Annotated in this window: 111 protein-coding genes and 1 pseudogene (2 of these 112 only partly in view); 63 read left to right on the top strand and 49 right to left on the bottom strand. The window is 74.4% G+C overall.

What is annotated here, in order from left to right; genetic code table 11:
- On the bottom strand, positions 1–342 hold the 5' end (the start) of the coding sequence (locus tag ACI79Q_RS05170) for a prolyl oligopeptidase family serine peptidase (RefSeq protein WP_456614318.1). The gene continues 1,599 nt to the left of window position 1, outside the view; only the first 342 of its 1,941 coding nucleotides appear in the window; it begins with the start codon at positions 340–342; the stop codon falls past the left edge of the window.
- An 86-nt stretch (positions 343–428) separates the two neighbouring features.
- On the opposite strand from ACI79Q_RS05170, the gene ACI79Q_RS05165 reads away from it, so the two are divergent.
- The 6 genes from ACI79Q_RS05165 (at position 429) to ACI79Q_RS05140 (ending at position 6,813) form a co-directional block, all read left to right on the top strand.
- Positions 429–2,942, top strand: coding sequence for a DNA translocase FtsK 4TM domain-containing protein (locus ACI79Q_RS05165; protein ID WP_456596514.1), 2,514 nt, complete (start codon positions 429–431; stop codon positions 2,940–2,942).
- A gap of 76 nt (positions 2,943–3,018) precedes the next feature.
- Positions 3,019–4,476: a MiaB/RimO family radical SAM methylthiotransferase gene (locus tag ACI79Q_RS05160; RefSeq protein ID WP_456614317.1), complete on the top strand. Its 1,458-nt coding sequence runs from the start codon at positions 3,019–3,021 to the stop codon at positions 4,474–4,476.
- A 5-nt stretch (positions 4,477–4,481) separates the two neighbouring features.
- Positions 4,482–5,147, top strand: a complete 666-nt coding sequence (pgsA, locus tag ACI79Q_RS05155; RefSeq protein WP_456614316.1) for a CDP-diacylglycerol--glycerol-3-phosphate 3-phosphatidyltransferase — start codon at positions 4,482–4,484, stop codon at positions 5,145–5,147.
- A 6-nt stretch (positions 5,148–5,153) separates the two neighbouring features.
- Positions 5,154–5,693, top strand: a complete 540-nt coding sequence (locus ACI79Q_RS05150; protein WP_456614315.1) for a CinA family protein — start codon at positions 5,154–5,156, stop codon at positions 5,691–5,693.
- A 106-nt stretch (positions 5,694–5,799) separates the two neighbouring features.
- Positions 5,800–6,207 carry a helix-turn-helix domain-containing protein gene (locus tag ACI79Q_RS05145; RefSeq protein ID WP_456589346.1) on the top strand — a complete coding sequence of 136 codons (408 nt, stop codon included), beginning with the start codon at positions 5,800–5,802 and terminating at the stop codon, positions 6,205–6,207.
- A gap of 114 nt (positions 6,208–6,321) precedes the next feature.
- Complete coding sequence (locus ACI79Q_RS05140) at positions 6,322–6,813, top strand: TetR family transcriptional regulator (RefSeq protein ID WP_456589347.1); 492 nt, start codon at positions 6,322–6,324, stop codon at positions 6,811–6,813.
- Here ACI79Q_RS05140 and ACI79Q_RS05135 read toward each other — a convergent pair.
- Together ACI79Q_RS05135 and ACI79Q_RS05130 are read right to left on the bottom strand one after the other, a co-directional pair.
- Positions 6,789–7,307 (bottom strand): GNAT family N-acetyltransferase, encoded by a 519-nt coding sequence (locus ACI79Q_RS05135; protein WP_456589348.1) that lies wholly within the window; start codon positions 7,305–7,307, stop codon positions 6,789–6,791. The genes ACI79Q_RS05140 and ACI79Q_RS05135 overlap by 25 nt on opposite strands.
- Positions 7,304–8,311 carry a PfkB family carbohydrate kinase gene (locus tag ACI79Q_RS05130; protein WP_456596518.1) on the bottom strand — a complete coding sequence of 336 codons (1,008 nt, stop codon included), beginning with the start codon at positions 8,309–8,311 and terminating at the stop codon, positions 7,304–7,306. Before ACI79Q_RS05130 ends, ACI79Q_RS05135 begins: the two co-directional genes overlap by 4 nt.
- Positions 8,312–8,429: 118 nt before the next feature.
- On the opposite strand from ACI79Q_RS05130, the gene ACI79Q_RS05125 reads away from it, so the two are divergent.
- The gene (locus ACI79Q_RS05125; protein ID WP_456589350.1) at positions 8,430–9,266 is read left to right on the top strand and encodes a PspA/IM30 family protein; all 837 of its coding nucleotides are present in this window, start codon (positions 8,430–8,432) and stop codon (positions 9,264–9,266) included.
- A gap of 4 nt (positions 9,267–9,270) precedes the next feature.
- On the opposite strand, the gene ACI79Q_RS05120 is transcribed toward ACI79Q_RS05125, so the two are convergent.
- Positions 9,271–10,128: a DNA-formamidopyrimidine glycosylase family protein gene (locus ACI79Q_RS05120; RefSeq protein ID WP_456614314.1), complete on the bottom strand. Its 858-nt coding sequence runs from the start codon at positions 10,126–10,128 to the stop codon at positions 9,271–9,273.
- Positions 10,129–10,224: 96 nt separating this feature from the next.
- On the opposite strand from ACI79Q_RS05120, the gene ACI79Q_RS05115 reads away from it, so the two are divergent.
- Together ACI79Q_RS05115 and ACI79Q_RS05110 are read left to right on the top strand one after the other, a co-directional pair.
- Entirely contained in the window at positions 10,225–10,809 is a 585-nt protein-coding gene (locus ACI79Q_RS05115; protein WP_456614313.1) for an antibiotic biosynthesis monooxygenase, read from the top strand.
- A 182-nt stretch (positions 10,810–10,991) separates the two neighbouring features.
- On the top strand, positions 10,992–12,107 hold the full coding sequence (locus ACI79Q_RS05110) for a Na/Pi symporter (protein ID WP_456589352.1): 1,116 nt from the start codon (positions 10,992–10,994) through the stop codon (positions 12,105–12,107).
- A 15-nt stretch (positions 12,108–12,122) separates the two neighbouring features.
- Here the strand turns inward: ACI79Q_RS05110 and ACI79Q_RS05105 are convergent, their stop codons facing one another.
- On the bottom strand, positions 12,123–16,718 hold the full coding sequence (locus ACI79Q_RS05105; protein WP_456614312.1) for an ATP-dependent helicase: 4,596 nt from the start codon (positions 16,716–16,718) through the stop codon (positions 12,123–12,125).
- A gap of 88 nt (positions 16,719–16,806) precedes the next feature.
- Here ACI79Q_RS05105 and ACI79Q_RS05100 point away from each other — a divergent pair, with 88 nt between their 5' ends.
- From ACI79Q_RS05100 to ACI79Q_RS05085, 4 genes are all read left to right on the top strand, one after another.
- The gene (locus ACI79Q_RS05100; protein WP_456614311.1) at positions 16,807–18,084 is read left to right on the top strand and encodes an MFS transporter; all 1,278 of its coding nucleotides are present in this window, start codon (positions 16,807–16,809) and stop codon (positions 18,082–18,084) included.
- A 146-nt stretch (positions 18,085–18,230) separates the two neighbouring features.
- Positions 18,231–18,425 (top strand): DUF3046 domain-containing protein, encoded by a 195-nt coding sequence (locus tag ACI79Q_RS05095; RefSeq protein ID WP_456589355.1) that lies wholly within the window; start codon positions 18,231–18,233, stop codon positions 18,423–18,425.
- A gap of 176 nt (positions 18,426–18,601) precedes the next feature.
- A complete protein-coding gene (gene recA, locus ACI79Q_RS05090; RefSeq protein ID WP_346619486.1) occupies positions 18,602–19,639 on the top strand; it encodes a recombinase RecA in 1,038 nt (345 codons plus the stop codon).
- Positions 19,640–19,643: 4 nt separating this feature from the next.
- Positions 19,644–20,297, top strand: a complete 654-nt coding sequence (locus ACI79Q_RS05085; RefSeq protein WP_456614310.1) for a regulatory protein RecX — start codon at positions 19,644–19,646, stop codon at positions 20,295–20,297.
- A gap of 31 nt (positions 20,298–20,328) precedes the next feature.
- Here ACI79Q_RS05085 and ACI79Q_RS05080 read toward each other — a convergent pair whose 3' ends face one another.
- The 9 genes from ACI79Q_RS05080 to ACI79Q_RS05040 all read right to left on the bottom strand — a co-directional run bounded on the left by ACI79Q_RS05080 (position 20,329) and on the right by ACI79Q_RS05040 (position 26,284).
- Positions 20,329–20,871, bottom strand: coding sequence for an AAA family ATPase (locus ACI79Q_RS05080; protein ID WP_456600551.1), 543 nt, complete (start codon positions 20,869–20,871; stop codon positions 20,329–20,331).
- A 71-nt stretch (positions 20,872–20,942) separates the two neighbouring features.
- Positions 20,943–21,320 carry a nuclear transport factor 2 family protein gene (locus ACI79Q_RS05075; RefSeq protein WP_456589358.1) on the bottom strand — a complete coding sequence of 126 codons (378 nt, stop codon included), beginning with the start codon at positions 21,318–21,320 and terminating at the stop codon, positions 20,943–20,945.
- 74 nt (positions 21,321–21,394) lie between these two features.
- Positions 21,395–21,865, bottom strand: coding sequence for a hypothetical protein (locus ACI79Q_RS05070; RefSeq protein WP_456589359.1), 471 nt, complete (start codon positions 21,863–21,865; stop codon positions 21,395–21,397).
- Positions 21,866–22,012: 147 nt separating this feature from the next.
- Positions 22,013–22,903, bottom strand: a complete 891-nt coding sequence (locus tag ACI79Q_RS05065) for an amino acid ABC transporter permease (RefSeq protein ID WP_456589360.1) — start codon at positions 22,901–22,903, stop codon at positions 22,013–22,015.
- Entirely contained in the window at positions 22,900–23,547 is a 648-nt protein-coding gene (locus ACI79Q_RS05060; RefSeq protein WP_456589361.1) for an amino acid ABC transporter permease, read from the bottom strand. Before ACI79Q_RS05060 ends, ACI79Q_RS05065 begins: the two co-directional genes overlap by 4 nt.
- 74 nt (positions 23,548–23,621) lie before the next feature.
- Positions 23,622–24,518, bottom strand: coding sequence for a glutamate ABC transporter substrate-binding protein (locus tag ACI79Q_RS05055; protein ID WP_456589362.1), 897 nt, complete (start codon positions 24,516–24,518; stop codon positions 23,622–23,624).
- Positions 24,519–24,541: 23 nt separating this feature from the next.
- Entirely contained in the window at positions 24,542–25,297 is a 756-nt protein-coding gene (locus ACI79Q_RS05050) for an amino acid ABC transporter ATP-binding protein (RefSeq protein WP_456589363.1), read from the bottom strand.
- Positions 25,298–25,379: 82 nt separating this feature from the next.
- Positions 25,380–25,661 carry a helix-turn-helix domain-containing protein gene (locus tag ACI79Q_RS05045; RefSeq protein WP_456589364.1) on the bottom strand — a complete coding sequence of 94 codons (282 nt, stop codon included), beginning with the start codon at positions 25,659–25,661 and terminating at the stop codon, positions 25,380–25,382.
- Positions 25,658–26,284 carry a DUF2975 domain-containing protein gene (locus ACI79Q_RS05040; RefSeq protein WP_456589365.1) on the bottom strand — a complete coding sequence of 209 codons (627 nt, stop codon included), beginning with the start codon at positions 26,282–26,284 and terminating at the stop codon, positions 25,658–25,660. The genes ACI79Q_RS05045 and ACI79Q_RS05040 overlap by 4 nt, the downstream gene beginning before the upstream one ends.
- A 72-nt stretch (positions 26,285–26,356) precedes the next feature.
- Between ACI79Q_RS05040 and miaB the strand changes: the two genes are divergently transcribed.
- Entirely contained in the window at positions 26,357–27,838 is a 1,482-nt protein-coding gene (gene miaB, locus ACI79Q_RS05035) for a tRNA (N6-isopentenyl adenosine(37)-C2)-methylthiotransferase MiaB (RefSeq protein WP_456614309.1), read from the top strand.
- Positions 27,839–27,911: 73 nt separating this feature from the next.
- On the opposite strand, the gene ACI79Q_RS05030 is transcribed toward miaB, so the two are convergent.
- The gene (locus tag ACI79Q_RS05030) at positions 27,912–29,417 is read right to left on the bottom strand and encodes a DUF349 domain-containing protein (protein ID WP_456614308.1); all 1,506 of its coding nucleotides are present in this window, start codon (positions 29,415–29,417) and stop codon (positions 27,912–27,914) included.
- 40 nt (positions 29,418–29,457) lie between these two features.
- On the opposite strand from ACI79Q_RS05030, the gene ACI79Q_RS05025 reads away from it, so the two are divergent.
- Genes ACI79Q_RS05025 through dapF form a run of 3 tightly spaced genes read left to right on the top strand, consistent with a single transcriptional unit; the run spans position 29,458 to position 32,005 of the window.
- A complete protein-coding gene (locus ACI79Q_RS05025) occupies positions 29,458–30,183 on the top strand; it encodes a hypothetical protein (protein WP_456598767.1) in 726 nt (241 codons plus the stop codon).
- Positions 30,180–31,136: a tRNA (adenosine(37)-N6)-dimethylallyltransferase MiaA gene (gene miaA / locus ACI79Q_RS05020; protein ID WP_456598766.1), complete on the top strand. Its 957-nt coding sequence runs from the start codon at positions 30,180–30,182 to the stop codon at positions 31,134–31,136. Before ACI79Q_RS05025 ends, miaA begins: the two co-directional genes overlap by 4 nt.
- Complete coding sequence (gene dapF / locus ACI79Q_RS05015; protein ID WP_456614307.1) at positions 31,133–32,005, top strand: diaminopimelate epimerase; 873 nt, start codon at positions 31,133–31,135, stop codon at positions 32,003–32,005. Before miaA ends, dapF begins: the two co-directional genes overlap by 4 nt.
- Before the next feature lie 4 nt (positions 32,006–32,009).
- Here dapF and ACI79Q_RS05010 read toward each other — a convergent pair whose 3' ends face one another.
- Positions 32,010–32,216, bottom strand: coding sequence for a hypothetical protein (locus tag ACI79Q_RS05010; RefSeq protein WP_456589371.1), 207 nt, complete (start codon positions 32,214–32,216; stop codon positions 32,010–32,012).
- A gap of 114 nt (positions 32,217–32,330) precedes the next feature.
- Between ACI79Q_RS05010 and hflX the strand changes: the two genes are divergently transcribed.
- The 3 genes from hflX to ACI79Q_RS04995 are packed head-to-tail and all read left to right on the top strand — an operon-like array spanning position 32,331 to position 35,617.
- On the top strand, positions 32,331–33,821 hold the full coding sequence (hflX, locus tag ACI79Q_RS05005) for a GTPase HflX (RefSeq protein WP_456589372.1): 1,491 nt from the start codon (positions 32,331–32,333) through the stop codon (positions 33,819–33,821).
- Positions 33,822–33,879: 58 nt separating this feature from the next.
- On the top strand, positions 33,880–34,602 hold the full coding sequence (locus tag ACI79Q_RS05000) for a phosphatase PAP2 family protein (RefSeq protein ID WP_456589373.1): 723 nt from the start codon (positions 33,880–33,882) through the stop codon (positions 34,600–34,602).
- Positions 34,574–35,617: a hypothetical protein gene (locus ACI79Q_RS04995; protein ID WP_456614306.1), complete on the top strand. Its 1,044-nt coding sequence runs from the start codon at positions 34,574–34,576 to the stop codon at positions 35,615–35,617. The genes ACI79Q_RS05000 and ACI79Q_RS04995 overlap by 29 nt, the downstream gene beginning before the upstream one ends.
- A gap of 3 nt (positions 35,618–35,620) precedes the next feature.
- On the opposite strand, the gene lexA is transcribed toward ACI79Q_RS04995, so the two are convergent.
- On the bottom strand, positions 35,621–36,376 hold the full coding sequence (lexA, locus tag ACI79Q_RS04990; RefSeq protein ID WP_456614305.1) for a transcriptional repressor LexA: 756 nt from the start codon (positions 36,374–36,376) through the stop codon (positions 35,621–35,623).
- A gap of 460 nt (positions 36,377–36,836) precedes the next feature.
- Between lexA and ACI79Q_RS04985 the strand changes: the two genes are divergently transcribed.
- The 5 genes from ACI79Q_RS04985 to ACI79Q_RS04965 all read left to right on the top strand — a co-directional run bounded on the left by ACI79Q_RS04985 (position 36,837) and on the right by ACI79Q_RS04965 (position 43,005).
- Entirely contained in the window at positions 36,837–37,085 is a 249-nt protein-coding gene (locus tag ACI79Q_RS04985) for a LysM peptidoglycan-binding domain-containing protein (protein WP_456614304.1), read from the top strand.
- Between the two features lie 124 nt (positions 37,086–37,209).
- Positions 37,210–37,962, top strand: a complete 753-nt coding sequence (locus tag ACI79Q_RS04980) for a hypothetical protein (protein ID WP_456614303.1) — start codon at positions 37,210–37,212, stop codon at positions 37,960–37,962.
- Between the two features lie 516 nt (positions 37,963–38,478).
- Positions 38,479–39,000 (top strand): transcriptional regulator NrdR, encoded by a 522-nt coding sequence (gene nrdR, locus ACI79Q_RS04975; protein WP_456589378.1) that lies wholly within the window; start codon positions 38,479–38,481, stop codon positions 38,998–39,000.
- A gap of 144 nt (positions 39,001–39,144) precedes the next feature.
- The gene (locus tag ACI79Q_RS04970; protein ID WP_456589379.1) at positions 39,145–42,027 is read left to right on the top strand and encodes a vitamin B12-dependent ribonucleotide reductase; all 2,883 of its coding nucleotides are present in this window, start codon (positions 39,145–39,147) and stop codon (positions 42,025–42,027) included.
- A 252-nt stretch (positions 42,028–42,279) separates the two neighbouring features.
- On the top strand, positions 42,280–43,005 hold the full coding sequence (locus ACI79Q_RS04965) for an IclR family transcriptional regulator (RefSeq protein WP_456614302.1): 726 nt from the start codon (positions 42,280–42,282) through the stop codon (positions 43,003–43,005).
- 76 nt (positions 43,006–43,081) lie between these two features.
- Here the strand turns inward: ACI79Q_RS04965 and ACI79Q_RS04960 are convergent, their stop codons facing one another.
- The 9 genes from ACI79Q_RS04960 to ACI79Q_RS04920 all read right to left on the bottom strand — a co-directional run bounded on the left by ACI79Q_RS04960 (position 43,082) and on the right by ACI79Q_RS04920 (position 55,208).
- The gene (locus ACI79Q_RS04960) at positions 43,082–44,530 is read right to left on the bottom strand and encodes an aldehyde dehydrogenase family protein (protein WP_456614301.1); all 1,449 of its coding nucleotides are present in this window, start codon (positions 44,528–44,530) and stop codon (positions 43,082–43,084) included.
- A 67-nt stretch (positions 44,531–44,597) separates the two neighbouring features.
- Entirely contained in the window at positions 44,598–45,812 is a 1,215-nt protein-coding gene (gene fahA, locus ACI79Q_RS04955) for a fumarylacetoacetase (RefSeq protein ID WP_456614300.1), read from the bottom strand.
- A complete protein-coding gene (locus ACI79Q_RS04950) occupies positions 45,809–46,687 on the bottom strand; it encodes a hypothetical protein (RefSeq protein ID WP_456614299.1) in 879 nt (292 codons plus the stop codon). Before ACI79Q_RS04950 ends, fahA begins: the two co-directional genes overlap by 4 nt.
- Entirely contained in the window at positions 46,684–47,889 is a 1,206-nt protein-coding gene (locus tag ACI79Q_RS04945; protein ID WP_456589384.1) for a cupin domain-containing protein, read from the bottom strand. The genes ACI79Q_RS04950 and ACI79Q_RS04945 overlap by 4 nt, the downstream gene beginning before the upstream one ends.
- Positions 47,890–47,907: 18 nt before the next feature.
- Positions 47,908–49,515, bottom strand: a complete 1,608-nt coding sequence (locus ACI79Q_RS04940) for an FAD-dependent monooxygenase (protein ID WP_456614298.1) — start codon at positions 49,513–49,515, stop codon at positions 47,908–47,910.
- A 27-nt stretch (positions 49,516–49,542) separates the two neighbouring features.
- A complete protein-coding gene (locus ACI79Q_RS04935) occupies positions 49,543–50,505 on the bottom strand; it encodes an MBL fold metallo-hydrolase (protein WP_456589386.1) in 963 nt (320 codons plus the stop codon).
- Positions 50,506–50,674: 169 nt separating this feature from the next.
- Positions 50,675–52,165 (bottom strand): APC family permease, encoded by a 1,491-nt coding sequence (locus ACI79Q_RS04930; protein ID WP_456589387.1) that lies wholly within the window; start codon positions 52,163–52,165, stop codon positions 50,675–50,677.
- A gap of 422 nt (positions 52,166–52,587) precedes the next feature.
- Complete coding sequence (locus tag ACI79Q_RS04925; RefSeq protein ID WP_456589388.1) at positions 52,588–53,178, bottom strand: TetR/AcrR family transcriptional regulator; 591 nt, start codon at positions 53,176–53,178, stop codon at positions 52,588–52,590.
- A gap of 47 nt (positions 53,179–53,225) precedes the next feature.
- Positions 53,226–55,208 carry a primary-amine oxidase gene (locus ACI79Q_RS04920; protein WP_456612430.1) on the bottom strand — a complete coding sequence of 661 codons (1,983 nt, stop codon included), beginning with the start codon at positions 55,206–55,208 and terminating at the stop codon, positions 53,226–53,228.
- Positions 55,209–55,405: 197 nt separating this feature from the next.
- Here ACI79Q_RS04920 and ACI79Q_RS04915 point away from each other — a divergent pair, with 197 nt between their 5' ends.
- Together ACI79Q_RS04915 and ACI79Q_RS04910 are read left to right on the top strand one after the other, a co-directional pair.
- The gene (locus ACI79Q_RS04915; protein WP_456589390.1) at positions 55,406–55,705 is read left to right on the top strand and encodes a hypothetical protein; all 300 of its coding nucleotides are present in this window, start codon (positions 55,406–55,408) and stop codon (positions 55,703–55,705) included.
- A 10-nt stretch (positions 55,706–55,715) separates the two neighbouring features.
- A complete protein-coding gene (locus ACI79Q_RS04910) occupies positions 55,716–56,573 on the top strand; it encodes a DUF817 domain-containing protein (RefSeq protein ID WP_456614297.1) in 858 nt (285 codons plus the stop codon).
- Between the two features lie 9 nt (positions 56,574–56,582).
- On the opposite strand, the gene ACI79Q_RS04905 is transcribed toward ACI79Q_RS04910, so the two are convergent.
- The gene (locus ACI79Q_RS04905; protein WP_456612429.1) at positions 56,583–57,875 is read right to left on the bottom strand and encodes a HupE/UreJ family protein; all 1,293 of its coding nucleotides are present in this window, start codon (positions 57,873–57,875) and stop codon (positions 56,583–56,585) included.
- 171 nt (positions 57,876–58,046) lie between these two features.
- On the opposite strand from ACI79Q_RS04905, the gene ACI79Q_RS04900 reads away from it, so the two are divergent.
- Entirely contained in the window at positions 58,047–58,622 is a 576-nt protein-coding gene (locus ACI79Q_RS04900) for a hypothetical protein (RefSeq protein WP_456589393.1), read from the top strand.
- Here the strand turns inward: ACI79Q_RS04900 and ACI79Q_RS04895 are convergent.
- A complete protein-coding gene (locus ACI79Q_RS04895; protein ID WP_456589394.1) occupies positions 58,619–60,040 on the bottom strand; it encodes a serine hydrolase domain-containing protein in 1,422 nt (473 codons plus the stop codon). The two genes, ACI79Q_RS04900 and ACI79Q_RS04895, sit on opposite strands and share 4 nt — an antisense overlap.
- 248 nt (positions 60,041–60,288) lie before the next feature.
- On the opposite strand from ACI79Q_RS04895, the pseudogene ACI79Q_RS04890 reads away from it, so the two are divergent.
- Positions 60,289–60,831 (top strand): annotated as a pseudogene (locus ACI79Q_RS04890) (SemiSWEET transporter); the annotation flags it as partial.
- Between the two features lie 93 nt (positions 60,832–60,924).
- Here the strand turns inward: ACI79Q_RS04890 and ACI79Q_RS04885 are convergent.
- A complete protein-coding gene (locus tag ACI79Q_RS04885) occupies positions 60,925–62,103 on the bottom strand; it encodes a glycoside hydrolase family 26 protein (RefSeq protein ID WP_456614296.1) in 1,179 nt (392 codons plus the stop codon).
- A gap of 207 nt (positions 62,104–62,310) precedes the next feature.
- Between ACI79Q_RS04885 and ACI79Q_RS04880 the strand changes: the two genes are divergently transcribed.
- The 6 genes from ACI79Q_RS04880 (at position 62,311) to nagB (ending at position 68,522) form a co-directional block, all read left to right on the top strand.
- Complete coding sequence (locus tag ACI79Q_RS04880; protein WP_456589396.1) at positions 62,311–63,396, top strand: ROK family transcriptional regulator; 1,086 nt, start codon at positions 62,311–62,313, stop codon at positions 63,394–63,396.
- A gap of 91 nt (positions 63,397–63,487) precedes the next feature.
- A complete protein-coding gene (locus tag ACI79Q_RS04875) occupies positions 63,488–64,819 on the top strand; it encodes an extracellular solute-binding protein (protein ID WP_456589397.1) in 1,332 nt (443 codons plus the stop codon).
- Positions 64,820–64,897: 78 nt separating this feature from the next.
- Entirely contained in the window at positions 64,898–65,893 is a 996-nt protein-coding gene (locus ACI79Q_RS04870) for a carbohydrate ABC transporter permease (RefSeq protein ID WP_456612426.1), read from the top strand.
- Positions 65,890–66,768: a carbohydrate ABC transporter permease gene (locus tag ACI79Q_RS04865; RefSeq protein ID WP_456589399.1), complete on the top strand. Its 879-nt coding sequence runs from the start codon at positions 65,890–65,892 to the stop codon at positions 66,766–66,768. The genes ACI79Q_RS04870 and ACI79Q_RS04865 overlap by 4 nt, the downstream gene beginning before the upstream one ends.
- Positions 66,765–67,736 (top strand): ROK family protein, encoded by a 972-nt coding sequence (locus tag ACI79Q_RS04860; RefSeq protein ID WP_456598744.1) that lies wholly within the window; start codon positions 66,765–66,767, stop codon positions 67,734–67,736. Before ACI79Q_RS04865 ends, ACI79Q_RS04860 begins: the two co-directional genes overlap by 4 nt.
- Before the next feature lie 3 nt (positions 67,737–67,739).
- Positions 67,740–68,522 (top strand): glucosamine-6-phosphate deaminase, encoded by a 783-nt coding sequence (gene nagB, locus ACI79Q_RS04855; protein WP_456598743.1) that lies wholly within the window; start codon positions 67,740–67,742, stop codon positions 68,520–68,522.
- Between the two features lies 1 nt (position 68,523).
- Here the strand turns inward: nagB and nagA are convergent, their stop codons facing one another.
- Positions 68,524–69,672: an N-acetylglucosamine-6-phosphate deacetylase gene (nagA, locus tag ACI79Q_RS04850; protein WP_456589402.1), complete on the bottom strand. Its 1,149-nt coding sequence runs from the start codon at positions 69,670–69,672 to the stop codon at positions 68,524–68,526.
- Positions 69,669–71,129, bottom strand: coding sequence for a glycoside hydrolase family 3 protein (locus ACI79Q_RS04845; RefSeq protein WP_456589403.1), 1,461 nt, complete (start codon positions 71,127–71,129; stop codon positions 69,669–69,671). The genes nagA and ACI79Q_RS04845 overlap by 4 nt, the downstream gene beginning before the upstream one ends.
- A gap of 473 nt (positions 71,130–71,602) precedes the next feature.
- Here ACI79Q_RS04845 and ACI79Q_RS04840 point away from each other — a divergent pair, with 473 nt between their 5' ends.
- From ACI79Q_RS04840 to ACI79Q_RS04830, 3 genes are all read left to right on the top strand, one after another.
- Complete coding sequence (locus ACI79Q_RS04840; protein ID WP_456614295.1) at positions 71,603–71,740, top strand: hypothetical protein; 138 nt, start codon at positions 71,603–71,605, stop codon at positions 71,738–71,740.
- Positions 71,741–71,796: 56 nt separating this feature from the next.
- Positions 71,797–72,153 (top strand): LuxR family transcriptional regulator, encoded by a 357-nt coding sequence (locus ACI79Q_RS04835; RefSeq protein ID WP_456614294.1) that lies wholly within the window; start codon positions 71,797–71,799, stop codon positions 72,151–72,153.
- Between the two features lie 110 nt (positions 72,154–72,263).
- Positions 72,264–72,434 carry a hypothetical protein gene (locus ACI79Q_RS04830; RefSeq protein ID WP_456598741.1) on the top strand — a complete coding sequence of 57 codons (171 nt, stop codon included), beginning with the start codon at positions 72,264–72,266 and terminating at the stop codon, positions 72,432–72,434.
- A gap of 9 nt (positions 72,435–72,443) precedes the next feature.
- Here ACI79Q_RS04830 and ACI79Q_RS04825 read toward each other — a convergent pair whose 3' ends face one another.
- Complete coding sequence (locus ACI79Q_RS04825) at positions 72,444–72,602, bottom strand: hypothetical protein (protein ID WP_456589407.1); 159 nt, start codon at positions 72,600–72,602, stop codon at positions 72,444–72,446.
- A gap of 115 nt (positions 72,603–72,717) precedes the next feature.
- Between ACI79Q_RS04825 and mgrA the strand changes: the two genes are divergently transcribed.
- From mgrA to ACI79Q_RS04790, 7 genes are all read left to right on the top strand, one after another.
- Positions 72,718–73,749 (top strand): L-glyceraldehyde 3-phosphate reductase, encoded by a 1,032-nt coding sequence (gene mgrA, locus ACI79Q_RS04820; protein WP_456614293.1) that lies wholly within the window; start codon positions 72,718–72,720, stop codon positions 73,747–73,749.
- 55 nt (positions 73,750–73,804) lie between these two features.
- Complete coding sequence (locus ACI79Q_RS04815) at positions 73,805–74,095, top strand: hypothetical protein (protein WP_456614292.1); 291 nt, start codon at positions 73,805–73,807, stop codon at positions 74,093–74,095.
- A complete protein-coding gene (locus ACI79Q_RS04810) occupies positions 74,092–75,360 on the top strand; it encodes a hypothetical protein (protein ID WP_456614291.1) in 1,269 nt (422 codons plus the stop codon). The genes ACI79Q_RS04815 and ACI79Q_RS04810 overlap by 4 nt, the downstream gene beginning before the upstream one ends.
- Positions 75,357–75,941, top strand: a complete 585-nt coding sequence (locus ACI79Q_RS04805) for a hypothetical protein (protein WP_456614290.1) — start codon at positions 75,357–75,359, stop codon at positions 75,939–75,941. The genes ACI79Q_RS04810 and ACI79Q_RS04805 overlap by 4 nt, the downstream gene beginning before the upstream one ends.
- Positions 75,938–76,528 (top strand): hypothetical protein, encoded by a 591-nt coding sequence (locus tag ACI79Q_RS04800; RefSeq protein ID WP_456614289.1) that lies wholly within the window; start codon positions 75,938–75,940, stop codon positions 76,526–76,528. The genes ACI79Q_RS04805 and ACI79Q_RS04800 overlap by 4 nt, the downstream gene beginning before the upstream one ends.
- A 66-nt stretch (positions 76,529–76,594) precedes the next feature.
- Positions 76,595–78,664 carry a glycosyltransferase gene (locus ACI79Q_RS04795; RefSeq protein ID WP_456612419.1) on the top strand — a complete coding sequence of 690 codons (2,070 nt, stop codon included), beginning with the start codon at positions 76,595–76,597 and terminating at the stop codon, positions 78,662–78,664.
- A 47-nt stretch (positions 78,665–78,711) separates the two neighbouring features.
- Positions 78,712–79,326 carry a QsdR family transcriptional regulator gene (locus ACI79Q_RS04790; protein WP_456589414.1) on the top strand — a complete coding sequence of 205 codons (615 nt, stop codon included), beginning with the start codon at positions 78,712–78,714 and terminating at the stop codon, positions 79,324–79,326.
- Positions 79,327–79,351: 25 nt separating this feature from the next.
- On the opposite strand, the gene ACI79Q_RS04785 is transcribed toward ACI79Q_RS04790, so the two are convergent.
- Positions 79,352–80,818, bottom strand: coding sequence for a hypothetical protein (locus ACI79Q_RS04785; RefSeq protein ID WP_456589415.1), 1,467 nt, complete (start codon positions 80,816–80,818; stop codon positions 79,352–79,354).
- Between the two features lie 157 nt (positions 80,819–80,975).
- On the opposite strand from ACI79Q_RS04785, the gene ACI79Q_RS04780 reads away from it, so the two are divergent.
- Positions 80,976–81,188 (top strand): DUF4177 domain-containing protein, encoded by a 213-nt coding sequence (locus ACI79Q_RS04780; protein ID WP_456589416.1) that lies wholly within the window; start codon positions 80,976–80,978, stop codon positions 81,186–81,188.
- A complete protein-coding gene (locus ACI79Q_RS04775; RefSeq protein WP_456589417.1) occupies positions 81,185–81,739 on the top strand; it encodes a DUF4334 domain-containing protein in 555 nt (184 codons plus the stop codon). The genes ACI79Q_RS04780 and ACI79Q_RS04775 overlap by 4 nt, the downstream gene beginning before the upstream one ends.
- Here the strand turns inward: ACI79Q_RS04775 and ACI79Q_RS04770 are convergent.
- The 5 genes from ACI79Q_RS04770 to ACI79Q_RS04750 are packed head-to-tail and all read right to left on the bottom strand — an operon-like array spanning position 81,723 to position 85,687.
- Complete coding sequence (locus tag ACI79Q_RS04770; RefSeq protein ID WP_456589418.1) at positions 81,723–82,136, bottom strand: arsenate reductase ArsC; 414 nt, start codon at positions 82,134–82,136, stop codon at positions 81,723–81,725. The genes ACI79Q_RS04775 and ACI79Q_RS04770 overlap by 17 nt on opposite strands.
- A gap of 23 nt (positions 82,137–82,159) precedes the next feature.
- Positions 82,160–83,578, bottom strand: coding sequence for an FAD-dependent oxidoreductase (locus ACI79Q_RS04765; RefSeq protein WP_456614288.1), 1,419 nt, complete (start codon positions 83,576–83,578; stop codon positions 82,160–82,162).
- A complete protein-coding gene (locus tag ACI79Q_RS04760; RefSeq protein WP_456589420.1) occupies positions 83,575–84,225 on the bottom strand; it encodes an arsenate-mycothiol transferase ArsC in 651 nt (216 codons plus the stop codon). The genes ACI79Q_RS04765 and ACI79Q_RS04760 overlap by 4 nt, the downstream gene beginning before the upstream one ends.
- Entirely contained in the window at positions 84,222–85,352 is a 1,131-nt protein-coding gene (gene arsB, locus ACI79Q_RS04755; RefSeq protein WP_456614287.1) for an ACR3 family arsenite efflux transporter, read from the bottom strand. Before arsB ends, ACI79Q_RS04760 begins: the two co-directional genes overlap by 4 nt.
- On the bottom strand, positions 85,349–85,687 hold the full coding sequence (locus ACI79Q_RS04750; RefSeq protein WP_456589422.1) for a metalloregulator ArsR/SmtB family transcription factor: 339 nt from the start codon (positions 85,685–85,687) through the stop codon (positions 85,349–85,351). The genes arsB and ACI79Q_RS04750 overlap by 4 nt, the downstream gene beginning before the upstream one ends.
- A gap of 130 nt (positions 85,688–85,817) precedes the next feature.
- Between ACI79Q_RS04750 and ACI79Q_RS04745 the strand changes: the two genes are divergently transcribed.
- Together ACI79Q_RS04745 and ACI79Q_RS04740 are read left to right on the top strand one after the other, a co-directional pair.
- A complete protein-coding gene (locus ACI79Q_RS04745) occupies positions 85,818–86,300 on the top strand; it encodes an ArsI/CadI family heavy metal resistance metalloenzyme (RefSeq protein WP_456589423.1) in 483 nt (160 codons plus the stop codon).
- A gap of 80 nt (positions 86,301–86,380) precedes the next feature.
- A complete protein-coding gene (locus ACI79Q_RS04740) occupies positions 86,381–87,337 on the top strand; it encodes a hypothetical protein (protein ID WP_456589424.1) in 957 nt (318 codons plus the stop codon).
- Positions 87,338–87,401: 64 nt separating this feature from the next.
- On the opposite strand, the gene ACI79Q_RS04735 is transcribed toward ACI79Q_RS04740, so the two are convergent.
- The 3 genes from ACI79Q_RS04735 to ACI79Q_RS04725 form a co-directional block, all read right to left on the bottom strand.
- Positions 87,402–87,944, bottom strand: coding sequence for a DinB family protein (locus ACI79Q_RS04735; RefSeq protein ID WP_456614286.1), 543 nt, complete (start codon positions 87,942–87,944; stop codon positions 87,402–87,404).
- Between the two features lie 91 nt (positions 87,945–88,035).
- Positions 88,036–89,040: a YihY/virulence factor BrkB family protein gene (locus tag ACI79Q_RS04730; RefSeq protein ID WP_456614285.1), complete on the bottom strand. Its 1,005-nt coding sequence runs from the start codon at positions 89,038–89,040 to the stop codon at positions 88,036–88,038.
- The gene (locus ACI79Q_RS04725; RefSeq protein WP_456589427.1) at positions 89,033–89,662 is read right to left on the bottom strand and encodes a CAP domain-containing protein; all 630 of its coding nucleotides are present in this window, start codon (positions 89,660–89,662) and stop codon (positions 89,033–89,035) included. The genes ACI79Q_RS04730 and ACI79Q_RS04725 overlap by 8 nt, the downstream gene beginning before the upstream one ends.
- Positions 89,663–89,737: 75 nt before the next feature.
- Here ACI79Q_RS04725 and ACI79Q_RS04720 point away from each other — a divergent pair, with 75 nt between their 5' ends.
- Positions 89,738–90,544 (top strand): SDR family oxidoreductase, encoded by an 807-nt coding sequence (locus tag ACI79Q_RS04720; protein WP_456589428.1) that lies wholly within the window; start codon positions 89,738–89,740, stop codon positions 90,542–90,544.
- A gap of 18 nt (positions 90,545–90,562) precedes the next feature.
- Here the strand turns inward: ACI79Q_RS04720 and ACI79Q_RS04715 are convergent, their stop codons facing one another.
- Positions 90,563–91,492 (bottom strand): GGDEF domain-containing protein, encoded by a 930-nt coding sequence (locus ACI79Q_RS04715; protein WP_456589429.1) that lies wholly within the window; start codon positions 91,490–91,492, stop codon positions 90,563–90,565.
- A 224-nt stretch (positions 91,493–91,716) separates the two neighbouring features.
- Here ACI79Q_RS04715 and ACI79Q_RS04710 point away from each other — a divergent pair, with 224 nt between their 5' ends.
- The 3 genes from ACI79Q_RS04710 to ACI79Q_RS04700 are packed head-to-tail and all read left to right on the top strand — an operon-like array spanning position 91,717 to position 94,806.
- Entirely contained in the window at positions 91,717–92,844 is a 1,128-nt protein-coding gene (locus ACI79Q_RS04710) for a carboxylate-amine ligase (RefSeq protein ID WP_456589430.1), read from the top strand.
- Entirely contained in the window at positions 92,837–94,132 is a 1,296-nt protein-coding gene (locus tag ACI79Q_RS04705; RefSeq protein ID WP_456614284.1) for an erythromycin esterase family protein, read from the top strand. Before ACI79Q_RS04710 ends, ACI79Q_RS04705 begins: the two co-directional genes overlap by 8 nt.
- A complete protein-coding gene (locus ACI79Q_RS04700; RefSeq protein WP_456614283.1) occupies positions 94,129–94,806 on the top strand; it encodes an alpha/beta hydrolase in 678 nt (225 codons plus the stop codon). Before ACI79Q_RS04705 ends, ACI79Q_RS04700 begins: the two co-directional genes overlap by 4 nt.
- Before the next feature lie 10 nt (positions 94,807–94,816).
- Here ACI79Q_RS04700 and ACI79Q_RS04695 read toward each other — a convergent pair whose 3' ends face one another.
- Both ACI79Q_RS04695 and ACI79Q_RS04690 read right to left on the bottom strand, forming a co-directional pair.
- Complete coding sequence (locus ACI79Q_RS04695; RefSeq protein WP_456612409.1) at positions 94,817–96,139, bottom strand: DUF2254 domain-containing protein; 1,323 nt, start codon at positions 96,137–96,139, stop codon at positions 94,817–94,819.
- 71 nt (positions 96,140–96,210) lie between these two features.
- A complete protein-coding gene (locus ACI79Q_RS04690) occupies positions 96,211–97,638 on the bottom strand; it encodes an NAD(P)/FAD-dependent oxidoreductase (RefSeq protein ID WP_456589434.1) in 1,428 nt (475 codons plus the stop codon).
- 118 nt (positions 97,639–97,756) lie between these two features.
- Here ACI79Q_RS04690 and ACI79Q_RS04685 point away from each other — a divergent pair, with 118 nt between their 5' ends.
- Complete coding sequence (locus tag ACI79Q_RS04685; protein WP_456612407.1) at positions 97,757–98,389, top strand: alpha/beta fold hydrolase; 633 nt, start codon at positions 97,757–97,759, stop codon at positions 98,387–98,389.
- Positions 98,390–98,617: 228 nt separating this feature from the next.
- On the opposite strand, the gene ACI79Q_RS04680 is transcribed toward ACI79Q_RS04685, so the two are convergent.
- Positions 98,618–100,036: a xylulokinase gene (locus ACI79Q_RS04680; RefSeq protein WP_456614282.1), complete on the bottom strand. Its 1,419-nt coding sequence runs from the start codon at positions 100,034–100,036 to the stop codon at positions 98,618–98,620.
- Positions 100,037–100,265: 229 nt separating this feature from the next.
- On the opposite strand from ACI79Q_RS04680, the gene ACI79Q_RS04675 reads away from it, so the two are divergent.
- The gene (locus ACI79Q_RS04675) at positions 100,266–101,549 is read left to right on the top strand and encodes an ROK family transcriptional regulator (protein ID WP_456598725.1); all 1,284 of its coding nucleotides are present in this window, start codon (positions 100,266–100,268) and stop codon (positions 101,547–101,549) included.
- 145 nt (positions 101,550–101,694) lie between these two features.
- Complete coding sequence (gene xylA / locus ACI79Q_RS04670; protein ID WP_456589437.1) at positions 101,695–102,855, top strand: xylose isomerase; 1,161 nt, start codon at positions 101,695–101,697, stop codon at positions 102,853–102,855.
- Positions 102,856–102,918: 63 nt separating this feature from the next.
- Here the strand turns inward: xylA and ACI79Q_RS04665 are convergent, their stop codons facing one another.
- Positions 102,919–103,833, bottom strand: coding sequence for an alpha/beta hydrolase family protein (locus ACI79Q_RS04665; RefSeq protein WP_456589438.1), 915 nt, complete (start codon positions 103,831–103,833; stop codon positions 102,919–102,921).
- Position 103,834: 1 nt separating this feature from the next.
- Positions 103,835–104,200 carry a hypothetical protein gene (locus ACI79Q_RS04660; RefSeq protein WP_456589439.1) on the bottom strand — a complete coding sequence of 122 codons (366 nt, stop codon included), beginning with the start codon at positions 104,198–104,200 and terminating at the stop codon, positions 103,835–103,837.
- A gap of 37 nt (positions 104,201–104,237) precedes the next feature.
- Here ACI79Q_RS04660 and ACI79Q_RS04655 point away from each other — a divergent pair, with 37 nt between their 5' ends.
- On the top strand, positions 104,238–104,786 hold the full coding sequence (locus ACI79Q_RS04655; protein WP_456589440.1) for a helix-turn-helix domain-containing protein: 549 nt from the start codon (positions 104,238–104,240) through the stop codon (positions 104,784–104,786).
- Here the strand turns inward: ACI79Q_RS04655 and ACI79Q_RS04650 are convergent.
- Entirely contained in the window at positions 104,776–105,279 is a 504-nt protein-coding gene (locus ACI79Q_RS04650; RefSeq protein ID WP_456589441.1) for a hypothetical protein, read from the bottom strand. The genes ACI79Q_RS04655 and ACI79Q_RS04650 overlap by 11 nt on opposite strands.
- Positions 105,280–105,462: 183 nt before the next feature.
- On the opposite strand from ACI79Q_RS04650, the gene ACI79Q_RS04645 reads away from it, so the two are divergent.
- A complete protein-coding gene (locus tag ACI79Q_RS04645; RefSeq protein ID WP_456596594.1) occupies positions 105,463–106,599 on the top strand; it encodes an ROK family protein in 1,137 nt (378 codons plus the stop codon).
- Positions 106,600–106,608: 9 nt separating this feature from the next.
- Here the strand turns inward: ACI79Q_RS04645 and ACI79Q_RS04640 are convergent, their stop codons facing one another.
- Positions 106,609–106,992 (bottom strand): hypothetical protein, encoded by a 384-nt coding sequence (locus tag ACI79Q_RS04640; RefSeq protein WP_456612405.1) that lies wholly within the window; start codon positions 106,990–106,992, stop codon positions 106,609–106,611.
- A 177-nt stretch (positions 106,993–107,169) separates the two neighbouring features.
- Here ACI79Q_RS04640 and ACI79Q_RS04635 point away from each other — a divergent pair, with 177 nt between their 5' ends.
- From ACI79Q_RS04635 to ACI79Q_RS04615, 5 genes are all read left to right on the top strand, one after another.
- Positions 107,170–108,765: a sugar ABC transporter ATP-binding protein gene (locus ACI79Q_RS04635; protein WP_456589444.1), complete on the top strand. Its 1,596-nt coding sequence runs from the start codon at positions 107,170–107,172 to the stop codon at positions 108,763–108,765.
- Positions 108,762–109,958 (top strand): ABC transporter permease, encoded by a 1,197-nt coding sequence (locus tag ACI79Q_RS04630; protein WP_456614281.1) that lies wholly within the window; start codon positions 108,762–108,764, stop codon positions 109,956–109,958. Before ACI79Q_RS04635 ends, ACI79Q_RS04630 begins: the two co-directional genes overlap by 4 nt.
- Positions 109,959–110,069: 111 nt before the next feature.
- Entirely contained in the window at positions 110,070–111,095 is a 1,026-nt protein-coding gene (locus ACI79Q_RS04625; protein ID WP_456589446.1) for a substrate-binding domain-containing protein, read from the top strand.
- A gap of 64 nt (positions 111,096–111,159) precedes the next feature.
- Positions 111,160–112,335: a Gfo/Idh/MocA family protein gene (locus tag ACI79Q_RS04620; protein ID WP_456596596.1), complete on the top strand. Its 1,176-nt coding sequence runs from the start codon at positions 111,160–111,162 to the stop codon at positions 112,333–112,335.
- Positions 112,335–112,603, top strand: partial view of a sugar phosphate isomerase/epimerase family protein gene (locus tag ACI79Q_RS04615; protein WP_456596597.1) — the 5' end (the start) only. It continues 739 nt past the right edge of the window; the window shows 269 of its 1,008 coding nt (coding positions 1–269); it begins with the start codon at positions 112,335–112,337; its stop codon lies off the right edge, out of view. The genes ACI79Q_RS04620 and ACI79Q_RS04615 overlap by 1 nt, the downstream gene beginning before the upstream one ends.

Genomic DNA, 112,603 nt, shown 5'->3' with positions numbered 1-112,603 from the left:
CGGGGTCACCGCGACGGGCGAACCGTCGCCGGGCGCCAGTCGGTACAGCCGCTGGTCCGAGAACTCCGTGAACCACAGGACGCCGTCGGACACCGTCCAGGCGCCGCCGCCGTACTCGTGCACCCGGGTGCGGGCGTTCCAGGGCGCCGGCAGGGCGTCGGTGACCACGCCGTCGGGGGATCGCCGCACGAGCGCGGTGCGGCCGCCCTCGGCCGGTCGCGACTCGGCCCACCAGACGTCGTCCCCGTCCACGACCACCTCCCCGAGACGGGCCGCCGCCCGCACGACGAGCTCGGAGGTGACGGGGGTGGGCCAGCTGCCGTGGGGGAGCGGGGTGCTCATGCGTGTGACGTTATGGGATGGCGGTGCGCGGGACACGACGTCCGGCCTGCCCGCCGGGAACCCGCCCCGGGCTTACGGTCTGACGCATGCCTGCCCGCACCACGCCGAACCGCCGGCCGGCCGCGACCCGCAGCCGCTCGGGCTCGACGGCGGCGAGCAAGAAGCGGCCCGCCACCAAGCGGGCGCCCAACCGGCGGCAGCCCGCCCGGAAGAAGCCGTCGTCCGGTGGCTCGGTCTGGCGGATCGCCAGCGGGGGCTGGAACCTGCTCGCCCGCGGCGCGGGCGGTCTGGCCCGGTCCGTCGCCCGGCCGGAGGAGGCGGAGCCGCTCGCCCCCGAGCACCGGCGCGACGGGGTGGGACTCGCCGTCCTCGGTCTGGCGATCGTGCTCGGGGCCGCCGCATGGAGCAACGGCATCGGCCCGGTCGGGGCCGCCCTCACCGACGGGGTGCGCTGGGTCGTCGGCTCGCTGGTGATGGTGCTGCCCGTCGTCCTCTTCTTCGCCGCCCTGCGGCTGCTGCGCCGCGGCCCTCGTCCGGAGGCGCGCGGCCGACTGGCGATCGGCTGGCTGTGCGCCGTCGCGTCGGTGCTGGGCATCGCGCACGTCCTCGGTACCCCCGCAGTGCCGGAAGCGGGCGAACCCGGGTCCGGTGGGATGGTCGGCTGGGCCGTCGGCACGCCGCTGGTGGCCGGTGTCGGTGCCGCGGTCACCGTCGTGCTGCTCGGGCTGCTCGCCTTCTTCGGCCTGCTCGTGATCACCGCGACGCCGGTCCACCAGATCCCCGAACGGGTCCGCGAGCTCACCGATCGGCTGCTGGGCCGCGACGACTACGACGAGGACCACGACGCCGACGACTACGACGAGGACGACGAGGAGCCCGCGCCCAAGGGGCGCCGGCGCCGCAGCTCGCTGTCGGAGGACCTGCTCACCACCGGGCCCATCGACCACGGGGCCTACGCGGAGGCGCCGGAGGCGACCCGCACCACCGACCCCGAGCACACCGTGCTGGCCCCCCCGCCGCCGGTACCGCCGACCGTGCGGCGGCCGGTCGAGGACCGCACCTCCCCGCCCGAGGACCTGCCGCCGATCACCGAGCCCGAGCAGCTGTCCATCCAGCCGGTCGAGGGCGACTACGTGCTGCCGGCGCTGTCCATGCTGCGGGCGGGGGACCCGCCGCGGGCGCGGTCGAAGGCCAACGACGTCGCCATCGAGGCCATCAGCGGGGTGCTCGACCAGTTCAACATCGACGCCGCCGTCACCGGGTTCACCCGTGGACCGACGGTCACCCGCTACGAGGTCGAGCTCGGTCAGGGCGTCAAGGTCGAGAAGATCACGCAGCTGACCAAGAACATGGCCTACGCGGTGGCCAACGACAACATCCGCATCCTCGCCCCGATCCCGGGCAAGTCCGCGGTGGGCATCGAGGTGCCCAACACCGACCGCGAGAAGGTCAGCCTGGGCGACGTCATGCGCTCGCAGGCGGCCAAGCAGGACCCGCACCCGATGCTGGTCGGGCTCGGCAAGGACATCGAGGGCGGCTTCGTCTGCGCCAACCTGGCGAAGATGCCGCACCTGCTGGTCGCCGGTGCGACCGGTGCGGGTAAGTCCAGCTGCGTCAACTCGATCCTGACCTCGCTGCTGCTGCGGGCCACCCCCGACCAGCTGCGGATGATCCTGGTCGACCCGAAGATGGTCGAGCTCACGCCGTACGACGGCATCCCGCACCTGATCACGCCGATCATCACCGACCCGAAGAAGGCGGCCACCGCGCTGGCCTGGCTGGTCGAGGAGATGGAGCAGCGCTACCAGGACATGAAGTCCACCGGCGTGCGGCACATCGACGACTTCAACCGCAAGGTCGAGAAGGGCGAGATCACCGCGCCCCCCGGCAGCGAGCGGGTATACCGGCCCTATCCGTACATCCTGGCGATCGTCGACGAGCTCGCCGACCTGATGATGGTGGCCCCGCGGGACGTCGAGGAGCACATCGTCCGGATCACGCAGAAGGCGCGTGCGGCCGGCATCCACCTGATCCTCGCGACGCAGCGCCCCTCGGTCGACGTCGTCACCGGCCTGATCAAGGCCAACGTGCCCTCGCGGCTGGCGTTCTCCACCTCCAGCCTGACCGACAGCCGGGTCATCCTCGACCAGCCGGGCGCCGAGAAGCTCATCGGCATGGGTGACGCCCTCTTCATGCCCATCGGCGCAGGCAAGCCGATGCGCGTGCAGGGCGCCTTCGTCACCGACGCCGAGATCGAGGCGGTCGTCGAGTTCACCAAGCGCCAGGCCGAGCCGGAGTACCGCGAGGAGGTCTTCTCCGCGGGCAGCGCCGGGGGCGAGCAGAAGGAGATCGACGAGGACATCGGCGGCGACCTCGACCTGCTGCTGCAGGCCGTGGAGCTCATCGTCACGAGCCAGTTCGGGTCGACGTCGATGCTCCAGCGCAAGCTGCGGGTCGGCTTCGCCAAGGCCGGCCGGCTCATGGACCTGATGGAGAGCCGCGGCATCGTCGGGCCGTCCGAGGGCTCCAAGGCCCGCGACGTGCTGGTCAAGCCCGACGAGCTCGAGGCGACGCTGTTCACCCTCCGCGGCGGATCGTGATGAAGGACCCCGCTGCCCCCCGCCACTCGCAGGCTCGCGGCGGGACCCTGCCCCGGGGCCGGACTACGATGGCCGGGTGACAGCCACGCCCAGCCCTGCCCGGACCGTGGCCGTGGTGACCCTCGGGTGCGCGCGCAACGAGGTCGACTCCGAGGAGCTGGCCGGCCGGCTCGCCGCGGAGGGCTACCAGCTGGTCGAGGACGCCGAGGGCGCCGATGCGGTGCTCGTCAACACCTGCGGGTTCATCGAGACGGCCAAGAAGGACTCCGTCGACGCGATCCTCGCCGCGACCGACTCCGGTGCCTCCGTCGTCGCGGTCGGCTGCATGGCCGAGCGCTACGGCTCCGAGCTCGCCGACGCGCTGCCCGAGGCCACCGTCCTCGGCTTCGACGACTACGCCGAGATCGGGGGCCGCCTCGACGACGTCCTCACCGGCCGCCCCCTCGTGCCCCACACGCCGCGGGACCGCCGCACGCTGCTCCCGATCAGCCCCGTGGAGCGCTCGGCGGTGCTGGCCGGCGCCGGGGGCCGGACGGACGCCGCCGCAGGCCCGGCGATCCCCGGGCACGACTGGCTGCGCCGTCGCCGGCTGGCCTCGGGGCCGTCGGCCGCGCTGAAGCTCGCCTCCGGGTGCGATCGGCGCTGCGCCTTCTGCGCCATCCCGGCCTTCCGCGGCGCCTTCGTCTCCCGGCCGCCGGCCGAGGTGCTGTCCGAGGCGGCCTGGCTGGCCGGCCAGGGCGTCACCGAGCTGGTGCTGGTCAGCGAGAACTCCACCTCCTACGGCAAGGACCTCGGCGATCTGCGCTCGCTGGAGAAGCTGCTGCCGCAGCTGACCGCGATCGAGGGCGTCGCGCGGGTGCGGGTCGCGTACCTCCAGCCGGCCGAGCTCCGTCCGGGTCTGCTGGAGGTCATCGCCGCGACCGACGGGGTGGCGCCGTACTTCGACCTCTCCTTCCAGCACTCCTCGCCGTCGCTGCTGCGCCGGATGCGCCGCTTCGGCGGTACCGACGACTTCCTGGCGCTCATCGAGCGGGCACGTGCGCTCGCGCCGGCGGCGGGGTTCCGCACCAACGTCATCCTCGGCTTCCCGGGGGAGACCGAGGACGACGTCGCCGAACTGGAGCGCTTCCTCGTCGAGGGCCGGCTCGACGCCGTGGGCGTCTTCGGCTACTCCGACGAGGAGGGCACCGAGGCGATCGGCCTGGACGGCAAGCTCGACCAGCACGAGATCGACGCCCGGGTCCGCCGGATCACCGACCTGGTCGAGGAGCTGACCGCACAGCGGGCCGAGGAGCGCATCGGCGAGCGGGTGGAGGTCCTGCTCAGCGAGGACCTCTCCGCCACCGACGGCCCGGGCACCTGGTTGGGGCACGCGGCCCACCAGGACCCGGACGCCGACGGCACCACCACCCTCACCGGCGTGCCGGCGGGTGCGGTCGCCGGTCAGGTGCTCCCCGCGGAGGTCGTCGGCACCGAGGGCATCGACCTCGTCGCCACCGCGCTCGTCGCCGCCGTCGCACCGGCCGGGCGGTGACGCAGATGAGCGGCGTGGCCCCCGACCCGGCGGCGACCCCGCCGCAGTCGGTGCGTCTGCTCAACCTGCCGAACGCCCTCACGGTGCTGCGGCTGGCGGTGGTGCCCGTGCTGGCCGTGCTGCTGCTGCGCGAGGACGGTCTCGACGACGCCGGGCGCTACTGGGCCACGGTCGTCTTCGGCCTGGCGATCATCACCGACCGCTACGACGGGCTGATCGCCCGGCGCACCGGTCAGGTCACCGAGTTCGGCAAGCTCGCCGACCCGATCGCCGACAAGGCGCTGACGGGCACCGCGCTCGTCGCCCTGTCCGTGCTGGCGCTCCTGCCCTGGTGGGTGACCGCGGTCATCCTGGTCCGCGAGGTGGGGGTCACCCTGCTGCGGTTCTGGGTCATCCGCCACGGCGTCATCGCCGCCAGCCGCGGCGGCAAGGCCAAGACCGTGCTGCAGTCGCTCGCGATCGGCCTGTACATCCTGCCGCTCAGCGGCGCCCTGGCCACGACCCGCTGGTGGGTCATGGCCGCCGCCGTGGTGCTCACGGTGCTGACCGGCCTGGACTACGTCTACCGCGCCATCACGCTGCGGCAGACCAGCGCCCGGGCCATGCGGGCGGCGACCGCCCGCCACCAGTCGGGTGCCGACCCCTCCACCCGCCGCGACACCGCCGCCTGAGCGGTCGTGGCCACCGCGGACGGCTCCGCCGCGCTCGAGGCGCTCGCCGGTGAGGTGCACCACGCACTGCTCACCCGCGGCGCGACCGTGGCGGCCGCGGAGTCGCTCACCGCAGGGCTGTTCTGCGCCACCCTCGCCGCCGTCCCCGGCGCCAGCGCCACGCTGCGCGGCGGGGCCGTCGTCTACGCCACGGATCTGAAGACGGTCCTCGCCGGCGTGCCTGCCGACGTGCTGGCGGCTTCCGGGCCGGTCAGCCCGGAGACGGCGGCGGCGCTGGCGGAGGGCATCCGTGCCCGGTGCTCGGCCACCTTCGGCGTCGGGCTCACCGGGGTCGCGGGCCCCGGCGAGGTGGACGGGTACGGTCCCGGCCGGGTGTACCTCGGGCTCAGCGACGGGCAGCGCACCGACGTCGTCCGGCTGGACCTGCCGGGGGACCGCGCCGCTGTGCGCGCGGGCGCGGTGGCCAGCGCGTTCACCGCCCTGCGGGACCGGCTGCGTGGAGCGGGCGACGGGAACGCCGAGCCCGGGGGCGGCGTTACGCCATGAGCGGACTCGGCCCCGTCGGCGGGCTGACGGCGCACGCGCCGCGTACCGTGAGCGCACGGTGCCGGACGGCACCGCCGCTTCCCCGCTCGCAGGACAGGAGACGGCCATGACGCTGCTGCGCACCCAGCTCGGGAACACCCTGCGCGGCCACCGGCTGCGTCAGCACCGCACGTTGCGCGACGTCTCCGGTGCTGCCCGGGTCAGCCTCGGGTACCTCTCCGAGGTGGAGCGGGGGCAGAAGGAGGCCTCCTCGGAGCTGCTCGCCTCCATCTGCGACGCGCTCGAAGTCGAGCTGGCCGACCTGCTCGCCGAGGTGAGCCTCGAGCTGCGCGGTGCCGCCGCCGGCGCGGAGGTGCGCCCGCTGGCGGCCTCCGGCGAGGCCGCCCCGGCAGCCGAGACCGCCGAGGCACCTGTCCCGGTGGACGCCGGCGCCGAGCCCGCGCTGGCGCTGGTCGGCGCCGGGCAGCAGGGGCGCACCGCGCGCCGACGCGACGCGGTCTCGCTCGCCGCCTGACCGCCCGTACTTGACGGCGCCGTCCGTCGGTGCGAGACAGGGCACGTGCTCCCCGACCCGGATCCTGGTGCCGTGCCGGCGCGTCCGGTGCCCGGCCGACGGGCCCGGGGTGGGATGAACCGCACCCGCGCGGGGCTGCTCGAGGGCGCCACGCGCGCGTTCGCCGCTGCCGGGCTGCGGCGCAGCACGATGCAGTCGGTCGCGGCGGCAGCCGGGGTCGCCAAGGCCACCCTGTACAACCACTTCCGCACCAAGGACGACGTGGTGCGCGCGCTGCTGGCCGCGGAGCTGCACCGCCTCACCGACCTGGCGGCCGGGCTGCCCGCGGCCGAGGCCCTCGCCGTGCTCGCCGACGAGCTCGCCACGCACCCGGTGCTGCGCCGGCTGGCCGAGACCGAGCCCGACCAGCTGGCCGGGCTGCTGGCGCCCGGCGCCGAGACGTGGGCGGGCCTCACCGGCCGGCTCGCCGTCGTCCTCGGCGTGGACGACGACGGCGCGCAGCTGGCCGGCCGATGGCTGCTCGGCGTGGTGCTGCAGCCAGGGCTCACGACGCAGCGGCGCCGGCAGGCGGCGCTGCTCGGTCAGCTCCTGGATTCCGCCGGCTGAGCCGGGTGCTCCAGGGGCAGCCGGCGGGTGAACACCACCCGGTCCTCGTCGGGACCCGCGTGACCCGCTGAGGGCGCCGAGTGTGCCCCGAGGTGGGCGGCCAGGGCGGCAGCCCCGGCGTCCCCGGGCAGGGCGACGGCCTGGAGGACCCGGGCGCCCACCCCGGCCGCGAGGCCCGCGAACCGCTCCAGCAGCCGGACGGCGACGCCACGGCCGCGGTGGGCCGGGTGGACGGCCACGGCCTGGACGACGGCGAGCCGGTCGGCGCTCACGACACCGAGCAGGTACCCCGCGTCCTCGTCGTGCGGCGTGAGGGCGACCGCCCCGAAGCCACCCAGCTGGTGGAAGAACACCGGGTCGTGCAGCGCGGTGACGGCGGCGTCCTCCAGGGGTGAGCCGGCCCAGAACTCGGCACGCCGGGCGAGCAGCCGGCCGCGCAGCGCCCCCGCGGAGAGCTCCTCGAGACCGACGAGGCGGAGGCCGGCGTCACTCACCGGGGGCCCCGCGCCGCCGCCAGCTCCGCGCGGGTGGGCGGATCGGCGCCCACCCGGGTGCAGTTGACCGCGGCGACGAGCGCGGCGTCGTCGAGCAGCGCCAGGAGCTGGTGGTCGGGAGCGGCCGCCAGGGCGGCTCGCGTGGTGAGTCCCGCGCCCAGAAGCCCGGTCAGCAGCCCGGCGGCCAGCGAGTCGCCCGCTCCCACCGTGTCGACCACGGCGACGCGGGGGCTCTCGCGGTGCTGCACCGGCCGGCCCGGACGGGCCATCCGCAGCGGAGCGCCGCCGTCGGTGAGGACGACCAGCGCCGGACCGCGGTCGGCCCAGCGCCGGGCGGCGTCGTCCAGGTCGGTGACGCCCGGTTCCAGCCAGGCGAGGTCCTCGGCGCTGACCTTCACCACGTCGGCGTGGCCGACGAGCTCGTCCAGTCGGCTGGTCACGGCTGCCCGGTCGTTGCCCAGCGAGGCGCCGACGGGCCCCTCGGCCAGCATCGGGCGGATGTTGGGGTCGACGCTGACCAGCGCGCGGCCCGACAGCCGGCGGACCAGCCGGGAGATCGCATCGCTGCCGGGCTCGGTCCAGCTGGAGATCGAGCCGACGTGCAGCGCGCCCACGTCCTCCGGCAGCACCCGGTCCAGCTCCTCGTCGGTCCACTGCCAGTCGGCGGCGCCGAGCACGTGGAAGCCGTAGTCCGGGGAGCCGTCGGCGTCGACCCCGACGACGGCCAGGCTCACCGGTTCGGCGGCCTCGACGAAGCCGGTGGTGTCGACGCCGGCCAGTTCGGCGTGCCGGCGCAGGTTGGCGGCCAGCGGGCCGGTGCCCAGCCGGGCGAGCAACCGCACCGGGGTCTCGAGGCGGGCGGCGGCGACGGCGACGTTCAGCGCGTTCCCCCCGGGCCGCGCGACGTAGTGCGGCGCCGTGCTGCTCTCGCCGGCCCCGGGCACGGGCAGCAGGTCGACGACGAGCTCGCCGAGGACGCAGAGAACGGGGCTGGCGGGCGGCATTCTGCGCACCCTAGCCGCGACGCGGCTGGCCCGCGTTGGCTGCCGAGGGTGATCACCTGGGACGATGCTGGGGACGAGCATCGCCGGTCCGGCGAGTGCGCCGGAGCAGGAGGACCCCATGCCCAACCCGTTCGTGAAGCTGTGGAAGTACCTCACCGCATCGGCCAATGCGCAGATCGACCAGCGGGCGGACCCGAAGGTGCAGATCGCGCAGGCGATCGAGGCGGAGCAGCAGCGGCACCAGTCGCTGGCCAACCAGGCCGCCGCGGTGCTCGGCAACCAGCGGCAGCTGGAGATGCGGCTCAACCGCCAGCTGGGCGAGGTCGAGAAGTTGCAGTCCTCGGCCCGCCAGGCCCTGACGCTGGCCGACCAGGCCCGCGCCAAGGGCGACGCGGCGAAGGCGGCCGAGTACGAGCAGGCCGCCCAGGCGTTCGCCACCCAGCTGGTGGCTGCCGAGCAGTCGATGGAGGACCTCAAGCGCAGCCACGACGAGGCGCTGCAGGCCGCCGAGCAGGCGCGTGGCGCGGTGGAGCAGTCGCGGATGCGGCTGCAGACGACGCTGGCCGAGCGCACCAAGCTGATGAGCCAGCTCGAGCAGGCGAAGATGCAGGAGCACGTCGCCAACTCGATGCGTCAGGTCAACGAGCTCTCCGCGCCCGGCAACACCCCCAACCTGGGGGAGATCCGCGACAAGATCGAGGCCCGCTACGCCAACGCGCTGGGTCAGGCAGAGCTGGCGCAGACCTCGGTCGAGGGCCGGATGCTCGAGGTCGAGAAGGCGACCCTCGACGTGGCCGGGGCCTCGCGGCTGGACCAGATCCGCGCCGGGATGGGCGGCGGGACGCCGGCGGTCGAGGCCGGCGGCGCCGCGGGTGCGATCGAGCAGGGTGCGCCCGCGCCGGAGCAGGCCGCCCAGCCGCAGGCGCAGCCGGCGGAGCGCCCCGAGCAGGCCTGAGCAGCTAGCGGTAGACGGTCACCGGCTGCGGGCGGTCCGGCTCCCCGGTGCGGGCCTGCGGGTCGATCGGGGAGCGGGCCGCCTGGCAGCGGGGGCACCACCACGTCACGCGCTCCTGCGTCGGCGGCCCCTGCTCGCCGAGCAGGATGCCCGTTCCGCACCGGAAGCAGGGGCGGCCCTTCCGGCCGAAGACCCAGTGGTCGCGGCCGCGCCGCGGGTCGCCGGTGGTGTTCTGCTCGGGGTGGTGCAGGTTCGCACGCATGAGCCGCTGAGCGCGCTCGACCAGCGGAGCCAGGCGGCCGTCGACGTCGGCCACCCGCGCCCACGGGTGCAGGCCCAGCAGGAACAGCGACTCGACCTTGTAGAGGTTGCCGATCCCGGCGAGGTTGCGCTGGTCGAGGATCGCCACGCCGACCTGTTCGTCGGGGTGGGCGCGCAGGCGGCGCAGCGCCTCGTCGAGGTCCCAGTCGGGACCGAGCACGTCCGGCCCGAGGTGGCCGACGAGCTGCTCCTCGTCCGTGGTGGGCACGAGGTCCACGTCGTGCAGCCGGTAGCCGACGCACTCCCACTCGTCGGTGGCCAGCACGATGCGGACGTCGTGGGCCGGGCCGCCCTTCCAGCGGGTGCCGGGGCGGTGGATGTGCCAGCTGCCGTCCATCCGGAAGTGGGTGCGGAGCGTGCGCCCGTCGGCCAGGCGGATCAGCAGGTGCTTGCCGCGAGGGAGGACCTCGGTGACGGCCGCGCCGGTGAGGTCCAGCGCGGCCAGCTGAGGGAGCCGGAACTCGCCGCGCCGCAGCGTGGCCCCGGCCAGCGCGGTGTTCATGCGCTCGGCGGCCAGCCAGACGGTGTCTCCCTCGGGCACGTGTCCATGATCCCCGGCGGTGGGCCGGCCTGCCCCTCCGGTGTGAGAGCCCCGACAACCGGGAAGCCTGCCGCCGCCCGATGCGCTGGCCCGGCTGTGAGCGTGCCCCCGCGACTGCGCACCCGGCTCGGAAGCGCCCGAACCGCCCCCGACCGCCAGCCGGTCACCGTCACCGTCGCGCGCGTGGTGCGGCCCGATCGGCGGGCGGCCTTCGAGCGGGCGGCCGGCGCGGTCCTGGCCGAGGCCGCCAACTACCCCGGCAACCTCGGCGCATCCCTGCTCCACCCGGGCTCCGGCAGCTCCGAGTACCACCTGGTCTACCGCTTCGCCGACGCGGACTCGCTCGCCGCGTGGGAACGCTCGCCCGAGCGGCAGGCGTTCCTCGCGCGGTTGCCGGGGATGGTCGAGGACGAGCGCTACGCCCGCGCCGACGGCCTGGACAGCTTCTTCACCCGCCCGGCCCGGCCCGGCCCCCGCTGGCGGGCGTCGGTTCTCACGATCGCGGCGGTGTTCGGCATCACCTCGGTGCTGCAGCAGGTCGTCATGCCGTACCTGTCCGGCTGGCCCCTGGAGCTGCGCCTGCTGCTTTCGGCCTGCGTGGTCGTGACCGCTCTCGGATACGTCGTGATGCCGGTGCTCACCCGCCTGTTCGCCCGCTGGCTGCACCCCGACGGGGACTGATCCCCCGGCAGGTCGAGGTGGTGGCGCGGGGCGCCGGCAGACGTAGGCGCGGCGTTCGGTCGTAGGCCATCGGCCGTTCGCCGGCCGGCGTGACCCTGGGAGAGGTCGGACCGCCTACCGGGGGGAATGCCGTGACCGACCCGACCGACGAAGCCGCCACATCCGCGCAGCCGGCCCCACGCTTGAGCCGGAAGCAGATTCTGGTCCGCGCCGCACTGGCCCTCGTGCTGCTCTACCTGTTCCTCGTGGGCGTCGGCATGGTCGAGGACGGCATCGCCCACATGGGCGAGGGGTTCAACGATGCGGTGCTGGCCGGGGTCAGTCATCCGCTCTCCGGCCTGTTCGCCGGTGTGCTGGCCACCATCCTCGTGCAGTCCTCGTCGGTGTCGACGTCGGCGATCGTCGGGATGGTGGCGGCCGGGGTGATCCCGGTGGAGATCGCCGTGCCGATGGTCATGGGAGCCAACATCGGCACCACCGTGACCAACACGCTGGTCACGCTGGTGAGCATGCGCCGGAGGGCGGAGTTCCGGCAGGTGGTGGCGGCGGCGACCATGCACGACCTGTTCAACTTCCTCGCCGTGCTGATCCTGCTGCCGCTGGAACTGCTCACCGGCTTCCTGGCCTCGGCGGCGCGCTGGCTGGGTGACGTCATCGCCGGCACCGGCGTGACCGGGGTGGACGTCGAGAGCCCGTTGGCGATGGCCACCGACCCGGCCGTCGAGGGCGTCTCCACCCTGGTGGCCGCGCTGGTCCCGGCCGGCGCCTTCCTCGGCACCGTGCTGCTGGTCGGAGGCATCGTCGCGCTGTACGTGACGATCCGCTTCATCAGCACGAACATGCGGGCCGTGGTGACCGGCCCGCTGCAGGAGAAGGCGAATCGGTCGGTGAGCAAGGCGGGTGGCCTGGTGGGCATCGCGGTGGGCACCGTCGCCGCCATCGCGGTCGTGAGCTCCTCGATCGTCACGGTCACGCTGCTCCCGCTGGTGGCCGCGGGGGTGCTGACCGTGCGGAACGCCTATCCGATCACCATCGGCGCCAACCTGGGCACCACGGTGACCGCCCTGCTCGCGGCGCTGGCCACCGGGCAACCAGAGGGGCTGGTGATCGCGCTGGTGCACGTGCTGTTCAACATCTCCGCCGTCCTGCTGATCTACCCCGTGCCGCAGGTCCGCTACCTGCCGGTGCGGCTGGCCGAAGGCCTGGGGGCCTTCGCCGCACGCCAGCGCTGGGCCATGCCGGCCTACGCCGGTGGGGTGTTCATCGCCCTGCCGATCGCCGCCGTGAGCCTGGGCTGAGGCCGGCGCGGGGGCTCACCCGCGCAGGCGCAGGCCGCGGGGAGTGGCCGCGAAACCGGCTGCCTGCAGTGCCTGGGACAGCGCGGTGTCCTCGTGCACCGAGGCGCCGTCGGCCTTCTGCACGACCATCCGGCCCAGCGCACCCGCGGACACCGCGCCGGAGAGCGCCGTCGCTGCTTCCTTGAGCACCTGTTCCTCCTCGGTCCAGGAGAGCAGCGTCTTCCCACCGCGCTCGACGTAGAGCACCAGCTCGCCGTCGACCAGGACGACCAGCGCCCCCGCCTTGCGCCCGGCCCGGTGCCCCGCCTTCCGGCCGGCGCCGGTGCCCTCGCCGAGGTCCACGGCCGTCCCGTCGGCCGCGACCGTGCGCTCGGGCCAGGGCAACGCCGCCCCGTAGACGTTGGCCGGGTCGGTCGCGGCGAGCACGACGGCGCCCGCCGGCACCCGGTCGGGCGAGGCGAAGCTGCGCAGCCGGTCGACCGATCCGGGCGTGCCGAACTGGGCGGCCCCGAGGGTCTCCACGAAGTAGCCGCGCCGGGCCCGGCCGTTCTCCTCGAACGCCCGCAGCACCGGGTAGACGGCGGAGAAGCCGCCGACGACCTGCTCGGCCATGACCGCGCCGCGGGTGAGGACGCCGTGCCGCTCCAGCAACGCCTCGGCCCGTGCCGTGGTGCGCCGGGTGGCGTTGGCCTCCCGGTCGGGCAGCCGCGACCAGCGCCCGGCCACCGTGGGCGGGCCGCTGCGGGTCGGCATCGCGCCCCGGCTCAACCGCGGGCGGCCGTAGCGGTTGCGCGTGACCCGCGGGGGAGCGGCGGCCCGCTTGTGGGTGCCGCCCCCGCTGAGCCGGGTGCGCAGCGGGGCGAGGGTGTCGTTGGTCAGCGCGCCGGCCCACACCAGGTCCCACACCAGGTCGGCGATCGCGGCGTCGTCGGTGGCGCCGAGGGCATCGGAGAGACCCCGGAAGAACATCGCCTGCCCACCGGCGAGCAGGTCGAGCAGCGGCTGCCCCTCACCGGCGACCTCCAGCTGCTCGGGCAGCAGCAGCGGCGCCAGGTCGGCGGGCACCAGGCTGAGCCACCCGTCCCCGCCGGGCAGCCCCCCGGCGCCGGCCCACAGCACCTCGCCTGCGCTGGTGAGCTCGTCGAGCATGGCCGGCGAGTAGTCGCGCACCCGCGCCGGCAGCACGAGCGACTCCAGCGCGCTGGCCGGTACCAGGGCACCGGCCAGCTGCTCCACGACGGCGAGCACTCCGTCGGCACCCCGCAACCGGCTGCCCACCGACTGCCAGGAGGGCGTGAACCGGGCCAGCGTGCCGGTGGGCACCGGCTCGACCTCCTGCCGGAGTCTGGCCAGGCTGCGCCGCCGGATGGACCGGAGCACGTCGGCGTCGCACCACTCCTGCCCGGTGCCGCCGGGGCGGAACTCCCCGGAGACGAGCCGCCCGGTACCGGTGAGCCGCTGCACCGTCGCGGTGACCACGGCGACGCCCAGGCCCAGCCGGGTGGCGGCCTCGGCGGGCTGGAAGGGGCCGTGCGTGCGGGCGTAGCGGCCGACCAGGTCGCCGAGCGGGTCGGCGATGGGCTCGGTGAACACCTCGGGCACGCCGACGGGCAGCGCGGTGCCCAGGGCGTCCCGTAGCCGGCCGGCGTCCTCGATTGCGACGTACCGCTCCTCGCCGGCGATGCGGACGACCAGGGCCCGGCGGGCGGCGACCAGCTCGTCGAGCCACTCCCGGGGCACGCCTCGGCGCGCTGCCTCTGCGGCGGTGAGGTCACCGACCACCCGGAGCAGGTCGCCGGCGCCGTCGACGTCGCGGGGGTGGCGCTGCTCGGGCAGCCGCTGCAGCTCCGCCTCGATCTCGGCGATCGCCTCCGCGTCGAGGAGCTCGCGCAGCTCCGAGCGGCCGAGCAGCTCCGCGAGCAGGCCGGTGTCCAGGGCGAGCGCCTGGGCCCGGCGCTCGGCCAGCGGGGCGTCACCCTCGTAGAGGAACTGGCCGACGTAGCCGAACAGCAGCGACTGGGCGAACGGTGACGCCGTCTCGGTCTGCACGTCGACCACCCGCACCCGCCGGGCCCGCACGTCGCGCATCAGCTCGACCAGCCCGGGCACGTCGTAGACGTCCTGCAGCACCTCGCGCGCCGCCTCGAGGGTGATCGGGAACGAGGCGAACTCGCTGGCGACCGAGAGCAGCTGGGCGGCGCGCTGCCGCTGCTGCCACAGCGGGGTGCGGCGGCGCGGGTCGCGGCGGGGGAGCAGCAGCGCGCGAGCGGCGCACTCGCGGAACCGGCTGGCGAACAGCGCCGAGCCGCCGACCTCCGCGGTGACCTCGCGCTCGACGTCGTCGGGGTCGAGGACGGCGAGCTCGCCCTCCGGTGGCTCGCCGGTCGTGTCGGGCAGCCGCAGCACGATGCCGTCGTCGGAGTGCATGGAGGAGACGTCGACGCCGTAGCGCTCCCGCAGCCGCGCGGCGAGCACCAGCGCCCACGGAGCGTTGACCTGGGCGCCGAAGGGGGAGTGGACGACCAGGCGCCAGTCGCCGAGCTCGTCGCGGAACCGCTCGACCAGCAGCGTCCGGTCGTCGGGCAGGTGGCCGGTGGCCGCCTTCTGCTCGCCGAGGTAGGCCGCCAGGTTCGCCGCGCCCCACTCGTCCAGCCCGGCGGCCCGCGCCCGCTCCAGCCCGGCCTCCGGGGTGGCCGAGCCGACCTCCCGGAGGAAGGCCCCCAGCGCCCGGCCGAGCTCGAGCGGCCGCCCGGGGGCGTCGCCGTGCCAGAACGGCATCTTCCCGGGCTGGCCGGGCGCGGGGGTGACCAGCACGCGGTCGTGGGTGATCTCCTCGATCCGCCAGGACGAGGACCCCAGCAGGAACACGTCGCCCGCGCGCGACTCGTAGACCATCTCCTCGTCCAGCTCGCCGACCCGGCGGCCACCGGCCCCTTCGCCACCGACCAGGAAGACGCCGAACAGCCCGCGGTCGGGGATCGTGCCGCCGCTGGTGACGGCGAGCCGCTGGGCGCCGGCGCGGGCGGTGAGCGTGTCGGTGACCCGGTCCCAGGTGAGCCGCGGGCGCAGCTCGGCGAAGGCGTCCGACGGGTAGCGCCCGGCCAGCATGTCGAGGACGGCGTGCAGCGCCGACTCCGGCAGCGAGGAGAAGGCCGCCGAGCGCCGCACCAGCGCGCCGACCTCCTCCACGGTGCGGGGCCGCTCGGCGACGATCGCGACGATCTGCTGCGCCAGCACGTCCAGGGGGTTGCGCAGGTAGCGGATCGACTCGATCGCGCCGGCCTTCATCCGCTCGGCCACCAGCGCGCACTGCACCAGGTCACCGCGGTACTTGGGGAACAGCACCCCGCGGCTGACCGCCCCGACCTGGTGCCCGGCGCGACCGACCCGCTGCAGCCCGCTGGCGACCGTGGGCGGCGCCTCGACCTGGACGACGAGGTCGACCGCGCCCATGTCGATGCCGAGCTCGAGGCTCGAGGTCGCGACGACGGCGGGCAGGCGGCCGGATTTCAACGCCTCCTCGACGACGGCCCGCTGCTCGCGGGAGACCGAGCCGTGGTGGGCCGCGGCGACCGGCTGGAAGGCCTCCGGGAGGCCGCCGCCGGAGCCGGCCTGGGCCATCAGGGCGGCGGCGTTCGTGCCGGGCGGGACGGGCTCGCCGGTGGTGCGCTCGTAGGCCAGCTCGTTGAGCCGGCTGGTCAGCCGCTCGGCCAGCCGACGGGAGTTGGCGAAGACGATCGTGCTGCGGTGCGCCTGCACCAGGTCGAGCACCCGCTCCTCGACCGCCGGCCAGATCGAGTTGCGCGGCTGGTGCCCGGCCGCCGAGCCCTCCAGCTCGCCGGTCGGTTGCCCCAGCTCGCTCATGTCCTCGATCGGCACGACTACCGAGAGGTCCCAGCGCTTGGTCGAGCCGGGGGAGACCACCTGCACCGGCCGGCCGCCGGCGAGGAAGGTGGCGACCTCCTCGATGGGCCGCACGGTGGCCGACAGGCCGATCCGCTGCGCCGGCCGGTCGAGCAGCTCGTCGAGCCGGTCGAGGGAGACGGCGAGGTGGGCGCCGCGCTTGGAGTCGGTGACCGCGTGGACCTCGTCGACGATCACCGTCTCGACGCCGCGCAGCGCCTCCCGCGCCTGGCTGGTGAGCAGCAGGAACAGCGACTCCGGCGTGGTGATGAGGATGTCGGGCGGGCGGCGCGCGAAGGTGCGCCGCTCGTCGGCGGGGGTGTCGCCCGAGCGGATCCCGACGCGGATCTCCGGCCGCGGCAGCCCCAGCCGTGCGGCGGCCTGGCCGATGCCGGCCAGCGGCGCCCTCAGGTTGCGCTCGACGTCGACGGCCAGCGCCTTGAGGGGGGAGACGTAGAGGACCCGGCACCGCGTCCGCTCGTCGGCCGGCGGGGTGGCGGCGAGCCGGTCGAGCGACCACAGGAACGCCGCCAGGGTCTTCCCCGACCCGGTCGGGGCGACGACGAGGGCGTGCTCGCCGCTGCTGATCGCCTGCCAGGCCCCGTCCTGGGCGGCCGTCGGCTGCTCGAACGCACCGGTGAACCAGGCGCGGGTGGGCTCGGAGAACCGGGCCAGCGCACCGGGGGCGGGAGTCGGGCGGGCGGGCACGCGCTCAGTGTCCCCGCCGTGTACGACACTTCGCTGACCGGCGGGCGCCGGACGGCGGGACCTCCCCGCCCGGGAGACGGGAGTGCACGTGCCACCGCTGCAGCAGCCCGAGGCCACCGTCGACGTCGCCGGCGTGCAGCGCCGCACCCTGGGCGTCCTCAGCGGCGGTGTGGCGCTCGCCGGGCTGGGCGTCACCGTCGGCATCACCGCGGGCGGGTTGCTGGCCCGCGACGTCGCCGGCACCGACACCGCCTCGGGCCTGGGGCAGACGGCCGGTGTCCTGGGGGCGGCGGTGCTGGCGGTGCCGCTGGCGCGGATCAGCGACACCGCGGGGCGGCGGGCCGGTCTGGCCACCGGCTACGGCGTGAGCGTCGTCGGCGCCGTCCTCACCGTCCTCGCCGCGGCGGCGTCGTCCCTGCTCCTGCTCCTGGCCGGGCTGTTCCTGTTCGGCGCCGCGACGGCGTGCGGGCTCCAGTCGCGCTACGCCGCGGCGGACCTCGCCGCACCCGAGCGCCGCGGCCGGTCGCTGTCGCTGGTCGTGTGGGCCACGACCGTCGGCTCGGTGGTCGGCCCCAACCTCGCCGCACCGGGCGCCGAGCTCGGCGAGGCCCTCGGGCTGCCGGCGCTCGGTGGCGTCTTCGTGGTGTCGGCGGTCGTGTTCGCGCTCGTCGCCGTGGGCTTCCTGCTGCTCCTGCGGCCCGATCCGCTGCTGGTGGCCCGGGCGCTCGGCGGAGGCGACGGCGGTTCCCGGCCGCGGCACGCCACCGGGGCCGCTCTGCGGGCGGTGTGGGCGACCCCGGCCGGGCGGCTGGGGATCACCGCGGTCGTGGTGGCCCACTCGGTGATGGTCGGGGTCATGGTGATGACGCCGGTGCACATGGGCCACGCGGGCGGGCCCGAGGGGACGGTGCTCCGCCTCGTGGGCCTGGTGATCAGCGTGCACGTCGCCGGCATGTACCTGTTCTCCCCGCTGGTCGGCATGCTCGCCGACCGGGTCGGCGCGCCGACGGTCGTGGCCCTGGGTGCCCTGCTGCTCCTGGCCGCGGCCGCCGTGTCGGGGACGGCGGCCCCCGCCGACTCGGTGCAGCTGGGCGCCGGCCTGCTGCTGCTCGGCCTGGGTTGGTCGTGCGGGCTGATCGCGGGGTCGGCGCTGGTCACCGCGTCGGTCGGCCCGGAGCTGCGGCCGACCGCGCAGGGCGGCACCGACCTGCTGATGGGGCTCGGGGCCGCGCTGGCGGGGGTGGTCGGGGGGCCGCTCCTCGCCTGGGGCGGGTTCGGCCTGGTGTCCGCCGTGTCCGCCGCGCTGGTGCTCCCGCTGGTCGTGGTGTGGCTCGGGACGCGGGTCAGCGCCCGCGGTAGTTCCTGATCAGCACCACGATGATCGCGACGAGCGCGACGACGATGCCGATCTCGAGGACGGTGTCGAGCGTCGCGGAGCCGGTGCCCGGGATCATGCGCGCCAGCCTAGGGCGGCACCGGCGCGAGCGGGTCCCGGCGGGTTAGCGTCGGGGTGTGCGCCTGCAGGAGTTCTGGTCCCGGCTCGACGGTCAGTTCGGGTCCATGCGCGCCCAGAGCGTGGCGCGCGACCACGTCTTCTCCACCCTGGGCGGCCGCACCGCCGTGGACGCCATCGACGAGGGCGTGCCGGTCCGCAAGGTGTGGCTGGCCATCTGCGAGGACTTCGACGTGCCCGTCAAGGAGCGCTGAGACGACGCCCACGGCCGGGTCGGCGTGTCGGCCTGGCAGTCGAACAGGTGTTCGGCCTACTGTGACGTCCACAGGGCGGCCGCTCCTCCACACCCCGCCCCGCAATCCGGAAACTGTCGGTGCCTCGCCCTAGCGTCGGTCCCGACCCGCTTCTCGCGAACCGAAGGTGACGCACCATGCCAGCAACGCTCGACCGCGACAAGGCCCTCGACATGGCCCTCGCCCAGATCGACAAGCAGTTCGGCAAGGGCTCGGTGATGCGGCTGGGCGACAGCCCCGAGGTGGCCATCAAGGTCATCCCGACCGGCTCGATCGCCCTCGACATCGCGCTGGGCATCGGTGGCCTGCCCCGCGGCCGGGTCATCGAGGTCTACGGGCCGGAGTCCTCCGGTAAGACCACGGTCGCCCTGCACGCGGTGGCCAACGCCCAGGCCAACGGCGGCATCGCCGCGTTCATCGACGCCGAGCACGCGCTCGACCCGGAGTACGCCCGCGCCATCGGCGTGGACACCGACGCGCTGCTGGTCAGCCAGCCCGACACCGGTGAGCAGGCGCTGGAGATCGCGGACATGCTGATCCGCTCCGGCGCGCTCGACATCATCGTCATCGACTCCGTCGCGGCCCTGGTGCCGCGCGCCGAGATCGAGGGCGAGATGGGTGACAGCCACGTGGGTCTGCAGGCCCGCCTGATGAGCCAGGCGCTGCGCAAGATCACCGGTGCGCTGAGCAACTCCGGCACGACGGCGATCTTCATCAACCAGCTGCGCGAGAAGGTCGGCGTCGTCTACGGCTCGCCCGAGGTCACCACCGGTGGCCGGGCGCTGAAGTTCTACTCGTCGGTGCGGCTCGACGTCCGTCGTATCGAAACCCTCAAGCAGGGCACCGACGCGATCGGCAGCCGTACCCGCATCAAGGTGGTCAAGAACAAGGTCGCCGCGCCGTTCAAGCAGGCCGAGCTCGACATCCTGTGGGGCCAGGGCTTCAGCCGCGAGGGCGGCATCGTCGACGCCGGTGTCGAGCAGGGCATCGTGAAGAAGTCCGGTGCTTGGTACACCTACGAGGGCGACCAGCTCGGCCAGGGCAAGGAGAACGTCCGCAACTTCCTGAAGGACAACCCCGACCTCGCCGACGAGATCGAGAAGAAGGTCAAGGAGAAGCTGGGCATCGGCCCGACGCTGGACGCTCCGGCGCCGGTCGACGCCCCCGACTTCTGATCCGGTGCTGGACGACCGGCCCTCGAACCGTCGGCGCGGCTCCGGGGTGACCCGGGCCGGCCGACGTTCGCGGACGCCGGGTGGCGACGATCCCCTGACCCCGGACGTCGCCCCCGGTTCCCCGGAGGACGACGCGGGCGATCCCGAGCAGGTCGCACGGTCGATCTGCCTCCGTGCGCTGACCGGGGCCCCGAAGACCCGCCAGCAACTGGCGGATCTCCTCGCGACCCGGGGAGTGCCCGATGACGCGGCCGAGGCGGTGCTGGACCGGTTCACCGAGGTCGGCCTGATCGACGACGCCGCGTTCGCCCGCGCCTGGGTGAGCAGCCGGCAGGCCGGTCGTGGACTGGCGCGCCGGGCGCTCTCCGCCGAACTGCGGGCGAAGGGCGTCGATCCGGAGACGGCCGCGGAGGCCGTCGAAGCGGTGGATGACGACGACGAGCGCGACGCGGCTTGTCGGCTCGTGGCCCGGCGGGTCGGGAGCATGCGCCGGCTCGACCGTGCGACGGCCACCCGCCGGCTCATCGGCATGCTCACCCGCAAGGGCTATAACGGCGGTCTCGCCGCGGCGGTCGTGCGGGAGACGCTGGACGAGGCAGAGCTCGGCGATGACGTCGGCGACCTCCCCGAGTTCGACGAGGAGAGCGCGCTTCCCTGACCGGCGAGGTCGAGCCGGCCGTGAGTACGGCTCACGAGGGGTGGCGGCGAGGTCCGTCTGGTGCCGGCCGGTCGAGCCGGCGCATCAGCTCGAGCACCACGTCGGTGACCGGCTGTCGGGCGTCTACCCGTAGGGGCGATTCATGAGCCCAGGGTGCGTACGCCGCCGCACGCGCGACGATCTCGCCCCACGAAGGCTCCGGCACGTGCGACAGGTCTCGTAGCCGGCCCTCCAGCCGACGGCGGTGCTCGACCTCGTCCTCGAGGACCAGCAGCACGAAGGCGAGGTCCACGCCGGCGGTGGCGGCCGCCACCCGCCAGGTCTCGCGGGCGGGTTCGCTGTCGTTCACCGCATCCACCACGACGGATGCTCCGAGCGCGAGGTTCTGCTGCACCACGGCCCGTGCGGCTTCGTACGCCGCTACCCCGGTCTCCCCGGAGCGGGGGAGCCCTGCGCCCAGGAGCGCGTCCTCGATCGGGTCGATGGAGACGTGGACGGCCCTCAGCCGGGCAGCCAGCTCGGTGGCGACCGCGGACTTGCCGGTGCCCGGCAGCCCCGAGATGACGATCAGCATCCACTCACCGTGCCGGGTCGGGGCGCGGTGCACCGGCCGACACGGCGTGTCCGGCGGGCTCCGGTGCGCGTTCAGCCGCCGGCGACCTCGGTGCCCTGGTGGTAGATGACGCGCCAGTCGTCGGCCGTGCGTTCCCAGATGGTCGCGCGTCGCGTGACCCGGGCATCCTGCCGGAGTCGGTAGGTCAGCAGGAACGTGTCACCACCCAGCGGGCGGCAGGCGACGTCGCTGGTCTCCCAGTCATCGAGGACGCCGTCTGCGTAGCGCTGCTCCAGCACCGACCACACGTGCTCGCGGTCGTAGCGGGCGCCGGACGCGCCGACCTCCCAGAAGTCCTCGGCGGTCATGGCCTCGAAGGCGGACCGGCTCGTTCCTCGCTCGGTTCGGTGGAACAGAGGTTCCCGGGCCATCAGTTCGTCGAGGACGGCGGTGACGTCCGAGGCACCCATGCACGCCACTGTGCCTGTCCGCGAGACGATCGCACCGGGCGAGGACCGGCCACCATCGCGTTCCTCGGCCAGACTTAGCCTGCGGCGAGCCAGGCGGTCACGTCGACGGCCACCCCGTCCGGGGCTTCCGGGTCGGCCACCAGCCAGGCCGGGTCCCGGAGTTGGCCGCTCGACAGCCAGCGGGTGATCTCCGCGTCGAAGGCGTCCTCGTCCGAGGCGTTCGGGCGGCGGCGCTCACCGACGAACGTCAGATCGGTCTCGGTGCCGTCCTCGTAGCGGAGCACCACCCGGCACCGCGACCGCCGGTGCCGGGCCGGCGGCACGACCTCGCGGACGACCGCGCTCTCCGCGCCGGCTGCCTCGGCGAGCGCCGGCGCGGCGGCGCGCAGACGCTCGACGAACGCCTGGCCCGCGTCCAGCTGGGCCGCCGCATCCACCGTCACGGGGGCGACGACGGGCGCGTCGGCGGCCGGCGGGATCGTCTCAGTGGAACTCCGGGGAACCGGGGGCAGGTTGCGGCGCCCGGCCGCGTGCATCGTCTCCATCGTGCCGACCAGTCTCGCGACCGTTTCGCTCCGTGACCCTCCGGCGCGCCCAGCTGGGACGAGTGGGTCGGACGTGAACGAGCCGGTCAGGCGGGTGGCGAGTCGGTGGCCCCCTGGTCGAGGGCGCCGTCGGTACGAGCGGGCAGCTCACACCGCGCCGCCGCCACCACCCATCTGCACGTCCGCCGGCAACTCGGCCTTGCCTCCACCCGACGTAGCGCTCCGGCGGGTGCGCCGCTCGACGAGTTTCGCCAGCTGTGAGAGCAGCACGTTGATCACGATGTAGATCAGCCCTGCGGCGACGTACAGCTGGAAGGTGTACTGGTTGCCGAAGCTGAGGGAGAAGAACTCCACCAGGCTGCGCGCACCTCGGAGCAGCTCGAAGTAGCCGATGATGAACCCGAGCGAGCTGTCCTTCAGCAGGACGACGAGTTGGGCGATCAGGACCGGGAGCATGCGTCGGGTGGCCTGGGGGAGCAGCACCAGCGACATCACCTGGTACTTGCGCATGCCGATGCCGAAGGCGGCCTCGCGCTGCCCCTTGTCGATCGACAGGATCCCGGCCCGGAAGATCTCGGCGAGCACCGCCGAGTTGTAGAGGATGAGCCCGCCGGCGAGCGCCTGGAAGGCGGAGAGCTCGATGCCGTACTTCGGCAGTACGAAGTACAGCGCGAAGATGACGACAAGCAGCGGGATGGCCCGGAAGAACTCGATGTAGGTGCCGACCAGCCAGCGCACTGGGCGGTGGTCGGACAACCGCCCGACGGCCAGCAGCAGCCCCAGGACTGTGGCCACGACCATGCCGACAGCCGCGACCTGGAGCGTGTTGACCAGCGCGCGGCCGAGCGTCTGCGGGACGCCGGTGCGCGGATCGAACAGCACCGCCCAGCGCTGGCTCTCCAGCTGACCGTTGCCGGCCAGCCGGATGAGGACGACGGCGAGGATCCCCAGGATCAGCAGAATGCCGATGCCGGTACCGACGCGGATGCGGGCGCGCGCCTTGGGCCCGGGGATGTCGAAGAGGACCGGCGTGGTCATCGGAGGATCGCCACCCGTCGCTCCAGGCGGTGCACGCCGAAGGCGAGCGGCAACGTGATGATCATGTAGGCGACCACGACCCCCAGCAGGACGGCGGTGAGCTGCCCGGCGTCGGCGTTGACCAGGCGGGGGAGCAAGGAGCTCAGCTCGCTGGTGGCGAAGCCTGCCGCGATGGAGCTGTTCTTGACCATCGCGATGAAGACGTTGCCCAGCGGCGGGACGACGGTGCGGAACGCCTGCGGGAGCACCACCTCGCGCAGCGACTGCCCGAAGGTGAGGCCGATGGCGCGGGACGCTTCGGCCTGCCCGGTCGAGACGGAGTTGATCCCCGAGCGCACCGCCTCGCAGACGAACGCCGCGGTGTACAGCCCGAGGGACAGCACAGCCCCTGTGTAGAAGCCCAGGATGAAGTCGATCTGCGGCAGGCCGAAGATCAGGAAGAAGAAGACCACCGTCAGCGGCGTGTTGCGGAAGGTCTCGACGTAGAAGGTCGCCAGCCCGCGCAGCGGCGGGACCGGACTGACCCGCGCCGCGGCCAGGAGCGTGCCCAGCACCAGCGCCAACAGGCCGGCGAGCAGTGACAGGCTCAGCGTCGTCAGGAACGCATCCCACAGCAGGCCGAAGTTGTCAGCGAGGAACTGCACACCGCCTCCTCTCGGGGCTGGTCAGAAGGCGGCGCTGTGGGGCGGGTACCCCCGCCCCACAGCGCCGGAGATTGTCAGTAGCGGTCGACGTCCGGCGGCTGGGGGGCCTCCTGGCCGCTGATGGCGCCGGCGGTGCGGTCCCAGGCGTCCGCCCAGGCGCCGCTCTCGTAGGCCTCTTCCAGCGTGTCGTTGATGAACGCGCGGAACTCGTCGTCACCCTTCGGCACGCCGATGCCGTACGGCTCCTCGGTGAACGGGTTGCCCACGAGCTCGAACGCGCCGTCGCTGCCGGCGACCAGGCCGGTGAGGATGACGTTGTCCGTGGTCACGGCGTCGACCTGGCCGTTGGCCAGGGCGTCGGCGCACTTGGAGTAGACGTCGAACAGCGTCAGGGTCGCCTCCGGGTAGTTGTCCCGGATGTTCTGTGCCGGCGTGGAGCCCTCCACCGAGCAGACGTTCTTGCCCGCCAGGTCCTCGGGGCCCTCGATGCCCTCCGGGTTGCCGGCCGCCACCATGATGTCCTGGCCGGCCTCGTAGTACGGCCCGGCGAAGTCGATCAGCTCCTTGCGGGCGTCGTTGATGGTGTAGGTCGCCACCACCATGTCGACCTGGCCGTTCTGGAGGAAGGGCTCGCGGTTGGCCGAGACGGTCTCGGTCCACTCGATGTCCTCGGGTGCGATGCCGAGTTCGGCGGCGATGATCTTGGCGATCTCGACGTCGAAGCCCTCAGGGGTCTCGGTGTTGGGGTTGAGGAGCCCGAACCCGGGCTGGTCGAACTTGGTGCCGACGGTGATGGACCCCGCCTCGGCCAGTTCGGCCATCGTGGTGCCGGCTTCGAAGTCGACCTCCTCCTGCACCTCGACGGTCGAGTCGGCGGCGTCCTCTGCCTGGTCGCCGGCCTCGCTGCCACCGCAGGCGGTGAGCATGAGGCCGAGGGCCGCGAGCGAGGCGGCGTAGCGGGTGGTGCGCATGAGCTGTCCTTCCGTAGGGACGGTCAGTGGTTCAGGATCTTGGACAGGAAGTCCTTGGCCCGGTCGGAGCTCGGGTTGCTGAAGAACGTCTCGGGGTCGGACGACTCCACGATCCGGCCGCCGTCCATGAACACGACGCGGTTGGCGGCCTTCCTCGCGAAACCCATCTCGTGGGTGACGACGATCATCGTCATGCCCTCGGCCGCCAGGCCGACCATCACGTCGAGCACCTCGCTGATCATCTCGGGGTCCAGGGCCGAGGTCGGCTCGTCGAAGAGCATGACCTTCGGGTCCATGGCGAGGGCCCGCGCGATCGCCACCCGCTGCTGCTGACCACCCGAGAGCTGAGCCGGGTACTTGTCCGCCTGGGCGCCCACGCCCACCCGGTCCAGCAGCTCGCGGGCGCGCTTCTCGGCGTCCACCTTGGAGCGCTTGCGGACCTTGATCGGCCCCAGGGTGACGTTCTCGAGGATCGTCTTGTGCGCGAAGAGGTTGAAGCTCTGGAAGACCATGCCGACGTCGGCGCGCAGGCGGGCGAGCTGCTTGCCCTCCTCGGGCAGCCGCTCGCCGTCGATGACGATCTCGCCCCTCTCGATCGACTCGAGGCGGTTGATCGCACGGCACAGCGTCGACTTGCCCGACCCCGACGGGCCGATGACGACGACGACCTCCCCGCGGGCGATCTCGAGGTCGATGTCCTGCAGCACGTGCAGGTCGCCGAACCACTTGTTCACGCCGGACAGGCGGACGAGAGGCTCTCCGGTCGTACGGCTGGTCACCCTGGGGACCCTAAGGGTGGGAGGTCGCGGTTCCCGCACCGCGCGATCACGAAGGCGTAACGAACCCCGGTAGGTCGCGCGCTCACGGCTCGGTGTCCGCCCGTTCGGGTGACCGCTCCGGCGCGACGGAGAAGAGATCGCCCGGCTGGCAGCCCAGCGCGCCGCAGACCGCGGTCAGCGTGGAGAACCGGACGGCGCGCGCCCGCCCGTTCTTGAGCACCGACAGGTTGACCACTGAGACGCCGACGCGTTCCGAGAGCTCGACCAGCGTCATGCCCCGCTCGTCCAGGAGCCGGTCCAGGTGGCAGACCACGCGGTGGGCGGCGTCCTCGTCGGGGGCCGGCTCGCCCAGGCGGGGGCTCACACGGTCCCCTCGACCTCGTCCTCCAGCGCGCGCCCGCGGCGGAAGGCCTCGGCCGCGGCCAGGAGGGCGAGGGCCAGCCCGATCGGCATGAACGGGATCGTGACCTCGAACAGGACGAGCGGGGAGTCGGGCCCGGCCAGGTCGAGGTGCTCGAGCACGGCGGTGGCGACCACTCCCTCGGCCATGGGCACCACCAGGCCGCCGAGGACGACGGCCGCGGCGAGGCCGGCCAACCGGCCGGGGTTGCGCCGGTCGAAGGGGTGCCCGTCGTGGATGGCCCAGAGCACCCGCGCCAGCAGCCATGCGCCGACAGCGACGGCGATCGCGCTCAGCGAGGCCGGCAGCTCGGTGAGCGCCCGCAGCCCGGCCGGGAGGTCGGAGGCGACCAGCGTCGACTCCGGCGTGGAGTCGACGACCCAGACCCCCTCCGGCAGCCCGGGCAGGTCGAGCGCGCGGTCCCCGTCCGGTTCGGCCGCGTTCACCGTGATGCTGCCGCCCGGCTGGGTGAGCTGGTTGATCGGCTGCACCACCGCGAAGAGGGCCGCGACGCCGGCGACGACGAACAGGACGGCGGCGCCCAGGTTCGTGCCGGTGCGGCCGAGGAAGGGGCGGCTCGTCGTCATGGCGCGGACCATAACGACTTTCGATAGCAACGACAATCGTTGTTCGGGCCGCGACGTACCCTTCCTCCTGTCATGAGCAGCCTTGTGGAGAGCCCCGCCCCGCGCACCTACCGGGTGCGCACCTACGGGTGCCAGATGAACGTGCACGACTCCGAGCGGCTGTCCGGCCTCCTGGAGCAGGCGGGGTACACCGCCGCGGCGGACGGGGACGACGCCGACGTCGTCGTCCTCAACACCTGCGCCGTGCGCGAGAACGCCGACAATCGCCTCTACGGCAACCTCGGGCACCTCCGCCCGGTCAAGGACGCCCGCCCCGGCATGCAGATCGCCGTCGGCGGCTGCCTCGCGCAGAAGGACCGCGGCGAGATCGTCCGGCGGGCGCCGTGGGTCGACGTCGTCTTCGGCACCCACAACGTCGGCTCGCTGCCGGCTCTTCTGGAGCGGGCCCGGCACAACGCCGAGGCGCAGGTGGAGATCGCCGAGGCGCTGGAGGTCTTCCCCTCGACCCTGCCCGCGAAGCGGGACTCCGCCTACTCCGGCTGGGTGTCGATCAGCGTCGGCTGCAACAACACCTGCACGTTCTGCATCGTCCCGGCGCTGCGCGGCAAGGAGAAGGACCGCCGTCCCGGCGAGATCCTGGCCGAGGTGCAGGCGCTGGTCGACCAGGGCGTGCTCGAGGTGACCCTGCTCGGGCAGAACGTGAACAGCTACGGCAGCGACTTCGGTGACCGTGGCGCGTTCGCCGACCTGCTGCGGGCCACCGGCCGCATCGAGGGGCTGGAGCGGATCCGGTTCACCAGCCCGCACCCGGCGATGTTCACGGACGACGTCATCGCCGCCATGGCCGAGACGCCGGCGGTCTGCCACCAGCTGCACATGCCGCTGCAGTCCGGCTCGGACGACGTCCTCAAGCGGATGCGCCGCGCCTACCGGCAGGAGCGCTACCTCGGAATCATCGACCGGGTGCGCGCCGCCATGCCCGACGCCGCGATCACCACCGACATCATCGTCGGGTTCCCCGGGGAGACGGAGGAGGACTTCCAGCAGACCCTGGACGTCGTCCGGCGGGCGCGGTTCGCCAGCGCCTTCACCTTCCAGTACTCCAAGCGGCCGGGCACGCCCGCCGCCGAGATGGAGGGGCAGCCGCCCAAGGAGGTCGTGCAGGAGCGCTACCTCCGGCTGACCGCGCTGCAGGACGAGATCAGCTGGGACGAGAACCGGAAGCTCGTCGGCGCGCGGGTGGAGCTGCTCGTGGCCGCGGGGGAGGGGAGCAAGGACGCCGCGCGCGGCCGGCTCTCCGGCCGTGCCCGCGACGGGCGGCTCGTGCACTTCACGGCGGCCGACGGGGTGCGCCCCGGCGACGTCGTCGAGACCGTCGTCACCCAGGCCGCGCCGCACCACCTGGTCGCCGACGGCCCGCTGCTGTCCCACCGGCGCACCCGCGCCGGGGACGCGAGCGAGGCCGGGACCCGGCCCACGACGCCGGGCGTCTCGCTGGGCATGCCGCGGATCGGCGTCCCCGAGCCGCTCCCGGTGCTCACGACCGGCTGCTGAACCAGGGCACAGGAAGCTTTACCTACGGGATCGCGAGCAGAACCGTAGGTAAAGCTTCCTATGCCTGGCAGGGCTAGCGGCGAGCGGACTTCTCGGCCTCGGCCAGCCACTCCCGCCGGGTGGCGAGGTTCGCCTGCGCCTCGGCGATGCGGCGCTGGTCGCCCGCGGCCTCGGCCTTGGCCAGCTGCTCCTCGGCCTTGGTGACGGCGGCCCGCATCGAGGCGACCATCGGGTTCTCCGGCGCGGTGCGCACCCGGCCGGCGTCGGCGGCCCCGCGCACCTTCTGCTCCACGGCCTGCATCCGGTCCTCGAGCTGGCGCATCACGGCGCGCGGCACGTGCCCGATGGCGTCGTAGCGCTCCTGGATCTTCCGCAGCGCGTTCTGGGCCCCGCGCAGGTCCTTGCCCGGGTCGAGCTGCTCGGCCTCGGCCAGCAGCTCCTCCTTGGCCCGCTGGTTGGCGACCTGCTCGGCGTCGCGCGCCTTGTCCTGCTCGGCGCGGGCGCTGAAGAACACGTCCTGCGCGGCGCGGAACTCCTTCCACAGGTCGTCGTCGCCGTCCCGGCCGGTGCGCGGCACGGCCTTCCAGCGGTCCATCAGCGAGCGCATCGCGGCGCTGGTGGGACCCCAGTCGGTGGACGTCGACAGCCGCCGCGCCTCGGCGATCAGCTCCTGCTTGGCCGCACGGGCCTCACCGCGCTGGGCGTCCAGCTGCGCGAAGTGGGCGCCGCGGCGGCGGCCGAAGGCGTCGCGGGCGGCGGCGAACCGGGACCACAGCGCGTCGTCGGTCCTGCGGTCGATGCCGCGGATGGTCTTCCACTCCTCGACGATCGCCTTGAGGCGGTCGCCGGCGGCCTTCCAGGACGTCGACTCGGCGGCGATCTGCTCGGCCTCGGCGGCCAGGGCCTCCTTGCGCGCCACCTGCGCCGCCCGGGCGGCGGCCTTCTCCGCCCGGTACTCGACGGCGGCGGCCTCGGCGGTCGCCACGATGGCGCCGGCCCGGGCGGCCAGCCCCTCGAGGTCGCCCACCGCGGCGGCGGTCGGGATCGACTCGGCCAGCGCCTGGGCCTTCGCCTTGATCTCGCCGGGGTTGCCGGTGTGCGCCTTGAGCCGGGCCTCCAGCAGCGACACCTCGGTGGCCAGGTCGTCGAAGCGGCGGCCGTAGTGGGCGAGCCCCGCCTCGGCGTCGCCCGCCTGCCACGAGCCGACCTCGCGCTCGCCGTCGGCGGTGCGCACGTAGACGGTGCCGTCCTCGTCGACCCGGCCCCACTGCGCCGGGTCGCTCACCACCCGCTCGACCGGAGGAGCCGCCGGGGCCGGGGCCGGCGTCGGCTCCGGGGTGGTCGCGGGTTCCGGTTCGGCCGCGGGTGCGGGCGCCGGCTCCGGTGCCGGCGCCGCGCCGGTGGGGTCGGCGAGGGCCGCCTCCGCGGGGGTCGGCGCCGCCGGCGTGCCGGCCGCGGGGGTCACCGCGTCGGCGCCGTCGGTCGGGGTCGCCGCCTCGGGGGCGGGGGTCTCGGGGGTCTCCGCAATCGGCGGAGCGGCCTGCTGCACCCCGTTGCCGGGGTCGTCCGTGCTCGACACGTCCGGCAGTGTCCCACGTCGCATCGGCGACACTGCTGCGGTGACCTCCCACCCCGGCGGCGTCCCGGCCCGGACGCCCCGCCCGTCGGCCGCCGTCGCCTTCTGCCCGTGCCCGCCGCTGCTGGTGCCGGCGGTGGAGGGGCGGCCCTTGCCCGAGACCGCCGCGCTGCGGTCGGCCTGCGCGGATGCGGTGACCGCCTTGCTCGGCGCCGCGCCGGAGGTGGTGGTCGTCGTGGGTCCCGGTGCGGCGCCCGGGGAACGCTTCGGGCCCGGCGACGGCGGTGACCTCCGCGGGTTCGGCGTCGATTTGGAGCTGCCCTTCGACGGGTGGTTGCGCCCGGGAGGTCTCCGGCTCCCGCTCGCGCACACCGTCGGTACCTGGCTGCTCGACCAGGCGTCGTTCGCCGGCACCCGCGTCGGGGTCGGGCCGGCCGACCTCGGGCAGCTGCTGCGGGACCTGCCGCCTCCGGTGGGCGTGCTCGCGATGGGCGACGGCTCGGCCCGGCGCTCGGTCAAGGCACCCGGGTACCTGGATCCGGCGGCCGAGCCGTTCGACGCCGCCGTCGCCACCGCCCTGGCGACGGGGGACACCGCCGGGCTGGCCGCGCTCGACCCGGCGGCGGGGGAGCGGCTCCTCGCCGCCGGCGTACCGGTCTGGCGGGCGGTGGGAGCCGCGCTCGCGGGCCGGCACGTCACCGCGCGGCTGCGGTACGACGGGGCGCCGTTCGGGGTGGGCTACCCGGTCGCCGACTGGGTGGTCGCGTGAGCGGAGCGCCCGGCGGCAGCGGACCAGTGGTCCCGACCCCGCCGCCGGTGGTCGCGATCGTCGGCCCGACGGCGACCGGCAAGACCGCGCTCGCCGTCGAGCTGGCCCGGCGGCTGGGCGGCGAGGTGGTGAACGCCGACTCGATGCAGCTCTACCGCGGCATGGACATCGGCACCGCCAAGCCCGGTCTCGCCGAGCGCGGCGGGGTGCCGCACCACCTGCTCGACCTGTGGCACGTGCGCGAACCGGCATCGGTGGCCGAGTACCGGCGGCGAGCGCGAGCCGAGATAGACCGGCTGCGGGCCGCCGGCACCGTGCCGCTGCTCGTCGGCGGCTCGGGGTTGTACGTGCGCGCCGTCCTCGACGAGCTGGAGTTCCCCGGCACCGACCCGGTGGTCCGCGCCCGCCTGGAGGGGGAGCTCGCGGACGCCGGTCCGGCCGCGCTGCACGCCCGGCTGGCCGGGCTCGACCCGGCCGCCGCCGCGGCCGTCCTGCCCAGCAACGGCCGGCGGATCGTGCGCGCTCTCGAGGTGATCGAGCTGACCGGTGGGCCGTTCCGCGCCGAGCTCCCCGAGCCGCGCCCGCACTACCCGGCGGTGGTGCTCGGGCTGGACCGCGAACCCGCGGAGCTCGACGAACGGATCGCCGTCCGGGTCGACCGGATGTGGGCCGCGGGGTTCGTGGACGAGGTGGCGGCGCTCGCCGCCGACGGGCTCCGCGAGGGGCCGACGGCCTCCCGCGCCCTCGGCTACGCCCAGGTGCTGGCCCAGTTCGACGGCGCGCTGTCGGCCGAGGAGGCACGCGAGCGCACCGTCACCACGACCCGCAGGTTCGTGCGTCGGCAGCGGTCCTGGTTCCGGCGGGACGCCGCGACGATGTGGCTCGACGCCGCCCGGGCCGACCTGGCCGACGCAGCGACCGGGGTGATCACCGGCCGTACGATCGATCCGTGACCTCCTCGCCGCGCGTGCTGCTCGGGCACGGCACCGAGAACGACTTCGTGGTGCTGCCCGACCCCGACGGCACCGTGTGGGCCGGCGAGCGGCTGGATGCCGCCATGGTGCGGCGGCTGTGCGAGCGCCGGGCCGGCCTGGGGGGCGACGGCGTGCTGCGGCTGGTGCGCAGCGCCCACGTGCCCGACGCTCCCGCCGTGCTGGGGGAGCACCTGCCCCGGTGCGAGTGGTTCATGGACCACCGCAACGCCGACGGCTCCTACGCCGAGATGTGCGGCAACGGCATCCGGCTGTTCCTGCACGCGCTGATCAGCGAGGGGCTCGTCGACCGCGCTGCCTGCGCCGACGGCCTGCTCGTCGGCACCCGGGGCGGGCCACGCCGGGTGGGCGCCGGTGCCGACGGCGGCTACTGGGTCGACATGGGCCCCGCCCGCCCGTTCGGCGAGGGCGAGGCGCTGCTCGACGGCCGGGCATTCGCCGGTCTCGCCGTCAGCATGGGCAACCCCCACCTGGCCTGCCTGACCGACGTGCCCGTCGAGCAGCTGGACCTGACCGGTACCCCGGCGTTCGACGAGGGGCTGTTCCCGGAGGGCGTCAACGTCGAGTTGGTGAACGTCCTGGAGCCGGGTGCCCACGTGCGGCTGCGGGTCAGCGAGCGCGGGGTGGGCGAGACGCGGTCGTGCGGCACCGGCGCCTGCGCCGCGGCCTACGCGGCCCTGCGTGCCGCGGGCGCCGACGAGGGCACGGTCGTCGTCGACGTCCCCGGGGGCCGCCTGTCGGTGCAGGTGACCCCCGGGACGACGGTCCTCAGCGGTCCGGCCGTGCTGGTGTCGGCCGGCACGCTGTGCCCGGAGTGGCTCCGGGCCTGAGGCGTCAGCGGCGGTCGTCGTCGGGCGGCAGCGGGACCATCGCGTCGTCGTCGCCGGTGGCCGGAGGGGTGGGTGGCGCCCCCCGGCCGCTGTCCTGGTCGGCGCCGGCACCCATCGGGTTGCGCGGCGGGCCGCCGATGCCCTCGGGGTCCCGGCCCGGGTCGTCCAGCTCGCTGTTCGAACCCAGCCGGCTCGATCCGCTCTCGCTCATCGGTTCCTCCTCCGTGCGTCGCGTTCGTCGCGCTGGCCCTACCCCTGCCGCCGGTCGGGATGCATCCGGGGCGTCGATGCGTTGTACCGGGCGATGACAACTCAGGTGCTTTCCATGCAGGACCGTGCCACGCTGGAGACGATGACGACCGCCCCCGACGCCCTGCCCCTCGACGAGCAGGCCGACCTCGACACCCGCTCCGCGCCCACCGGGCGGTGGGCCGAGGCCGACGACACCACCGGCTCCTACGCGCTCGAGGCGCGCGGCGCCCTGCGCCGGGTGGCCGGTCTCTCCACCGAGCTCGCCGACGTCACCGAGGTCGAGTACCGGCAGCTGCGACTCGAGCGCGTCGTGCTCGTCGGCGTCTGGACCGAGGGCACCCAGGCCGACGCCGACCGCTCGCTGGCCGAGCTGGCCGCCCTGGCCGAGACGGCGGGCTCGCAGGTGCTCGAGGCGGTCAGCCAGCGGCGCGACAAGCCCGACGCTGCCACCTACGTCGGCTCGGGCAAGGCCAACGAGATCCGCGACATCGTCGCCGCCACCGGCGCCGACACCGTCATCTGTGACGGTGAGCTCACCCCCGGCCAGCTCAACCAGCTGGAGAAGGTGCTCAAGGTCAAGGTCGTCGACCGGACGGCGCTGATCCTCGACATCTTCGCCCAGCACGCGACGAGCCGGGAGGGCAAGGCCCAGGTCGAGCTCGCCCAGATGCAGTACATGCTGCCGCGGCTGCGCGGTTGGGGTGAGTCGATGTCCCGGCAGGCCGGTGGCCGGGTCGCCGGCGGTGGCGGCATCGGTACCCGCGGACCGGGTGAGACGAAGATCGAGACCGACCGCCGGCGCATCCGCGCCCGGGTGAGCAAGCTGCGCCGGGAGATCGCCGGCATGGCGACCGCCCGCGCCACCCAGCGGGCGAGCCGGGGACGCAACGCCGTGCCGAGCGTGGCGATCGCCGGGTACACCAATGCGGGCAAGTCAAGCCTGCTCAACCAGCTCACCGGCGCCGGCGTGCTGGTGGAGAACGCGCTGTTCGCCACCCTCGACCCGACGGTGCGCCGGGCGCAGTCGCCGGACGGCCGGGAGTACACGCTCACCGACACCGTCGGCTTCGTGCGCCACCTGCCGCACCAGCTGGTGGACGCGTTCCGCTCCACGCTGGAGGAGGTCGCCGCGGCGGACCTGCTGCTGCACGTGGTCGACGGCTCCGACCCCGATCCGCTCGGCCAGATCGACGCCGTCCACGTCGTGCTGAGCGAGATCGACGCGGCCGCCGTGCCGGAGGTCATCGTCGTCAACAAGGTCGACGCGATGAGCGAGGAGGACATCCTCACCCTCCGCCAGGCCCTGCCGGGCGCGGTCTGGGTCTCGGCCCGCACCGGCGTCGGCATCGACGCCCTCCGCAAGCTGGTGGCCGAGCGGCTGCCGCACCCCGACGTCGAGGTCGACGTGCTCGTGCCCTACGAGCGCGGTGATCTCGTGGCCCGGGTGCACCGGGACGGCGAGGTGCTCGGCGAGCGGCACGAGGACGGCGGCACACGGCTCACCGCGCGGGTGGACGGCGCCCTCGCCGCGGTGCTCGAGGAGTTCGCGGTCCCGGTGGGCTGAGCTGGGGCGGTCGATCGGCTCGGATCACGATCCGGTCACGGGCCGGTACGGTGGCGGCGTGACCAGGGGCGCGGTGCGGGTGGCCGAGTCACCGCGCGCCGCCCCCGTGGTCCCGCCCGGCCGGCCGCCGTGGTGGCTGGTCGCCGTGGCGCTGCTGGTCGGCGTCCTCATCACCGCCGACCTGCTCCGCCACGGGCCGTCGGAGCGGATGGACCTCCGGGTGTCGGAGATCGTCAGCGACTGGGGCCTGAGGGACACGCCGGGCTACCCGGCGGTGTGGGTGGTCACGCAGCTCGGCGGGCGCGTGACCATCCTCGTCGTCCTCGCCGGCCTGGTCGGCTACCTGCTGTGGCGGCGCGGCACCTGGATGCCGGCCCTCCGCGTGCTGCTGGCGCTCGGGGTGCTGACCGCCGGGGTGTACGCGATCAAGCACGGGATCGGGCGGACGGCGCCGGCGTTCCCGGGCTCCTACTTCTTCCACGCCGACGGCGCCTCGTTCCCCTCCGGTCACGTCGCCAACGCAGTGCTCATGTGGGGGGTGGCCCGCTGGCAGGCGGTCGAGTACGGGCTCCCGCCGGCGGTACAGCGGACCTTCTGGTGGCTGAGCGTCGTCGGGCCGGTCGCCACTGGCGCGGCGATGGTGTCGCTGGACTTCCACTGGGTCACCGACGCGGTCGTGGGCGCCGCCGTCGGGATCGTCCTCCTGGGCGTGGTTCATGCACTGGACGCGATGGTTCTGTCACGCTTGGTACGTGCCCGAGCAGGCCAAGCGAGTTCCTAGCCGCGCCCGGCGGCGTCGGCTCGTCGTCGCGAGCGCCCTGACCGGCGCCCTGGCCGTGCTCGTCCCCGGGTCCGCGTCGGCGGAGGAGCCGGCGCCGGAGGTCCGGTGCGCCATCACGGACCCCCGACTCGCCGAGCTGTCCGGCCTGGTGGTGGTAGGAGAGCAGATGCTCGCCCTCAACGACGGCGGTGACCGGGTCGAAGTCCTCGGGCTCGATGCCGCCTGTGCGGTGGTCGACGTGCAGGCCGGGGCCGCGGACCCCTTCGACCCCGAAGACCTCGGCGTCGGCTCGGACGGGAGCGTCTGGATCGCCGACACCGGTGACAACGGCACGAGCCGTGCCACCGTCGCGCTGCATGTCCTCCGGCCCGACGGCGCGGCAGCGCTGCATCGGCTGACCTACCCCGACGGCGCGCACGACGCCGAGGCGCTGCTCCTGGCCCCGGACGGGACGCCGTACCTCGTGACCAAGGAAGTGCTCGGCTCCAGCGGGGTCTACCGGCCCGCCGCCGCGCTCGTCGACGGCGGCACTGTGCCGATGGAGCGGGTGGGCACGGTCAACGTCACCCTCACCGGAACCCCGGGTGGCCCCGTGGGTCGTGCGGGGCAGTTGCTGATCACCGGAGGTGCCGTTGCCGGCGACGGGAGCGCACTGGCGCTGCGCACCTACACGGACGCCTACGTGTGGCCGCTGTCCGGTTCGGACGTGCCCGGTGCGCTGGCCGGCGAACCGGTGCGGGTGGCGCTCCCCGAGTCGCCGCAGGGCGAGGCCGTCAGCTTCTCCGCCGACAACCGGGCGCTCGTGGTCGCGAGCGAGGGCCTGCCCAGCGCCGTCACCGTGGTTCCCCTGCCCGCCGCGACCGCCGCCGCGAGGCCGACTCCCGCGGAGGACCCGCTGCCGTCCTTCGCGGAACTCACCCGCTCGGACCGCTCGCCGATCGCCTCGGCGCTGATCGCCGCCGTCGTCGCCACTCTCGTGGTCTGGGTGGGCGGGAAACTGCGCCGCCGGACCTGACCCTCAGACCCGGCGCAGGACCGACACCACCCGCCCGAGGATCGTCGCCTCGTCTCCGGGGATCGGTTCGTAGGCCGGGTTGTGCGGCAGCAGCCACACGTGACCGTCCCGGCGCTTGTAGGTCTTCACCGTCGCCTCGCCGTCGATCATCGCCGCCACGATCTCCCCGTTCTCGGCGGTCGGCTGCTGGCGGACGACGACCCAGTCGCCGTCGCAGATGGCGGCCTCGATCATCGAGTCACCGGCCACCTTCAGCATGAAGACCGTCCCCTCGCCGACCAGCTCGCGCGGCAGCGGGAAGATGTCCTCCACCGCCTGCTCGGCGAGCACCGGCCCGCCGGCGGCGATCCGGCCGACGAGCGGGACGTAGGCGGGCGCGGCGGCCTGCACCCCGTCGTCGACCACGGGTCGCTCGACGGCCGCGGTGGTGGTCCGGCCGGCATCGCCGGGCAGGCGCACGTCCAGGGCGCGCGGCCGGTTGGGGTCGCGCCGCAGCCAGCCCTTCTTCTGCAGTACCGAGAGCTGGTGCGCGACCGAGGATGCCGAGGACAGTCCGACGGCCTCGCCGATCTCCCGCACCGAAGGGGGGTAGCCCCGTCGGTCGATCGAGTCGCGAATCACCTCGAGGACCCGCCGCTGCCGCTGGGTCAGCCCGTCCCCGTCGGCCGCGCGGTCGGGAAAGGCCCGCACCGACGCGGACCCGTCCGCCGTGCCCGCGGCGCCGCCCCGGTTGCCGGACGTCCTGCTCGAGTCCGCCACGTCTCCTCCTCGCCGGCTGCCCGCGCAGCTCTCGACCCTCGTCGTCGGAGGAACCGTAGCGCCGATCGCCGGCCACTTCAAACAGGTGTTCGAAACTTTCCGTGTCGGGTCACATCTGTCGGCCGCATCCGGTAGACATCGGACAGGCGTTCGAATCGAACACACGTTCGGGTCCGGCGACGTGCCGGCCAGAGGGGCTGAACAGATGACGAGCAGCACGGCATTGCGGGTCCGTGGAGAGGTGCCGGTCGGCCCGGCGGAGCGGCGTGCCGTTCGGCCACCCGCCCGGCACCTCCGGGTGCTCCCGCCGCCTCGCTCCTACGCGGAGACGCTCGACCCCGGGTCCGCTGCGCCTCTCCGGGCGGCGGGTCCCCCGAGGGCGGAGGCGGGGCGCCCACCCGGCCCGGGTCGTCCGGCGCAGCCGCCGCTCCGCCTGACGGCGCGCGGCCGCCGCCTGGTGGTGGTCCTCGCCCTCCTCCTCGCCGTGGGCACGATCGCCCTCGGTGACGCCGTCCTCGGGCAGGAGGGTGGCGGGTTGGCGCTCATGGGGACGACGAAGGTGGTCGTCGAGCCGGGCGACACGCTCTGGTCGATCGCCGGATCGGCCGCCGACGGGCGCGACGTCCGGGACGTCGTCGTCGACATCCGGCAGTTGAACGGGCTCGACACCGCAGCCATCACGCCTGGTCAGGTCCTTCTCCTGCCCTGACGCCTCGCGGACTCGCCCGAGAGCGCCTCGCGGCAAGGTGTTCACAACGCGGCTCGGCGACTTCGTCAACCCTCAGTACAGGCACGTTCACCGTGCGTGCTGGTCGGCCACCTACGGTACGTCCGTGTCCAGCGTCATGGAGAACCGCGCCGCCGTGTTCACCACTCGTCCCCAGGCCGTCGAGGTCCACCAGGCGGGTGCCTGGAGTGCGGGGGAGCTGTTGGGGTGGCGACACGACGACTCCGGCGCGTGCCAGATGTGGGTGCGGGTCGTCACCGGAGGCGAAGAGCAGGCGCTCTGGATCGACCTGGGGGATGTGCGGCTTCCGGAGTCGCCGGTCGTCGAGGTGTCCCCGGTGACGCAGGCGATGCCCGCCTCCCCGTCCGCGGCACCGCTCCGGGACGGTCCGTCGACCGATGTCGAGGCGACCGCCAGCCTGCCGCTGCTGCGCGACCGCTGTGAGCCGCGGACCGGTGCCCAGCGGCCGGGCGGTCGCCGGCGCGCGCCGGAGAGCGACCCCGTGCAGGCCGCGCCGGCGTCCTCGGTGCCGGTGCCTCCTCCGGGTCGGCACCGCGCTCCGGCCACCGAGTCCGGCCCGGTCGTGGGCCGGCACCGCGCCGCCGACACCGACCTCTTCCCGGCCGTCGTCGAGAGCGCGCCGGACGCGCAGTCCCCGACCCGTGAGGACCGACCGCGGGGCGGTGGCTGGTCGGTGCCCGCGGCCCGCTCCGCGAGCACGGTCGAGACCCGCTCCACGGCGAGCGGCTGGACCCCGCCGGCCGACGTCGACCAGGATCTCCTGACCCGCCCGATGCGGTTGAGTGACCAGATCCCGCACTCGCGGCGGCCCCGGGTGGGCGGCGCGGTCAGCGTCTGATCGTCGTTCGGCGGCCCTCGCCGCGTCGACCCCGCGGGGGTGCTCGGCGCCGCCGTCGCGTGCCCGCCGGGTCGCCCTTGGCCGGGTGCGGACCGCCCAGTTCGCCGATCGGTGTGCGGCCGGCGCGTGGTTCTGCGGGTCGGAACCGCGCATGAGCGCACAACCTTGCCGGGGCGAGCGTCCCCGGGTCGTTCCTGCGGTGTGTCGCCGCGCTCGGCACCCTCTCCGGGGAGCGTCGGGCACGGAGTTCGGCGCGTCGTCGCGGCGTGTCCTGTGACAGCTGGGGACCGCTGTTCCGCCTGCGCACCGCAGTGTCGGGGCGGAACACGCCGACGGAACGATCACTTGCACATCTTGTGTGGCCCGTCCTAGGGTTCCCCTACATCTAGTAGTTACAGAGCTGTAAGCCCGTCCACAGGCTGGTCCTCAGGTTGTCCCCGGCGCATCCACCGGATGTCCCCAGGGGAGTGCACAGCCGGCCGGTGGCGGGCGCGGCGCGAAGGGAGGTGAACCACCGTGCGTTGCCCGTTCTGCCACAACGCCGACAGTCGGGTCATCGACTCGCGGGAGGCCGACGAGGGCGCCACCACCCGGCGTCGTCGCTCCTGTCCTGCGTGCGGGCGGCGGTTCACCACCGTCGAGGAGGCGGTGCTCGCCGTCGTCAAGCGCAACGGCGTCAGCGAGCCGTTCAACCGCAGCAAGGTGGTTGCCGGCGTCCGGCGGGCCTGCCAGGGCCGGCCGGTCGACGAGGGCCAGCTCAAGCTCCTCGCCCAGCAGGTGGAGGACGCCATCCGCGCCAGCGGCGCGGCGGAGGTGCCGAGCCACGAGGTCGGCCTGGCCATCCTCGGCCCGCTGCGCGAGCTGGACGAGGTGGCCTACCTCCGGTTCGCCAGCGTCTACCGCTCCTTCACCTCGGTGGCCGACTTCGAGCGGGAGATCGCCGAGCTGAAGGCCCGGCAGCCCGCCGCGCCGCCGGGGGAGACGGGCCCGCCCGAGCCCCGGCGACCCGTTCCGTCCGGCACCGGCGCCGGCACCTGAGAACTGTCGGTGCCACCCGATAGACAGCAGTTCGAGCAGTTACCGATCGCGGCTCTTCCCCAGCCCCCGATCCACCACCGCGCAGCACCACCGCGCAGCCCCGCGAAGCACCACGCGACACACGACCAGGGAGAGCTCCACACCATGACCGAGACCGACGACCGCGTGGCCGGCGCCCGCCCCCGCCGCAGCGCCAAGACTCCCAGCCGGGCCAAGGGCCTCAAGATCAAGCGCGTCTTCACCACCGCTGGTGTGCACCCGTACGACGAGGTGACCTGGGAGCGTCGTGACGTCGTCATGACCAACTGGCGGGACGGCTCGATCAACTTCGAGCAGCGCGGTGTCGAGTTCCCGGCCGAGTGGAGCATCAACGCCACCAACATCGTCACCACGAAGTACTTCCGCGGCGCCGTCGGCACCCCGCAGCGCGAGACCAGCCTGCGCCAGCTCATCGACCGCGTGGTGCTCACCTACACCGAGGCCGGCCGCGAGCACGGCTACTTCGCCACCGAGGGCGACGCCGAGGTCTTCGAGCACGAGCTGACCTGGATGCTGCTGCACCAGTACTTCAGCTTCAACTCGCCGGTCTGGTTCAACGTCGGCACGAGCGCGCCGCAGCAGGTCAGCGCCTGCTTCATCCTCGCCGTCGACGACGAGATGGACTCGATCCTGAACTGGTACCGCGAGGAGGGCCTGATCTTCAAGGGCGGCTCCGGTGCCGGCCTGAACCTCTCCCGCATCCGCTCCTCCAAGGAGCTGCTCTCCTCCGGCGGCACGGCCTCCGGCCCGGTCAGCTTCATGCGCGGCGCCGACGCCTCCGCCGGGACCATCAAGTCCGGTGGCGCCACCCGCCGCGCGGCGAAGATGGTCGTGCTCGACATCGACCACCCCGACATCGAGGAGTTCATCGAGACCAAGGCGCGCGAGGAGGACAAGATCCGCGCGCTGCGCGACGCCGGGTACGACATGGACCTCGGTGGCAAGGACATCACCAGCGTCCAGTACCAGAACGCCAACAACTCGGTCCGCGTCTCCGACGAGTTCATGCGCGCGGTGGAGGAGGGCGACGAGTTCGGCCTGCGGGCCCGCCTCGACGGCTCGGTCATCGAGACCGTCGACGCCAAGTCGCTGTTCCGCAAGGTCACCCAGGCCGCCTGGGAGTGCGCCGACCCGGGCATCCAGTACGACGACACGATCAACGACTGGCACACCAACCCCGAGACCGGCCGCATCAACGCGTCCAACCCGTGCTCGGAGTACATGAGCCTGGACAACAGCTCGTGCAACCTGGCGTCGCTGAACCTCATGAAGTTCCTCAAGGACGACGGCACGTTCGACGCCAAGAACTTCGTGAAGGCCGTCGAGTTGGTCATCACCGCGATGGACATCTCGATCTGCTTCGCCGACTTCCCGACCGAGCCGATCGGCGAGACCACCCGCGCCTACCGGCAGCTGGGCATCGGCTACGCCAACCTGGGCGCCCTGCTCATGGCGACCGGCCACGCCTACGACTCGCGCGGTGGCCAGACGCTGGCCGCGGCGATCACCTCGCTGATGACCGGCACCGCCTACCGGCGCTCGGCCGAGCTCGCTGGCATCGTGGGGGCCTACGAGGGCTTCGCCCGCAACGCCGACGCGCACGCCCGGGTCATGCGCAAGCACGCCGCGGCCAACGACGCGATCCGCCCGGTGGGCGCCGACGACGCCGACGTGCTGAAGGTCGCCACCCAGCAGTGGCAGGAGTGCCTGGAGATCGGCGCCGAGAACGGCTGGCGCAACGCCCAGGCCTCGGTGCTGGCCCCCACCGGCACGATCGGTTTCATGATGGACTGCGACACGACCGGCATCGAGCCGGACTTCTCGCTGGTCAAGTTCAAGAAGCTGGTCGGCGGCGGCTCCATGCAGATCGTCAACCAGACGGTGCCGCGGGCGCTGCGGAGCCTGGGCTACCAGGAGGAGCAGATCGAGGCGATCGTCGAGTACATCGCCGAGCACGGCCACGTCGTCGATGCCCCGAGCCTGCGCCCGGAGCACTACGAGGTGTTCGACTGCGCCATGGGTGAGCGGGCCATCTCCCCGATGGGCCACGTCCGCATGATGGCCGCGGTCCAGCCCTTCATCTCCGGCGCGATCAGCAAGACGGTCAACATGCCGGAGACGGCGACCGTCGAGGACGTCGAGACGATCTACTTCCAGGGCTGGAAGATGGGTCTCAAGGCGCTGGCGATCTACCGCGACAACTGCAAGGTCGGCCAGCCGCTGTCCGGCGGCAAGGGCAAGAACGACGGCACCAAGGACGAGGTGAAGGCCGAGGCGACGGCGCCGGCCGCGCTGGCGCACCCGGTGCGCAAGCGGCTGCCGAAGAAGCGGACGAGCGTCACCACCTCGTTCAGCGTCGCCGGGGCCGAGGGCTACATGACCGCCGGGATGTACGAGGACGGCAGCCTCGGTGAGGTCTTCCTGAAGCTCGGCAAGCAGGGGTCGACCCTCGCCGGCGTGATGGACGCCTTCTCCATCTCGCTGTCCATCGCGCTGCAGCACGGTGTTCCGCTGGAGACCTACATCCAGAAGTTCACCAACATGCGCTTCGAGCCGGCCGGCATGACCGACGACCCGGACATCCGGATCGCCCAGTCGGTGATGGACTACATCTTCCGTCGCCTGGCGCTGGACCACCTGCCGGTCGAGAAGCGGGCCGGGCTCGGCATCTTCACGGCCGAGGAGCGCGCGGCCCAGGTGGCCGGGTACGACACCTCTGCCTCGACCGCCGCGGTCGTCGAGGAGGAGGAGGTCGACCTGGAGCAGCTGCGCGGCTCCGCGCCGATCGAGAGCGCTCCGGCCAAGGAGAAGGTGACCCCGGAGGGTCCGAAGTCGGTCAAGGAGGCGCACTCCTCGGCCGAGCTCCTCGAGCTGGTCACCGGCACCGCCACCGACGCGCCGCTGTGCATGACCTGCGGCACGAAGATGCGCCCGGCCGGCAGCTGCTACGTTTGCGAGGGCTGCGGCTCCACCAGCGGCTGCAGCTGAGATGAACGGCCAGGAGGACTTCCGCTGAATCGGACGCCTTCTCCCGCCTGAGGGCAGGAGCGCCCGATCCCGGTCGGCGGGAGACCTCCTCGGCCAGCACGGCTCGTCCACCGGCCCGGCTCTGCTCGGCAGAGCCGGGCCGGTGGCATGTCCACGGCCGGAACGACGCCACCGGCGGACGGTCGGCGGCCGTGATGACGGAGCGGCGACTCAGCCGGGGTGCGGGTGGCCGCGGCGGGCGACCGTAGGCTGGTGGCGGTACCGATCACGCTCGGAAGGACGACGATGTCGGACGGCGAGGGCGCGAGCGCGCCGCAGTCACAGACGCTCGACCGCGGCATCCGCATCCTCGAGCACCTGGCTGCCACCGGCAGTCCCCAGCCGATCGCCGACATCGGGCAGGCGCTCGGTCTGCACCGGTCCATCACCTACCGCCTGCTCCGGACGCTCGAGGACCACCAGCTCGTCGAGCGCGACGCGGTCGGCCGGTACTGGCTGGGGCTGGGGATGGCCGGCCTGGCGCGCGGTGTGCGCAGCGACCTCCAGACCGCCGCCCTGCCGCGGCTCAACGCGCTCGTGGCGGAACTGGCCATGACCGCCTTCCTCGTCGTCCGGACCGGCGACGAGGCGGTCACGGTGGCCACCGTCGAGCCGCAGGACGCGTCCGCGCACGTGGTGTACCGGCCCGGCACCCGCCACCCCGTCGGCCGGGGAGCGCCCGGGCTGGCGCTGCTCATGCCCGAGCCCCCCGCCGCCGACGACCGCGACGCGCTGCGGGAGGCCCGGCGGGTCGGCTGGGCCTCCTCGCACGGCGAGGTGATCCCCGGCCTGCGATCGATCGCCGCGCCCGTGGTGGGCCCCGACGGCGGGCAGCGAGCGGCGCTCGCCGTGGTCTTCGTCGACGACACCGCCGACGTGGCCCGGATCGGGCGCGCCGTCGTCGAGGCGGCCGAGAAGGTCGGCGCCGCGCTCCGCTGACCCGCGCGGAGGACGCCGCTGCCCCGGCACCCGTGGGGGATGCCGGGGCAGCGGCGGCGCGAACCGGGACCCGGGCTCAGCCGTTGATGACCTGCGGAACCGCGACCGCCTTCAGCCCCTCCACCCCGAACTCGAGCCCGTAGCCGGACTTCTTGACCCCGCCGAAGGGGATCATCGGGTGCACGGTGCCGTGCGAGTTGATCCAGACGGTGCCGGCCTGCAGCCGCGCCGCCACGGCGCGCGCCGCTGCCCGGTCACTGCTCCACACCGAGGCACCCAGGCCGACGTCGAGCCGGTTGGCCATGGCCACCGCCTGGTCGACGTCCTCGTACCGGATGATCGGCAGGGCAGGACCGAACTGCTCCTCCGCCACCAGTGGGTTGTCGTCGGCCACGTCGGTGACGATCGTGGTCGGGTAGAAGTACCCGGCCGCGTCGGGGGCGGGGTCCCCACCGAGGAGCACCGTCGCGCCGGAGTCCCGCGCGGCCTCGACCAGCCGGGCGACGATGTCGTACTGCGCGCGGTTCTGCAGCGGGCCCAGCACGTTCTCCTCGTCCAGGCCCCGGCCCATGGGCATCGCCTTCGCCACGTCGACCAGCGCGGCGACGACCTCGTCGTAGACGTCGGTGTGGACGTAGAGCCGCTTGAGCGCGGCGCAGGTCTGCCCGGTGTTGATGAACGCGCCCCAGAACAGGCCCTCGGCGATGGCGCGGGGGTCGACGTCGGGCAGCACGATGCCGGCGTCGTTGCCGCCGAGCTCGAGGGTCAGCCGCTTCACCGTGTCCGCCGAGCTCTTGATGATCGCCTGCCCGGTGGCGGTCGAGCCGGTGAACATCAGCTTGTCGACGTCGGGGTGGCTGGACAGGCGGGCCCCGATCTCCCGCCCCCCGGCCACGACGGAGAGCACGTCGGCGGGCAGCACCCCGCTGAGCACGTGGACGAGGGCCAGCACGCTCAGCGGCGTGTACTCCGAGGGCTTGACCACCACGGTGTTGCCCATCCGCAGGGCGGGCGCGACCTGCCAGACGGTGATCATCATCGGCCAGTTCCACGGTCCGATGGCGCCGACGACACCGACCGGGCGGTAGTGCAGCTCCGCGTGCACCTCGCCGTCGTCGACCACTGTCTCGACCGGCAGCTCGGTGGCAGCGGTGGCGCGCAGCCAGGCGGCGCAGGCGCCGACCTCGAACCGGGCGTTGGGACCGTTGAGCGGCTTGCCCTGCTCGCGGGAGAGCAGCTCGGCGAGCGGCTCCGCGTACGCCTCGACCGCGTCCGCGGCACGCAGCAGCAGCTCGATGCGCTCCGCGTCGGTGCGGGCCGCCCACGCCGGCTGGGCGGCGCGGGCACGGGCGACGGCGTCGTCGAGGTCCGCGACGGACTGCTCCGGGGCGCGGCCGACGACCTCGCCGGTCGCGGGATCCAGGATCTCCCGGCCACCGGGATCGACGACGGCGGCCAGCAGGCTCTCGCACGTCGGGGTCTCCGGCGTGGTCGTCACGGGCTCGGTCACGGTCGGGGTGGTCATCGTCGTCCTCCGGGGTGGGGGGCTGGGGCGGTGCCGAACGGGTCGCCGGCGGTCGGGACGGTGGTGCTCACGGCGCGGGCACGGGTTCGACCCGGCCGGTGACCTCGCCGAAGGAGATCCGGCGACCGCCGGTTCCCGGCGCGGTGGCGGTGAGGGTGACGACGTCGCCGTCCTCGAGAAAGGTGCGGCTGGTGCCGTCGGGCAGCTGCACCGGCTGCTTCCCGCCCCAGGACAGCTCGATGAACGAGCCGCGCTGGTCCTCGGCCGGGCCGGACACGGTGCCCGAGGCGAACAGGTCGCCGGTGCGCAGGCTCGCGCCGTTGACCGTCATGTGCGCCAGCTGCTGGGCGGGGGTCCAGTACATGAGGCCGAACGGCGGGCAGGACACCAGCTGGCCGTTGAGCCGCACCTCGATGGCGATGTCCAGTCCCCAGTGCTGCTCGGTGGTGTCGTCCAGGTAGGGGAGCGGCCGCGGATCGCGCGGGGGCGGGGAGACCCGGGCCGCCTCCAGCGCGGCGAGGGGCACGACCCACGGCGAGACCGAGGTGAGGAAGGACTTGCCGAGGAACGGCCCCAGGGGCACGTACTCCCACGCCTGCAGGTCCCGGGCCGACCAGTCGTTGACCAGGCAGACGCCGAAGACGTGCTCCGGGAAGGCGCCCAGCGGCACCGGCCGGCCGAGCGACGAGGGGGCGCCGACGACGAACCCCACCTCCGCCTCGATGTCCAGCCGCTGCGAGGGCCCGAACGTGGGCGCCTCGTCGGTCGGGGCCTTGCGCTGCCCGCTGGGCCGCACGACCGGGGTGCCGGAGACCTGCACCGTCCCGGCGCGGCCGTGGTAGCCGATGGGCAGGTGCTTCCAGTTGGGGGTCAGCGGCGGCGAGTCCGGCCGGAACATCCGGCCGAGGTTCTCCGCGTGGTGCTGGGAGCTGTAGAAGTCGACGTAGTCGGCGACGTCGAACGGCAGGTGCAGCGTCACCTCCGCGCGCGGCAGCAGGTGCGGCTCGACGGCGGCCCGGTGCGCCGGGTCCGCGAGCAGCTCCTGCAGCCGGCTGCGCAGTGCGTTCCAGGTCTCCCGCCCCCGGCTCATGAGCGCGTTGAGCGTCGGCGCGGCGAGCGCGTCGGCGGCGGGGACGTCCAGCCGGGAGACGTCGAGGACGGAGTCGCCGATGGCGACACCGATCCGGCGGGGGCCGTCGGGCTCGGTGGAGAAGACGCCGTAGGGCAGGTTCTCCGGCCCGAAGCCCGTGCCGTCGGGGAGCTCCAACCAGGTGGCGCTCATGCCAGGGTCCGTTCCGGGGCGGCCAGCAGGCCGAGCGCCACCAGGTCCTCGACGGGCTCGGTCACGCTGCACGTGCCGAAGGAGGTGAACAGCGACCGCACCCGGTGCACCCGGTCGGCCGGCCACGTGCGCACGGCCGAGGCGACCGTGCCCGGGTCGGTCTCGCCGAGCCAGTCCGCCGCCACGGCCGCCGGGGCCCCCGAGCTGAGCGCGGAGACGGCCAGCAGCACGTTGAGGAAGCCGTGGTGCGCGAAGCCGGTCGCCGGGGCGGTGTGCCGCACGGCGTGGTGCAGGCCGGCGGTGCACTTGAACGGCACGCTCCGCGCGATGCACGCCTGCAGGCTGTCGGCCAGCTCGGCGGAGGAGGGGAACAGCTCCGCCGACACGCCACCGGTGCGCAGCTTGGCCCGATAGCGGGTGCCGGCCAGCACGTCGAGGACGGCGTCGCGGGCGGTGGTCCGCGGCAGCTCCAGCGCCGCGGGCACCCCTTCGGGGAGGACGTCGTCCAGGGCGCGCAGCGCCTCGGCGGCGGCCGCGGCGTCGGGCGTCACCGGCACCTCGACCGCAGCCAGCGCCAGGCGCGGCTCGGCGGCGACCCGGGCGGCGGCGGCCGGGAGGTCACCGGCCGCCGCGATCAGCGAGACGTCGACGACAGGTCCGTCGCCGACCTCGGCCACCAGCTCGTCGAGCCGGGCCGCGGGGACCACGAACGGCCCGACCAGTCCACCGAGGCGGTCGCGCAGCGCGCGGTGCTGCGGAACGGCCGCCGGCATCGGCGCGTTCCCGGGTGGGAACAGTGCGGCGTCGTCGAACAGGCCGTCGAACAGCGGCGTCGTCGCCGGTGCCGGGGCGGGCGGGTGCACCGGGGCCGTCACGCCGACGGCCCCCGTCCCGACCAGGACCACGCGTACTTGCCGTCGTCGACGGCGGTGCCGCCCTCGCCGAGGTCGAGCGGGCGGAACGTGTCGACCATGACGGCGAGCTCGTCGAAGAACTCGACACCGAGGGAGCGCTCGACGGCGCCGGGCTGCGGGCCGTGGCTGTGCCCGCCCGGGTGCAGGCTGATCGAACCCTTGCCGATGCCCGAGCCCTTGCGGGCCTCGTAGTCGCCGTCGACGTAGAACATGACCTCGTCGGAGTCGACGTTGGAGTGGTAGTAGGGCACCGGCACCGCCTCGGGGTGGTAGTCCACCTTCCGCGGCACGAAGTTGCAGATGACGAAGTTGGAACCCTCGAACACCTGGTGCACCGGCGGCGGCTGGTGCACCCGGCCGGTGATCGGCTCGAAGTCGGCGACGTTGAAGACGTAGGGGTAGAGGCAGCCGTCCCAGCCCACGACGTCGAACGGGTGCTCCGGGACGACGTGGATCGTGCCGGCGAGGCCCCCCGGGCCGGCGCCGCGGTGCTTGACGTAGACCTCGACGTCGCTGCCGTCGGCCAGCAGCGGCTCGGCGGGGCCGCGCAGGTCGCGCTCGCAGTAGGGGGCGTGCTCGAGGAACTGGCCGTAGCGGGAGAGGTAGCGCTTGGGCGGCGCGATGTGGCTGTTGGCCTCGATCGCATAGGTGCGCACCGGCTCCTCGCCGGTCGGGATCCAGCGGTGGGTGGTGGTCCGCGGGAGGACCACGTAGTCGCCCGGTCCCACGTCGAGGGAGCCGAACACCGTCTCCACCGTGGCGGTGCCGCGCTCGACGTAGACGCACTCGTCGCCGGTGGCGTTCCGGTAGTACGGCGAGGTCGCCGAGGAGACGGCGTAGGAGATCCGCACGTCGCCGTTGCCGAGGACCAGCCGGCGGCCGGTGACCGGGTCGGTGGCCTTGTGCTCCTCGCCGGGGAAGAGGTCGTGCAGCTTCAGGTGGCGGGGCACCAGGGGGGCGTTGGGGGTCAGCGTCTGGTCGGGCAGCTCCCAGGGGCGGGCGTCGACGATGGCCGACGGGACGCCGCGGTGGTAGAGCAGCGAGGAGTCGGAGGAGAAGCCCTCCTCGCCGACCAGCTCCTCGTAGTACAGGCCGCCGTCGGGACGGCGGAACCGGGTGTGCCGCTTCGGTGGGACCTGGCCCACCTGCCGGTAGAACGCCATGGGGTACTCCTTCGGGGATCAGGCGGGAACGGGAGCGGGGAGCGGGCGGGCCAGCAGCCGGGCCACCGCGGTGCCTAGGTCGGCCGGGTCGGTGAGCACGGCGGCGACGTGGGCGTCCGGGCGCAGCACCCACACCTCGCCGGGGTGTGCACCGAGGGCCTCGCGCAGCAGGCCGCCGGGGTCGAGATCGGTCATGCGGTGGACGGTCACCGGCAGGTCGCCGAGGTCGGGCAGCGCCGGCGCGTCTGCGTCGTCGCCGAGCAGGACGGTGACGCCTTCCCGGGCGAGCTGGCGGAGCCGGACCAGGTCGGGTCGGCCGGCCACCGTCACCGGGCAGTCGGGGACGAGCACCCCGGGCGCCGGGACGGGGACGTCGCCGCGCGCGGGCCGGCCGGGGAACGGGCGCGCCGGGTCAGGGGTGGTGAGCGGCGAGTCGACGTACCAGAAGGGCTCGGCCAGCCGGCCGGAGTCGACCTGCGCACGGGCCGCGGGGTCACCGGCCGCCCGCTCGAGGACGTCGAGCCGGTGGCGGGCCTCGGCCTCGTCGCGGGGCACCAGGAAACGCATCGTCGCCGTGGTGACGTCGATGTTCTCCACCGCCGCGGCGTGCCGCTCGTCGTGATAGCTCTCCAGGAGCCCCTCCGGAGCCCAGCCACGGCGGACGAAGGCGATCTTCCAGGCGGCGTTCTCGGCGTCGAGGACCCCCGAGTTCAGCCCGCGCGCGCCGAAGGGCGAGACCAGGTGCGCCGCGTCGCCGGCGACCAGCACCCGCCCGACCCGCATGCGGTCGACCACCCGGGAGTGGAAGCGGTAGACCGACTTCCACACGATCTCGTAGGGCCGGTCCCCGATGACCTGGCGGATCCGCCGGTCGAGGCCGCCCGAGGCCTCCTCGGTGGCGAGGTCGAAGTCCTGTGGCACCTGCCAGTCGATGCGGAACGTCGAGTCCGGGCAGGGGTGGATGAGGACCTGCCGGCCGGGGTTCCACTCGGGGTCGAAGTAGAACCGCCGCTCGGTCTCCCAGCCGGGCAGGTCGGTGCGGATGTCGCAGATGAGGAAGGAGTCCTCGAACGACTCCCCGGGGAAGGTGAGCCCGAGCATCGAGCGCAGGGCGTCGCCGCGCGGGCCGGGGCAGGCCACGGCGTGCGAGCCGGTGACGAGCACCTCGCCGTCCTCGGTCCGGCAGGCCACCGTCACCCCGGTGCCGTCCTGGTGCAGGCCGGTCACCCGGTGACCCCACCGGACGTCGATCAGCGGCGAGGCGGCGATGCGCTCGTCGAGCAGCGCCTCGGTCTCGCACTGCGACACGTTGACGAACGGGGGGAAGGGGGATCGGCCACGGTCGGCGAAGGTGAAGGAGAACAGCTCGGCGTCGCGGTGGAAGGTCCGGGCGGTCGTCCAGGTCACCCCCCGGCGGGCGATCTCGGCGCCGACGCCGACGGCGTCCCACACGTCGAGCACGTCACGCTGCTGGCAGATCGCCTTGCTGCCGATCGGGTCGCGCTCGGGCCGCGCGTCGAGCACGACGACGCGCAGACCCCAGCGGGCGAGCAGGAGCGCGGCGGTCTGGCCGACCGGGCCGGCGCCCAGCACCAGCACCGGCGGTCCGGGGACGGGAGTGGTCATGGGGATCTCCTCGGGAGCCGGGACCGGTCAGCCCTGGAGCTGGTCCCACACGGCGCGGTCGCGCTCGGCGGTCCAGATGACGGGGCGCTCGACACCGGAGAACTCATCCCACAGCCGGGAGACGTCGAAGGGCAGGCAGTGCTCGAAGATCGGCCACCGGCCGTACTTGGGGGCCAGCGCCGCGTGGGTGGCCTCGAAGGCCTGCTTCAGGGTGCCGCCGGCGCGGTGGACGTCGCCCACGGTGCGCTGCATCGTGAGCAGGAAGTCGCGGGTCTGCTCGACGGCGGCGTCGACCTCGTCGCGGCCACGGGCGATCCGGCCCCGGCCGCCGACCAGCTGCCGCGCGCCGAGGGCCTTGACCCGGTCCAGGGTGCCGCCGGCCCAGTCGAAGTGGAACGCGTCGCCCGTGTAGAGGGCCGCCTGTGACTCGACCAGGTCGCCGGCGAAGAGGATCTCCTGCTTGGGCAGCCAGGCGACGATGTCGCCCTCGGTGTGGCCCCGGCCGAGGAACTCCAGGACCAGCTCGCCGCGGTCGCCGCCCAGCTCGATGGTGAGCTTGTCGCGGAAGGTCATCGTCGGCCAGGTCAGGCCGGGGATGGATTCCGGCTCCTCGAACAATCGCGGCATGCGGCCGTACTCGCTCTCCCAGTCCTGCTGGCCGCGCTCCTCGATCAGCCGCTTGGTCTGCTCGGAGCTGACGATCACCTCGGCGTCGAAGGCGCTGGCGCCCAGCACGCGCACCGCGTGGTAGTGGCTGAGCACCAGGTACCGGACCGGCTTGTCGGTGTGCTCCCGCAGCTTGGCCAGCCACCGCCGGGCGGCCACCGGCGTGGCCAGGGCCTCGAAGCAGACGAGGAAGTCCTCACCCTCGATGGCGCCGAGGTTCGGGTCGCCCTCGGCCGTGAGCGCGTACACACCGTCGGCGAGCACCTCGAGGGTCTGCTCCTTGACGCCCAGGTCGGCGGAGGAGGCGAAGGGCTTGGCTGCCATGGGATCTCCAGATCACGGGCGTTCGATAAACGAATAAGCTGTTCTTCTACTGACGGAGACGCTACGCCCGAGTGGCGTGCGACACAAGGCGTGACGCGGCCGGAAAGCGGCGCGCAGCGACGCCCGGATCCGGGGGAGGGGCCGGGCGTCGCTGCGCGGGCGCGGCTGCTCAGCCGACGGGGGTGTGGTCCGTCGTGGGGTCTGCTGCGGCCGTGGCCGCCCAGGAGGGACGGCGGTAGACGTCCAGCGCGACGCCCAGGAGCAGGGCCACGGGGACCGAGAGGATCAGCGGCACCGCGGTCGCCATCGAGCCATCGATGAGCAGGGTGAAGTTGCTGAGCACCAGCCAGGTCAGGCCGGCCACGAGCACGATCGCGAGCGAGGGGGCGATCAGCGTCTGCCACGGTCGCGTGTCCAGCCGGGTGCGCCGGAAGAAGACCACCACCGAGACCGAGGTCATCAGGTAGAGCGCCAGCAGGGCGAGGACCCCGACGCCGCTGAACCAGGCGAACAGCGTGAGCACCGGGTCCTTGTCCAGCACGGCGAACGGCAGCACCAGGGCCAGCGCGACCAGCGTCTGCACGGCGCTGGCCACGAAGGGCGCCCCCTGGCGGGTGGTCCGGGCGACCACCGGCGGCAGCGTGCCGGTCTGGCCGAGCGAGTGCACGTAGCGGGTGAAGGCGTTGTGGAACGCGAGGATGCCGGCCAGCAACGACGTCGCGAGCAGCACGCCGCCCACCTCGCCGACCCACGGGCCCAGGGCGTCCTCGATGGCGGCGAACAGCAGGACGGTGCCGTCGCCGGACTCCAGGGCGGCGCCGGCCGCGGGCACGACCTGGTCGGCCCCGTAGTAGCTGACGACCATCCAGGAGACGAAGGCGAAGAAGAGGGAGATGACGCCGACGGCGAGGTAGGTCGCCCGCGGGACCGTGCGCTGCGCGTCGCGGGCCTCGGTCGAGTAGATGGCGGTCGACTCGAAGCCGAACATCGACGCGATGCCGAAGGTCAGGGCGATGCCCGGCGCGCCGGCGAGGAGCGCGGACGGGGAGAAGCTGGCCCCGGGGTTCAGACCCTGCGGTCCGCCGCCGGCGAGCAGGGTGGCCAGCGCGAAGGCGAGCAGGATGGCCAGCTCCGCGGCCACGATCACCCCGAGGAAGCGGGCGCCGAGCTCGACGTTGAGCGAGCCGAGCAGCTGGACCACCGCCATCGTGACGACGGCGCACAGCCACCACGGCGGGCCGAAGCCCAGGTAGGTGTCGGCCAGCGAGGAGACGATCGCGCCGTAGAGCCCGTACATGCAGGCCTGCACGGTGCTGTAGGCCCACAGCGCCACCAGGGCGGAACCCGTGCCCAGGCGCCGGCCGAGACCGCGGCTGATGTAGGCGTAGAACGCGCCCCCGTCCGTCACGTGGCGGCTCATGGCGATGAAGCCGACGGCGAAGACGGCGATGATCGCACCGACGACCAGGTAGGCAGCCGGCGCGCCTGCGCCGTTGCCCAGCCCGATGGCCAGCGGCAGCGCGCCGCCCATGCCGGTCAGGGGCGCCTGTGCGGACAGGACGAAGAACAGGATGCCGACGACGCCGATGGCGCCGCGCTTGAGCTGCCGGTTGCCGGTCCGCTCGCGGCTGGTCGCGGCGGTCTCCGTGGGTAGGACCATGATCGCTCCGAAGGAAGGTGGGTGCCGGCGGCCGTGCCCCGGGGGGCGTGGCGCCGGGATCGAGGCGTCACCCCGGGCGGGGCGACGGCAGGCATGGGTCAGGCCCGTCCGGGGGGACGGCTCGGACCCGGGGCCCGGGGGGTGCCGGCCGGGGGGGCCGGTCGGCGGGTCGGTCCGGGGGTGGTCCGCCGAGCGGCGTGCGGCGGCCGGGTGCGGGCGCCACCTGCCGGTCGGGACACGCGCCGCCGTCGGGAGGGATCCGCCTCCGGAGGGCAGTGCGGGGGAGCGCCGCGCCGAGGGGGTGCGGGGCGGCGGGGCGGCCGTCCGGTGCGCGGCGGTGGTCGCTGCGCGCCCGGTGCCCGGCTAGCGGGTGGTGCGACGCGCCGCGTGGCGGCCGGGAGGCCGCGGGAGGAGGTGCTCGGTCAGCGAGCGAGCGCGGCCAGGGTGGCGTCGAGCATCGCCAGCTGGAGCTCGGGCGTCGTCGGCGCGTCGGGCAGCAGCGCGAGGACCTGGAGGCCGAGCGCGAGGGCGAGCAGCTGCTCCACCACGACGTCGTCGGCCGTGTCGACGACGACGTCACCGTCGGCACGCGCCTGGGCGACGAGGCCCGCGAGGTCATGCCGCCACCGCCGCATGGCCTCGTCGTTGAGCCGGGCGAGTCGCTCGTCGGTGACCGTCCGGCTCCAGAAAGGGAGGACGATCCGCGCCTCGAGCCGGGTGAGCTCGGTGGCGGGCAGGACCTCCACCAGGAACGCCCGCAGCGCGGCCAGCCCGCGCTTGCCCGCGACGGCCGCCCGGATGCGCTCGTTCGTCCGGTCGAAGACGAAGACGTAGGCCGCCTCGACGAGCTCGTCCTTGCTGGCGAAGTACGGCGCCAGGGCACCGTTGGCGTAACCGGCCGCGCGGGCGATCTCCCGCATGGTGGCCGCATCCGCCCCGCGCGAGGCCATCAGCCGCCAGGTCACCTCGAGGATCTCCTGACGTCGCTGCTCGCGGTCCACCAGCTTCGGCACGGGGCTCCCGTTCGTCGTCGGAGACCCCAGTGTCCCCGTCGGCGACCTCACCCATGGCAGCAGCCGTCCGCCCCGGCACCGCCCGCAGTGCCGTTCGCCGACCCCGCCGGCCGCGACCGGCAGTGCGCGCTGGCGTTCGGCGGGACGTCGAGCGTGGGGTTCCGGTCGAAGAACCCGACCGGCTTGAGCGTGAAGCCGGTGTAGTCGACCGGCATGACCGGCCAGTCCTCCGGCCGCGGGACGTGGGTCAGGCCGAAGGTGTGCCAGACGACGAGGTCGGTCGCCTCCAGCTCGCGGTCGGCCGCGACGTATGCCGGCAGCCCGGCGCCGCCCTTGTGCTGGTTGACGAAGTCGCCGGCGGCGTAGCGCTCCGCGGGGTCGTAGCGGGTGACCCACAGGTGCTTGGTGGCGAAGGTCGCCCGCCGGTGGATGGAGCTGCCGGGGTCGGCCAGCAGCGCCGGCCGGCCCTCGGGCAGCAGCGCGTAGGCGACGGGCTCGCCCACCCGGTTGCGGCTGTCCGGGTTGGTGATGTGCCAGATGCGGCCCACGCCCTGGTCGGCCATCCGCTGGGCCTCGGACTCCCGGTGCAGCGTCGTCCGGCGCTGCGCGAAGGCGTTGCCGCGGGGGTTGTCCGGACCCATCGGGACGCGGACGAACTCCAGCTCCTCGACGGTGTTCGTCGGGCCGTCGACCATCATGTCCAGCCGCGCGCTGAACAGGTGCTGGTGGAACGGCGCACCCAGCCCGGGGGCGAGCTGCGAGGCGTACGGGTAACCGGCGCCCGGGTAGGCCGAGGTGAACACGACCCCGGTGGCCTTGACCTCGAAGCCGATCGTGCCGTCGAGGTACAGGTACCAGTAGAAGCCGTAGTCGTAGTTGCCGATGGTGGTGAAGAAGCTGATCACCATGCGGCGCTGCCGGCGGGTTTCGGCGGAGCCGGCCCACAGGTCGGTGTGCTTCCAGAGGACGCCGAAGTCCTCTTCGTGCATGCAGATCGCGTTGCGCAGCACCTGCGGGTTGCCGCGCTCGTCGGCGATGACGGCGTCCATGTAGGTGATGTCGCCGAGGCAGTCGCAGCCGAGCTCGAGGGCGTTGGCGTAGCGGCCGACGAGGTACTCGCCGGTGTCGAAGTAGTTCTGCCAGGAGCGGATCGGGGAGGGGTCGGCGTAGGGCACGACCATCTCGGCGATGGACGCGCGGTGGATGATCGGCCGCAGCCGGCCGGCGTCGAGGAAGCCGATCTGGTGCAGGGTGAGCCCCTCGCGGGCGTCGAACCCGACCCGCAGCTGCCAGCCCTCCCAGGTGAGCAGGTTGCCGTCGAGGGTGAAGCTCGGGCCCTCGGGCTGCGTGATCTCGATGGGCTTCAGGGTGGTCCGCATCGGCCCGGTGACCGCCGGGTCGTCGAAGTTCCCCGACTCCTCGGGGATGGGCACCGGACCGAGGTCGATCACCTGGTCGACCGTCTTGTTCATGACGTCGACGTAGCCGACGAGGCCGTCGATCGGGTGCGCCCACGGGTGGTCGGCGGGGTGGTCCTGCCGGAAGGCGAGACCGCGGAGGATGCGGCGCCCTTCCTCCTCGGGGTACTCGAAGACCCCGGCGGACAGCGGAGCGACGCGCACGTCGGCGACGTCCAGCCCGCGGGCGGCCAGCGCGGCCAGCCAGCGCTCGTCGGACGCGAGCACCTCCTCGACGAGGGCGAACTCCTCGTCGAGCACCGGCAGCTGACCGTCGACCGTCGTGTCCAGCATCCGGTCCGAGACGATCTCCCGGCGGGTGACCGAGACGACGACGTCGCGGGCAGCCGGGCGCTCGACGTCGTGCAGCAGGACGCGGAGCCTGCGGTCCGTACCCGCTCCCTCGGCGTAGAGGGCGCTCTTCTCCGGCTCCTCCAGGCCCACGTAGACGAAGCGGGTGGACTCGGCCACCAGGCCGGCCTGCGCCAGGACCTCCCGGGCTGCGGTGACCTCCGCGGCGGTCAGCTGGGCGAGCGGGTGCGTCGTGGCAGGGGGGGCCGAGGTTGCCGTCATGGGGTCTCCCAGTTTTGGTTCTACGGGTGTAGAAACACTGCGTGACGTACGTTACAGCCGTGCGACCGGCATGTGAAGAGGGTGTTCGCTTTGCGGGCAACACTCGGGCCTGGTGGCGGGCGCTGCGGGTCACGACGGCCGCCGTGATGGGTGCCTGCGCCGTGCTGCACCTGATCGCGGCAGCGGGTTCTCCGCCCGTGTCGGACGCCCACCTGGTGCTGATGCTGGGAATGGCCGCCGTCTGCCTTCCGTGCGCGACCCACCTCGTCCTCGCTCCGTCGGCCCGGACATGGCTGCACGCCGGGGTGCTGTCGGCCGGCATGCTGCTGGCGCACTGGCTGCTGGCCGGCCTCGTCGGCGACGCCGGGCACCAGCACCCCGTCTCGGGGTGGTGGGCGGTCGCGCACGTGGGCGTCGTGCTGGGGCCCGTGCTGACGTTGTGCCTGGCCCTCGCCGGGGCGGCGGTGCAGCGCCGGGTCGCGGGCGTCGTTCACTAGCCTTCCGCGGGTGAGGCAGCTGCTCCGGTTCGGCTGGGTCCAGGCGCAGTGCTGCCTGTTCGCGGTGCTGTTCTTCCTCGGGCTGGGGTTGGCCCGGCTGGTGCCGCTGCCGATCGACCCCGCGGACGCGCTCCTGATCTGGTCGCTCGGCGTCACGCTGGTGCTCTGGCTCGTGCGCTGGGAGACCGGCCGGGAGGTCGCCGTCATCTTCGGGTTCCACCTCGTGGGCCTGGCGCTGGAGCTCTACAAGGTGCGCCAGGGGTCGTGGTCCTACCCCGACACCGGCGTGGCGACGATCGGCGGGGTGCCGCTCTACAGCGGCTTCATGTACGCCGCCGTCGGCAGCTACATCTGCCAGGCCTGGCGCCGGTTCGAGCTGCGGATCACCAACTACCGGGCCCGCACGACGGCGGCCGTGGCTGCCCTCGTCTACCTCAACTTCTTCACCTCGCACGCGATCTGGGACGTGCGGCTGCCGCTGGCCGTGGCCCTGCTCGCCGCCACGTGGCGCACGTGGGTGCACTTCACCGTCGGCCGGCGCCGCTACGCCATGCCGCTGGCGCTCTCGTTCGTCCTCATCGGCTTCTTCCTCTGGGTCGCCGAGAACGCGGCCACCCTCCTGCGGGCCTGGCAGTACCCGTCGCAGGAGTCGGTCTGGACCCTGGTCCACGCCGCCAAGCTGGGGTCGTGGTCGCTGCTGGTCGTGGTCAGCATCGTCCTGGTCGCGGCGGTCAAGGCCTACGAGGGGCGGCTGTACGGAACCGGCCGCGACCTGACCGTGCACCGCGCCTACGACGCCCCGCCCGAGCTGCTGCCCGGCCGGGCGGCGCGCCCCGCCGCGACCGTGGCCAGCGGCGCGGCTCCCTGACGGATCGCGTCACGCCCGCGGGGCAGGCGAGCCGGCGGTCACCGGCACCTCGGCTGCGGCGCGCGGAGCGGGGGAGCGGTGGTCGGCCAGCCAGCAGCCCCCGGCCACCGCGGCCAGCCCGGCGACCACCCACCACGGGTGGGCGATGACGGACTCCTCGGCCCCGGAGAGCGGGTTGGTGAGGACGCCGAGGCGGTCGAGCGCCCAGCCGGCCGCCGCGGTCAGCGCGACGGCGGCGCCGGCGATCCGGAGCCCGCCGTAGAACCGGGTGCGCGAGGCGAGGTGGAGGGAGGGGAACAGCAGGGCCACGGTGAGCAGCTGCGCCAGCTCCACACCCACGTTGAACGCCAGCAGGGCGAGCACCGAGGTCGAGCCCTCCAGGCCCAGGTCGGTGAGGATGCCCGCGAAGGCCAGGCCGTGCACGAGGCCGAAGAGCCCGGCGATGACGGTCTCGCCGTGACGGGCCAGCGGGCGCATCGCGTGGACCGCGGCAACACCCACCGACACCGCGATCAGCACCTCCACCGGTGTGCTCGGCAGCGACACCCAGCCCAGGGCCGACGCGACGAGCGTGAGCGAGTGCCCGACGGTGAAGGCGGTGACGACACCCACGACCCGGCGAACGGTGGGCAGCAGGCCGTCCGCCCGCCGCCACCGGCCCCCTCCCGCGACCAGGGGGGCGACCAGCAGCAGGGTGATCAGGAACAGCAGGTGGTCGGCGCCCTCGAGCACGTGGTGCAGGCCGTAGCCCACCATGTCGGCCAGCCCGGTCGCGGCCGTCTGCCCGACCTGCAGTGTGCCGTCGGTGGCGTCGAGCACCCCCGCGGTGGAGACCTCGCCGGCGGCGTCGGTCAGGACGACGACGGCCTCGTGGGTGCTGTCGGTCTCGATGACGGCGTCGTAGGCCAGCGTGAAGCTCGACGGATCGGCCGCCCCGGGGTCGAGGGCGACGTCCACGCTGATCGAGTCGATGCCCTCGACCGTCTCCCGAACCGGCTCGGCGTAGGTCTCGGACCACTCGGTGCCGTCGGTGCCGGTCACGGCCAGGTGCTCGTCGAGGTAGGTGAGCACGTCGGCGTAGGAGCCGGCGTCGGTCGCGGCCGCGTGGTCGGCGCCCAGCGCGTCGTCGAGGGTCTCCAGCGCGATGCTGATCGTGGCGTCCGCCCGGTCCTCCCCGACCCGCACGGACAGCGTGCTGCTGTCCAGGCTGTGCGCGGAGGCGGTCGAGGGCAGCAGGAGCACGGAGCCGCCGGTGAGGGCGGCGGCCGCGGCGAGGGTGCGGCGGCGGAGGGGGCGGGCCATGACCCAGAGGCTCGGAGACGAAGCTGGGAACTGCCCCGGAACCGGCTGGGAGACGTCGCGGAACGTAACGGGACCCTCTCCCAGCGCATTCCCAGCGGACGTCCAGGGGTGGTCGAGTTCCGCCGTCGAACCTGGTACACGACCGGCTCCCCGACCCGAGAGAAGTCCACGATGAAGCTCCGCAGGACGATCGCCACCCTCCTCCTCGCCACCGTCGTCCCGATCGCCGCCGCGTGCGGCAGCACCGGCACCGCGACCAGCTCGGAGACCAGCACCTCCGTCGCGGCCGAGGAAGCCGCCGGCAGTGGCTTCGCCGGCGGCGGCCCCGGCGGCGGTGGTGGCCCGGGCGGTGTCGACGTCGACTCCGTGACGACGGAGGCCGAGCTCATCGCGCTGGTCCAGGAGGCCTACGGCGACGGGAGCCTCGACCTGCACCGCGGTCACCAGCCCGTGCAGGACGTGCTCGACGAGGTGCTGGCGATCAGCCACGACGAGCTGCACGTGCGGATGGAGGAGCAGGAGCAGAACCTGGCCGCCGTCGCCGAGGACATCGGCGTCGACCCGCAGGAGCTGATCGACGCGCTCGTGGAGTCGTGGAGCCCGGCCGTCGACGACGTCCTGGCCGCCGGTGAGATCACCGAGGCCGAGGCCGAGCAGTACCGCGAGGCGCTGGAGGAGGCCTTCACCTTCCGCGTGACCTGGGACGGCGAGGAGGCGATGCCGACGTTCTCCGGGCTCAGCGCCTAGGGGCCCGACGCCGGGCCGGTCATGGCGGCGCGACGGCGGCGGAACTCCTCGACCGGCCGGTTCGTCACCCCGCCGAGCCGCAGCGACACCACCCGGCCGTCGGCGTCCCGCTCCAGCGGGACGAGCTCACCGGCCGCGCCGAAACCCGGCTGCGCGGCGACCCGCAGGGTGTCGGCGTCGACGATCTCCAGCTCCTCGACCCCCGGCAGGGGGTCGGCGGACGTCGGCCGGACGAGCACCAGCCGGCCCCCGAGCTCGGCGACGTCGAGCACTCCCCAGAGGCCGGCGAACCGGCCGGTGAACGACGACGGCGGCGGGGCGCCGGGCGGCGGTGCGGGCACCGTCGCCCGCGGGCGCAGTGCGACGTCCACCAGCTTCACCAGCCCGGTCGCCAGCTCCTCGGCCGGTCCGTCGATCGCGTTCGTCAGCACGCTGACCACCAGCCCGTCGGCCGGGTCGACGAAGGTCACGGTGATCTGCCCGGGGAAGCCGCCGCTGTGCCCGACGAGGCGCCGCTCTCCCACAGTGGTCAGCACCATCCCGACGCCGTACCGGCCCACCTCGGTCCCGTAGGCGGTGACCACCGACTCCAGGCGCTGCATCAGCCGCTTCGAGTCGTCGGTCAGCAGTCGCTCGTCGCCGAGCACGTGCGCCGCCCCGAAGAGGGCGAGGTCCTCGGCCGTCGAGTAGAACCCGGTCGCCGCCGCCATGGCGCCTGTGCCGGCGGGGCCGAGGGGCTCGCGGACGTCCTCACCCAGGAGCAGCCCGGTGTGCCCGCTGACGTACTCGCCGGTCCGCGCCGCGTCGAGGTCGGTCCCGGTCCGGGTCAGGCCGAGCGGCTCCACGATCCGGGTGCGGACGGCGTCGGCGTAGGAGGTCCCGGTGACGGCCTCGATCGCCAGGCCCACGAGCGCGTACCCGATGTTGGAGTACTTGAAGTGCTCGTTGCGCCGGTGCACCGGGCCGGCCCGCAACGCCGCGCCGATCACCCCTGCCCGGTCCGGGAAGGGCTGCTCCAGCTGCCAGAAGTCGGCGTCGGCGCCGTCCCGCGTGATCCCGGCCTGGTGCCCGAGCAACTCGCGGACGGTCGCCCGGGCGACCGGCGAGCCGGCTGCCGCCAGCTCCGGCACGTGCGTGCCGATCGGGTCGTCGAGCCGCAGTCGCCCGGCTTCGACCAGCTGCAGCACGAGGGTCGCGGTGAACGTCTTGGAGTGGGAGGCGATGCGGAACAGGTGTGCCGGGGTCAGCGGTGCGCCGGTGGAGACGTCGGCGACCCCGACCGCTGCCGACAGCACCAGTTCGCCGCCGTGGCGGACGGCCGCCTGCACACCGGGCACCCGCCGGTGCCGCGCCTGGGCGTCCAGCCACGACCGCAGGTAACCGGCGGCGGCGCGGACGGTCTCGGTCGGCGTCGTCACGGCCGCCCAGCCTAGGGAGCCGGAACCCGTCGCGCGGCGCGGGAGGACGACGGCGGGGCGACGAGGGTCACAGAAGGCAACCGGCCGGTCACGGTCGGGTCACGAATGCATAACGCCGATGATGTCTCCGGCCACCTCCCGCCCCCGCCGATGCCGCTCACCGACGAGCGCCCCCGAGCCGGGTCCCGCGCAGCTCCTCGCCGGTGGCCACCTTCTCGCACCGACTCCGAACGGATTCCCGCTCCACCATGTCCGCCGCTCTCGGCATCCTCGCGGCCACCCTCAGCATCGCCGTCGTCTGGCCCCAGGTCTGGCTCTCCTGCCGGCACCGTCGCACCCTCGGCCTCTCACCCACCAGCGCCTGGCTCGCCGTCGCGCTCAACCTCTGCTGGCTGTCGATCGGCCTGCTCACCGGCGACCGCGTGCAGATCCTGTCCAACGCCGTCGTCGGCGCCGGCAACACCGCGGTCCTCGCGGCGCTGCTGGTCACCCAGCCGCGGCTGCGGGCGGGGCGGGCGCTGGCGCGCACCGCGTCCGGCGCCGCCGTCCTCGCCGCCCTGGCTGGCGGGGGGCTGGCCGGCACCGTGCTGCTCGGCGCCGATCCGGCGGCGGCCACGGCGCTGCTCGGCGGGGTCGCCTCCGCGGTGGGCGGGGCGGCCGCGCTGCCCCAGCCGCTCAGCCTCCTGCGCGACCGCACCCAGGACCTCTCCGGCCTCTCGCCCGCGCGGTGGTGGCTCGGCTCCGGGGCGTGCGCCTCGTGGGCCGGCTACGGCTGGTGCCTCGACCAGCCCATGGTGTGGCTCTCGGCCGGCGTCGGGCTGTGCTGCGCCCTCGTCGTGTGCGGGATGCTGCGCGCCCGGCGGGCGGTGCTGCCGGCTGCCGGATCAGCCGCCGCAGCGGGGGACGTCGGTGGCATCCAGGGCCCAGCCGGGGATGTCGGCCAGGAATGCCTCGCGGACCCGCGGCGAGCCGGTCGCCCGCCAGTCCACCCGGCCGCCGACCTCCGGCTCGTCCTTGGCCCACTCGAACCAGTTCACCATCGCCAGCCGGGGCAGCTGCTCGGCCAGCTGCGGATCGAACAGCTGCTGCCACCAGGCCTGCTTGACGGCCAGCTCGTCGGCGCCGCCGCCGCCCGGGGCGAAGAAGGCCGCCGTCTCGGGCACGGCCACCGGCTTCCCGTACCGCTCGCCGTAGTCGGCGTGGAAGTCCGGTAGCCCCCGGTCGTCGCCGCCCCGGCCGACGTAGGTGCCGGTCAGCTGGGCGAGGAACTTGCCCGGCTCGGGCACCTCGTTCTCGCCCCACGGGTGGGCGTCGCCCCAGTGGTAGAGCGACATTCCCACCCAGTCCACGGCGTCCTCGCCCGGCCAGTACGGGGCGTAGGGGTCGTCGGCCGCCGACAGCACGCCGTCGCCGTCGGTGTCCAGCGCCGCGACGTCATCGGGCGTGGCGGCGTGGGCGCCCCCGGTGAACGGGTAGCCGCCGCCGTAGTTGGGCGCCCACATGACCGCCGACCCCGGAGCCCCGGCGTGGACGGCGGCGGCGAGCCGCCGGAACGCCTCGACGTAGGCCGCCGGCTGTTGCCCCCAGGCATACCAGGAGCCGTTCATCTCGTGGGCGAACCGGACCACGACGGGCACCCCGCGGCCGTTGTAGCCGGCCAGCCGCTCGGCCAGGTCCGCGGTCACGCCGTCGGTGACCGCCGCCAGCCCGTCGTGCGGCTCGAGGGTGAGCAGCAGCAGGCCGCCGCCGTCCCGCACCTGCTCGACGGCGGCGTCGAGGTTGCGCTCGTCGGCGGCGGAGAAGGGGAAGCCGGTGAACGAGACGGCGACGGCGGGGCGCGAGCCGAGGGCGGTGCCGTGCTCGGCCAGCGTCGCGGCACCCCAGTCGAGGTTCACCCCCAGGTAGACCCCGTCCCCGGCGCCCGGCCGGGTCAGCTCCGCGGCCGGGCACGCCACCCCGGTCGCCGCCTCGGTGCTCCCGTCGGCGGTGGTGCAGGCCGAGGTGCCGAGCAGGGCGCTGACGGTCAGGGCGGTCAGGGCCAGGGCGGGCGGTCGTCGTCGCACCCGTTCTCCATCGGACGGAGCGCGGCGGGGCTGTAGTGATCGGCGCAGGTCACGGTCCGGTCACGGCGGCGCCGGCCCTTGACAGAGGAATGTAAGGACGGTGTCCTAACAAATGTGAGTGTGATGCGGGACACGACGCGCCAGGGGCGCCTGCGACGGGCGACCGCGAAGGTCCTTCCAGAACACGCGCGTGCGCACAACCGCTCCATGGTGCTGCAGCACCTGTTCCACGCCGGGCCCGGCTCACGGGCCGACCTGGCGCGGGCCACCGGGCTGACCCGGGTCACCATCTCCGACCTCGTCGCCTCCCTGATGGCCGAGGGCCTGGTGGCCGAGCTCGGCGCCCGGGCGGAGGGGCGCCCGGGCAAGCCCGGCACGCTGCTGGGGGTCCGCACCGACGCGTTCCAGATCGTCGCCGTCGACCTGGCCGACGACGAGCGGATGCACGGCGCGGTGCTCGACCTCTCCGGCGCACTGCTGCAGCGCCGCACGACCCGGGTCGAGGGGCGGACCGGGGCGGCGGCCGTGGCGGCGCTGACCTCGCTGTGCCGCGACCTCGTGGTGGTCGCCACCCGCCCCGTGCTCGGGGTCGGCGTCGGCTCGCCGGGCGTCATCGACCCCTCCGGCCGGGTGCTGCAGGCGCCCAACCGCGAGTGGTACGACCTGCCGCTGGCTGATCGGCTCGGCGCCGACCTCGGTGTCCCCGTGCACGTCGCCAACGACGCCAACACCGCGGCCCTCGGCGAGTTCACCTACGGCGGCGCCTCCGGCGGCGGGCTGCTGGTGCTGACCGTCGGGGGCGGTGTCGGGGCCGGGATCGTGCTCGACGGCGGCCTGGTGCAGGGCCACGAGCACGCGGCGGGGGAGATCGGCCACGTCACCGCCGTCGACGAGCGCGACGACATCGACGGCGCTCCGCTCGGTCGCCCGCTCCCGTGCGCGTGCGGGCGCCGCGGCTGCCTGGAGACGGTGCTCTCGGTACCGGCGCTGCGCCGGCGGATCGAGGGCCTGGACGCCCCGGGCGCGGCGGTGGCCCTCGGCGCCGTGGGGCGGCGCCTGGGCATCGTCCTGGCCCCGGTGGTCAGCGCGCTCAACCTGTCCGAGGTGGTGCTCAGCGGACCCCGTGAACTCCTCGACGGCCCGTTGCGCGAAGCGGCGCTCGCCACCCTCCACGAACGCACCATGCCCGTCGTCAGCAGCTCCCTGCAGCTGCGGATGACCTCGCTCGGCGAGGACGGGGCCCTGTCCGGGGCCGCGGTCCTCGTGCTGTCCGGCCAGCTCGGGGTCACGTGACGACCCCGAGCCGGCCAGTTGCAAGTCGGAGGACCACACCCCTGTGGCGGCGCTGTCCGGCACCGCCTGTGCACCAGGAAGGAACCCCAACATGACGAGGGTACGCACGAGCGGGCTCGCCGCCGCGAGCGTCGGCCTGCTGCTGGCGCTGACCGCCTGCGGCGGTGGGAACGAGGCCGAGGCGGGGAGCTCGGAGGAGATCCGGCTGTGGCTGGCCGGCTCCGACACCCCCCAGGAGCTGCGCGACTACCTGGTCGAGACGTTCGAGGCCGAGCACGAGGGCATGACGCTGGTCATCGAGGAGCAGGACTGGAGCGGCCTGGTGCCGCGCCTGCAGACGGCGCTGTCCTCGGAGGGGCAGACGCCCGACGTCGTGGAGATCGGCAACACCCAGAGCCCGACCTTCACCCACGCCGGCGCCTTCTCCGACATCAGCGACCTGGTCGACGAGCTGGGCGGTGACGACCTGCTCGAGGGCTTCGTGGAGGCCGGCACGGTGGACGGCGACGTGTACGCGGTGCCGTACTACTCCGGCGCGCGTGCGGTGTTCTACCGCAAGGACCTCTTCCAGCAGGCCGGCGTCGAGGTGCCGGAGACCCTCGAGGAGTTCGGCGCCGCGGCCGTCGCGCTGCAGGAGGCCAACCCCGCAGGCACGCCGAACTTCTCCGGCTTCTGGTTCCCCGGCCAGGACTGGTACAACGGCATCGCCTGGATCTACAGCGCCGGCGGGAGCCTCGCCGAGCAGGACGGCGACCGGTGGGTCGGCGCGCTGTCCAGCCCCGAGTCGCAGGAGGGGCTGGCCCAGGTCCAGGAGCTGTTCGCGAACGCGACGAACGCCCCGCGCGACGCCGACTCGGCCGAGCCCTGGGTGCCGTTCAACAACGGCGAGGCGGCGATGTTCTCCGCCCCGACGTGGGCCCGCTGGAGCATCGACCTGCCCGAGTGCAACCAGGGCGTCGACCCCGACGACGAGTCGGAGGCGGCCCAGGCCGCGCTCGCCGAGCAGCAGGCCTGCAACGAGGAGAAGACCGGGATCTTCCCGCTCCCCGGGCCGACGGCGGGGGAGCCGGCCACTGTCTTCGCCGGTGGTTCCAACATCGCCATCCCGGCGAAGTCGGGGAACCAGGAGGCGGCCCGCGACCTGCTGCGGATCATCTTCAGCGAGGAGTACCAGACGATGCTCGCCGAGAACGGCCTGATCCCGGGCAACAGCGAGTACGCCGACGCCCTCGGCGACGACGTCTACGCCGAGGCGGCGCTCGCTGCCGCCCTCGACGCCAAGCTGACCCCGCCGGCGGAGAAGTGGGCCGACGTGGAGGCCAACCGCATCCTGGAGGACTTCTTCCAGCAGATCGCCTCCGGTGCCGATCCGGCGGAGGCGGCGGCGCGGGCCGACCAGCTGATCACGGACACGCTCGCCTGACCCTGTGATCCGGGGCGGGGGCCCGACCGCCCGCCGACCGCGGCGGCCGCGCCCCCGCTCCCACGCCCCGGAGGAACCGTGTCCACATCCCGCACGTCCCCCGCGGCGGTGCTCCCGCCGGCACCGCCGCGCGCCGCCGTCCCACCGGTCCACCCGGCTCCGGCGGCCGCGCCCGGCCCGCGGCGGCGCCGGTCGCTGCGCTCCCGCCTGGGGCCCTACCTGCTCCTGGTGCCCGCGCTGGTCCCCGTCGCGGTCGGCCTCGGATACCCGCTGGTGCGGCAGTTCGTGCTCTCGTTCCAGGAGTACGGGCTGGCCCAGCAGTTCGGCCGGCCGGCCGAGTGGGTGGGGCTGCGCAACTACACGGAGCTGCTGTCGGACCCCTACGTCTGGGGCGTGATCGGGCGGTCCGTGCTGTTCTGCCTGGTCAACGCGGCGCTGACGATGCTGGTCGGCATCGCCCTGGCGGTCCTCCTGACCCGGGTGGGCCGCGGTCCCCGCATCACTCTCCAGGTCGGGTTGCTGCTGGCCTGGGGGACGCCGGTGCTCGCCACCATGACGGTCTGGCAGTGGCTGTTCGACTCGCAGTACGGGGTGATCAACTGGTTGCTCGCCGAGCCGCTGGGCATGGCCGGGATGCGCCACCACTCCTGGATCATCGAGCCGGCCTCGTTCTACCTCGTGGCGACCGTCATCGTCGTCTGGATGTCGGTGCCCTTCGTGGTGTTCACCGTCTACGCCGGGCTGCTGCAGGTGCCCGAGGAGTGCGTGGAGGCCGCGCAGCTCGACGGCGCCAACGCCTGGCAGCGGCTGCGCCACCTCTCGCTGCCCATGGTGGCGCCCGTGCTGCTCGTCGTCGCCCTGCTCCAGGTGATCTGGGACCTGCGGGTCTTCACCCAGATCCACGTCCTGCAGCGGGCCGGGGCACCGACCCGGGAGACCCACCTGCTCGGCACCTACATCTACTCGCTGGCGAAGGAGTTCTCGATGGCCGGAGCCATGGCCACGATCATGCTGGTCATCACCTTCGTGCTCACGGTCTTCTACATCCGCCGGATGCTGAAGGAGGAGGTGTGAGCCCCGCGCACACGGGTGCCCCCGCACCCGCCCGGCGGCGCACCCGCGGCGGCGGGACGGGGCGGCGGCTGCTCGGCCTGCTCGCCGTCGCCGTCGCGCTGGTGTGGGTCTTCCCAATCTACTGGATGGTCAACAGCGCATTCCTGCCGACGAATCGGATGCGTACCGGCGAGCCGTCGTTCCTGCCATTCGGGGGCACCCTGTCGAATTTCCGGAACGTGCTGACGAACCCTGATTTCTACGCTGCCTTCAAGGTGTCGCTGGCGGTCACCGGCCTCACCCTCGTCGTCGCCATCCTGTTCGCATTCCTGGGTGCGCTCGCGATCAGCAGATTCCGTTTCCGCGGGCGCCGGTCGTTCATCCTCACGGTTCTCGTGGTGCAGATGATCCCGGCCGAGGGACTGTTCATCTCCCAGTACCAGATGTTGGACAGCTGGGGCCTGGTGAACGCGGTCCTGGGGCTCACCATCGTCTACGTGGCGGCGATCGTGCCGTTCACCGTGTGGATGCTGCGGGGCTTCGTCGCCGGGGTGCCGCTGGAGCTGGAGGAGGCCGCGATGATGGACGGTCTCTCGCGCACCGGGGCCTTCTTCCGCATCACCTTCCCGCTGCTGGCGCCCGGCCTCGTCGCCGCCGGTGTCTACGGGTTCCTGCAGGCCTGGAACGAGTACACGCTGGCCCTGGTGGTCATGACCGATCCCGACCAGCGGACCCTCCCGCTGTGGCTGCAGGGCCTGGTGGAGGCCAACCGGGCCACGGACTGGGGCGTCGTCATGGCCGGGGCCACGCTCATCTCCGTGCCGGTCATCGTGTTCTTCCTGTTCGTGCAGAAGCGGATGAGCGCCGGGCTGGTGGCCGGGGCGGTGAAGGGGTGAGCGCGCACCGGTCCGGCGCTCGGAGCTGCTCGGTCGGGCTCGACATCGGGGGGACGAAGGTCCTGGGCGTGCTCCTGGGCCCCGACGGGGACGTGCTGCGGACCCTGCGGGTGCCGACCCGCCCGGGTGTGCCCGGCGTCGTCGACACCGCCGAGGAGGTGGTGCGCCGGCTGTGCGCCGATGCCGGCGTGGCGCCGCGGGCGCTGGCGGGGGTCGGCGCCGGGGTGCCGGGGCTGGTCGACCCGGCCACCGGGCGGCTGTCCTACGCGGTCAACCTGGGGATCCACGAGCGCGGGGTCGACCTGGCGCCGGTGCTCGCCGCCCGCCTGGACGGGGTTCCCGTCGTCCTGGAGAACGACCTGAACGCCGCGGCCGTGGGCGCCGCCCGGCTGCTGGGGCTGCCGGGGGACCTGGCGCTGCTGGCCCTGGGCACCGGCGTGGCCGCGGGGTTGCTGCTCGGCGGCGAGCTCCGGCGCGGGCGGCACGGCGCGGCCGGCGAGATCGGCCACCTCCCGTACGACCCGGCCGGGCACCGCTGCCCGTGCGGTCAGCTGGGCTGCCTGGAGCTGTACGCCTCCGGCGCCGCCCTGGACCTCGCGTGGCCCGTCCGGTCCGCGCGGCCGGCGGCCGCCGACCTCTTCGCCGCCGCCGCGGCGGGGGACCGCCGGGCGGTCGTGGTCCGGGACCGGTTCGCCGACGCCGTGGCGACGGCGGTGCGGTTGCTCGTGCTCACCTGCGACGTCGAGCACGTCGTCCTGGGCGGCGGGGTGGCCGACGTCGGCCCGCCGCTGCTGGACGCGGTGGTGGCCGCCGCCGGGCGCCAGGCCGCGGGGTCGGCGTTCCTGCAGAGCCTCGCCGTCCCCGAGCGGGTGCAGCTGGTGCCCCGCGACCTCCCGGTGGCACCGGTGGGTGCGGCGGTGTGCGCCCGCGGCGGGGTGCCCGGTGTGGTCGAGCCGGTGGGATCCTGACGCATGGAGGTCGTGATCCTGCCCGGCCCGGACGACGTGGCCCGGGAGGCTGCGGCCCGGGTCGCAGCCGTCGTCCGGAGGCGCCGCGACGCGGTGCTGGGTCTGGCCACCGGGTCCTCGCCGCTCGGTCTCTACGCCGAGCTCGCCCGTCAGGTCGCCGCCGGTGAGCTCGACGTCTCCGGCGTCCGCGGCTTTGCCCTCGACGAGTACGTCGGCCTCCCGCCCGAGCACCCGGAGAGCTACGCCTCGGTCATCCGGCGGACCGTCACCCGGCCGCTGGGGCTGGATCCGGCCCGGGTGCACGTGCCCGACGGCCGCGCGGCCGACCTGGCCGAGGCGGCGGCCGGCTACGAGCGGGCGATCGTCGCGGCCGGCGGCATCGACCTGCAGATCCTCGGCATCGGCACCAACGGGCACATCGGGTTCAACGAGCCGACGTCGTCCATCGCCTCACGCACCCGGGTCAAGACGCTGGCGCCGCGCACCCGCGCCGACAACGCCCGCTTCTTCGCCTCCCCCGACGAGGTGCCGATGCACTGCCTCACCCAGGGGCTGGGCACCATCCTCGAGGCCCGCGAGCTCCTGCTCGTGGCGCAGGGGGAGCGCAAGGCCCACGCCGTCGCCGCGGCGGTGGAGGGCCCGCTGAGCAGCATGTGCCCGGCGTCGGTGCTGCAGCTGCACCCGCGGGCCGCCGTGTTCGTCGACGAGGCGGCGGCCTCCCGGCTGCGCCTGGCCGACTACTACCGCCACACGCACGCCCACAAGCCGGCCGGCTCCGGCGGGTGAGTCAGCGGACCGGACGGCCGGCCGCCCAGACCGCGCGCACCGACCAGTCGTCGTCCAGCACCACGGCGTCGGCCACGGAGCCCGGCGCCAGCCGGCCTATCCGGGAGCCGAGGCCGAGGGCGCGCGCCGGCGTGCGGGTCAGCGCTGTCACGGCGACGACCGGGTCCAGCCCGACGTCCGCCACGGCGGTACGCAGCGCACGGTCCAGCGTGAGCGTCGAGCCGGCCAGCGTGTCGGTGCCCGCCAGCACCGCGCGGCCGGCGCGCACCTCGACGTCGGCCCCGCCCAGGCGGTAGCGGCCGTCTCCGGTGCCCGCCGCCGCCATCGCGTCGGAGACCAGGGCCACCCGGGCGGGCGCCCCGGCGAACAGCAGCCCCACGACCGACGGGTGGACGTGGTGCCCGTCGAGCACGACCTCCAGCGTCACCCGGGGGTCGGCGAGCGCGGCGCCGACCGGCCCGGGGGAGCGGTGCCCGAGGCCGGGCATCGCGTTGAAGGCGTGGGTGAGCACCCGGGCGCCCGCGTCGAACGCCCGGGCGGTGCACGCCATGTCGGCCTCGGTGTGCCCGACGGCCACGGTGACCCCGGCCGCGGTGAGGCGGCGCGCGGCGTCGAGCGCACCGGGCAGCTCGGGGGCGATCGTGACGGAGCGCAGCGCGCCGCGGGCGGCGCGCAGCAGCCGCTCGACGACGTCGGGTGCCGGTGGGCGCAGGTGCCCGGGGTCGTGCGCCCCGCACCGGGACGCCGCCAGGAACGGCCCCTCCAGGTGCGCGCCGAGCACCCGCTCGTCGGACCGGGCCAGGTCGGCGATCGCGGCGAGGGAGGCCTCCAGACGCTCCACGGGCGCGGCGACCAGGCTGATCAGCGAGCGGGTCGTGCCGTGCGCGCGGTGCACCTCCAGCGCCCGGCGCATGCCGTCGGGGCCGTCCTCCGCGGTGTACCCGCCGCCGCCGTGGACGTGCAGGTCGACGAACCCGGGGGTCAGCCAGGCGCCGGCCAGGTCGACGACCCGGTCGGCGGCCGGCGCTTCCCCGGTGCCGGCCGCGGCGATCGTGTCGCCCCGGAAGAGCACCCAGAAGCCGTCCACCCGGCCGTCGGCGTCGACCTTCCGGCCGCCGCGCAGCAGCGTCGAGATCCCGCGCCCGGTCACCGGCCGACCAGCGCCTCGGCCGCAGCCCGGGTGCAGGCGCGGGAGGCGCCGTGGACGGCGACGGCCGGCCCGGGCACGAGCGCGAGGTCGTCGGGCATGCCGAGCGCGACGGTGACCGCATCGGGCCGCAGCTGCGCCAGCCGGCGCAGCCAGCGTTCCTGCCACGGGCTCCGGTACGCGTCCCGGACCGCCACGACCAGCGGCCGGCCGGCCGCTGCACCGGCGACCGCGTCGGGGGTGGGGCCGCCGTCCGTGACCGTCACCAGGGCGTCGAGGTGCCCGAGCTCCCGCAACGGGTCGGCCAGGCTCCACCCGGCCGCGCCGACCGCCATGTTCGCCTCCGCCCGCAGCTCGGCCACCAGCGCGGGCGCGGGCAGCTGCCGCAGGTCGCGGGCCCGTCGGGCCGCCCGGGCCGTCCGCACACCGATGTCGGCGGGCGCGTCACCGACGTCGACGGTCGGGGCCGAGGCCAGTTCACGACGCAGCCCGGCCACCCGGCCCGCGGCCTCGTGCAGCCGGTCCTCGGTCAGCGTGCCATCGCGCAGGTGCCCGGCGACCGCCTCGCGGATGGCGGCGCAGTGCTCCTCGCCGTCCTCGGCGCCCACGAGGAGCAGGTCGGCGCCGGCGGCCAGTGACAGCGCCGCGGCGCGTGGGATGCCGTGCGCCGCCCGCACCCCGGCCATGTCGAGCGCATCGGTGACGACCACGCCGCGGAAACCGAGCTCGGTGCGCAGCAGGTCGACCAGCAGGCGGCGGCTCAGCGTGGCGGGGGCCGCGTCGAGGGCGGGGAACACGACGTGCGAGGTCATCACGAGCCGGGCGCCGGCCTCGATCGCCGCGACGAACGGCGGCAGCTCGCGGCGGCGGAACGTCGCCTCGTCCACGTCGACGACCGGGAGGTCCAGGTGCGAGTCGACAGTGGTCGCCCCGTGCCCGGGGAAATGCTTGGCGGCCGCGGCGACGCCGGTCGACTGCAGGCCGCGCACGTAGGCCGCCCCGTGCCGGGCGACGAGCCCGGGATCGGCGCCGAAGGCGCGCACCCCGATGACCGGGTTGCGGCTGTCGCTGTTGACGTCCACCGACGGCGCCAGGTCGACGTTCACGCCGGCGCGCCGGAGGTCCGCGCCGATGGCCGCGGCGACCCCCGCGGTCACCTCCTCGTCGTCGAGCACGCCGAGGGCCAGGTTGCCCGGGTAGCTGCTGCCGGTCCGGTACTCCAGCCGGGTGACGTCCCCGCCCTCCTCGTCGACGGCGACGAGCGCGTCCGGCCGCGCCGCGCGCACCGCGCCGCCGAGGCGGGCCACCTGCCCGTCGGCGCCACCGGCGGTCAGGTTCTGCCCGTAGAGGCAGACCCCGGCGAGCCCGTCGCCGAGCGCGTCGAGCACCCACCCGGGAACGTCCGGACCGGCGAACCCGGGCATCAGGCAGGCATTCACCAGACTGCCGAGATCGGACATCTCTCCTCGTTCCGCCGCCGGTGGGCCGACCATTCCCGACGCGGTCGGACGTGGAGTGCGGCGCCATTCTGCAGCGCCGCCCCCGTTCTGCCGTCCATTCGGGTGGGGAACGTCGTCGATCATCGCATGCGCGCTCGCGTCCGGTCATTACTCGCAGCCCGCGAGAAATGAGGCGGCGACCGCGGCCGACCTGGCGGGAGAGGCGCGCACCGCACCATTTCCCGCGCCGCGCCGATCGCCTCGGAGTTCCGACGACGGGGGTCACCCGGGAGGCGCCCGGGTCGTCGCTACGCGGGTGTGGACCCGCCCGCGGTGGGTGCGCCGGATCTGGCTGCCGACGGCGGCCCGGCCACCTCCGGGATGATCGCCTCGGTGGCCCGCTCGTTCTGCGGAGCCTGCGACCGCACCCGGCCACCGCCGACGGGCAGATCCGCAACTGCCTGTCCGCCCGCGAGGAGTCCGACCTGCGCACCGTGATGCGCGACGGCGCCACCGACACCGAGCTGGCCGACCGGTGGCGGATCGCCACCCTGGGCAAGCTGCCCGGCCACGGCATCGACGACCCCAGCTTCCTGCCGCCCACCCGCCCCATGTCCGCGACCGGCGGGTGACGTGGGCGACCAGGCGAGCGCGGTCGCCTTCGGGACGCCGGCGCACGATGGGGCCCGTGGACGACCGACGACCCCTGGACCTGGAACGGCTGGCCGCCGAGCTGCTCGCCGACGCAGCGGCGGGGAAGGCCCAGCGCGCCGCGCGCACCCTGCCGCACCCCGTCGACGGGCTGCGGCAGACCGTGATCGCCCTGGTGCGGGGCCAGCAGCTCGCCGAGCACGAGAGCCCCGGCCCGGCCAGCCTGCTGGTCCTGCGCGGGAAGGTCCGGCTCGTCTCCGGGGAGGACGCCGTGGAGCTGGGCGCGCTGGAGACAGGTCCCATCCCCGATCGCCGGCACAGCCTGCACGCCGACGAGGACAGCGTCGTCCTCCTCAGCGTCGCCGTGCCCCAGCGGGCGCCGACCGGCGGTTGACCCCCCTGGCGGTGCCGGCCGGGAGCCGCCGACGTCAGAGGGGTGCGGCCACGCCGGGCACGGCGCGGGCCGGTCTGGACGATCCGGTCGCCGGGGTGGAGGGTGCGCCCATGACGGAGAACCGCTACGCCATCGGACTGGACGACCTGGAGGCCGGCGTCCGCGTCGCTCCCGCCGAGCAGGTGGCCGGGCAGCCGGTGCCGGAACTGCCACCGGTGGACCGGCGCACCGATCAGCTGCCGTACGCCGACGGAGCCGGCGGCGACGCAGACGGGGACTGACCGGCCCGGTCAGACCTTGCTGCTGCCCTTCAACCAGCCGTAGGCGGCGGTGGCCAGGAAGAGCACGACGCCCACGAGCAGCAGCCAGAACAGCCCCTCGATCAGCGCCCCGATGATCGACAGCGCCAGCCAGACGACCAGCAGCAGACCGATCAGGCGCAGCAGCACGGGCACTCCTGGGGTGAGGCGGGGACGGCGCCGCCCAGCCTAGCGGCGGCGACCGCGCCGGACGAGGCTACGGGGCCGGTGGGCGGGGGAGCGGGCGGTCGGACAGGATGCAGCGATGGCCTACTACGCTGCCGACGACCGCTACGAGTCCATGCCCTACCGCCGCACCGGGCGCAGCGGCCTGGACCTCCCCTCGATCAGCCTGGGCCTCTGGCACAACTTCGGCGACGACGTCCCGTTCGACCGTCAGCGCGCCATCCTCCGCCGGGCGTTCGACCTGGGCATCACGCACTTCGACCTCGCGAACAACTACGGGCCCCCCTACGGCTCGGCCGAGAGCAACTTCGGCCGGCACCTCCGGGACGACTTCCGGCCCTACCGCGACGAGCTGGTCATCAGCACGAAGGCCGGCTACGACATGTGGCCCGGCCCGTACGGCCAGGGCGGCGGCTCGCGGAAGTACGTGCTGAGCAGCCTGGACCAGTCGCTGCGGCGGATGGGCCTGGAGTACGTCGACATCTTCTACAGCCACCGGCCCGACCCCACGACGCCGCTGGAGGAGACGATGGGGGCGCTGGACACCGCCGTCCGTTCCGGGAGGGCCCTCTACGCGGGCATCTCGTCGTACTCGCCGGAGCAGACCCGCCGGGCGGCGGCGATCCTCGCCGACCTGGGGACGCCGCTGCTGATCCACCAGCCGTCCTACTCGATGCTCAACCGCTGGATCGAGCGGGAGGACCTGCTCGACACCCTCGCCGACGTCGGGGCCGGGTGCATCGCCTTCTCGCCGCTGGCGCAGGGCATGCTCACCGACAAGTACCTCGGCGGCGTCCCGGAGGGATCGCGTGCCAGTCAGGGCAAGTCGCTCTCGCCGGACCTGCTCACCGAGCAGGCGCTCACCCACGTCCGGGCGCTCGACGACATGGCGCAGCAGCGCGGGCAGTCGCTGGCCCAGATGGCGCTTGCCTGGGCGCTGCGGGACCAGCGGATGACCACCGTGCTGATCGGGGCCAGCAGCGTGGCGCAGCTGGAGCAGAACGTCGGCGCGCTGGAGAACCTCGGGTTCACCGAGGACGAGCTCGCCGCGATCGACCGGCACGCCGTGGACGCCGGCATCGACCTCTGGGAGGGCCCCCGCACCGCCTGAGCTGCCTGTGGACAACGGATCCGGACCCGAGCCGGATCCGCCTAGGGTCCGCGTCGTGACTGACGGCCTCGAGGTGGAGACCCCGGTCCTGCGCGACGCCGGCCGTGCCCTGCTGGTCGTCCACCGGGAGTTCGACGGCGCGCGGGACACGGCGGACGTCGGCAGCGACGTCATCGCGCACGACCGGCTGCGCGACCGGCTGCGGGAGTTCGGCAGCAACTGGGACCGCCGGCGGACGGAGATGGCCGGGCTGGTCGAGGGCCTCGGCCAGGCCGCCCAGGACGCCGCCGAGGTGTACGAGCGGATCGAGACCGAGCTGGTCGCCGCCCTGGCCGGTGAGCGGTGAGCCGCCCGCGTGACTGGTCGCCGCTGCGCCCCTCGGACCCGGTCGGCGGCGACCCCGCGGCGATCGCCCGGCTCGCCCGGCGGTACGCCGACACGGCGGCGGCGATCACCACGGCGGCCAGGGCGCTCCGCACCATCCACGACAGCGCGACGACCTGGGAGTCCGACGCCGGCCGGGCCTTCCGCGAGCGGACCGCCGAGGTGGCCGGGACGATCGAGCAGGCCCTCGACCGGTACGAGGGCACGGCGGACGCGCTCGCCGCCTACGCGCGCACGCTCGACGACGTCCAGGCGGGCGCCGACACGGTCCTCGCGCGCGCCCAGCGGGCAGAGGACGCCCGGGATGCCGCCTGGCGGGCGAGGGAACGCGCCGCGGCGCTGCCGGAGCCCGATCCGATCGCCGAACGCCGGGCGCACGACGATGCCGCGGCCGCCACCGCCGGCATCCGGGCGGCCGACGAGGAGCTCGCGGCGCTGGAGGCCGAGTGGCAGGCGGCGGGGAGCGCCGCGGCCGACGCCATCGACGACGTCCTGGGCGCCAGCGACCACCTCGCGGACAGCTTCTGGGACGACGTGCTGGACGTCGTCGCCGTCGTCACGGGCTGGGCCGGGAAGCTCTCGGCGATCTTCGGGCTCGTCGCGCTCTTCCTGCTGGCCATCCCGGGGCTGCAGCCGTTCTCCGCGGCGTTCGCGGGCCTGGCGTTCGTCACCGGGGCCGTCTCCCTGGCGGGGAACACCGTGCTGCACGCGGCGGGCCGGGCGGAGCTGTCGGACGTGCTGTGGGACGCGGTGGGCGTCCTCACCTTCGGGGTGGGCCGTGCCTTCGCGCTGGCCGGCCGGGCGGTCGCCACCGGCACCCGGGGGCTGGCCCGCCCCTCGCTGGTGCAGCACCTGCGCGCCTCGGGGATGACCCGCCGGCAGGCCCGGCAGGCGGTGCGGGACCAGGCCGTCCCGGCCGGCGGGTCCGTGCCCGGCGCGCTCACTTCCCGAGCCCGCCGGCCGTCCGGCTGGGTGCCCACCCGCGGGGAGTGGGCCGAGGCCTACCGCCCGTCGGGGCTGTTCCGCGACGTGACCTCCGGTCGCTCCCCGACGGTCCACCCCGCGACCACCGCCGCCCCCGTGGTCCGGACGGGGCAGCGCAGCCAGTTCCTCGCCGACGCCGCGGTGCTCTCCTCGGCCGGTGCCGGGAGCGCCGCCACCGGCCGCGCGATCGGCGAGGAGCTGCGCGGCCACGGACCCCGCACCCCCGTCGGGTCCGGACGGTGACCACGGCGCTCCGCCCCCGGGACTTCACGTTCGCGGTGCCCGGCGACTGGGCGCGGATCCGGGTCCTGGACGACGCGCAGCGGGACGCGGACGTCCGCCGGATCGCCCGGGCGGTCACCCGGGGCCGGCCCGACCGCGACCGGCTGATGCCGCAGGTGGCGCGCGCGCTGCACGGCGCGGCCGCCGCCCGGAGCGACAGCCACACCGTCGAGGTGCACCTCCCGGTGCTCCAGGACGGCGCCCCGCCGATCGCGTGCGCCCTGGCGGTGGGCGTCGTCCCCCCGCGCCCGGCGGGGGACCGGCCGGGCGCCGCGGAGGCGGCCTTCCTCGCCGCGGGGGGAGCGGGGGCGGCCGCCGAGGTGGTGGAGCTCGCGGCCGGCCCCGTGGCCCGCCTGCGCCGCCGGACGCAGGCACCGGCACCGGACGGCCGGCTGCTGGAGACGGCGGTGGTGCAGTACCAGCACCCGATGCCCGGCGGCGGCTACGTGCTGCTGAGCTTCTCGACGCCGCTGCTGGAGCTGCTCGAGCCGCTGACCGCGCTGTTCGACGCCGTCGCCGGCTCCTTCCGGTGGCTCCCGTGACCGGCGCCGTCCAGGACTGGACCTACCGGGTCGAGCCGTCCGGCGCGGGCTGGGTGTGGCTGCCGCGCTCCGGGGCCGTCGCCGCCTGGACGCAGGCGGTCTGCGACGGCCTCGGCGTCCACGGCGCCGCGGCGGGAACGCTCGGCGAACAGGTGCTGTCGCTGGCCACCGCCCTGCGCGAGGGAACCCCCGACCTGGCCGCGCTCTGGATCCCCGATCCCCGGTACGGCGTCCTCGCCACCCTCCGCGCGGACCGGTACCGGCTCACCACCGGGCTGGCGGAGCTCGCCGAGCAGGAACGCGCCACGGTCGGGCGTGGGCTGGCCCCTCCCGAGGTCGACCTGGTGGCGCTGCCGGCGGGCCCGGCGCTGCGCGTCCGGCGGGTGGAGCGGCAGGCCGGTGGCCCCGGGGACGGGCTGCTCGTCGAGAGCGTCCGGCACCTCGTGGCGCCGCCGGCAGTCGTCGACGTGGCCGCTGTGCCCTCGGCGGTGGAACTGGTTATGGCGTGGACGCTGCTGCACGAGGGGGCCGAGTTCGCGGACATGGCCGATCGGACCGCTGCCCGGCTCCGCGTCACCTCCGGCTGAGCACGCGGGTCGATCTCACCCCTCGGGGGGATGTGCGCGCCGCGGGGAGATGTCGATTCCCTCGGGGTGAGCATCGAACGGGCGGCGCTGGGCCGCCCCAGCGGGACCCGGGACGCCGTTCCGGCGCCGGAGAGCGCCCTGCGGCTCCTCGGCGTGCGCGCCGTGGCCGTCGCCGCCGTCCTGGCGACCGCTGGCTACCTCACCTGGCGGCTGCTGGCCACGCTGCCCGAGGGGCCGGCGCTCTGGCTGGGGGTGCCGTTCCTGGCGCTCGAGGTCTACGGCGGCCTCGCCCTGCTGCTGTTCGTGATGACCACCTGGACCGTCGCCCCGGCGACCGTGCCGGCGCCCCGCCCCGGGCCGCCGCCGTCGGTCACCGTGCTCATCGCCACCTACAACGAGCACCTGGACGTGCTCCTGCCGACCGTCGCCGCCTGCCTGGCGATGGAGGGCGAGCACGAGACCTGGGTGCTCGACGACGGCGACCGGCTCGAGGTGGAGGAGATGGTGACGGCGCTCGGCGCGCGGTACGTCACCCGCCCCGAGCACGACCACGCCAAGGCGGGCAACCTCAACCACGCGCTGGCGCTGGTGCGCACCGACCTCGTCGCGGTGTTCGACGCCGACCACGTCCCCGACCCGGACTTCCTCACCCGCACGCTGCCCTACTTCGCCGACGAGCGGCTGGCGCTGGTGCAGACACCGCAGCACTTCTACAACACCGGCTCGTTCGAGCACCTGCGCCCGGGCGCCGACCTGCACGAGGAGTCGCTCTTCTACCGGGTGATCCAGGCGGGCAAGCACCACGCGGGGGCCGCCTTCTGGTGCGGCACGAACGCGGTCCTGCGCGCCGAGGCGCTGCGCGAGATCGGGGGAGTGGCGACGGAGTCGCTCACCGAGGACTTCCACACGACGATGAAGCTGCACCGCGCCGGCTGGCGGAGCGCGTACCACAACGAGGTGCTCGCCCGCGGGCTCGCGGCCGGCAGCCCGGACGCGTTCTACGCGCAGCGCCGGCGGTGGGGCCGGGGGGCGATGCAGGTGCTGCGGCACGACAACCCGCTCACCGCCACGGGGCTGACGCTGCGGCAGCGGCTGGGCTACCTCTACTCGCTGTCGGCGTGGTTCGACTCGTGGCGGACGCTGGGGCTGGCCCTGGTCCCGGTCGCCGTGCTGGTCACCGGGCTCTTCCCGGTGGATGCACCGCCCGCGCTGTTCGCGGTGATGGCCGGCGTTCCCTTCCTGCTCCAGCAGGCGGCGCTGACGCTGCTGTCGCGCGGGTTCGCCCCGGCGCGCTTCTCGCTGCTGTTCGAGGTCGTCCGGCTGCCCTCCAACCTCGCCGCGACGCTGTCGCTGGTGCTGCGCGGCACGGGCCGGTTCGCGGTCACCGCGAAGGGGCGCACCGGGGAGGAGCGGACCCGCGCTCGGGTGCCCGCGCTGCTGCTCGCACTCGCCGCCGTGCTCGCCGGCAGCCTGCTCCACACGGCCGCGAGCCTGGCCGGCTGGACCCCGATCGAGCTCCGCTGGGGCGGCACCACGCTGGTGCCGGTCCTCTGGGTGAGCGTCACCCTCGGCTTCGTGCTGGCCGGCATCCGGCGGATCCGCGATCCGCGCTTCTCCGCCGAGCGCCGGGACGGTCACCGCTTCCCGGCCGCACTGCCGGCCGTGGTCGACGGGGCGCCCGCGCGGCTCGTCGACGTCTCGCTCGGAGGCGCGCAGCTCCGCGTCCGCGGCGTCGGCGCCTCCGTGGGCGCCGAGGTGGAGCTGGCCATCCGCGTGCCCGACCGCGCCGAGCACGTCGTCTTCCGGGCGGTGGTCCGGTCCCGGACCGACGACGTCCACCGGGTGCAGTTCGTCGGGCGGCAGTGGCGCGAGCTGGCCGCGCTGTCGGCGACGGCGTTCGGCGCCGGTGCGGCCCGCTGGGCGGCCGTCGAGGTCACCCCCGTCGGGCTCGCCGCCCCCGTCGACACGGGCGGCCGGGTTCTCGCCGCCCGCGCCGACCCGGACGCGGTGGCCGCGGCGGTGCGCAGCCCGTTCGTCTCCGCGGCCACGCGGCGCCCGGTGGACGACGACACCCGGCCGATCCCGCGGCTGACGCCGGAGCTCGAACGTTCCCTGGCCGGCGCCGACGGTCCATGAGCAGCGGTCCCGGGGACCGCACGCCCGGCTCTGGGACCATTCCGACCGTGGACCGGACCGGGAACCGTCCCGCGCGCACGCGGGTGGACGCGGCCACGGTGATCGCGCTGGCGGCCCGGTGGATCCACTCCGGGCGGCGCATCGACATGGGTGCGCTGGGCGAGGAGATCGGGGTCTCCCGGATGACCCTGCACCGGCACGTCGGCAGCCGCGAGCGACTGGTCGGCGAGGCGGTCTGGTACCTCGCCGAGCGCGGCTGGCAGGCGTGCACGGCCGCGGAGGACGCGCGGCGCACGCCGGGGGACCCGGAGCTCCGCAGCGCGCGGGTCATCCGGGCGTTCAACGCCGGGGTCGTCGGCAGCACCGGCATCCGCACCTTCATCGACAGCGAGCCGGAGTTGGCGTTGCGGGTGCTCACCGATCCCGCGGGGCCGGTGGAGCCCCGCGCGGTGCGGGTCGCGGTGGAGCTGATCGAAAGCGACGAGCGGGCCGGCCGGCTGCGGCCGATCATCGACCGGGAGAGCCTGGCCTACGCCCTGGTCAAGCTGGCCGAGGCGTTCCTCTACGCCGATCTGGTCGCCGGCCGTCCGGTCGCCGTCGAGGCGGCCGACCGCGTGCAGACGGCGCTGTTGGAGGCCGGCTGGGTGCGGCCCGGCGGTTGAGCGCCACCGGGCCGCACCCGTCAGGTCAGCGACGCCCGAAGGCGTAGTCGTCCTGGACCGAGTCGCGGAGCTGCACCGAGATGCGGTCGTTCACCGACGGGAAGCCGGGAACCGTGATCACCTCGGGCTCCCCGCCGCCGCGCGGCCGCACCTCGATGCGGATCGGGCGCAGCCCGCGCGGGCTCGCCGGCAGGTAGGCGTCGACCGCGTTGAGGAACGTGAGCGTGTTGAACGGGAACAGGTCGCCCTTGCTCAGGTCGGTGGCCTGGTCCGGCGCGGTGTACCCGGTCGGCGTCCGCGTGCCGACGTCGGTGAGGAAGAGGGCGTTCACCTCACCGACCCGCCCGAACGTGCCCTCGGTGCTGCTCCGCGGCGTGGTGGCGGGGGTGGTCACGTCCAGCGGGCCGGTGCGGTCGCCGATCACGTCGACGGTGATCTCGTCGGAGTCCGCACCCTGGTCACCCCAGATCTCCCGCGCCCGGATCAGGGCCAGGTTGGTGTGCTCCTCGCTCTTGGGCACGAAGGCCTCGAGGCCCTCGCCGGCGATGCCGCTGTTGAGGCGGACGAAGTGGTCGGACCGGGCGAACGGCGACTGGTAGAAGTGGTGGACCGAGCCGTCGGGCCGGTGGAGCGCGAACTCGTAGCTGTGCCGGCCGTACAGGTCCAGCGGGCCGAAGGACCCGTCACCGGTGATCGGGATCGTCGCCACCGGGTGGGCGGAGGTGTGCCGGCCGGTCCGCGTGCTCACCCGCCACACCTCGAGGGTGGCGCCCTCGAAGCCGAGGTTCTGCGGGAACAGCACGGCGCGTCCGGCGACGGTGACCTCGGCGGGCGGCTCCGGCACGACGTCGGTGGTCGCGGGCGCCGAGCCGGTGAAGAATTCGTAGACGGCGGCGAAGGTCCGCGCCGACGAGGCGGCCTCGGTGTGGCCCTGGTCGGGGTTGTAGAGGTTCGCCACCGCGCCTTCGATCACGCCGACGCTGCCGCGGCGGGGCTCGGGCGGGGAGTACCACTCACCCCAGACCGCCAGCGTCGGGACGCCGCCGGGCGGCGTCTCGGCGCTGCGCCCGTCCAGGTTGGCGTACTTGGCGACCTTCGCCGCCTGCGCCGGCTCGGCCAGGTACGCGTGGCTCACCGTGGTGCCGCGGGAGTGCGCGGCGAGCAGCACCTGCTCGGCGCCGGTCTGCGCCAGCACGGCGTCCAGGAAGGGGTCGAGCTCCGCGATCGCCTGCGTGTTGTCGCTGCCGCTGGTGTCGTACTCGTAGGCGAACAGCAGCTCCTGGGGGTAGCCGTTGCTGGTGAACCGCTGGAACTGCGTCTGCCACTGGGCGGCCGAGCCGCTGTTGCCGTGCACGAACACGACCGGCAGGGGTTCGGCCGACGTCTCGTCGGGGTCGGCAGCCGCCGTTCCGGGGACGGCGGTGATCATCAGGGCGCCCAGCAGGACGGCGGCCCAGCGGCTGCGCCGTGGATGTCTCGGTGTGGTCCTCACGCGTGCTCCTCCCGGCGCCGGCGGCGCCCCGCGCGGACGTTACACACGGGTGATCCGTATCACTAGAGCCGTTGCAGCTCGCCCGGCTCGACGCCGGCGGGGGAGCGCGGCAGGCTGGCGGGCGACCGGCCGGACCAGGCGAGAGGACGGGTGACCCGTGGCTGCAGCGCGCTACGAGTACAAGGTCGAGGAGATCCGCGAGGGCCTCATCGGCGGCAAGATGAGCGGCGGCAAGCTGGAGAAGGTGCTCAACCAGCACGCCCGGGAGGGATGGCAGCTCAAGGCGATCACCTCGGTGGAGGTCAAGGGCCGCATCGGCCCGGGTGGGGTCGACGGCGTGCTGGTCACCTTCGAGCGCCCGGTGGGGTGACACTGCGGTTCACCAGCCCGGACGCGTGGGTCCGCGATGCCCAGCGGGACGGTGTCTCCCGGGCAGAAGCGCAGTCGTCCTTCGACTGGTTCGAGCCGCAGCCGGTCGAGGAGATGCTCGGCCGGTGGCGGGGCAGCGAGCTGCCCACGGGCTCCCCGCTGGACGGGCTGCTGGCGGCCTACGGCTGGTGGGGCAAGGAGTTCCTCGACACCGAGACGGTGCACCCGCTGCTGTTCGGGACGGCGGCGGGGCCGCGGCCGGTCGACCCCGCGCTGATCCCGGTCGGCGTGCTCCGCGCCGCCCCGCGGCTGGCTCACTCGCGGGCTGCCCGGGCCGCGTTCACCGCCGTCCGGCCGCTACTGACCACCTCCCGGCCGAAGGCGCGGCTGCGGATGGTCGAGCACCGCGGCGTCGTCTCCGCCGCGATGGTCTACGACCGCCTGCCGATCATCGACGTCTTCAAGCGGGTGAGCAGCCGCACGGTCCTCGGGATGATGGACCTGCGCGGCCTGCCCGATCCGTTCTTCTTCGTGCTCAGGCGGGAGCGCTGACTCCCAGCTCGGCGAGCAGCCCGCGGATGCGCCGCTCGATCTCGTCGCGGATCGGCCGCACCGACTCCACGCCCTTGCCCGCCGGGTCCTCCAGCGCCCAGTCCAGGTAACGCTTGCCCGGGAAGATCGGGCAGGCGTCGCCGCACCCCATCGTGATGACCACGTCGGAGGCCTCGACGGCCTCGGTGGTGAGCACCTTGGGTCGCTGGTCGGAGATGTCGATGCCGACCTCGGCCATCGCCTCGACCGCCGCCGGGTTCACCTGGTCGCCGGGCAGCGAGCCGGCCGACCGCACCTCGACGCCGTCGCCGGCCAGGTGCCGCAGCCAGCCGGCGGCCATCTGGGAGCGGCCGGCGTTGTGCACGCAGACGAACAGCACGCTGGGGCGGTCACTCACGGGGTTCTCCTCTGTCACGGGGCTCATTCGGCCATCGCCGCGGGCAGGGCGGTGACGGTGGGCGGGCGGTGCTCCCTGCTCCACGCCTGGGCGGCCATCTGCACAGCGTCCCAGGGCGACCCGAGCGGTGGGGTGTAGGTCAGGTCGAGGTCGGCCAGGCCGTCCACGGTCATGGCGTGGAACAGGGCGGTGGCGTAGACGTCGGCGCGCTTGGCGACCTCGCTGCCCAGCCGGCCGACCAGTTGCGCGCCCAGCAGCCGGCCGGTGTCGGCGTCGCCGGTCACGCGGATCGTGATCGGCCGGGCGCCGGGGTAGTAGGCCTTGTGGTCGTCCGGGCTGGTCGCGGTGGTAACCGGACGGAAGCCCGCGGCGGCAGCCTCGTGCTCGAGCAGACCGGTGCGGGCGGCCACCAGGTCGAAGACCTTGACCACCTGGGTGCCGACGCTGCCGGCGAAGCGGGCGTGCCCGCCGACGGCGTTGGCGCCGGCTACGCGGCCCTGCTTGTGTGCGGTGGTGCCGAGCGGGAGGTAGGTGACGCCCAGCAGGCGGTGGTGGGTGACCACGCAGTCGCCTGCCGCCCAGACGTGCGGCAGGCCGGTGGCCATGGTCTCGTCGACGACGACCGCGCCGCCGGCCCCTGTGGTCGCTCCCGCGCCGACCAGCAGGTCCACCGACGGGCGCACGCCGGCGACGACCACCACCAGGTCGAAAAGGCGCTCCAGCGGACCCCTCGACGTGAGCGCGCTGACCCGGGAGCCGTCGGCACGGGCCAGCCCCGTGACGGTGGTCCCGGTGAGCACCTGCACCCCGCGCCGGGTCATCTCCGCCCGGACCAGCGCACCCAGCTCGGCGTCGACGGTGGGGAGCACCTCCGCGGACCGCTGGACCACCGTGGTGGCGATGCCCCGGGCGACGAGCGCTTCGGACATCTCCACACCGATGTAGCCGGCGCCGACGACGAGCGCCGAGCGCACCGGGCGGCCGGTGAGGGTGGCCATCAGGCCGTGGGTGTCGTCCATGGTGTGCACCACGTGCACGCCGTCGGCCGGTCCGAGCCCGTCGGTGCCGCCGAGACCGCTGATGGCCGGGAGCGCCGGACGTGCACCGGTGCCCACGACCAGTTCGTCGTAGGCCAGCAGCTCCGTGGCCCCGCTCGCGTCGGTCACCGAGACGCGCCGGCCGGCGACGTCGATGCCGGTGGCGCGGGTGCCGACCCGCAGGGCCAGCCCGGCCGCCTCCAGGTCGGCGGAGGTCCGGTGGGCCAGCGACCGCCAGTCCGGTACCTCGCCCGAGACGTGGTACGGGATCCCGCAGATGGAGAAGTTGGGGTATGCGTCGGCCACCACGACGGTGACCTCGGCCCCCGGGTCGAGCTCGCGGGCGCGCAGCCCGGCGGAGATCCCCGCGTCGCTGCCGCCGACGACGACCAGGCGGCGGCTCATGCGCCCAGTTCGGCGAGGAGTCCTCGCACCCGGTTCTCGATGTCGGCCGCGATGGAGCCCACCGTGGCGGGGTCCTGGCCGGCCGGGTCGCGCACCTCCCAGTCCAGGTACCGCTTGCCCGGGTAGACGGGGCAGGCGTCGCCGCAGCCCATGGTGATCACCACGTCGGCGGCCTGGACGACGTCGTCGGTCAGCGGCTTGGGGAAGGCGTCGGTCACCGTCATGCCGCGCGCGGCGAGCACCTCGAGGACCACGGGATCCACCGTGTCGGCGGGCATGGAGCCGGCGGAGCGCACGTGTACCCGGCCCTGCGACAGGTGCTCGACCATCGCGGCGGCCATCTGGGAGCGGCCGGCGTTCTGCACGCAGACGAAGAGGACCTCGGGGGTCTCCTTCGCCAGCGCCCCCTTGGCCTGCGCCAGCGCGGTGAGTCGCTCGGTGGCGAACCGGCAGGTGAGCACGGGCAGGTGGCTCGTGACGTTCGCGGTGCGCCCGAGAGCGGCGTAGGACTCGAAGACCATCCGCTCGACGGTCTCCGGGCCGACCATCCCCGCGAAGCGCGCGGACAGGTCCTCCACGTGGCGCCGCAGCACCACGTTCGGGTCCAGCAGCCCGGGGACGCCGGTGGGCCGGTCGGTCCGGGTCATCGGGATGCTCCTCGGTCGAGTCGGGCCGGGACGGTCGGGTCCCCCGGGAACCAGCGCCGGGCGGCCCAGAGGGACACGTAGACGAGGGCGACCAGGACGGGCACCTCGATCAGCGGGCCGACGACGCCGGCGAGCGCCTGCCCGCTGGTGACGCCGAAGGTGCCGATGGCCACGGCGATGGCCAGCTCGAAGTTGTTGCCGGCGGCGGTGAAGGCCAGCGTGGCCGTCTTGGCGTAACCGAGCCGCAGCCGCATGCCGAGCAGGAAGGACCCACCGAACATCAGCACGAAGTAGGCGAGCAGCGGCAGTGCGATGCGGGCGACGTCCCAGTGGCTGGAGGTGATCGCGTCGCCCTGCAGCGCGAAGAGCATGACGATCGTGAACAGCAGCCCGTAGAGGGCGACCGGGCCGATGCGCGGGAGGAAGCGGCTCTCGTACCAGTCCCGGCCCTTGCGGCGCTCGCCCAGGGTGCGGGTCAGGAACCCGGCCAGCAACGGGATGCCGAGGAACACCAGGACCGAGACGACGATCGCCCAGAAGCTGAACTCCGCGGAGGTGGTGGTCAGCCCGAGCCAGCCGGGCAGGACCTGCAGGTAGAACCAGCCCAGCAGGGCGAAGGCGAGGATCTGGAAGACCGAGTTGATCGCGACCAGCACCGCGCCGGCCTCGCGGTCGCCGCAGGACAGGTCGTTCCAGATCAGGACCATCGCGATGCAGCGGGCGAGGCCGACGATGATCAGCCCGGTCCGGTACTCGGGCAGGTCGGGCAGCAGCAGCCAGGCGAGGGCGAACATCAGCGCCGGGCCGACCAGCCAGTTGAGCACCAGGCTGGCGACCAGCAGCTTCCGGTCGCCGGTCACCCGGTCGAGCTCGGAGTACCGGACCTTGGCCAGCACCGGGTACATCATCAGCAGCAGCCCGATGGCGATCGGGAGGCTGACATCGCCGACCTCCACCGCGCTCAGCGCGTCGTCGAGGCCGGGGACCCAGCGGCCCAGCGCCAGCCCGAGCGCCATCGCGGCGATGATCCAGACGGGCAGGAAGCGGTCGAGGGTGGAGAGCTTCTGCAGGACCGGCGCGTCGGCGGGGGCGTCGGGCCGGGCGGTCTCCCGGACGGCGTCGCTCATGCCGGCACCGCCGTGCGGAACAGGCTGGCGACCGCGTCGAGCGCCGCCGGGCGGACGGCGTAGTACACCCACACCCCGCGCTTCTCCCGGTCGAGCAGCCCGGCGGAGTGCAGCACCTTGAGGTGGTGGCTGATCGTCGCCTGGGTCAGCTCGAAGGCGTCGTTGAGGTCGCAGACGCAGGCCTCCCCGCTCGCACTGGAGGCGATCAGGCTGACCAGGCGCAGGCGCACCGGGTCGGCCAGCGCCTTGAGCAGCGGGGCGACCTGCTCGGCCTGCTCCGCGGACATCGCCGTACCGGACAGCGGCGTGCAGCACGCCAGGCCGGGCTCGCTCATCGAAAACTCCTCGCGTCGGACGTCGACCGCCATCGTAACGACGCCCATCGTATTGACAAGCGTCGATGCCTGATGTTCATTCTGCTCAGACATCGATGTTCGTCGATGTCGCGTCTCCCGAGGAGGAACCATGTCCCGCGTGCAGCTCGCCCTCCGCGTCGCCGACCTCGACGCCGCGGTCGACTTCTACTCCCGGCTCTTCGACACCGCCCCGGCCAAGCGGCGGCCCGGTTACGCGAACTTCGCCGTCGCCGAGCCGCCGCTGAAGCTGGTGCTGCTCGAGGGCGTGCCGGGGGAGCCCACCCGCATGGACCACCTGGGTGTGGAGGTCGCCTCCACCGACGAGGTCACCGCGGCCACCGACCGGCTGGCCGACGCCGGCCTGGCGACCCGGCCGGAGGCGGACACCACCTGCTGCTACGCCGTCCAGGACAAGGTCTGGGTGACCGGGCCCGGCGGCGAGCCGTGGGAGGTCTACACCGTGAAGGCGGACGCGCGCCCCGACCTGGAGGGGCAGACGGCCGCCGAGCTCTCCGCCGTCAGCGGGGACGGCGCCTGCTGTCGGACGGAGGACTCCGACAGCGACGCCCGGCTCGCCGCGGCCTGCTGCTGAGCGTCCCGCGGCCACGAATGCTACGAACTCGTGGTGATCAGGTGCCGATCACCACGAGTTCGTAGCACTGGGGGAGGGGCGTGGAGTTCGACGAGGTGGCCGACGAGCTGTACGAGGCCGCCCCCGGGGAGTTCGTCGCCCTGCGCACGGAGCGCCAGCGCGAGGCCAGGGCCGCCGGGGACAAGGCGCTGGCCAAGGAGATCGCGGCGCTGCCCAAGCCGTCGACCGCCGCCTGGGTCTGCAACCTGCTCGTCCGCGCCCACCGCGAGGAGATCGAGGGCCTGGTCGAGCTGGGCGACCTGCTCCGCGGGGCCCAGGAGAACCTGGCCGGGGACGAGCTCCGGGCGCTGAACACCCAGCGCGGCCAGTTGCTGAACGCGCTCACCCGGCAGGCCGCCGCCCTCGCCCGCGAGCGTGGCCACCCGGTGAGCGCGTCGGTGTCCGGTCAGGTGGAGGAGACCCTGCGCGCGGCCATGGCGGATCCGGACGCCGGGGCGGCACTGCTCACCGGCCGGCTGACCGGAGCGATGTCCTACAGCGGGCTGGGGACCGTCGCACCGCGTCCGGCGCTGCGGCTGGTCCGGTCGTCGGGGTCCCCGACCCGTCCGGCGAGGAACGCGGCGGCGCGGACGGCGGGGGAGGAGAGGCCGACCGGCCCCACCGCTGCCGAGCGCCGGGAGCGGGAGCGGGAGGAACGCCGCCGGGCCGAGGAGGAGAAGCGCCGCCGGGAGCTGGCCCGTGCCCGGGCCGCCGCGGAGGAGGCCACCGCGGCCGCCGAGGAGGCAGCCGCCGCTGCCGCGGAGCAGCGCCGCGAGGTGGAGCAGCTCGAGCAGCGACGCGGTGCCCTGCAGGCGCGCGTCGAGGAGCTGGCCGACGAGCTCGCCGAGGCCGAGCGGGCCGCCGGCGAGGCCGCCGCCGTCCTCAAGCGGGCGCAGCGCCGGCAGAACGCCGCCCAGCGCGAAGCCGAGGACGCGGCGGAACTGCGGGATCGCGCCGTCGCCCACGCCGAGGAGCTCGCGGGCGACGGGCCGGGCTGAACCGGCCTGTCGCCCGTGGCGCGGCGGAGGCCGAGGCGCCGGCGGACCGGCCGGACGAGGAGCCTCAGCCCATCGTCTTCTGCCCGTCCAGGGACTCCCGCAGGATGTCGGCGTGGCCGGCGTGCTGGGCGGTCTCGGCCACGATGTGCAGGAAGACGCGGCGGGCCGAGCGGTGCGCCCCCGGCTCGAACCACGGGGCCTCCGGCAGCGGGTGGGACGCGTCGAGGTCCGGCAGCGTGCGCACCAGCTCGTCGGTGCGCCGGGCGACCTCCGCGTACCGCGCCAGCACGCCGTCGAGGGTCTCCTCCGGGAGCAGGCGGAACTCCTGCGCCCACGCCTCGCGGCCCGCTGCGTCGGCCGGGGCGGCCATCGCCTCGGTGCCCTCGACCACGAACCGCGCCCACGCTGCCTCGGTGGCGGCGACGTGCTTGATCAGGCCACCCAGCGTCAGCTCGCTGGCCGTGGGCCGCTGCCGCGCCTGCTCGTCGGTGAGCCCGTGGACGGTGAAACGGAGGAAGTGCCGGTGGGTGGAGAGGGTCTCGAGCAGATCGGCCCGTTCGGCGGGGAGGGCCGCCGTGCCCCTGGGGGTGTGGGTGTCGCTGGTCATGGCCGTCCGCCTCCCGCCGGGCCGGTGGGGTCACCCGGGACGCTAGGCCGCGGCTACGACCGTTCCGCGGCGCCGAGGAACCGAGGCGGCCTCACCGCCGCGCCGGCTCCCGGTCACCGGTGCCGGCCCGGTCCGCGGTCCGGGAACCGGCCGCGTCCGCTGCCCGGTCCCCGGCCTGGTCCGTGGCGCGGCAGCTGGCTCGGTCGCCGAGGTGGTCCCCGGCTCGGTCCCGGGCGTCGTCCGGCCCCAGGTCCCGGGGACGGCGGGCGTGCACCCGGCGGGCCATGACGCGGTACCCGGCGATCAGCGCGGCGTTGCCGAGCAGCAGCCAGAGCCCGAGCAGCACCGCCGTCGCCAGCGCCGTCGCCCCGTAGCGCGCGGTGAAGTCGGCGTACTCGAGGTAGACGAGGTAGCCGCCGGTGGTGGCGGCGACCAGGCAGGTCGCGGTCGCGGCGCCGACGACGACGTCGCTGATCCGCGTCTCCCACAGGCGGAACAGTGCGTAGACGAGCCCGATGAGCACGCCGAGCAGCGCCAGCGACCCCAGACCCATCGCGATGCGCACCGCCGTCCCCGACCCGAGCAGCCGCGGCACCAGGTACAGCGCCGCGAGCCCCGAGAACACCGCCACCGGCAGCACGGCGATGATCGCCAGCGCCAGCAGCCGGCCCTTCCAGCCGCGCATCCGCTGCTCCGACCGCGGCGCCACCTCGCTCAACGCCCGGGCGAGGGCGGCGCCGTAGGTGGTCGCCGGCCAGACCGCCGCCACCGCCGCCACCGGCCCGGTCTCGGCGGCGACGTCGATCAGCGCGCGCAGCACGTCGGCGACCGGCAGCTGGTCGGGCGCCTGGGCGTCCACCTCGGTGCCGAGGTCCTGCAGCGCGGACTGGTCGACCACCAGGCCCGCTCCCCAGAAGCCCAGCAGCACCATCGGCGGCAGCGAGACCATCGCGTAGAACGCGAGGCTGGAGCTGGTGGTGAGGAACTCCGGGCTGCGCAGCCAGGCGAGGAAGCGCCGGGCCGGCTCGGGCACCCGCCGGTAGCCCTCGCCCAGCCGCCGCCGCAGCCGGCGGACCCGCTCCCGCGCCTCAACCACAGCTGGGGCCGTCCTCCTCGGGCCGGGCGATCGGCTCCTCCGGCGGCGTCTCCCGGCTGACCTCGGGGCGGTCGGAGCCGACCGTGCGCCCGAACTGCTGGGTCCCCCAGACCGAGCCGTCGGGGGCGCAGTGGAAGCCGATGCCGATGCGGTCCCAGCCCGGGTTGAGCACGTTGACCCGGTGGCCGTCGGAGCGCATCCACCCGACGTGCGCCGTCCCGGCGGGCACCGGCGCCGATGCGGTGAACACGTTCTCCCCGATCCCGGCGTAGCCGTCCAGCTCCTCCAGATCGAGCACCTCGCGCATGTCCTGGTGCTCGATCTGGTCGTTCTCGGCCATCTGCTCGCTCCACTCGCGCGCGACGGTCGCCAGCTCCTCGTCCCACTCCAGCGGCGGCAGGTCCCGCGCCGCCCGCTCGTCGTTCACCCGGTCCAGGACGTCCCGGGCCATCCGGTCCTCCACGTCGCCGTCCTCGGCCGACGGTGGCTCGTCGGGTTCGGGCGCGGAGCCGGTGCCGGTGCCGGGCGACGACGTGTCCACGACCACGCAGCCGGTGGTGGTGAGCAGGACGGCGGCGAACGCGAGCAGGAGCCGGGCGAGCAGGGATCGGGTGGCGTCCATGCTCCACCCCTACCCAGCGGGGGGCCGGGACCCATCGCGCTGCGGGCCTGTTCCGGGATCGTTAGCGTCGCTGCCATGACCGCAGGCAGCGGGCGGGTCGCGCTCGTCACGGGATCGGAGTCCGGCATCGGGCGCGCCGTCGCGGTGGCCCTGGCCGAGCAGGGCTGCGACGTGGGCATCACCTGGTACCGCGACCGCGAGGCCGGCGAGGCGACCGCCGAGCAGGTGCGCGCACGGGGCCGGCGGGCCGAGGTCCGCCACCTGGACCTGACCCGGCTGCCCGGCGCCGCCGACGTCGTCGACGAGCTGGCCGATGCCCTCGGCGGCCTCGACGTGCTGGTCAACGATGCGGGCACCGGTCACATGACGCCGCTGCTGGACCTGGAGTTCGACACCTGGCGCGAGGTGCTGGCCACCGACCTCGACGGTGCGTTCCTCTGCCTCCAGCGCGCCGCGCGCCGGATGGTCGCGGCCGGGGGCGGCGGGCGGATCGTGAACGTCACCAGCGTGCACGAGCACGCCCCCCGGGTCGGTGCGGCCGGCTACTGCGCGGCCAAGGGCGGGCTCGGGCTGCTCACGAAGGTGGCCGCCCTCGAGCTGGCGGAGCACGGCATCACCGTGAACTCCGTCGCGCCGGGCGAGATCGCCACCCCCATGACCGGCCAGGGGGACGAGGACCCCACCGCTCCCGGCCACGAGCGGCCCGGTGTGCCGCTGCGCCGCCCGGGGGACGCCCGCGAGGTGGCGGCCGTCATCGCCTTCCTCGCCTCGCCGGCCGCCGGCTACGTCACCGGGGCGTCCTGGGCCGTCGACGGCGGGATGCTGCAGATGGGCCCGATGGCGGGGTCGCACCTCCAGGCCGACGACTGGCGCCGCGGCTGACGCCGGCCCGCACGCCGGTCACCCGGTGCGGCCGCTGCGCTTCTTCCGGTAGAGCTGCTCGTCGGCGCGGGCGAGCACGGCGGTCACGTCGTCGCCGGGACGGGCCTGCGCGACCCCGGCCGTCCACGTGGCGGGATGCGTGCGGTCGAGCTGCTCCAGCAGCTCCCGCGTCGCCTCCTCGTCGGTCGCCGGCAGGCAGAGCACGAACTCGTCGCCCCCGTAGCGGCCCAGCAGGTCCGCGCGGCGCAGCCGGCCGCTCCAGCTGGCGGTGAGGTCGCGCAGGAGTTCGTCGCCGGCGCGGTGGCCGTCCCGGTCGTTGACCCCCTTGAAGTCGTCGAGGTCCAGGATCGCGAAGCTGAGCGGTTCCCCGGTGCGCGCCGCACGCGACAGGTGCCCGGCGGCCTGCTCCTCCCACGCGCGGCGGTTGGCGACGCCGGTGAGCGGGTCGGTGCCCGCGGCACGGCGCAGCTGCCGCGCCAGCCGCCCCTGCACCTCGGTCAGCACGGCGACCGACGCCACGACCGGCAGCCAGGCGGGCAGGAAGCCCGACGGGGCCGCGGCCCAGGCACCGACGCTGCCCGAGAGGATGACCAGGCCGGCGTGCACCCGGGCGGCGGGCAGCGGCAGGAAGTGCGCGGCGTACAGCCCGATGCCGATCATCGCCGGGCCCAAGCCGACCACACCGACGGCCGTGGCCGACCGCCAGGCGAGCACCCCGAGGAGCACCGACAGCAGGGCCACCGCGCCGTGCAGGGCCCACGGGCGCGCCCGGACCCCGGCGACGCCGAGCCCGGCGCCGGCGCCCAGCCCGACGGCGCCCAGCACCTGCAGCAGGCCCACGGGGGTGGCGTCGTCCATCGGCGCGGCAGCGCCCACCCAGCACAGCGCACCGCTGACGGCGTAGACCACCGCCAGGAGCGCCGCGGGCATCCGTCGTCCGGTCTGCACCGCGCCTCCTCCCCGTTGCGGTCCATCCTCGCTGGTCACCGGGCCGCCGGGGACGCCGGGCGATCGGATACCACCACTCCGGGTGGGGCCCGGGGCGTGGGCGCCTCGGGTGCAGCCGGGCCGGCCCGGCCGTACGGTGGCCCTGCGGCTGGGCAAGCAGCCGACCCCAGGCCCGGGCGCCCGGCAGCGCCGGACGTCCCGGCCGCGGCCCCGCAGGAGCGCGCGTGGAGTCCTCCGGTCGCCCCCCGGGCGTCGTGGGCGCCACGGTGGGGGTGGAGGAGGAGTTCCACCTCGTCGACCCGCAGACCTACCGGCTGGCACAGAGCCCGGGGCTCGCCGCGGCGGCGGTGCGCCACGAGTTCGGGGAGCGGGTCCACCCGGAGATCAGCACGACGCAGCTGGAGACGGCCACCGGCGTGTGCCGTTCGCTGGACGAGGTGCGCGCCGAGCTCGCCGGCACCCGTGCGCAGGCGCGCGCCGCCGCGGCGGGGGCCGGGGTGGCGCTGCTGCCGGCCTCGACGCACCCCGCGGCGGGCTGGCAGGAGCAGGTGATCACCCCGGGGCCCCGCTACGAGGCGATGGTCGAGCGCTGGGCAGGCCTCGCGCAGCGGCAGGACATCTGCGGCTGCCACGTGCACGTGGGCGTGCCCGACCTGGACACGGCGGTGGCCGTGCTCGACCGGGTCCGCCCCTACCTGCCCGTGCTGCTGGCCATGACCGGCAGCTCGCCGTTGCACGACGGCGCCGACACCGGCTACGAGAGCTACCGGACGCTGCTGTGGGGGCGGTGGCCGCACGCCGGGATCCCGGAGGCGCTCGGCTCCGCCGACCGGTTCCGGGCGGTCGTGACCGGGCTGGTCGACGCCGGCGTGATCGGCGACGCGTCGCACCTGTACTGGGACGTCCGGCCGTCGTCGCACCTGCCCACGCTGGAGTTCCGGCTGGCCGACGTGTGCACCGACCTGGACGACGCCGTGCTGCACGCCGCGCTGGTCCGCTCGCTCGTCCGGGTGCTCGCCGAGCGGGCGCAGCGCGGTGAGGCGGTGCCCGCGGTGCGCACCGAGCTGCTGCGTGCCGCTCGCTGGCGGGCCGCGCGCGACGGCATCGGCGGGCAGCTGTTCGACCCGGTCGCCGGCGTCCTGGTCGACGCCCGCGCCGCCGTCGAGGCACTCCTCGCCGAGCTCGCCGACGACCTCGCCGACCGCGGCGACGAGGCCGAGGTCCGCGACCTGGTGCAGCGGCTGTTCCGCCGGGGTACCTCCGCAGCTCGGCAACGGTCCGTCTGGCGGCGCACCGGTGACCTGCGCGAGGTCGCCGCCGCCGTCGTGCGCGAAGGGAGACCCGATGGCTGACCGACTCGGCGAGCAGATCCGCGACCTGGCCCGCCCGCTGCGCACGGCGGCCGACCTCGACCCGCTCCTCGACCGCGTCGGCGACGCGCGGATCGTGGCGATCGGCGAGGCCAGCCACGGCACCCACGAGTACTACGCCTGGCGGGCGGCCCTCACCCGGCGGCTGGTCGAGGAGCACGGTTTCGGCCTGGTCGCCGTCGAGGGGGACTGGCCCGACTGCTACCGGGTCAACCGCAGCGTCCGGCTGCGGGAGGACGCCGACGCCGATCCGCGCGACGCGCTCGACGCCTTCTCCCGGTGGCCCACGTGGATGTGGGCCAACGACGACGTCGTGGACTTCTGCCGCTGGCTGCGCGAGCACAACGCGGGCCTGCCGGAGGACGCGCGCGTCGGCTTCTACGGCATCGACGTCTACAGCCTGTGGGAGTCCATGCACGCGCTGGTCGGCTGGCTGGCCGAGCACGAGCCCCAGCACGTCGACCAGGCCAAGCAGGCGCTGGCCTGCTTCGAGCCCTTCGGCGAGGACGGTGCCGAGTACGCCTTCGCCAGCCGGTTCACCCCCTCCTCCTGCGAGCAGGCCGCGGTCGACCTCCTGCGGTCGCTGTGCGAGGAGCGCGGCCGTGCGGAGTCCGGGGCCGACGCCGAGGCGCGGTTCTCCGCCGAGCAGAACGCCGCGGTGGTGGTCGATGCCGAGCGCTACTACCGGGCCATGATCCGCGGGTCGGCCGAGTCGTGGAACGTCCGCGACGTGCACATGGTCGACACCCTCGACCGGCTCCTCGCGCACACCGGCCGCAAGGTGGTCGTGTGGGAGCACAACACCCACATCGGGGACGCCCGGGCGACCGACATGGCCGCCGCCGGGATGACGAACGTCGGTCAGCTCCTGCGCGAGCGGCACGGCGCCGACGACGTCGTCCTCGTCGGCTTCGGCGGGTACCGCGGCGGGGTGATCGCCGGCCGGGAGTGGGGCGCGCAGATGGAGCGGATGGCGGTCCCGCCGGCGCGGTCGGGCAGCCTCGAGGCGCGGTTGCACGACGCCCTGGGCGAGGACGCGCAGTTCGTCTTCCCGCGCGGCGACCAGCCCGAGTGGCTGCGCCGGCGGCTGGACCACCGCGCCATCGGCGTCGTGTACCGGTCCTCGCGGGAGAAGTGGGGGAACTACGTGGCCACCGTGCTGGGCGAGCGCTACGACGCCTTCCTCTACCTCGACGACACCACGCCGCTGCAGCCGTTGCACCTGGAGCGGGCCGAGGAGCACGTGCCCGTCGCGGCGTTCGACGCATGACCGGGGCGGGGCACGCCGCGGGCCGCCTCGGCAGCCGGCCGGTCGTGGCACCCACGGGGGAGCCGTGGCCGCCCGGGGTGCACGCGCTCGACCTGGGAGGCGGCGCGGAGGTGTTGCTGGCCGTCCCGGCGGGCGAGCCGGCACCGCGCCCGCTGCTGGTCTTCTTCCACGGCGCCGGAGGCGAGCCCGCGCAGAGCCTGGCGGCGGTCGGTGCCGCTGCCGGCGGGCGCGGGGTGCTGGTGCTGGCGCCGCGGTCCGGCGCCCCCACCTGGGACCTCGTCGCCGGCCGGCTCGGCCGGGACGTCGCGGTGCTGGACGCGGCGCTGGCGCAGGTGACCGACCGGGTGCCGGTCACCCGGTGCGCGGTGGGCGGGTTCTCCGACGGCGCCTCCTACGCGCTGTCGATCGGGCCGGCCAACGGGGACCTGTTCGACGCGGTCCTCGCGTTCTCGCCGGGCTTCGCGCACCCGCCGGCGCGCGTCGGCCGACCACGGCTGTGGATCACCCACGGCACGGAGGACCGGGTGCTGCCGGTCGCGCGGTGCGGCCGGCGCCTGGCGGCCGGCTTCCGCGACGCGGGCGAGGATCTCACCTACGTGGAGTTCGACGGCGGGCACGTGGTCCGGCCCGAGGGCGTGGCCGCGGCGCTGGAGTGGTGGCTGGGCCGGGTCTGACCCCCGCCGCTCACATCGAGCGGGTCTCGCCGGCGCGGTCGGCGAACGCGTCGACGGTCCGCCCCTCGAGGGCAGCGGTGACCTGCTCGCGGTGCAGCTCGACGGTCGCGGTGTCCGTCGGGCTCCAGTCCGGCGAGAGTTCCCCGGCGACCAGGTCGGCGGCCCGGGCGACCTCCGCCCGCTGCTCGTCGTCCCGGCAGGCGACGGCCACGTCGCGGAGCATCCGCAGCAGGGCGGTGATCAGCGTGGGCTCGTTCCCGCCGAAGCGCGCCACCTGACCGCAGGCGAGATCGAGGTAGTACCGCAGGTCCCGGTCGGGGACGATCGCCCGGCCGGTGCCGTCCTCGTCCTCGTGCAGCGTGGGCCCGAGGTGCCGGCCGGTGAGCCGGACCAGCAGATCGCCCATGTGGCCGATCGCCGTCGCGGCGGTGACCGGGTCGTTCACGCTCGGGGACATGGCCTTCACGGCGATGTCCTCCAGCTGGCGGAACCCGAAGCCGGCGTCCTGGTCGATGGTCCGCTCGTTGTTGAGCACCACGGCGGCCCGGACGGCGTCGTCGAGCTCCTCGGACGCGCCCCACACCGTGCCCAGGGGCGTGCCCATCGTGACCTGGTCGCCCGGCCGGACCTCGACGCGGACGACGGTGTCGTGCGCCCGGGCGGCATCGACCAGCGTCCCGGTGTCCACCACCTCCACGAAGCCGCTGCCGGCCGCGGGAACCAGCCGTCCCTCGGCCGTCTCCAGGTCGATCTCGTCGGGCGACCGCTGCCCGTGGTCGGCGTACGGGCCGTAGAACGTCTCGATCGCCCGCCGGGCGTCGTTGTGGACGCGCGTCATCATCGTGTCGACGCGGAGCATGCGGACCATGTGGCTGATGAAGGCCAGCAGGGCACCGACGCAGGCGATCCCGAGCAGCGCGGCTGCCAGGCAGACGAGCGTGGGCACCGGCTGGTCCTGGTTGATCCCGCGCAGCCCGGTGACGGCGAGGACGAACGTCGCGGTGAGCACCGACAGGACCCGCTTGGTGACCGGGTCGCGGGTGAAGTCGCGCAGCAGCCGGGGGGAGAACTGCTGCGAGGCCAGCTGCAGCGCCACGATCGTGATGCTGAAGGTCAGGGTGGTGATGGTGACCGCAGCCGTCGCCACCAGTTGGAGCAGCGTGCCGGCGGCGCTGGTGTCGGCCGGCCACAGCGCCGCGAGGACGCCGCCGCGGGGCTCCACCATGCCCAGGGCCCAGCCCGCGGCGGCCGCGGTGACCCCGGCGATCGCCGGCCACAGCCACAGGGGTGTCTGCGAGCGGGCTGCACTTGCCTGACCTCGTCGTCCTGCCACGAGGGGGCCGCTACCCTCCCCGACCCGGATATGCACCGGCCGGGGGAGGGATCACCCGGCCGGTGTACCGGTCAGGCGGAGTCCCGCTGCGTGGCGTCCTCACCGGCCGGGTCGACGTCCTTGGGCCCGCCGGTCTTGGAGACCTCCCACCGCGGGCCCAGCTGCTCGAGGGCGAGCCGGCCGTAGACCTGCTGCTGGGTGGCCACCCGCTCGGAGCGGCCGCGGCCGAGGAAGCTGACCATCCAGTGCAGCACCGTGGTGAGGCGGCTCTTGAAGCCGACGATGTACATCAGGTGCACCACCAGCCACAGCACCCAGGCGATGAAGCCGCTGAACTTGAACTTCCCGATGTCGGCGACGGCCGAGAACCGCGAGATGGTGGCCATCGACCCCTTGTCGAAGTACTTGAACGGCTCCTGCGGCTTCTTGCCGGTCGCCCGCCGCTCGATCGCCTCGGCGGCGTAGCGGCCGCCCTGGATGGCGACCTGGGCGACGCCGGGCAGCTTGCCCAGCGCCATCATGTCGCCGACCACGTGGATTTCCGGGTGTCCCGGCAGCGTGAGATCGGGCTGGACGGAGATGCGGCCGGCGCGGTCGACCTCGGCGCCGGTCTGCTCGCCGAGCATGCGGCCCAGTTCGCTGGCCTGGACGCCGGCGGCCCAGATCTTGGTGGCCGCCTGGATGCGGCGGACCTGGCCGTCGGTGTCCTTGACCTCCAGGCCGTCGGCGTCGACACCGGTGACCATCGCGCCGAGCTGCACGTCGACGCCGATCTCGTTGAGCTGCCGCCGGGCGCGCTCGCCCAGCTTCTTGCCGAAGGAAGGCAGCACCGCCGGGGCGGCGTCGAGCAGGATGACCCGTGCGCCCGTGGGGTTGATGTTGCGGAAATCGCGCCGCAGCGTGCGACGCGCCAGCTCGGCGATCTGCCCGGCCATCTCCACCCCGGTGGGGCCGGCGCCGACCACGACGAAGGTGAGCAGCCTGTCGACCTCGGCCGGGTCCTTGGCGATCTCGGCCAGCTCGAAGGCGCCGAAGATCCGGCCGCGGAGCTCGAGGGCGTCGTCGATGCTCTTCATGCCCGGCGCGAACTCGGCGAACTGGTCGTTGCCGAAGTACGACTGCCCGGCGCCCGCCGCGACGATCAGCTCGTCGTAGGGGTGGACCAGCTTCCGGCCGAGGATCTCCGACGTCACCGTGCGGGCGGCCACGTCGATGTCGGTGACCTCACCGAGGATGACGCGGGCGTTCTTCTGCCGGCGCAGGATCTCGCGGGTGGCCGGCGCGATCTCGCCCTCGGAGAGGATGCCGGTGGCCACCTGGTAGAGCAGCGGCTGGAAGAGGTGCTGGGCGGTCTTGCCGATCAGCGTGACGTCGACCGGTGCCTTCTTCAGCGCCTGAGCGGCGAAGAGACCCCCGAAGCCGGAGCCGATGATGACGACGCGCGGCCGGCCGCCGGGGGAGTCGATCGGGGCCTGCGCCTGCGCTGGTGATGTCGTCATGATGTTTCATCCTTCCACCTCGGCCCACGCCGGTCGTGAGCGCCCCGGGAGATGCGTGTCACGCCGCGGACCCCTCGGTCGGCTCGCGGGCCGGGCGCGGGGCCGGTAGACCATCCGGGTGCCACGATCGGTGTCGGTCCTTCTCGTTCCCGGTCTCGGGCTGGATGAACGTTCTGCCCGCAGGTTGCGGGCAGAAGTTCCCGTCGACGTCGTCGTCCTGCCGGGCATGGGCCGCGCCGCGGAGGTGCCGTCGGTCGACGACCTGGCGCGGCACCTGGTGGCGGCGCTGCCGGCGGGGCCCGTGGTCCTGGTCGGGCACTCGCAGAGCTGCCAGGTGGTGGCCGCGGCCGCGGGCGATCCCCGGGTCGCGGGGGTCGTGCTGTGCGGGCCGACCACCGATCCGCGGATGCGCCGGTTCCGGGTGCTGGCCGCCCGCTGGGTGCGCACGGCCCTCGCCGAGCCCTGGTGGCAGGTGCCGCTCATCGTCCGGCAGTGGTTGCACACCGGACCGCGCGCGATGGGGGCCCTGTGGCGGGTGGCCGCGCCCGACGGCATCGAGGGGCGCCTGGCCCGGGTCGCGGCGCCGGTCGTCGTCGTGCGCGGCGATAGGGACGCGCTCTGCCCCGCGGACTGGGCGGCACGGGTGGCGTCGGCCGCGCCGCGGGGCCGGCTGGTCGAGCTGCCGGGTGCGGCGCACATGACGGTGCAGACGCACCCGGCCCAGCTCGCCGCCCTGCTCCGCTCGTTCTGACCATCCCGCCTCGTCCGCGCCGTGCGGCAGCCGGACGCGCCGGACACCGCTGCCGCACCGCGTGGTCGCACCGCCACGAGCGGAGCGAGGTGTGGGAGTGACGTGCTGGAACGGCCACCCTTCAGGGACCCGCCACGAGCGGAGCGGATGGTGGGCGGTGACGCACTGGAACGGCCCCGTCCAGAGGCTCACCGCGAGCCTGCGAGCGGTGAGGAGGACGGGGTCCCTTTACTGGCCGTCGGTGCGGCCCCGCACCTCGGCGTAGCGCTCGCGGACGTGCGTGGCTGCCGGCGCGTCGAACTCCTGCAGCCCCGGTTGCGCCCACTCCGGCGGGGCGTCGGCGCCGGAGAGCACCCAGGCGGCCTGTCGCGCGGCACCGTCGGCGACGTACTCGCCGGGGGCCGGTACGAGGACGGGGCGGCCGAAGATGCCCGGGGCCAGCTGCTGCACGGCGGGTGAGCGGGCGGCGCCGCCGATCAGCAGCACCCGCTCGACCTCCACCCCTTGGGCGACGACCGCCTCGATGCCGTCGGCCAGGCCGCACAGCAGGCCCTCGATCGTCGCGCGGGCCCAGTGCGCCGGTGTGGAGGTGCGCAGGGTGAGGCCGTGCACCGAGCCGGTGGCGTCGGGCAGGTTCGGCGTCCGCTCGCCCTCCAGGTAGGGCACGAGCACGAGCCCGTCGGCGCCCGAGGGAGCCGAGAGCGCCAGCTCCGACAGGGTGGCGTGGTCGACGCCGAGCAGCGCGGCGGCGGCGTCGAGCACGCGGGCGGCGTTGAGCGTCGCCACCAGCGGGAGGTGGTTGCCGGTGGCGTCGGCGAATCCGGCGACGGTGCCGGTCACGTCGGCGACGGCCGTGGGGGTGACGGCCGAGACGACGCCGGAGGTGCCGATCGAGACGACGACGTCGCCCGGTCGCGCGGCCAGGCCCAGCGCGGCCGCGGCGTTGTCGCCCGTGCCGGGGCCGAGGACGCCGTGACCGCCGGCGAGGCTGCCGACCCGTTCGGCCGGCCCGGCCACGCGCGGAACCGCCGGGCGCCGCCCGCGCATGGCGCGCTCGAGCAGGTCGAGGCGGTACTCGCCGGTGCGAGCCGACCAGTACGCGGTGCCGCTGGCGTCGCCGCGGTCGGTGACCAGGGTGCCGAGGTCGCGGTCGGCCGAGAGCCGCCAGGTCAGCCAGTCGTGGGGGAGGCAGACGGCGGCGGTGCGGTCGGCGTTGCCGGGTTCGGCGTCGGCCAGCCAGCGCAGCTTCGTCGCGGTGAACGACGCGACCGGCACCAGCCCCACGGCATCGGCCCACGCCTGGCGGCCGGCCTGCTCGTCGTCGTCGCCGAGCTCGCGGATCAGCTCCGCCGCCGCCGGGGCCGACCGCACGTCGTTCCACAGCAGCGCGTCGCGGACCACCTCGCCCCGTTCGTCGAGGCAGACCATGCCGTGCTGCTGGCCGCCGACGGCGAGCGCCGCGACGTCGTCGAGGCCGCCCGCCTCCGCGGCCGCGGCCCGGAACGCCTCCTCCCAGGCGCGGGGATCCACCTCGGTGCCGGGCGGGTGCGGCGCCCGCCCCGACCGGACCAGCTCGCCGGAGTCGGAGTCCCGGACGACGACCTTGCACGCCTGCGTCGAGGTGTCGACGCCCGCCACGAGCGTCATCGGACGTGCTCCCGTCCCGAGGCAGCGGGGAGGGGCAGGGGAGCGGGTGGCGGAGCGCACACGGCGGTCATGGGAAGGGGACCTTAGGCCGCCTCCGCCCGTCGCGCCCGGCGGAGGGTCCTGCCCCGGGCGCCCGGCGCGGCGGCGGTCCGTCTTGACCGCCCGACCGGCGGCCCCTAATTTGTTTGCTCAACCGACGAATGTCGGCGGCGACCCCGAGGAGGTGGACGTGGGCGAGGTTCCACCGCTGTACGACGGGTCCTCCGAACGGCGCGCTCCGGCCGACCAGGCGACGGTGCGCCGCACCAACCTGGGGCTGGTCCTGCGGCACCTCCGCGACCACGGCCCGCGCTCCCGCGCCCGCATCGCCCAGGAGACCGGCCTGAACAAGGCCACGGTGTCCAGCCTGGTGGCCGAGCTCGCCGACCGTCGCCTGGTCACCACCGGGGAGGTCGACCGCGCCGGTTCGGTGGGGCGCCCGGGGCTCACCGTGCACCTGGACGGCGCCTGCGTGTGCGGCATCGGCGTCGAGCTGAACGTCGACTACGCCGCCGCGCTCGTGCTCGACCTGCGGGGCGAGGTGCTCTTCGAGCAGCGGCTCGCGCTCGACCTCCCCGCGCTCGGCGCCGAACGCACCCTGGACGCGGTCGCCGGCCTGGTCTCCGACGCGGTCGCCGCGGCCGCGGCGACCGGGGCCAGCCCGGCCGGCCTGACCGTGGCGGTCGCCGGCCTGGTCCGCAGCCTCGACGGCGTCGTGACGCTGGCGCCGAACATCGGCTGGCGCGACGTCGCCGTCCTCGACGGGCTGCGCGCCCGCCTGGGCACCGACTTCCCGATCCGCGTCGAGAACGACGCCAACCTCTCGGCCATCGCCGAGTGGGCCATGGGCTCCGAGGCGCGGACCTCCGACCTGGTCTACCTGACCGGTGAGGTGGGTGTCGGCGGTGGCGTGATCGTCGGCGGCCGGCTGCTGCGCGGAGCCGGTGGGCTCTCCGGCGAGGTCGGGCACACCTCGCTCGGCGATCCGGACGCCGTCTGCGGCTGCGGGCGGCGCGGCTGCTGGGAGACCGTCGTCGGCCTGGCCGCCCTGCTGCGCGCGGCCGCCGATCCCGGTGACCCGGTGGCCGATCCGGGCCGTGACCTGGAGGCGCGGCTGGCGGAGGTCGCTGCCCGCGCCGAGGCCGGTGACGCCCGCACGCTCGCCGCGCTCCGGCAGGTCGGCACCTCCCTCGGGACCGGCGCCGCCGTGCTCATCAACCTCTTCAACCCCCGGGTGGTCATCCTCGGCGGGTACTTCGCGGTGCTGGGGGAGTACCTCATGGAGCCGCTGCTCACCGAGCTGGAGGCCCGTGTGCTCGGGCCCGGCGTCGCCGGTGCGCGCGTCGTCCTCTCCACCCTGGGGTTCACCGCGGCCGTCCGCGGGGGCGCGCACGTCGCCCTGGAGTCCGTCCTCGAGGACCCGACGCTGGTGCCGGTGCCCTCGCTCACGCCGACAGGCGCCGGGGCCCGATGACCGCCACCGGCCCCTCTTCCGCGGCCCACCCCACCACCGGCGACCAGCCGACCCCCTCGTCCGCCCCGGGCCGCGCGATCCAGCGTGTGCCGGAGGCCCTCGCGCGCAGTGCAGCCAACCGATCGACCCGGATGGAGATCCCCGCATGACCGACTACACCCCGACCAAGGACGACAAGTTCAGCTTCGGTCTCTGGACCGTGGGCTGGCAGGGCGTCGACGTCTTCGGCGGCGCCGTCCGGCCCCCGCTGGACCCGGTGGAGTCGGTGCACCGGCTCGCCGAGCTCGGTGCCGCCGCCGTCACCTTCCACGACGACGACCTGGTGCCCGACGACGCCACCCGCGACGCCACTCTCGAGCGGTTCAAGAAGGCGCTGGCCGAGACCGGCATGGGCGTGGAGATGGCGACCACCAACCTGTTCGGCGCCCCGGTGTTCAAGGACGGCGGCTTCACCGCCAACGACCGCGCCGTCCGCCGGTACGCCATCGCCAAGGTGCTGCGCAACATCGACCTGGCCGCCGAGCTGGGCGCGAAGACCTACGTGCTGTGGGGCGGACGTGAGGGTGCGGAGTCCGGTGGCACCAAGGACGTCGCCGCCGCGCTGGACCGGTACAAGGAGGGCCTGGACCTGCTCTGCTCCTACGTGCGGGAGAAGGGCTACGACATCCGGTTCGCCCTGGAGCCCAAGCCGAACGAGCCGCGCGGCGACATCCTGCTGCCGACCATCGGCCACGCGATCGCCTTCATCAACGAGCTCGAGGAGCCGACCCGCGTCGGGCTGAACCCCGAGGTCGGGCACGAGGAGATGGCCGGGCTCAACTTCGCCATGGGCATCGGCCAGGCGCTGTGGCACGACAAGCTCTTCCACGTCGACCTCAACGGCCAGCACGGCCCGCGCTTCGACCAGGACCTGCGCTTCGGCGCGGGCAACCTGCGCGGGGCGTTCTGGACCGTCGACACGCTGCTCGGCTCCGGGTCGGGGAAGGCCTACGACGGCTACCTGCACTTCGACTACAAGCCGCCGCGGACCGAGGACATCGACGGTGTCTGGGAGACCGCCCGCGCCTGCATGCGCAACTACCTGATCCTCAAGGAGAAGGCGCAGGCGTTCCGGGCCGATCCCGAGGTCGCCGAGGCGCTGGAGGCCGCGCGCGTGGCCGAGCTCGCCGTGCCGACCCTGGCCGAGGGCGAGAGCCTCGACGCCCTGCGCAACGAGGCCCACGACCCGGAGACCCTGGGTGCCCGCGGGCTGCAGTTCGAGCGGCTCGACCAGCTGGCGATGGAGCACCTGCTCGGCGTCCGCTGAGCAGACCGGCCCGGCGGCGGGCGGGCACCCCGGGACCTCCCAGGGTGCCCGCCCGTCCCGCGTTCAGGGGCGGGTGGTCCGCCGGCACCAGTCGGCGACGGTGGCGAGGAGCTCCGCGTCGACGGGGGACCGCAGCTCCTTCCGGTAGGCGCTCATCGACGCCGGCCCGGCCTGCCGGCGCAGCGTGTGGGTGAGGTCGGGGACCAGGTGCGTCTCCACCGGCCCGCCCACGGTGGCCGCGACCACCGCCAGGTCCTCCGGCCGCACCTGCAGGTCCTTGGCGCCGGTGACCGCCAGGACCGGGACCGTGATCCGGGCGAGGTCCTCCCGTGGGTCATGTGCCAGGAACTCCCGGGTCCACCGGGCGTTGACCCGGGCGCCGCCGATGCGGGCGACGTCGGTGGTGGTGGCCTTGACCCGTGCGTGGTTGGCCGCGACCTTCGCCTCCAGGTCGGTGCGCAGGAGGCGGAGCAGGAACCGCACCGGCGCCGGGAGGGTCGGCGCGATCTGCCGCGCCTGCCACCGCAAGAGCTCCTCGCCGCGGGTGGCGCTCATGGCGAGCAGCACCAGCCCGGCCACGGGCGCGCCGCGGGCGGCGAGCGAGGCCGCGAGGATCGCGCCCTCGCTGTGCCCGGCGAGCAGCACCCGCTCCGGGTCGACCTCCGGCCGGGCGCGCAGGACGTCGAGCGCGGCGGCCAGGTCCTCGACGTTGTCGTGCAGACCGGCGGCCCGCCAGTCGCCGGGGCTGCCGCCGACCCCGCGCTTGTCGTAGCGCAGCGACGCGATGCCCGCCCCGGCCAGGGCGTGCGCCAGCTGGCGGGTGACGTCGAAGCGGGCGCGGCGGTGGTTCGAGTCGCGGTCGAGCGGGCCGGAGCCGGACGCCAGCAGGACGGCGGGCGCGGGCGGTGCTGCCTCGGGGAGCGAGAGGGTGCCGGCGAGCGGGGTGGCGCCGGGGATCTGGACCGGGACGTCGCGCACGTCAGGCGACCGGGTGCAGCGCGGCGGCCACGGCCGGGGCGTCGTCGGTGCCGACGAGCAGGGTGTCGTACCCCTGGCCCGTCAGGCGGACGCGGACCGCCGGCTGCCCCCGGCGCACGCAGACCAGCGTGCGCTCGCCGGGGCGCCGCCAGGTGCCGATCTTCCGGGCACCGGGGAGGGCCAGGCCGGGGGCGCGCAGGCCGCGCGTGGCCGGCAGGGCGTCGGCCACCACCTCGGCCGAGCGGACCGCCGAGCGCGGCACTTCCACGTCCCGTAGCAGGCCGGCGATCTTCTCGCCGAGGGTGAGGCGCACCGCGACGGTGGAAGGTGTCAGTTGCAGCGTGGCCATGGCGGACACTATTCTCACGCGTGAGACTGTTGTCAAGGATGAGAACGGTGAGCGCGTGAACTCGGTGGACCTGCTGCTGCACCCCGTCCGGCTGCGCGTGGTGCAGGCCTTCCTCGGCGGCCGCACGCTCACCACGGGAGAGGTGCGCTCCGCGCTGCCCGACGTGCCGGTCGCGTCGCTCTACCGGCACGTCGGCGTCCTCGCCGACGCCGGGGTGCTCGAGGTGGTGGGGGAGCGGAGGGTCCGCGGCGCCGCGGAGCGCAGCTACCGCCTGGTGTCGTCGGCGGCGGAGGTATCGGCCGACGACCTCGCCACCATGACGGGCGAGGACCACCGGCGGGCGTTCACCACGTTCGTCGCCTCGCTGCTGGCGGACTTCGACCGCTACCTCGACCGCGGGGAGCCCGACCTGGTGCGCGACGGGGTCGGTTACCGCCAGGTCGGCCTCTGGCTCACCGACGCCGAGTTCGACGAGCTGCTCACCGAACTCCGCGGGGTGCTGCAGGCACGGCTGGCCAACCGGCCCGGCGACGAGCGCCGGCGCCGGCTGGTCGGCCTGGTGAACCTGCCCGGGGAGGAGCCTCCCGGGGAGGTCAGTCGCTGAGGCGGCGGCGGGCCTTCGCGGCCCGCTTGTTGGCCTTGTCGAGCGTCTTCGCGGCCTTGCGCACCCGCCGCGGCTCGCGCTCGAGGGTGCCGCGCACCAGCATGCCGATGCCGATGCCGAGCAGCCAGCTGTCCTTGGCGATCGCCAGCCCCTGCTCGGTGGGGGCGAGGCTGCCCTCCTTCCGCATGCCCGGCGTCTTCAGGTAGAGCCCGAGCAGCCCGCCGGAGAAGGCGGTGAGCGCAGCGCCGGCAACGGCGGTGGGCACGAACGGCGTGAGCAGCGCCGCACCGACGGCGATCTCGGCGGTGGACAGCGCCTTCGCGAACTGCTGCGGCTCCATCCGCGCGAGGAACGGGTACGTGCCGCTGGCGAAGCCGTGCATGCCGGCCGCCGCCTGCTCGTCGGCACCGCGCTTGCCGAGGCCGCTGTTGAGGATGAAGGCGCCGGCGGAGAGCCGGGGTGGGATCTCGGACAGGGTGATGGGCAGACCCACGGGAGCACACCTTTCTGGTCGGTGGAGCTGGTCCAGTGCTCAACCAGCATGACCCGACCAGTGCCCCCGCACACGTCGGGCAACCCCGTGCCCGACGTGTGCGTGTGGCGGCCTCGCGCCACCGGCGGTGCGGGCGCGGCGTGTCACTATGACGGCGTGGCGTCCACCTCTGCGTCTGCCGGCGTGCTGTTGCGTCACGTGCGGACCGGCCGCGCCCGGAGCCGGGCGGACCTGGTCGCGCTGACGGGCGCCTCCCGCAACACCGTGAGCGCACGGGTCGATCAGCTCATCGCCGCGAACCTGCTGGCGGAGGGCGGGCGTGGCTGGAGCACCGGCGGCCGCCCGCCGACGCTGCTGCGCTTCAACAGCGGCGCCGGCTGCGTGATCGCCGTCGACCTCGGGGTGACCAGCGTCGACGTCGCCGTCACCGACCTGTCCGCCCAGATCCTCGCGACCGTCGGCCACCCCATCGACATCGCCGACGGCCCCGGGCCGGTGCTGGCGGAGGTCGACCGGCTGGCCCAGCAGGTGCTCGCCGAGGCGGGGCTGACGGCGGGCGACGTCTGCGCGGTGGGCGTGGGCGTGCCCGGCCCGGTGGAGTTCTCGACCGGCCGACCCTCGCATCCGCCGATCATGCCGGGCTGGCACGACTACCCGATCCCCAGCGCGTTCGGCCGGTACGAGTGCCCGGTCTACGTCGACAACGACGTGAACGTCATGGCGCTGGGGGAGATCGGCGTCGCCGGCTCGGTGCAGGACGTGCTGGTCGTCAAGGTGGGGACGGGCATCGGCTGCGGCGTGATCGTCGACGGTCGGGTGTACCGGGGGGCGCAGGGCAGCGCCGGCGACATCGGGCACATCCACGTCGCCCAGCCCGACGGCCGCACCGTCGTGTGCCGGTGCGGGCAGGAGAACTGCCTGGAGGCGATCGCCGGCGGCGGCGCGCTGTTGCGGGACGCCGTCGCCGCGGGGTTGCCGGTGGAGACCGTCCGCGAGGTCGTGCGGCTCGCCGCCCAGGGGGACGGCGTGGCGCTGGAGCTGGTCCGCGGCGCGGGGCGCACGATCGGCACGGTGCTCGCCGCGCTGGTCAACTTCTTCAACCCGCACCGCATCGTCATGACCGGGGGTGTGGCGCAGGCCGGCGTCCCGCTGCTCGCGGGCATCCGGGAGGCCGTCTACCGCCGCTCGATGCCGCTGGCCGCCCGCGCCCTGGAGATCACCGTGAGCGAGGCTCCCGAGCGCTCCGGCCGCGTCGGTGCCGCGCTCATGGCGATCGAGGAGTTCCTGGACGAGGACTCGGTCCAGGCCCTGGCGCGCTGACCGGCGCCCTCAGGACTGCAGGGCCAGCACGAGGCAGCAGGCCGCCAGGACCAGGCACACCGGGGTCATCACGGCGCGCTCCGCCCGGCTGTGCGACGCGGCGTTCACCGCCACGCCGAGTCCGAAGTAGGCCGTCAGCACCCAGATCCCGGCGTTCACGCCCCCCGCGGCGCCCGGCACGGTGAGCTGCGTGGCGGACGCCCGGATGGTGAGCGCGAAGAGCGCGTACAGCGCGATCGACAGCGCGCTGCCGATGCGCAGCCGGCGGGGGAGCACGCGGTGGCGCCCGCCCCAGGCGAGGTGGCCGAGCGGGGCGCCGGCGACGAGCGCCGCCTGGAAGACGGCCAGGCCGGCCAGCAGGGCGACGGCGACGGCGGCCGGCACGACGATCACGCGCCGCACGGTAGCGGTCCGGCTCGCGCGGAAGGCGAGGAGAGCGCCCGGGCCGGCGTCGAGGTCTCGGTTCGGTAACCGGCGCCCGGAACCTTGACCCCCTGTGACGCGGCACATATGTTGCTCGCTCAGCGGACTAATGGTCAATGGTGAGCAGAAGTACCGGAGGTGGGCGCAGTGGCCGGTGCACCGGTGGGGCACGACGGCGCGGGAGGTGCGCCGCTCCTGGCGATGCACGGCATCGTCAAGACGTTTCCGGGGGTGCGCGCGCTCGACGGCGTCGATCTCGATGTGCGGGCCGGGGAGGTGCACTGCCTGCTCGGGCAGAACGGCGCCGGGAAGTCGACCCTGATCAAGGTGCTCGCGGGCGCGCACCAGCCCGACGGCGGGCGGATCGAGTGGCGCGGCGAGCCGGTCTCCCTGACCAACCCGCAGGTGGCGATGAAGCACGGCATCGCCACCATCTACCAGGAGCTCGACCTGGTGGCCGGCCTCACCGTGGCCGACAACATCTTCCTGGGCCGCGAGCGGTCGCGGTTCGGCCTCGCCCGGCCGGCGCCGGCGAACGAGGCCGCCGGCAAGCTGCTGGCCCGGCTCGGCCACCCGGAGATCCGGCCCACCGCGGAGGTCGGCTCGCTGCCCGCCGCCGCGCAGCAGATGGTCAGCATCGCCCGGGCGCTCTCCCAGGACGCGCAGCTGATCGTCATGGACGAGCCGTCGGCCGTCCTGGACAACGAAGAGGTCCAGCACCTGTTCGAGGTGATCCGGGACCTGACCCGCGACGGCGTCGCGGTCGTCTACATCTCCCACCGCCTCGAGGAGATCCGCGAGGTGGGCGACCGGATCACCGTGCTCAAGGACGGGCGCACCGTGGCCACCGGGCTGCCGGTGCGGGACACCACGACCCGCCAGGTGATCGAGCTGATGACCGGCCGCGACATCGAGTACGTCTTCCCCGAGCGCCGGGCCGTCCCCGCCGCGGAGCCGCTGCTCTCGGTGCGCGACCTGAGCCTGCGCGGCACGTTCCGGGGGGTGTCCTTCGACGTCCGCCCGGGCGAGGTGGTCGGCCTCGCCGGGCTGGTGGGCTCGGGGCGCTCGGAGATCCTCGAGACCGTCTACGGCGCGCGCCGGGCGACCGGCGGCACCGTCTCGGTGGCGGGCCAGCGGCTGCGCCCGGGCCGGGTCTCCGCCGCGGTGGCCGCCGGCGTCGGGCTTGCCCCCGAGGAGCGCAAGAGCCAGGCGCTGCTCCTCGGCGACGCCGTCTACCGCAACATGAGCATCGCCAGCCTGGCCCGGTTCGCCCGCGGCGGGTTCCTCTCCGGCAGCAACGAGAAGGACGCCGCGCGCGAGCAGGCGCAGGCCCTCGACGTCCGCCCGGGCGACGTCAGCCGGGAGGTGCGGACGCTGTCGGGCGGCAACCAGCAGAAGGTCGTCCTCGCCCGCTGGCTGCTGCGCGACTGCCGGGTCCTGCTCCTCGACGAGCCCACCCGCGGCGTCGACGTCGGCGCCCGCTCGGAGATCTACGCGCTGATCCGCGAGCTGGCCGACCGCGGGGTCGCCGTCGTCGTGGTCTCCAGCGAGATCCCCGAGGTGCTGGGCCTGGCCGACCGGGTGCTGGTGATCTCCGACGGATCGGTCGTCGCCGAGCGGCCGGCCGACGCGCTCGACGAGCACGCCGTGCTCGACCTCGTCATGGAGGGATCGGTAGGCCCGCGCCAGCGCGGCGACCGGCAGCAGCCCACCGCACAGCAGCACGAAGGGGACGTGGCATGACCGGCAGCACCGCGACGACCGGGGGAGCGGGCGCGCCCGCGACGCCGAAGGGCCGCGCGCCCGAGGGGAACGGCGGCAGGCGCGCCGGTTTCATGGCCGGGTCGGCGGGGCCGCTGGTCGGCCTCGTCGTCGCGCTGGCCCTGCTCTGCATCGTCGGCGCGGTCACCGCGCCGGAACGCTTCGTCGACATCAACAACGTGCTGACCATCCTGCGGCTGGCCGCGGTCGTCGGCGTGGTCAGCATCGGCATGACGTTCGTGATCATCGGCGGTGGCATCGACCTCTCGGTGGGCGCGCTGGTCGCGCTGTCGTCGGTGTGGGCGACCACGCTGGCCACCCAGGCCATGGCCGAGGACTTCCACTGGATCGTCATGGTGTTCACGGCGATCGCGGTCGGCGCCGGCGCGGGGCTGGTCAACGGGATCGTCATCGCCTACGGCCGGCTGGTGGCCTTCATCGCCACCCTCGCCATGCTGGTCTCGGCCCGCGGCCTGGCCGAGATCATCGCCAACCGCCGCACCCAGATCGTGCAGAACGAGGGCTTCCTCGACTTCTTCACCGGCGACGTCCTCGGCATCCCGATGCTGGTGATCATCTGGGCGCTCGTCTCGGTCGCCGGCTGGGTCCTGCTCAACCGCACGACCTTCGGCCGGCACACCTTCGCCGTCGGCGGCAACGCCGAGGCTGCCCGGCTGGCCGGCATCCGCGTGCAGTGGCACACCTTGAAGCTCTACGTGCTCTCAGGCGTCACCTGCGGCATCGGCGCGGTGATGCTCATGGCGCGGACGACGACCGGCACCTCCACCCACGGCACGCTGCTGGAACTCCAGGTGATCGCCGCCGTCGTCATCGGCGGCACCCTGCTCACCGGTGGCCGCGGCACGATCGTCGGCACCGTCCTCGGCGTGCTGATCCTCATCACGCTGGGCAACATCTTCACGCTCAACAACCTGTCCAGCTCGGTCCAGGCCGTCGCGCAGGGCGTGATCATCGTGGTCGCCGTCCTGCTGCAGACGCGGCTGGCCGAGGGGCGCCGCGGCTCCGGCTGGGTGTCCCGCCTGCGCTCCGGCCGGGGCGAGTCGTCGTCCGGCGGCGCGGTCGCGGGGGGCACCCCGGCCGGCGCGGTGTCCGGCGGCTCGAGCGTGCCCGGCGCGCCGGGCGGCGACCGGCCCGGCACCGGCTCCGCCCCCTGATCCCCATGCACTGACTTCCCCACCCCCCAGAACCTGCCGGCGACCCGCCGGACGTGGCACACCGAGGAGAGATACATGTCTGCAGCGAGGCAGCGCCCCCACCGTCGTCTGATGTCCACCGCGGTCGCCCTGGCCGGCGCCTCCGTTCTCGTCGCCGGCTGCACCAGCAACGAGCCGGAGAGCTCCGGCGGTGGTGGTGGCGGCGGCACCGGCGCCGCGGCCAGCTCCAACGACGAGACCGGCGAGACCGTCCGGATCGGCTTCTCCGCGCCCGCCGCCGACCACGGCTGGATGGCCGGCATCACGGAGGCGGCACGGGACGCGGCCGGCGAGTACGAGGACATCGACCTGCAGGTCGCCGAGGGCACCAACGACGTCAGCACGCAGATCAGCCAGGTGGAGACCTTCATCAACGAGGGTGTCGATGCCATCGTGCTGCTGCCGTTCGACGGCGCTGCCATGACGCCGGTGGCGCTGCAGGCGATGGAGGCCGGCATCCCGGTCATCAACGTCGACCGCGAGTTCAACAGCCCGTTCGCCGCCCGCGCCACCGTCCTCGGCGACAACTACGGCATGGGCGTCTCCGCCGGCACCTACATCTGCGAGCAGGTCGGCGACAACCCCGACGCCGTCGTCGCCGAGATCGCCGGCATCGACTCGCTGCCGCTGACCCAGGACCGCAGCCAGGGTTTCGCCGACGCGCTGGCCGACTGCGGCCTCGACGTCGACAACCGGGTCGCGGCGGACTTCACCGTCGAGGGCGGCGAGGAGGCCGCGGCCAACCTGCTGCAGGCGGCACCCCAGATCGACGCCCTGTGGAACCACGACGACGACCAGGGCGTCGGCGTGCTCGCCGCCATCCAGAACGCCGGCCGCGACGAGTTCGTCATGGTCGGCGGCGCCGGCTCGGCGAACGCGATGCGGGAGATCCAGTCCGGGGACTCGGTGCTGCAGGCGACCGTCATCTACCCGCACACCCAGGCCGCCGACGGCATCCGCCTGGCCCGGCTGATCGCGCAGGGCAAGTCGATGTCGGACCTGGTCTCGCCCGAGGTCCCGCGGGAGATCGTGCTCAACGCGCCGGTCGTCACGGCCGAGAACGTCGACGAGTACATCGACCGCGCGTTCGAGTCCTGATCCGACGGGGCAGCGGGGGAGCGAGCGCGTTCCCCCGCTGCTCCACCTCCGCTGGGAGAAGCAGATGACCCGTACCCTCGGCGTCGGCCTGATCGGCTACGCCTTCATGGGCGCCGCGCACACGCACGCGTGGCGCACCGCCCCCCACTTCTTCGACCTGCCGCTGCGGCCGGAGCTGACCGTGCTGGCCGGGCGGGACGCCGCCAAGGTCGCCGAGGCCGCCGGCAAGCTGGGCTGGTCGAGCACCGAGACCGACTGGCACCGCGTCGTCGAGCGCGAGGACGTCGACCTGGTCGACGTCTGCACCCCCGGGAACACCCACGCCGAGATCGCGATCGCCGCGCTCGAGGCCGGCAAGCACGTGCTCTGCGAGAAGCCGCTGGCCAACACGGTGGCCGAGGCCGAGGCGATGGCCGAGGCGGCGGCGAAGGCCGCGACCCGCGGCGTCCGGTCGATGGTGGGCTTCACCTACCGGCGGGTGCCCGCGATCGGGCTGGCCCGCAAGCTCGTGGCCGAGGGCCGGCTCGGCCAGATCCGGCACGTCCGCGCGCAGTACCTGCAGGACTGGATCGCCGACCCCGCGGCACCGATGTCGTGGCGGCTGGAGAAGGACAAGGCCGGCTCCGGCGCGCTGGGCGACATCGGGGCGCACGTCGTGGACCTGACGCAGTACATCACCGGCCAGACGCTCACCGGGGTCAGCGCGACGCTGGAGACGTTCGTGACCGAGCGCCCGCTGCCCGCGTCGGCCGGATCGTTGTCCGGCGTCGGCGGGGAGGGGACGGGGCAGGTCACCGTCGACGACGCCGCGGTCTTCCTCGGCCGGTTCGCCGGGGGAGCGCTCGGCGTGTTCGAGGCGACCCGGTTCGCCCTCGGCCGCAAGAACGGCATCCGCATCGAGATCAACGGCTCGGCCGGCAGTCTGGCCTTCGACTTCGAGGACATGAACGTCCTGCAGTTCTTCGACGGCACCGAGCCCGCGGAGACCGCCGGCTTCCGGCGGATCATCGTGACCGAGCCGGAGCACCCCTACGTCGCCGCGTGGTGGCCGGCCGGGCACGGCCTGGGCTACGAGCACGGCTTCACCCACCAGGTCGTCGACCTGGTCACCGCCATCGGGGCGGGGGAGGACCCGGCCCCCTCGTTCGCCGACGGCCTGCAGGTCCAGCGGGTGCTCGACGCCGTCGAGCGCAGCGCGGCGGACCGCTCCACCTGGACCGAGATCGAGAGGAACTCCTGATGCCCCGTCCCGTCACGCTGTTCACCGGCCAGTGGGCCGACCTCCCCTTCGAGGAGATGTGCCGGCTGGCCTCCGGCTGGGGCTACGACGGCCTGGAGATCGCCTGCTGGGGCGACCACCTCGACGTCGAGCGCGCCGCGAACGACGACTCCTACGTGGCCGAACGCCTCGACATCCTGAAGCGGCACGGCCTGCAGGTCTTCGCGATCTCCAACCACCTCAACGGCCAGGCCGTCTGCGACGACCCGATCGACGAGCGGCACCGCGG

The sequence above is a fragment of the Blastococcus sp. SYSU DS0828 genome (assembly GCF_054050975.1).
The sequence above is the reverse complement of the archived record's forward strand: the minus strand, read 5'-3'. Positions and strand labels throughout refer to the sequence as shown.

Excerpts from the sequence above, each read along its gene's own strand:
- ACI79Q_RS05165 (WP_456596514.1), top strand. The coding sequence starts at position 429 with ATGCCTGCCCGCACCACGCCGAACCGCCGGCCGGCCGCGACCCGCAGC.
- pgsA (WP_456614316.1), top strand. The coding sequence starts at position 4,482 with ATGAGCGGCGTGGCCCCCGACCCGGCGGCGACCCCGCCGCAGTCGGTG.
- ACI79Q_RS05145 (WP_456589346.1), top strand. The coding sequence starts at position 5,800 with ATGACGCTGCTGCGCACCCAGCTCGGGAACACCCTGCGCGGCCACCGG.
- ACI79Q_RS05140 (WP_456589347.1), top strand. The coding sequence starts at position 6,322 with ATGAACCGCACCCGCGCGGGGCTGCTCGAGGGCGCCACGCGCGCGTTC.
- ACI79Q_RS05130 (WP_456596518.1), bottom strand. The coding sequence starts at position 8,311 with ATGCCGCCCGCCAGCCCCGTTCTCTGCGTCCTCGGCGAGCTCGTCGTC.
- ACI79Q_RS05125 (WP_456589350.1), top strand. The coding sequence starts at position 8,430 with ATGCCCAACCCGTTCGTGAAGCTGTGGAAGTACCTCACCGCATCGGCC.
- recA (WP_346619486.1), top strand. The coding sequence starts at position 18,602 with ATGCCAGCAACGCTCGACCGCGACAAGGCCCTCGACATGGCCCTCGCC.
- ACI79Q_RS05080 (WP_456600551.1), bottom strand. The coding sequence starts at position 20,871 with ATGCTGATCGTCATCTCGGGGCTGCCGGGCACCGGCAAGTCCGCGGTC.
- ACI79Q_RS05075 (WP_456589358.1), bottom strand. The coding sequence starts at position 21,320 with ATGGGTGCCTCGGACGTCACCGCCGTCCTCGACGAACTGATGGCCCGG.
- ACI79Q_RS05070 (WP_456589359.1), bottom strand. The coding sequence starts at position 21,865 with ATGGAGACGATGCACGCGGCCGGGCGCCGCAACCTGCCCCCGGTTCCC.
- ACI79Q_RS05065 (WP_456589360.1), bottom strand. The coding sequence starts at position 22,903 with ATGACCACGCCGGTCCTCTTCGACATCCCCGGGCCCAAGGCGCGCGCC.
- ACI79Q_RS05055 (WP_456589362.1), bottom strand. The coding sequence starts at position 24,518 with ATGCGCACCACCCGCTACGCCGCCTCGCTCGCGGCCCTCGGCCTCATG.
- ACI79Q_RS05040 (WP_456589365.1), bottom strand. The coding sequence starts at position 26,284 with ATGACGACGAGCCGCCCCTTCCTCGGCCGCACCGGCACGAACCTGGGC.
- miaB (WP_456614309.1), top strand. The coding sequence starts at position 26,357 with ATGAGCAGCCTTGTGGAGAGCCCCGCCCCGCGCACCTACCGGGTGCGC.
- ACI79Q_RS05010 (WP_456589371.1), bottom strand. The coding sequence starts at position 32,216 with ATGAGCGAGAGCGGATCGAGCCGGCTGGGTTCGAACAGCGAGCTGGAC.
- hflX (WP_456589372.1), top strand. The coding sequence starts at position 32,331 with ATGCAGGACCGTGCCACGCTGGAGACGATGACGACCGCCCCCGACGCC.
- ACI79Q_RS04970 (WP_456589379.1), top strand. The coding sequence starts at position 39,145 with ATGACCGAGACCGACGACCGCGTGGCCGGCGCCCGCCCCCGCCGCAGC.
- ACI79Q_RS04960 (WP_456614301.1), bottom strand. The coding sequence starts at position 44,530 with ATGACCACCCCGACCGTGACCGAGCCCGTGACGACCACGCCGGAGACC.
- fahA (WP_456614300.1), bottom strand. The coding sequence starts at position 45,812 with ATGAGCGCCACCTGGTTGGAGCTCCCCGACGGCACGGGCTTCGGGCCG.
- ACI79Q_RS04945 (WP_456589384.1), bottom strand. The coding sequence starts at position 47,889 with ATGGCGTTCTACCGGCAGGTGGGCCAGGTCCCACCGAAGCGGCACACC.
- ACI79Q_RS04940 (WP_456614298.1), bottom strand. The coding sequence starts at position 49,515 with ATGACCACTCCCGTCCCCGGACCGCCGGTGCTGGTGCTGGGCGCCGGC.
- ACI79Q_RS04935 (WP_456589386.1), bottom strand. The coding sequence starts at position 50,505 with ATGGCAGCCAAGCCCTTCGCCTCCTCCGCCGACCTGGGCGTCAAGGAG.
- ACI79Q_RS04930 (WP_456589387.1), bottom strand. The coding sequence starts at position 52,165 with ATGGTCCTACCCACGGAGACCGCCGCGACCAGCCGCGAGCGGACCGGC.
- ACI79Q_RS04920 (WP_456612430.1), bottom strand. The coding sequence starts at position 55,208 with ATGACGGCAACCTCGGCCCCCCCTGCCACGACGCACCCGCTCGCCCAG.
- ACI79Q_RS04905 (WP_456612429.1), bottom strand. The coding sequence starts at position 57,875 with ATGGCCCGCCCCCTCCGCCGCCGCACCCTCGCCGCGGCCGCCGCCCTC.
- ACI79Q_RS04900 (WP_456589393.1), top strand. The coding sequence starts at position 58,047 with ATGAAGCTCCGCAGGACGATCGCCACCCTCCTCCTCGCCACCGTCGTC.
- ACI79Q_RS04880 (WP_456589396.1), top strand. The coding sequence starts at position 62,311 with ATGGTGCTGCAGCACCTGTTCCACGCCGGGCCCGGCTCACGGGCCGAC.
- ACI79Q_RS04875 (WP_456589397.1), top strand. The coding sequence starts at position 63,488 with ATGACGAGGGTACGCACGAGCGGGCTCGCCGCCGCGAGCGTCGGCCTG.
- nagB (WP_456598743.1), top strand. The coding sequence starts at position 67,740 with ATGGAGGTCGTGATCCTGCCCGGCCCGGACGACGTGGCCCGGGAGGCT.
- ACI79Q_RS04845 (WP_456589403.1), bottom strand. The coding sequence starts at position 71,129 with ATGTCCGATCTCGGCAGTCTGGTGAATGCCTGCCTGATGCCCGGGTTC.
- ACI79Q_RS04830 (WP_456598741.1), top strand. The coding sequence starts at position 72,264 with ATGACGGAGAACCGCTACGCCATCGGACTGGACGACCTGGAGGCCGGC.
- mgrA (WP_456614293.1), top strand. The coding sequence starts at position 72,718 with ATGGCCTACTACGCTGCCGACGACCGCTACGAGTCCATGCCCTACCGC.
- ACI79Q_RS04765 (WP_456614288.1), bottom strand. The coding sequence starts at position 83,578 with ATGAGCCGCCGCCTGGTCGTCGTCGGCGGCAGCGACGCGGGGATCTCC.
- ACI79Q_RS04760 (WP_456589420.1), bottom strand. The coding sequence starts at position 84,225 with ATGACCCGGACCGACCGGCCCACCGGCGTCCCCGGGCTGCTGGACCCG.
- arsB (WP_456614287.1), bottom strand. The coding sequence starts at position 85,352 with ATGAGCGACGCCGTCCGGGAGACCGCCCGGCCCGACGCCCCCGCCGAC.
- ACI79Q_RS04750 (WP_456589422.1), bottom strand. The coding sequence starts at position 85,687 with ATGAGCGAGCCCGGCCTGGCGTGCTGCACGCCGCTGTCCGGTACGGCG.
- ACI79Q_RS04745 (WP_456589423.1), top strand. The coding sequence starts at position 85,818 with ATGTCCCGCGTGCAGCTCGCCCTCCGCGTCGCCGACCTCGACGCCGCG.
- ACI79Q_RS04735 (WP_456614286.1), bottom strand. The coding sequence starts at position 87,944 with ATGACCAGCGACACCCACACCCCCAGGGGCACGGCGGCCCTCCCCGCC.
- ACI79Q_RS04725 (WP_456589427.1), bottom strand. The coding sequence starts at position 89,662 with ATGGACGCCACCCGATCCCTGCTCGCCCGGCTCCTGCTCGCGTTCGCC.
- ACI79Q_RS04720 (WP_456589428.1), top strand. The coding sequence starts at position 89,738 with ATGACCGCAGGCAGCGGGCGGGTCGCGCTCGTCACGGGATCGGAGTCC.
- ACI79Q_RS04705 (WP_456614284.1), top strand. The coding sequence starts at position 92,837 with ATGGCTGACCGACTCGGCGAGCAGATCCGCGACCTGGCCCGCCCGCTG.
- ACI79Q_RS04700 (WP_456614283.1), top strand. The coding sequence starts at position 94,129 with ATGACCGGGGCGGGGCACGCCGCGGGCCGCCTCGGCAGCCGGCCGGTC.
- ACI79Q_RS04690 (WP_456589434.1), bottom strand. The coding sequence starts at position 97,638 with ATGACGACATCACCAGCGCAGGCGCAGGCCCCGATCGACTCCCCCGGC.
- ACI79Q_RS04680 (WP_456614282.1), bottom strand. The coding sequence starts at position 100,036 with ATGACGCTCGTGGCGGGCGTCGACACCTCGACGCAGGCGTGCAAGGTC.
- xylA (WP_456589437.1), top strand. The coding sequence starts at position 101,695 with ATGACCGACTACACCCCGACCAAGGACGACAAGTTCAGCTTCGGTCTC.
- ACI79Q_RS04630 (WP_456614281.1), top strand. The coding sequence starts at position 108,762 with ATGACCGGCAGCACCGCGACGACCGGGGGAGCGGGCGCGCCCGCGACG.
- ACI79Q_RS04625 (WP_456589446.1), top strand. The coding sequence starts at position 110,070 with ATGTCCACCGCGGTCGCCCTGGCCGGCGCCTCCGTTCTCGTCGCCGGC.
- ACI79Q_RS04620 (WP_456596596.1), top strand. The coding sequence starts at position 111,160 with ATGACCCGTACCCTCGGCGTCGGCCTGATCGGCTACGCCTTCATGGGC.